99 protein-coding genes and 2 pseudogenes (2 of these 101 cut by a window edge) are annotated in these 115,343 nt (G+C 61.3%); 74 read left to right on the forward strand and 27 right to left on the reverse strand.

The window, feature by feature from the left end:
* Positions 1-325, reverse strand: the start of a protein-coding gene (locus tag B0G74_RS22505; protein WP_106280835.1) for a GlxA family transcriptional regulator. Its footprint begins 671 nt before the window's first position; 325 of the gene's 996 nt are visible here — the first part of the coding sequence; it begins with the start codon at positions 323-325; its stop codon lies beyond the left edge, outside the window.
* 443 nt (positions 326-768) lie between these two features.
* Between B0G74_RS22505 and B0G74_RS22510 the strand changes: the two genes are divergently transcribed.
* The 10 genes from B0G74_RS22510 to B0G74_RS22555 all read left to right on the forward strand — a co-directional run bounded on the left by B0G74_RS22510 (position 769) and on the right by B0G74_RS22555 (position 13,278).
* Positions 769-2,043, forward strand: coding sequence for a serine hydroxymethyltransferase (locus B0G74_RS22510; RefSeq protein ID WP_132377100.1), 1,275 nt, complete (start codon positions 769-771; stop codon positions 2,041-2,043).
* 18 nt (positions 2,044-2,061) lie between these two features.
* Positions 2,062-3,033 carry a dipeptidase gene (locus B0G74_RS22515; protein ID WP_106280831.1) on the forward strand — a complete coding sequence of 324 codons (972 nt, stop codon included), beginning with the start codon at positions 2,062-2,064 and terminating at the stop codon, positions 3,031-3,033.
* A gap of 53 nt (positions 3,034-3,086) precedes the next feature.
* Positions 3,087-3,623: a DUF5943 domain-containing protein gene (locus tag B0G74_RS22520; protein ID WP_132377101.1), complete on the forward strand. Its 537-nt coding sequence runs from the start codon at positions 3,087-3,089 to the stop codon at positions 3,621-3,623.
* Positions 3,624-3,671: 48 nt separating this feature from the next.
* Positions 3,672-5,735, forward strand: coding sequence for an NADH:flavin oxidoreductase (locus B0G74_RS22525; protein ID WP_132377102.1), 2,064 nt, complete (start codon positions 3,672-3,674; stop codon positions 5,733-5,735).
* Positions 5,736-5,737: 2 nt separating this feature from the next.
* Complete coding sequence (locus tag B0G74_RS22530; RefSeq protein WP_132377103.1) at positions 5,738-7,651, forward strand: (Fe-S)-binding protein; 1,914 nt, start codon at positions 5,738-5,740, stop codon at positions 7,649-7,651.
* Between the two features lie 4 nt (positions 7,652-7,655).
* Entirely contained in the window at positions 7,656-8,828 is a 1,173-nt protein-coding gene (locus tag B0G74_RS22535) for an electron transfer flavoprotein subunit alpha/FixB family protein (RefSeq protein WP_132377104.1), read from the forward strand.
* The gene (locus B0G74_RS22540; RefSeq protein WP_132377105.1) at positions 8,825-9,601 is read left to right on the forward strand and encodes an electron transfer flavoprotein subunit beta/FixA family protein; all 777 of its coding nucleotides are present in this window, start codon (positions 8,825-8,827) and stop codon (positions 9,599-9,601) included. The genes B0G74_RS22535 and B0G74_RS22540 overlap by 4 nt, the downstream gene beginning before the upstream one ends.
* Before the next feature lie 73 nt (positions 9,602-9,674).
* Positions 9,675-10,988, forward strand: a complete 1,314-nt coding sequence (locus B0G74_RS22545) for an aromatic ring-hydroxylating dioxygenase subunit alpha (RefSeq protein WP_132377106.1) — start codon at positions 9,675-9,677, stop codon at positions 10,986-10,988.
* Positions 10,989-11,021: 33 nt separating this feature from the next.
* Positions 11,022-12,281 (forward strand): hybrid-cluster NAD(P)-dependent oxidoreductase, encoded by a 1,260-nt coding sequence (locus tag B0G74_RS22550; RefSeq protein WP_132377107.1) that lies wholly within the window; start codon positions 11,022-11,024, stop codon positions 12,279-12,281.
* Between the two features lie 139 nt (positions 12,282-12,420).
* Complete coding sequence (locus B0G74_RS22555) at positions 12,421-13,278, forward strand: glycine betaine ABC transporter substrate-binding protein (protein WP_132377108.1); 858 nt, start codon at positions 12,421-12,423, stop codon at positions 13,276-13,278.
* 83 nt (positions 13,279-13,361) lie between these two features.
* On the opposite strand, the gene purU is transcribed toward B0G74_RS22555, so the two are convergent.
* On the reverse strand, positions 13,362-14,237 hold the full coding sequence (gene purU, locus B0G74_RS22560) for a formyltetrahydrofolate deformylase (protein ID WP_132377109.1): 876 nt from the start codon (positions 14,235-14,237) through the stop codon (positions 13,362-13,364).
* Positions 14,238-14,375: 138 nt separating this feature from the next.
* On the reverse strand, positions 14,376-15,290 hold the full coding sequence (locus B0G74_RS22565) for a LysR family transcriptional regulator (protein WP_132377110.1): 915 nt from the start codon (positions 15,288-15,290) through the stop codon (positions 14,376-14,378).
* Positions 15,291-15,452: 162 nt separating this feature from the next.
* Here B0G74_RS22565 and betC point away from each other — a divergent pair, with 162 nt between their 5' ends.
* From betC to B0G74_RS22580, 3 genes are all read left to right on the forward strand, one after another.
* Complete coding sequence (betC, locus tag B0G74_RS22570; protein WP_132377111.1) at positions 15,453-16,991, forward strand: choline-sulfatase; 1,539 nt, start codon at positions 15,453-15,455, stop codon at positions 16,989-16,991.
* Positions 16,992-17,043: 52 nt separating this feature from the next.
* A complete protein-coding gene (locus tag B0G74_RS22575; protein WP_132377112.1) occupies positions 17,044-17,994 on the forward strand; it encodes a choline ABC transporter substrate-binding protein in 951 nt (316 codons plus the stop codon).
* A 269-nt stretch (positions 17,995-18,263) separates the two neighbouring features.
* A complete protein-coding gene (locus B0G74_RS22580; RefSeq protein WP_132377113.1) occupies positions 18,264-19,412 on the forward strand; it encodes a porin in 1,149 nt (382 codons plus the stop codon).
* A gap of 60 nt (positions 19,413-19,472) precedes the next feature.
* On the opposite strand, the gene B0G74_RS22585 is transcribed toward B0G74_RS22580, so the two are convergent.
* On the reverse strand, positions 19,473-20,393 hold the full coding sequence (locus B0G74_RS22585; protein ID WP_132377114.1) for a LysR family transcriptional regulator: 921 nt from the start codon (positions 20,391-20,393) through the stop codon (positions 19,473-19,475).
* A 110-nt stretch (positions 20,394-20,503) separates the two neighbouring features.
* Between B0G74_RS22585 and B0G74_RS22590 the strand changes: the two genes are divergently transcribed.
* Positions 20,504-21,145, forward strand: a complete 642-nt coding sequence (locus tag B0G74_RS22590; protein WP_132377115.1) for a glutathione S-transferase — start codon at positions 20,504-20,506, stop codon at positions 21,143-21,145.
* 33 nt (positions 21,146-21,178) lie between these two features.
* On the forward strand, positions 21,179-23,227 hold the full coding sequence (locus tag B0G74_RS22595; RefSeq protein ID WP_132377116.1) for a pyridoxamine 5'-phosphate oxidase family protein: 2,049 nt from the start codon (positions 21,179-21,181) through the stop codon (positions 23,225-23,227).
* 59 nt (positions 23,228-23,286) lie between these two features.
* Here B0G74_RS22595 and B0G74_RS22600 read toward each other — a convergent pair whose 3' ends face one another.
* From B0G74_RS22600 to B0G74_RS22610, 3 genes are all read right to left on the reverse strand, one after another.
* Positions 23,287-24,642, reverse strand: coding sequence for an epoxide hydrolase (locus B0G74_RS22600; protein ID WP_132377117.1), 1,356 nt, complete (start codon positions 24,640-24,642; stop codon positions 23,287-23,289).
* Positions 24,643-24,996: 354 nt separating this feature from the next.
* On the reverse strand, positions 24,997-26,598 hold the full coding sequence (locus B0G74_RS22605; RefSeq protein ID WP_132377118.1) for a DUF6345 domain-containing protein: 1,602 nt from the start codon (positions 26,596-26,598) through the stop codon (positions 24,997-24,999).
* Between the two features lie 177 nt (positions 26,599-26,775).
* Positions 26,776-28,527, reverse strand: coding sequence for an FAD-binding protein (locus B0G74_RS22610; protein ID WP_132377119.1), 1,752 nt, complete (start codon positions 28,525-28,527; stop codon positions 26,776-26,778).
* A gap of 348 nt (positions 28,528-28,875) precedes the next feature.
* Here B0G74_RS22610 and B0G74_RS22615 point away from each other — a divergent pair, with 348 nt between their 5' ends.
* A complete protein-coding gene (locus B0G74_RS22615) occupies positions 28,876-29,868 on the forward strand; it encodes an ABC transporter substrate-binding protein (protein WP_132377120.1) in 993 nt (330 codons plus the stop codon).
* Between the two features lie 334 nt (positions 29,869-30,202).
* Complete coding sequence (locus B0G74_RS22620; protein WP_132377121.1) at positions 30,203-30,736, forward strand: MarR family transcriptional regulator; 534 nt, start codon at positions 30,203-30,205, stop codon at positions 30,734-30,736.
* A gap of 22 nt (positions 30,737-30,758) precedes the next feature.
* Here the strand turns inward: B0G74_RS22620 and B0G74_RS22625 are convergent, their stop codons facing one another.
* Positions 30,759-31,694 carry a LysR substrate-binding domain-containing protein gene (locus B0G74_RS22625; RefSeq protein WP_132377122.1) on the reverse strand — a complete coding sequence of 312 codons (936 nt, stop codon included), beginning with the start codon at positions 31,692-31,694 and terminating at the stop codon, positions 30,759-30,761.
* 183 nt (positions 31,695-31,877) lie between these two features.
* Here B0G74_RS22625 and gtdA point away from each other — a divergent pair, with 183 nt between their 5' ends.
* From gtdA to B0G74_RS22650, 5 genes are all read left to right on the forward strand, one after another.
* Positions 31,878-32,924 carry a gentisate 1,2-dioxygenase gene (gene gtdA / locus B0G74_RS22630; protein ID WP_132377123.1) on the forward strand — a complete coding sequence of 349 codons (1,047 nt, stop codon included), beginning with the start codon at positions 31,878-31,880 and terminating at the stop codon, positions 32,922-32,924.
* A 71-nt stretch (positions 32,925-32,995) separates the two neighbouring features.
* On the forward strand, positions 32,996-33,694 hold the full coding sequence (locus B0G74_RS22635; protein ID WP_132377124.1) for a fumarylacetoacetate hydrolase family protein: 699 nt from the start codon (positions 32,996-32,998) through the stop codon (positions 33,692-33,694).
* Positions 33,695-33,727: 33 nt separating this feature from the next.
* Positions 33,728-34,369 (forward strand): maleylacetoacetate isomerase, encoded by a 642-nt coding sequence (gene maiA / locus B0G74_RS22640; RefSeq protein WP_132379286.1) that lies wholly within the window; start codon positions 33,728-33,730, stop codon positions 34,367-34,369.
* Positions 34,370-34,396: 27 nt separating this feature from the next.
* A complete protein-coding gene (locus tag B0G74_RS22645) occupies positions 34,397-35,602 on the forward strand; it encodes a 3-hydroxybenzoate 6-monooxygenase (protein WP_132377125.1) in 1,206 nt (401 codons plus the stop codon).
* Positions 35,603-35,832: 230 nt separating this feature from the next.
* Positions 35,833-36,117, forward strand: a complete 285-nt coding sequence (locus B0G74_RS22650; protein ID WP_132377126.1) for a DUF4148 domain-containing protein — start codon at positions 35,833-35,835, stop codon at positions 36,115-36,117.
* A gap of 132 nt (positions 36,118-36,249) precedes the next feature.
* Here the strand turns inward: B0G74_RS22650 and B0G74_RS22655 are convergent, their stop codons facing one another.
* On the reverse strand, positions 36,250-38,910 hold the full coding sequence (locus B0G74_RS22655) for a LuxR C-terminal-related transcriptional regulator (RefSeq protein ID WP_243658284.1): 2,661 nt from the start codon (positions 38,908-38,910) through the stop codon (positions 36,250-36,252).
* 502 nt (positions 38,911-39,412) lie between these two features.
* Between B0G74_RS22655 and B0G74_RS22660 the strand changes: the two genes are divergently transcribed.
* The 3 genes from B0G74_RS22660 to B0G74_RS22670 all read left to right on the forward strand — a co-directional run bounded on the left by B0G74_RS22660 (position 39,413) and on the right by B0G74_RS22670 (position 42,224).
* A complete protein-coding gene (locus tag B0G74_RS22660; protein ID WP_243658285.1) occupies positions 39,413-40,795 on the forward strand; it encodes an ATP-binding protein in 1,383 nt (460 codons plus the stop codon).
* A 379-nt stretch (positions 40,796-41,174) separates the two neighbouring features.
* Positions 41,175-41,816 (forward strand): response regulator, encoded by a 642-nt coding sequence (locus tag B0G74_RS22665; protein WP_132377129.1) that lies wholly within the window; start codon positions 41,175-41,177, stop codon positions 41,814-41,816.
* A 42-nt stretch (positions 41,817-41,858) separates the two neighbouring features.
* Positions 41,859-42,224 (forward strand): response regulator, encoded by a 366-nt coding sequence (locus tag B0G74_RS22670; RefSeq protein ID WP_132377130.1) that lies wholly within the window; start codon positions 41,859-41,861, stop codon positions 42,222-42,224.
* Between the two features lie 30 nt (positions 42,225-42,254).
* On the opposite strand, the gene B0G74_RS22675 is transcribed toward B0G74_RS22670, so the two are convergent.
* Positions 42,255-43,625: a sensor domain-containing diguanylate cyclase gene (locus B0G74_RS22675; RefSeq protein WP_132379288.1), complete on the reverse strand. Its 1,371-nt coding sequence runs from the start codon at positions 43,623-43,625 to the stop codon at positions 42,255-42,257.
* Between the two features lie 319 nt (positions 43,626-43,944).
* On the opposite strand from B0G74_RS22675, the gene B0G74_RS22680 reads away from it, so the two are divergent.
* Positions 43,945-44,754, forward strand: a complete 810-nt coding sequence (locus B0G74_RS22680) for a hypothetical protein (protein ID WP_132377131.1) — start codon at positions 43,945-43,947, stop codon at positions 44,752-44,754.
* A gap of 142 nt (positions 44,755-44,896) precedes the next feature.
* Here B0G74_RS22680 and B0G74_RS22685 read toward each other — a convergent pair whose 3' ends face one another.
* Complete coding sequence (locus B0G74_RS22685; protein ID WP_132377132.1) at positions 44,897-45,142, reverse strand: hypothetical protein; 246 nt, start codon at positions 45,140-45,142, stop codon at positions 44,897-44,899.
* 28 nt (positions 45,143-45,170) lie between these two features.
* Positions 45,171-46,133: a LysR substrate-binding domain-containing protein gene (locus B0G74_RS22690; RefSeq protein WP_132377133.1), complete on the reverse strand. Its 963-nt coding sequence runs from the start codon at positions 46,131-46,133 to the stop codon at positions 45,171-45,173.
* Positions 46,134-46,302: 169 nt separating this feature from the next.
* Here B0G74_RS22690 and B0G74_RS22695 point away from each other — a divergent pair, with 169 nt between their 5' ends.
* From B0G74_RS22695 to B0G74_RS22710, 4 genes are all read left to right on the forward strand, one after another.
* Positions 46,303-47,109: a citryl-CoA lyase gene (locus tag B0G74_RS22695; protein ID WP_132377134.1), complete on the forward strand. Its 807-nt coding sequence runs from the start codon at positions 46,303-46,305 to the stop codon at positions 47,107-47,109.
* Between the two features lie 63 nt (positions 47,110-47,172).
* A complete protein-coding gene (locus B0G74_RS22700) occupies positions 47,173-48,354 on the forward strand; it encodes a CaiB/BaiF CoA-transferase family protein (protein ID WP_132377135.1) in 1,182 nt (393 codons plus the stop codon).
* A gap of 79 nt (positions 48,355-48,433) precedes the next feature.
* Positions 48,434-49,786 carry an MFS transporter gene (locus tag B0G74_RS22705; protein WP_132377136.1) on the forward strand — a complete coding sequence of 451 codons (1,353 nt, stop codon included), beginning with the start codon at positions 48,434-48,436 and terminating at the stop codon, positions 49,784-49,786.
* A 22-nt stretch (positions 49,787-49,808) separates the two neighbouring features.
* Positions 49,809-50,843, forward strand: coding sequence for an esterase (locus tag B0G74_RS22710; RefSeq protein ID WP_207915692.1), 1,035 nt, complete (start codon positions 49,809-49,811; stop codon positions 50,841-50,843).
* 176 nt (positions 50,844-51,019) lie between these two features.
* Here the strand turns inward: B0G74_RS22710 and B0G74_RS22715 are convergent, their stop codons facing one another.
* Entirely contained in the window at positions 51,020-51,619 is a 600-nt protein-coding gene (locus B0G74_RS22715; RefSeq protein WP_132377137.1) for a short chain dehydrogenase, read from the reverse strand.
* A gap of 187 nt (positions 51,620-51,806) precedes the next feature.
* Entirely contained in the window at positions 51,807-52,247 is a 441-nt protein-coding gene (locus tag B0G74_RS22720) for a YkgJ family cysteine cluster protein (RefSeq protein ID WP_132377138.1), read from the reverse strand.
* A gap of 843 nt (positions 52,248-53,090) precedes the next feature.
* Between B0G74_RS22720 and B0G74_RS22725 the strand changes: the two genes are divergently transcribed.
* The 3 genes from B0G74_RS22725 to B0G74_RS22735 all read left to right on the forward strand — a co-directional run bounded on the left by B0G74_RS22725 (position 53,091) and on the right by B0G74_RS22735 (position 55,924).
* Positions 53,091-54,146 carry a methyl-accepting chemotaxis protein gene (locus tag B0G74_RS22725; RefSeq protein ID WP_132379292.1) on the forward strand — a complete coding sequence of 352 codons (1,056 nt, stop codon included), beginning with the start codon at positions 53,091-53,093 and terminating at the stop codon, positions 54,144-54,146.
* Between the two features lie 507 nt (positions 54,147-54,653).
* Positions 54,654-55,454: an acetoacetate decarboxylase family protein gene (locus B0G74_RS22730; protein ID WP_132377139.1), complete on the forward strand. Its 801-nt coding sequence runs from the start codon at positions 54,654-54,656 to the stop codon at positions 55,452-55,454.
* A 95-nt stretch (positions 55,455-55,549) separates the two neighbouring features.
* Positions 55,550-55,924 carry a tautomerase family protein gene (locus B0G74_RS22735; protein ID WP_132377140.1) on the forward strand — a complete coding sequence of 125 codons (375 nt, stop codon included), beginning with the start codon at positions 55,550-55,552 and terminating at the stop codon, positions 55,922-55,924.
* A gap of 132 nt (positions 55,925-56,056) precedes the next feature.
* Here B0G74_RS22735 and B0G74_RS22740 read toward each other — a convergent pair whose 3' ends face one another.
* Complete coding sequence (locus B0G74_RS22740) at positions 56,057-56,266, reverse strand: DUF1059 domain-containing protein (protein WP_132377141.1); 210 nt, start codon at positions 56,264-56,266, stop codon at positions 56,057-56,059.
* 254 nt (positions 56,267-56,520) lie between these two features.
* Here B0G74_RS22740 and B0G74_RS22745 point away from each other — a divergent pair, with 254 nt between their 5' ends.
* From B0G74_RS22745 to B0G74_RS22765, 5 genes are all read left to right on the forward strand, one after another.
* Positions 56,521-56,979, forward strand: a complete 459-nt coding sequence (locus tag B0G74_RS22745; protein ID WP_132377142.1) for an MEKHLA domain-containing protein — start codon at positions 56,521-56,523, stop codon at positions 56,977-56,979.
* Between the two features lie 161 nt (positions 56,980-57,140).
* Positions 57,141-58,190: an aromatic ring-hydroxylating dioxygenase subunit alpha gene (locus B0G74_RS22750; protein WP_132377143.1), complete on the forward strand. Its 1,050-nt coding sequence runs from the start codon at positions 57,141-57,143 to the stop codon at positions 58,188-58,190.
* A gap of 69 nt (positions 58,191-58,259) precedes the next feature.
* Positions 58,260-59,624 carry an MFS transporter gene (locus B0G74_RS22755; protein ID WP_132377144.1) on the forward strand — a complete coding sequence of 455 codons (1,365 nt, stop codon included), beginning with the start codon at positions 58,260-58,262 and terminating at the stop codon, positions 59,622-59,624.
* A 22-nt stretch (positions 59,625-59,646) separates the two neighbouring features.
* Positions 59,647-60,594 carry a PDR/VanB family oxidoreductase gene (locus tag B0G74_RS22760; protein ID WP_132377145.1) on the forward strand — a complete coding sequence of 316 codons (948 nt, stop codon included), beginning with the start codon at positions 59,647-59,649 and terminating at the stop codon, positions 60,592-60,594.
* Positions 60,595-60,669: 75 nt separating this feature from the next.
* Positions 60,670-61,578 carry a LysR substrate-binding domain-containing protein gene (locus B0G74_RS22765; protein ID WP_132377146.1) on the forward strand — a complete coding sequence of 303 codons (909 nt, stop codon included), beginning with the start codon at positions 60,670-60,672 and terminating at the stop codon, positions 61,576-61,578.
* A gap of 23 nt (positions 61,579-61,601) precedes the next feature.
* Here B0G74_RS22765 and B0G74_RS22770 read toward each other — a convergent pair whose 3' ends face one another.
* A complete protein-coding gene (locus tag B0G74_RS22770; protein WP_132379294.1) occupies positions 61,602-62,837 on the reverse strand; it encodes a citrate synthase in 1,236 nt (411 codons plus the stop codon).
* Positions 62,838-63,103: 266 nt separating this feature from the next.
* Between B0G74_RS22770 and B0G74_RS22775 the strand changes: the two genes are divergently transcribed.
* From B0G74_RS22775 to B0G74_RS22810, 8 genes are all read left to right on the forward strand, one after another.
* Positions 63,104-64,231 carry an AraC family ligand binding domain-containing protein gene (locus B0G74_RS22775; protein WP_132377147.1) on the forward strand — a complete coding sequence of 376 codons (1,128 nt, stop codon included), beginning with the start codon at positions 63,104-63,106 and terminating at the stop codon, positions 64,229-64,231.
* Positions 64,232-64,259: 28 nt separating this feature from the next.
* Entirely contained in the window at positions 64,260-65,153 is an 894-nt protein-coding gene (gene dapA, locus B0G74_RS22780; protein WP_132377148.1) for a 4-hydroxy-tetrahydrodipicolinate synthase, read from the forward strand.
* A gap of 43 nt (positions 65,154-65,196) precedes the next feature.
* Positions 65,197-65,751, forward strand: coding sequence for a hypothetical protein (locus tag B0G74_RS22785; protein ID WP_132377149.1), 555 nt, complete (start codon positions 65,197-65,199; stop codon positions 65,749-65,751).
* On the forward strand, positions 65,748-66,737 hold the full coding sequence (locus B0G74_RS22790; RefSeq protein ID WP_132377150.1) for an ornithine cyclodeaminase family protein: 990 nt from the start codon (positions 65,748-65,750) through the stop codon (positions 66,735-66,737). The genes B0G74_RS22785 and B0G74_RS22790 overlap by 4 nt, the downstream gene beginning before the upstream one ends.
* 134 nt (positions 66,738-66,871) lie before the next feature.
* Entirely contained in the window at positions 66,872-67,933 is a 1,062-nt protein-coding gene (locus tag B0G74_RS22795) for a porin (RefSeq protein WP_132377151.1), read from the forward strand.
* A gap of 14 nt (positions 67,934-67,947) precedes the next feature.
* On the forward strand, positions 67,948-69,309 hold the full coding sequence (locus B0G74_RS22800; protein ID WP_132377152.1) for an MFS transporter: 1,362 nt from the start codon (positions 67,948-67,950) through the stop codon (positions 69,307-69,309).
* A 25-nt stretch (positions 69,310-69,334) separates the two neighbouring features.
* Positions 69,335-70,324 (forward strand): 4,5-dihydroxyphthalate decarboxylase, encoded by a 990-nt coding sequence (locus B0G74_RS22805; RefSeq protein ID WP_132377153.1) that lies wholly within the window; start codon positions 69,335-69,337, stop codon positions 70,322-70,324.
* Between the two features lie 49 nt (positions 70,325-70,373).
* Positions 70,374-71,294, forward strand: coding sequence for an alpha/beta fold hydrolase (locus tag B0G74_RS22810; RefSeq protein ID WP_132377154.1), 921 nt, complete (start codon positions 70,374-70,376; stop codon positions 71,292-71,294).
* Between the two features lie 31 nt (positions 71,295-71,325).
* Here B0G74_RS22810 and B0G74_RS22815 read toward each other — a convergent pair whose 3' ends face one another.
* On the reverse strand, positions 71,326-73,296 hold the full coding sequence (locus tag B0G74_RS22815) for an APC family permease (RefSeq protein WP_132377155.1): 1,971 nt from the start codon (positions 73,294-73,296) through the stop codon (positions 71,326-71,328).
* A gap of 639 nt (positions 73,297-73,935) precedes the next feature.
* Positions 73,936-75,834, reverse strand: a complete 1,899-nt coding sequence (locus B0G74_RS22820) for an alpha/beta hydrolase (protein WP_132377156.1) — start codon at positions 75,832-75,834, stop codon at positions 73,936-73,938.
* A 1,754-nt stretch (positions 75,835-77,588) separates the two neighbouring features.
* On the opposite strand from B0G74_RS22820, the gene B0G74_RS22825 reads away from it, so the two are divergent.
* From B0G74_RS22825 to B0G74_RS22895, 16 genes are all read left to right on the forward strand, one after another.
* On the forward strand, positions 77,589-78,773 hold the full coding sequence (locus B0G74_RS22825) for a hypothetical protein (protein WP_132377157.1): 1,185 nt from the start codon (positions 77,589-77,591) through the stop codon (positions 78,771-78,773).
* 450 nt (positions 78,774-79,223) lie between these two features.
* Positions 79,224-79,376: a hypothetical protein gene (locus B0G74_RS45840; protein WP_165923915.1), complete on the forward strand. Its 153-nt coding sequence runs from the start codon at positions 79,224-79,226 to the stop codon at positions 79,374-79,376.
* Between the two features lie 475 nt (positions 79,377-79,851).
* Positions 79,852-80,895, forward strand: a complete 1,044-nt coding sequence (locus B0G74_RS22830; RefSeq protein ID WP_132377158.1) for an NAD(P)-dependent alcohol dehydrogenase — start codon at positions 79,852-79,854, stop codon at positions 80,893-80,895.
* Between the two features lie 35 nt (positions 80,896-80,930).
* The gene (locus B0G74_RS22835) at positions 80,931-81,248 is read left to right on the forward strand and encodes a hypothetical protein (RefSeq protein ID WP_132377159.1); all 318 of its coding nucleotides are present in this window, start codon (positions 80,931-80,933) and stop codon (positions 81,246-81,248) included.
* On the forward strand, positions 81,245-82,267 hold the full coding sequence (locus B0G74_RS22840) for a GTP-binding protein (protein ID WP_132377160.1): 1,023 nt from the start codon (positions 81,245-81,247) through the stop codon (positions 82,265-82,267). The genes B0G74_RS22835 and B0G74_RS22840 overlap by 4 nt, the downstream gene beginning before the upstream one ends.
* Entirely contained in the window at positions 82,264-83,358 is a 1,095-nt protein-coding gene (locus tag B0G74_RS22845; protein ID WP_132377161.1) for a WD40 repeat domain-containing protein, read from the forward strand. Before B0G74_RS22840 ends, B0G74_RS22845 begins: the two co-directional genes overlap by 4 nt.
* 40 nt (positions 83,359-83,398) lie before the next feature.
* Positions 83,399-83,602: a hypothetical protein gene (locus B0G74_RS22850; RefSeq protein ID WP_132377162.1), complete on the forward strand. Its 204-nt coding sequence runs from the start codon at positions 83,399-83,401 to the stop codon at positions 83,600-83,602.
* A 470-nt stretch (positions 83,603-84,072) separates the two neighbouring features.
* Positions 84,073-85,743, forward strand: a complete 1,671-nt coding sequence (locus B0G74_RS22855; RefSeq protein ID WP_132377163.1) for an aromatic/alkene/methane monooxygenase hydroxylase/oxygenase subunit alpha — start codon at positions 84,073-84,075, stop codon at positions 85,741-85,743.
* 57 nt (positions 85,744-85,800) lie between these two features.
* On the forward strand, positions 85,801-86,883 hold the full coding sequence (locus tag B0G74_RS22860; RefSeq protein WP_132377164.1) for an FAD-binding oxidoreductase: 1,083 nt from the start codon (positions 85,801-85,803) through the stop codon (positions 86,881-86,883).
* Between the two features lie 60 nt (positions 86,884-86,943).
* Complete coding sequence (locus B0G74_RS22865; protein WP_132377165.1) at positions 86,944-88,026, forward strand: aromatic/alkene monooxygenase hydroxylase subunit beta; 1,083 nt, start codon at positions 86,944-86,946, stop codon at positions 88,024-88,026.
* A gap of 44 nt (positions 88,027-88,070) precedes the next feature.
* Entirely contained in the window at positions 88,071-88,424 is a 354-nt protein-coding gene (locus B0G74_RS22870) for an MmoB/DmpM family protein (protein ID WP_062137265.1), read from the forward strand.
* An 82-nt stretch (positions 88,425-88,506) separates the two neighbouring features.
* A complete protein-coding gene (locus B0G74_RS22875) occupies positions 88,507-89,532 on the forward strand; it encodes an amidohydrolase family protein (RefSeq protein WP_132377166.1) in 1,026 nt (341 codons plus the stop codon).
* Entirely contained in the window at positions 89,529-90,413 is an 885-nt protein-coding gene (locus B0G74_RS22880; RefSeq protein ID WP_132377167.1) for an iron-sulfur cluster assembly protein, read from the forward strand. Before B0G74_RS22875 ends, B0G74_RS22880 begins: the two co-directional genes overlap by 4 nt.
* A 42-nt stretch (positions 90,414-90,455) precedes the next feature.
* Positions 90,456-92,093 carry a molecular chaperone GroEL gene (locus tag B0G74_RS22885; protein WP_132377168.1) on the forward strand — a complete coding sequence of 546 codons (1,638 nt, stop codon included), beginning with the start codon at positions 90,456-90,458 and terminating at the stop codon, positions 92,091-92,093.
* A gap of 101 nt (positions 92,094-92,194) precedes the next feature.
* Positions 92,195-92,401, forward strand: a complete 207-nt coding sequence (locus tag B0G74_RS22890; RefSeq protein ID WP_132377169.1) for a hypothetical protein — start codon at positions 92,195-92,197, stop codon at positions 92,399-92,401.
* 86 nt (positions 92,402-92,487) lie between these two features.
* Positions 92,488-94,749, forward strand: coding sequence for a sigma-54-dependent Fis family transcriptional regulator (locus B0G74_RS22895; protein ID WP_342960596.1), 2,262 nt, complete (start codon positions 92,488-92,490; stop codon positions 94,747-94,749).
* Between the two features lie 213 nt (positions 94,750-94,962).
* On the opposite strand, the pseudogene B0G74_RS22900 reads toward B0G74_RS22895, so the two are convergent.
* From B0G74_RS22900 to B0G74_RS22910, 3 genes and pseudogenes are all read right to left on the reverse strand, one after another.
* Positions 94,963-95,348, reverse strand: a pseudogene (locus B0G74_RS22900) (FAD-dependent monooxygenase); the annotation flags it as partial.
* A gap of 3 nt (positions 95,349-95,351) precedes the next feature.
* Positions 95,352-95,759, reverse strand: a complete 408-nt coding sequence (locus B0G74_RS22905) for a DUF427 domain-containing protein (RefSeq protein WP_132377170.1) — start codon at positions 95,757-95,759, stop codon at positions 95,352-95,354.
* Positions 95,760-95,827: 68 nt separating this feature from the next.
* Positions 95,828-96,475 carry a glutathione S-transferase gene (locus B0G74_RS22910; protein WP_132377171.1) on the reverse strand — a complete coding sequence of 216 codons (648 nt, stop codon included), beginning with the start codon at positions 96,473-96,475 and terminating at the stop codon, positions 95,828-95,830.
* A 324-nt stretch (positions 96,476-96,799) separates the two neighbouring features.
* On the opposite strand from B0G74_RS22910, the gene B0G74_RS22915 reads away from it, so the two are divergent.
* The 3 genes from B0G74_RS22915 to B0G74_RS22925 all read left to right on the forward strand — a co-directional run bounded on the left by B0G74_RS22915 (position 96,800) and on the right by B0G74_RS22925 (position 99,440).
* A complete protein-coding gene (locus B0G74_RS22915) occupies positions 96,800-97,699 on the forward strand; it encodes a LysR family transcriptional regulator (RefSeq protein ID WP_132379298.1) in 900 nt (299 codons plus the stop codon).
* 251 nt (positions 97,700-97,950) lie between these two features.
* The gene (locus B0G74_RS22920; RefSeq protein WP_207915724.1) at positions 97,951-98,409 is read left to right on the forward strand and encodes a MaoC family dehydratase; all 459 of its coding nucleotides are present in this window, start codon (positions 97,951-97,953) and stop codon (positions 98,407-98,409) included.
* A 140-nt stretch (positions 98,410-98,549) separates the two neighbouring features.
* Positions 98,550-99,440 carry an NAD(P)-dependent oxidoreductase gene (locus tag B0G74_RS22925; RefSeq protein WP_207915725.1) on the forward strand — a complete coding sequence of 297 codons (891 nt, stop codon included), beginning with the start codon at positions 98,550-98,552 and terminating at the stop codon, positions 99,438-99,440.
* Positions 99,441-99,450: 10 nt separating this feature from the next.
* Here B0G74_RS22925 and B0G74_RS22930 read toward each other — a convergent pair whose 3' ends face one another.
* Entirely contained in the window at positions 99,451-100,044 is a 594-nt protein-coding gene (locus B0G74_RS22930) for a TetR/AcrR family transcriptional regulator (protein WP_132377174.1), read from the reverse strand.
* Between the two features lie 102 nt (positions 100,045-100,146).
* On the opposite strand from B0G74_RS22930, the gene B0G74_RS22935 reads away from it, so the two are divergent.
* From B0G74_RS22935 to B0G74_RS22945, 3 genes are all read left to right on the forward strand, one after another.
* A complete protein-coding gene (locus B0G74_RS22935; protein WP_132377175.1) occupies positions 100,147-101,115 on the forward strand; it encodes a zinc-binding alcohol dehydrogenase family protein in 969 nt (322 codons plus the stop codon).
* A 179-nt stretch (positions 101,116-101,294) separates the two neighbouring features.
* Entirely contained in the window at positions 101,295-102,026 is a 732-nt protein-coding gene (locus tag B0G74_RS22940; protein WP_132377176.1) for an SDR family oxidoreductase, read from the forward strand.
* A 196-nt stretch (positions 102,027-102,222) separates the two neighbouring features.
* On the forward strand, positions 102,223-103,191 hold the full coding sequence (locus tag B0G74_RS22945) for a zinc-dependent alcohol dehydrogenase family protein (protein ID WP_165923916.1): 969 nt from the start codon (positions 102,223-102,225) through the stop codon (positions 103,189-103,191).
* 390 nt (positions 103,192-103,581) lie between these two features.
* Here B0G74_RS22945 and B0G74_RS22950 read toward each other — a convergent pair whose 3' ends face one another.
* Positions 103,582-105,183 carry a 2Fe-2S iron-sulfur cluster-binding protein gene (locus tag B0G74_RS22950; RefSeq protein WP_132377178.1) on the reverse strand — a complete coding sequence of 534 codons (1,602 nt, stop codon included), beginning with the start codon at positions 105,181-105,183 and terminating at the stop codon, positions 103,582-103,584.
* A gap of 61 nt (positions 105,184-105,244) precedes the next feature.
* Positions 105,245-105,790, reverse strand: coding sequence for a peroxidase-related enzyme (locus tag B0G74_RS22955; protein ID WP_132377179.1), 546 nt, complete (start codon positions 105,788-105,790; stop codon positions 105,245-105,247).
* 136 nt (positions 105,791-105,926) lie between these two features.
* On the opposite strand from B0G74_RS22955, the gene B0G74_RS22960 reads away from it, so the two are divergent.
* Positions 105,927-106,853, forward strand: a complete 927-nt coding sequence (locus tag B0G74_RS22960) for a LysR family transcriptional regulator (RefSeq protein ID WP_132377180.1) — start codon at positions 105,927-105,929, stop codon at positions 106,851-106,853.
* A gap of 214 nt (positions 106,854-107,067) precedes the next feature.
* On the opposite strand, the gene B0G74_RS22965 is transcribed toward B0G74_RS22960, so the two are convergent.
* Both B0G74_RS22965 and B0G74_RS22970 read right to left on the reverse strand, forming a co-directional pair.
* Positions 107,068-107,949, reverse strand: a complete 882-nt coding sequence (locus tag B0G74_RS22965) for an alpha/beta hydrolase (RefSeq protein WP_132377181.1) — start codon at positions 107,947-107,949, stop codon at positions 107,068-107,070.
* 351 nt (positions 107,950-108,300) lie between these two features.
* Entirely contained in the window at positions 108,301-108,486 is a 186-nt protein-coding gene (locus tag B0G74_RS22970; RefSeq protein ID WP_132377182.1) for a hypothetical protein, read from the reverse strand.
* A 427-nt stretch (positions 108,487-108,913) separates the two neighbouring features.
* Between B0G74_RS22970 and B0G74_RS22975 the strand changes: the two are divergent.
* From B0G74_RS22975 to B0G74_RS22995, 5 genes and pseudogenes are all read left to right on the forward strand, one after another.
* Positions 108,914-109,375: pseudogene (locus tag B0G74_RS22975) on the forward strand (acyl-CoA dehydrogenase); the annotation flags it as partial.
* A gap of 142 nt (positions 109,376-109,517) precedes the next feature.
* Positions 109,518-110,756 carry a site-specific integrase gene (locus tag B0G74_RS22980; RefSeq protein ID WP_132377183.1) on the forward strand — a complete coding sequence of 413 codons (1,239 nt, stop codon included), beginning with the start codon at positions 109,518-109,520 and terminating at the stop codon, positions 110,754-110,756.
* Positions 110,757-110,758: 2 nt separating this feature from the next.
* Entirely contained in the window at positions 110,759-112,303 is a 1,545-nt protein-coding gene (locus B0G74_RS22985) for a tyrosine-type recombinase/integrase (RefSeq protein ID WP_132377184.1), read from the forward strand.
* A complete protein-coding gene (locus B0G74_RS22990; protein ID WP_132377185.1) occupies positions 112,300-114,624 on the forward strand; it encodes a hypothetical protein in 2,325 nt (774 codons plus the stop codon). Before B0G74_RS22985 ends, B0G74_RS22990 begins: the two co-directional genes overlap by 4 nt.
* Positions 114,617-115,123: a hypothetical protein gene (locus tag B0G74_RS22995; protein WP_243658286.1), complete on the forward strand. Its 507-nt coding sequence runs from the start codon at positions 114,617-114,619 to the stop codon at positions 115,121-115,123. The genes B0G74_RS22990 and B0G74_RS22995 overlap by 8 nt, the downstream gene beginning before the upstream one ends.
* A gap of 52 nt (positions 115,124-115,175) precedes the next feature.
* Here the strand turns inward: B0G74_RS22995 and B0G74_RS45845 are convergent, their stop codons facing one another.
* Positions 115,176-115,343, reverse strand: partial view of a hypothetical protein gene (locus B0G74_RS45845; RefSeq protein WP_165923917.1) — the 3' portion only. 6 nt of this gene lie beyond the right edge of the window; 168 of the gene's 174 nt are visible here — the last part of the coding sequence; the start codon falls outside the window, past its right edge; the stop codon is at positions 115,176-115,178.

Raw genomic sequence — 115,343 nt, forward strand, 5'->3', positions numbered from 1 at the left:
CGAGCACGCAGCCCAACCGGGCGAAGCGGCGCAGTGCGGAAAGGTGGGCGGGCGTGGTCGCGCGCTGCACGTCGATGCCGCCGACCACGAACACGATGTCCGGTTGGCCAACGCATTCAACCGGTCCTGTATCGACCGACAAACCATTGCTAGCCGTGACCGGACCGCCGTCGGGGCTCACGATCGACCAGCGGTAAAGCGTTTGGCCCGTCAGGTAATTCGCCATGCGCAGGACTTCGATCGCGTTGGTGAACGCAATCATGGTGAAGTTGGGAACCGGCATGAATGCGAAATGCGACAACGACGCCGTGCGATCGGTGGACATGGGAGGAATGATTCCTTCGAATCTGTAGTGTCACGTCGCCGTGGGGAGCAGCGACTCCTTCAATTTTGAGGACTAGGGCAACTACCGTGCCATCAGGCTAAACCCTCGGTTGGCCCGTATTCGACTCGGATAGCTAAACAAGTGGCACCAGAACGGAGCCGCGGAGGTCCGCTCTCGCACCTGAAGCGCGCACGGGCGTTCGCGTGCAGTGCAGCACGACCCCGCGTTCAGCACGCTCGTTCGACCAATAACGAAAGCGCGGCGGCGTCGACTTGTGAAAAAAGGACGCGTATGGCGGAAAAGGCAAAGAACGCGTCTGAATTCATAAATTGACGTGCGGGTCGAGCGTCAAGAATAGACGCAATGCACACCGGTAGTAGCAGGGGCGAAGCAAGGCCCAGGCGCGGCTTCCGGCCTTCCGTCAACGACTCCACGGACCTTCCATGTCGAACCCGAATCCTTTCTTCGAAGCATCGCTGGCCACGCGCGACACGGCGGTGCGCGGCGCCATTCTGAAAGAGCTCGAGCGCCAGCAGTCGCAAGTCGAACTGATCGCGTCGGAAAACATCGTGTCGCGCGCGGTGCTCGAAGCGCAGGGCTCGGTGCTGACCAACAAGTATGCGGAAGGCTATCCGGGCAAGCGTTACTACGGCGGTTGCGAATACGCCGACGTGATCGAAACGCTGGCGCTCGATCGCATCAAGCAGCTCTTCAACGCGAAGTTCGCCAACGTGCAGCCGCATTCCGGCGCGCAGGCGAACGGCGCGGTGATGCTCGCGCTGGTGAAGCCGGGCGACACGGTGCTCGGCATGTCGCTAGACGCCGGCGGCCACCTGACGCACGGCGCGAAGCCGGCCATGTCCGGCAAGTGGTTCAACGCGGTGCAGTACGGCGTGAATCGCGACACGATGCTGATCGATTACGAGCAGATCGAGGAACTCGCGCAGCAACACAAGCCCGCGCTGCTGATCGCCGGCTTTTCGGCTTATCCGCGCGCGCTGGACTTCGCGCGGCTGCGCGCGATCGCCGACGGCGTCGGCGCCAAGCTGATGGTGGATATGGCGCATATCGCCGGGGTGATCGCGGCGGGACGCCACCAGAATCCGGTGGAACACGCGCACGTGGTCACGTCGACCACCCACAAGACACTGCGTGGCCCGCGCGGCGGCTTTGTGCTGACGAATGACGAAGACATCGCGAAGAAGATCAACTCCGCCGTGTTCCCCGGCTTGCAGGGCGGCCCGCTGATGCATGTGATCGCCGGCAAGGCGGTCGCGTTCGGCGAGGCGCTGGACCCGGGCTTCAAGACCTACATCGACAGTGTGCTCGCCAATGCGCAGGCGCTCGGCGAGGTGCTCAAGGCGGGCGGCGTCGATCTGGTCACGGGCGGCACGGACAACCATCTGCTGCTGGTCGATCTGCGGCCCAAGGGCCTCAAGGGCAACCAGGTCGAGCAGGCGCTGGAACGCGCGGGCATCACCTGCAACAAGAACGGCATTCCTTTCGACACCGAGAAGCCGACGATCACCTCGGGCATCCGCCTCGGCACGCCCGCGGGCACCACGCGTGGCTTCGGCGTGAGCGAATTCCGCGAAATCGGCCGGCTGATCGTCGACGTGCTCGACTCGCTGCGTGAGCACCCCGAAGGGCATGCCGCCACCGAACAACGCGTGCGCCGCGAGATTTTCGCGCTGTGCGAGCGCTTTCCCATTTACTAAGCACGCCTGGAGCAAACGATGAGCACTTTGCACGACAACAGCATCATCATCGACGGTCTGAACATTTCGAAGTTCGAGCGCTCCGTGTTCGAGGACATGCGCAAGGGTGGCGTGACCGCGGTGAACTGCACGGTCTCGGTGTGGGAGAGCTTCCAGAAGACCGTCGACAACATCGCCGAGATGAAGCAGCAGATCCGCGAGTACGGCGAGATCCTCACGCTCGTGCGCACCACGGACGACATCTTCCGCGCGAAGAAAGAGAACAAGACGGGCATCATTTTCGGCTTTCAGAACGCGCATGCTTTCGAGGACAACCTCGGCTATATCGAAGCGTTCAAGGACCTCGGCGTGAACGTGGTGCAGCTTTGCTACAACACGCAGAACCTGGTGGGCACGGGTTGCTATGAACGCGACGGCGGTCTGTCGGGCTATGGCCGCGAAGTGATCCAGGAGATGAACCGCGTCGGCATCATGGTCGATCTCTCGCATGTGGGCGGCAAGACTTCCTCTGAAGCGATTGCGGCGTCGAACAAGCCGGTGTGCTACTCGCATTGCTGCCCGTCGGGTCTGAAAGAGCATCCGCGCAACAAGAGCGACGAGCAACTGAAAGAGATCGCGGACGCAGGCGGATTCGTCGGCGTGACGATGTTCGCGCCGTTCCTCAAGCGCGGTCCGGACGCGACCGTCGAGGACTATATCGAAGCGATCGAATACGTGGTGAATCTGATCGGCGAAGACCAGGTCGGCATCGGCACCGATTTCACGCAAGGCTATAGCACCGAGTTCTTCGACTGGATCACGCACGACAAAGGCCGCTATCGCCAGTTGACGAACTTCGGCAAGGTGGTGAATCCGGAAGGCATCCGCACGATTGGCGAGTTTCCGAACCTGACGGCCGCGATGGAACGCGCCGGCTGGAGCGAGACACGCATCAAGAAGATCATGGGTGAAAACTGGGTACGGGTGTTTGGGGAAGTGTGGAAGGTGTGACCTTGCGTCGCTAATGAAATCTCACTCGTACACATAAAAAACGGAGCCTCCACATGCAACCCGAACTGCCTATCGACGTCGATGCGAACACCGGCGTCTGGACCACCGACGCACTGCCGATGCTATATGTGCCGCGTCACTTCTTCACGAACAACCACACCGCCGTGGAAGAAGCACTCGGCCTCGATACGTATGCCGGGATTCTCTACAAAGCCGGCTACAAGTCCGCGTATTTCTGGTGCGACAAGGAAGCGAAGCAGCACGGCATTGCCGGCATGGCCGTGTTCGAGCATTACCTGAAGCGTCTGTCGCAACGCGGCTGGGGCATCTTCACGATCACCGAAGCCGATCCGTCGAGTTCGCATGCGCGCATCGAGTTGCATCATTCGTCGTTCGTGCTGGCGCAGCCGGGCAAGGTCGGCAAGCTCTGCTATATGTTCGCCGGCTGGTTCGCGGGCGCGATGGACTGGGTCAACGACACCGCGCCGGACGCCTCGCGCAAGGGGCCGCCGTCCCATTCGAGAGAAGCGCAATGCGCGGCCGAGCACCACGACCACTGCGTGTTCGAAGTGTCGCCGCGCGCTTCCTGACCGCGCACGACACAGCGCAAAAAGTACTCCATTCCGAGGTCGATCGCGATGCGTTACCCGAACCTTTTCAAGCCTCTCACGCTGAACAAGCTGACCTTGCGTAACCGCATCGTCAGCACCGCGCACGCGGAGGTCTATGCGGAACCAGGCGGCCTGCCCGGCGACCGCTATATCCGTTACTACGAGGAGAAGGCCAAGGGCGGCGTCGGCCTCGCGGTGTGCGGCGGATCGAGTCCGGTGTCGATCGACAGCCCGCAAGGCTGGTGGAAGTCGGTGAACCTGTCGACCGACAAGATCATCGATCCGCTCGCGCGGCTCGCCGAAGCGATGCACACGCATGGCGCGAAAATCATGATTCAGGCCACGCACATGGGACGCCGCTCGGCGTTTCATGGCGAGCATTGGCCGCATCTGATGTCGCCGTCGGGCGTACGTGAGCCGGTGCATCGCGGCAATGCGAAGATCATCGAAGTCGAGGAAATCCGCCGCATCATCAGCGATTTCGCAGCGGCTGCGAAGCGTGTGAAAGATGCGGGCATGGACGGCGTGGAAATCTCGGCGGCGCACCAGCATCTGATCGATCAGTTCTGGAGCCCGCGCACCAACTTCCGTACCGATGAATGGGGCGGTTCGCTCGAAAACCGTCTGCGTTTCGGCACCGAAGTGTTGAAGGCCGTGCGTGAAGCAGTGGGTGCGGATTTCTGCATCGGCTTGCGGATGTGCGGCGACGAGTTCCACGAAGACGGCCTCGACCACGAACAACTGAAGGAAATCGCCCAGGCGATGAGCGAAACCGGCCTGATCGATTACCTCGGCGTGATCGGCTCCGGCGCGGACACACATAACACGCTGGCCAACTGCATGCCGCCCATGGCGCTGCCGCCCGAGCCTTTCGTGCATCTCGCGGCGGGCATCAAGTCGGTGGTGAAGTTGCCCGTCATGCACGCGCAAAGCATTCGCGACGCGGGCCAGGCCGAGCGGCTGCTGGCCAGCGGCATGGTCGATCTGGTCGGCATGACGCGCGCGCAGATCGCCGATCCGCATATGGTCATCAAGATCCGCGACGGCCGCGAGGACGAAATCAAGCAGTGCGTCGGCGCGAATTATTGCATCGACCGCCAGTACAACGGGCTCGACGTGCTCTGTGTACAGAACGCCGCAACATCGCGCGAAGAAACAATGCCGCACGTGATCGCCAGGACGCGCGGGCCGAAGCGCAAGGTCGTCGTGGTCGGCGCGGGTCCGGCGGGACTCGAAGCGGCGCGTGTGGCGAAGTCGCGCGGTCATGACGTGGTGTTGTTCGAGAAGAACGACTACGTCGGCGGTCAGATCATGCTGGCCGCGAAAGCGCCGCAACGCGAACAGATGGCGGGCATCGTGCGCTGGTTCGACATGGAGACGAAGCGCCTCGGCGTGGACCGGCGCCTCGGTGTCGCCGCCGACGAGCAAACCATCATGGCCGAGAAGCCGGACATCGTCGTGCTCGCCACGGGCGGTTCGTCGTTCACGTCGCAAGTGGCGGCGTGGGGCGTCGACGAAGGCCTCGCCGTGAGTTCGTGGGATGTGCTCTCGGGCAAGGTCGAACCGGGCAAGAACGTGCTGGTGTACGACGGCGTCAGCACGCATGCCGGCGCGGGCGTGGCCGATTTCATGTCGAGCCGCGGCTCGAACGTCGAGATCGTGACGCCGGACGTGAAGGTCGCCGACGACGTAGGCGGGACCACGTTCCCGATTTTCTACCGGCGGCTCTACGCGCAAGGCGTGATCCACACGCCGAACTACTGGCTCGACAAGGTCTACGAGGAAGACGGCAAGAAGATCGCCGTGATCCGCAACGAGTACACCGAGGAGCAGGAAGAGCGCGCGGTCGATCAGGTGGTGATCGAAAACGGCAGCACGCCGAACGACGAGTTGTACTGGAAGCTCAAGCCGGAATCGGTGAATCGCGGTCAGGTGGACGTGCACAAGCTGTTCGCCTCCGAGCCGCAACCGTCTTTGAGCGAAGAGCTCGGCAATGGCCGCTTCCTGCTGTTCCGTGTCGGCGACTGCATTTCCATGCACAACATTCACGGCGCGATCTACGACGCGCTGCGCCTTTGCAAGGATTTCTGACGATGAGCCCCGTGTTTGTCATCACCGTCCTGCTGTGGTTGTCGGTAGCAGGTCTGGCGTTCGCGCTCGTCAAACGTGCCGCGTATTGGCGCGAAGGCCGCGCCACGGCGGCGGGCGCCTACGGCTGGGCCAATCTGCTTACGATCCCCAAGCGCTACTTCGTCGATCTGCATCATGTGGTGGCGCGCGATCCGTACATTGCCAAAACGCACGTGGCGACCGCGGGCGGCGCGATTCTCGCGATGGCGCTGGTGTTCGTCAACTACGGTCTGGCGATTTACTCGCCGTGGCTCGACAAGCTGATCTTTCTCGCCGCGCTCGTGATGCTGGTCGGCGCGGTGTTCGTCTGGCGCCGCCGTCACGGCGCGAAAGCGGTGCCGGCCCGGCTCTCGCGCGGACCTTGGGATCATTTGCCGCTGTTGCTTGGATCGTTCGCGCTCGGTCTCGTGCTCTTTATCGCGCTGCCTGCCGGCGCGATGTCCGGCGCGCTGGCGATCATCGTCGCGCTGCTGATCGCGGCGGGCGCGTTTGCGATGACGTTCGGCGCGGCGCGCGGCGGTCCGATGAAGCATGCGCTCGCCGGTTTGCTGCACCTCGCGTTTCATCCGCGCCAGGAGCGTTTCGCCGAGCGCAATGACACCGACGTGGTGCCGCCTACCGCATTGAAAGCGCCGCTGCTCGACGCGAAAGAATACGGTGTAGGCAAGCCGGTCGAGTTCCGCTGGAACCAGTTGCTCAGTTTCGATGCGTGCGTGCAGTGCGGCAAGTGCGAAGCGGCGTGTCCCGCGTTCGCCGCCGGTCAGCCGCTCAATCCGAAGAAGCTGATTCAGGATCTCGTCACCGGCATGGTGGGCGGCACGGATGCGGAATACGCGGGTAGTCCCACGCCAGGCATTCCAGTCGGCAAGCATGCTGGCGCGCCGGGCAAGCCGCTGATTTCCAGTCTGATCGAAGCGGACACGCTGTGGTCCTGCACGACCTGCCGCGCATGCGTGCAGGAGTGCCCGATGCTGATCGAGCACGTGGACGCGATCGTGGATATGCGCCGCAATCAGACGCTGGTGGAAGGCAGCGTGCCGGGCAAAGGCCCGATCACGCTCGCGAATCTGCGCGAGACGGGCAGCTCGAACGGCTACGACATCGGCGCGCGTTACGACTGGGCCGTCGATCTGCAGGTGCAGGTCGCGCAGCCGGGGCGTCCGGTGGATGTGCTGCTGATCGCAGGCGAAGGCGCGTTCGACATGCGCTATCAGCGCACGCTGCGCGCTTTGGTCAAAGTACTGAATCGCGCCGGTATCGACTATGCGGTGCTGGGCGGCGTGGAAACGGATACCGGCGACACGGCCCGCCGCCTCGGTGACGAAGCGACTTTCCAGCAACTCGCGCAGAAGCTGATCGGCACGCTTTCGCAGTACTCGTTCCGCAAGATCGTCACCGCCGATCCGCACGTGCTGCATAGCCTGCGCAACGAGTATCGCGCGCTCGGCGGCTTCTATGAAGTGCAGCATCACACGGCGCTGATCGAGCAACTGGTCGCGAGCGGCAAGCTGACGCCGCGCGCGGTGGCCGCCTTCGCGGATCGCAAGATCACGTATCACGACCCGTGCTATCTGGGCCGCTATAACGGTGAAACGGAAGCGCCGCGCCGTTTGCTGAAGACCATCGGCATCAAGGTCGTGGAGATGGAGCGCAACGGTATGCGCGGACGCTGCTGCGGCGGTGGCGGTGGTGCGCCTCTAACCGACATTCCGGGCAAGCGGCGTATTCCGGATATCCGTATCGACGACGCGAAAACCGTCGGCGCGGAGATCGTCGCGGTGGGCTGTCCGAATTGCACGGCGATGCTCGAAGGCGTGGTCGGGCCGCGTCCGGAAGTGCTGGACGTCGCCGAACTGGTTGCAGCGGCGCTGGAGTAACGCGATGAACACTCTCAAACGAATCGATCCGCGCCGTCCGTTCACGATCACGGCAGACGGACTCAAACGCATCACGCTCGGCGTGACGGGCGTAACTGGTTCACTGGAATTTCCCACGCACGGCGGCGCCTCGCATCGTGAACAGGCCAAACCGCGCCGGAGCACAGCTGTGCCGCAGCGCGTGATACTCGTGGCCGCGCATGCCGACCGTGGCGCATTGGACGATCACGCACGTCAAACTCTGGCTGGCGCTGCTTTGATCGCCGATTCGGCAACCGAAGTCGTGCTGCTGGTATTCGGCGAGTTCAGCGGCGACGCCGCCGCGCTCGGCGCCGACAAGCTGATCGAATTGCCGATGTTCGATCGCCGCAGCTTTGCGCCGCTAGACGAACTGAACGCGCTGGCTGCGTGCGTGGCGGCGTATGCGCCAGTCCATATTTTCCTGCCCGATAACGCGACCGGCGACGGCGATCTCGGCCGTCGTTACGCCGCAGCCGCGAATGCCAGCGTCGCGACGCATGTCGTCGAGATCGATGCCGCGCATGTGGCGGCCTATGTTCAGGCGAATACAGCGTTCGCCGCGCGCAAGCTGCCCGAGGTGGTGCTGCTTGCGCCCAACGCGGTCGATCCGAAATTGCCGTTCGTCGGTGCGGGTGAACGCGTCATGTGGCGCTTCGACGGAGAGCCCGCCTCGCAGCAAGGCGTGGTGCGCGATCTCGGCATCGAGGAAATCGACGCCGCGCAACTCGCGCTCGAAGAGGCGGATTTCATCGTGTCAGCCGGCAACGGCGTGAGCGACGTGCCCGCGTTCGAGCGTCTCGCGGCTACGCTGGGCGCGGCGATCGGCGCAAGCCGCGTCGCCGTGGACGACGGCAAGTTCACCCGCGACAAGCAGATCGGCGCGACCGGCAAGACCGTCGAAGCGAGTGTGTATATCGCGTTCGGCATTTCCGGCGCGGTGCAGCATCTGCAAGGCATCAAGGATTGCCGGCATGTGATCGCGGTGAATCTGGACGCCAGCGCGCCGATCGCCAAGCGCGCGAATCTCACGCTGATCGCGGACGCGCAGGAAACCATCGCGGCGCTCAACGAAGCGGCGGCCGCGGCGCGCACGGCGCGCGGAACCGGTGCGGCGCTGCTCAATTCAACGGCTGTCGTCGAAGGAGCGCTCGCATGAAGATCGCCATCCTCGTTTCCGTGGGCCGTCATCCGGTGAGCGGCACTGCGCGCTACAGCCGCAACGACGCCGCCGCGCTGACCCTGGCGCTCTCGCTCGCCAGAACGCACAACGCGACGCTCGACGTGCTGCACGCGGGCGATCCGTCCAATCCCGCATTGAAAGAATATCTGGCGCTCGGCGCACGTTCGGTCGAAGTGCTCGAGATCGCCGCAACGCCCGAATTGCAAGCCGACGCAACCGCGCCGCTGGCTGCGCGTCTGCGTGGCTACGACCTCGTTCTGACAGGCACGCGTGCCGAAGGCGCATTCGATAGCGGCATGCTGCCGTATCGCGTCGCCAATGCGCTGGAGATGCCGCTGGTCGGCGCCGCCGTCGACATCGCGCTGCGCGACGGTTGCGCGGAAGTCCGCCAGTTCATGCCGAAGGGTTTGCGCCGTCGCGTGGAAGTGCGGCTGCCCGCGCTGATTGCCGTACATCCGCTGGCCAACGCCGCACCGACCTACGCGTATGCGCGCTTGCGCGAAGGCTCGATTCGCCCGGTCGCCACGCTGGCCGCCGCCAACCCCGACGACCTCGCCTGGACCGTGCGCCCGGCGGGCGCGAAACCGGTGCGCCTCGCCGCTGCCGAAAAGCGCTCCGGCCACGCCCGCATGCTCTCGGCGACGACGACTGAAAGCCGCGGCGGCAGCGTCGTAATTGAAGGAAGTTCTGTCGAAAAAGCACAAGTGATTCTGGCGTATTTGCGCGAGCATCAACTCGTGGATTACTGATTTCCGGTTCGGGCCAGCATGCGACCAGGAGGGCCTGGCGCGGCGCCAGACGTGACATGCAACGGAGCACACAATGAAAGTTTCGGCAGACGTTCGCGCAATGATCGAACGCCGCAAGAAGAATTACACGCTGGAAGCGCCGTTCTATACGAGCGAGGATATTTTCGCGCTCGACATGGACGCGATCTTCCGTCAGCACTGGATTCAGGTCGCGGTGGAACCGGACGTGCCGGAGCCGGGCGATTACATCACGGTGGAAATCGGCAACGATTCGATTCTGATCGTGCGCGACGACGACATGCAGGTGAGGGTGTTTCACAACGTCTGCCGCCATCGCGGCGCGCGCCTGTGCAATACCGACAAAGGCTCGCTCGGCAATATCGTCTGTCCGTATCACAGCTGGACGTACAACCTGAACGGCGATCTGATGTTCGCCGAGCACATGGGCGATCAGTTCGACCGCTGCAAACATAGCCTGAAGGCCGTGCACGTCGAGAATCTGGCGGGCCTGATTTTCATTTGCCTCGCTGACAATCCGCCGACCGACTTCGGCGTGATGCGTGCCGCAATGGAACCGTACCTGCTGCCGCACGATCTGGCTGGCTGCAAGATCGCGGCCTCGATCGATATTATCGAAGACGGCAACTGGAAGCTCACGATGGAGAACAATCGCGAGTGCTATCACTGCGTCGCGAACCATCCCGAGCTGACCATTTCGCTCTACGAATACGGTTTCGGCTATCAGCGCTCGCCGGCCAACGAAGAAGGCATGGCCGCCTTCGAAGAGACGGTGGCTCGCCGTACCGCGCAATGGGAAGCGATGAAGCTGCCCTCGGCGGAAATCGAACGGCTGGCCGATCTGGTCACGGGTTTCCGCACGCAACGCCTGCCGCTCGATCGCGATGGTGAATCGCAGACGCTCGACGCGAAAGTGGCGTCGAAAAAACTGCTCGGCGGCTTCGAGCAAGCCGATCTCGGCGGCCTGTCGTTCTGGACGCAGCCGAATTCGTGGCATCACTTCATGAGCGATCACATCGTCAGCTTTTCGGTGATTCCGCTCTCGGCGGGCAAGACGCTGGTGCGCACCAAGTGGCTCGTGCACAAGGACGCGCGCGAAGGCATCGATTACGACGTGAATAACCTCACCGCCGTGTGGCGCGCGACCAACGATCAGGATCGCGCCCTCGTCGAATACTCGCAACGCGGCGCGACGAGCAGCGCGTACGAGCCGGGTCCGTATTCGCCGTTCACGGAAGGGCTCGTCGAAAAGTTCTGCGAGTGGTACATCGCGCGCATGGCGGATTACAGCAATGCACCCCAAACCCATGAGGCAGGCGATACCGCGCCGGCTTCACACGGCGAAAAAGTCGTGTCCTTCATGCGCTGAGCGCGACACCGCAACCAGGAGTCGGAGAAAACAATGATGCGCGATCAGGCGACGTTTCAGCTCAGCCCCGAGCCGGCTCCGGTCCACGCTGCGAGCCGCGTCACGCAGCCGCGGTTCTGGGAGACGTTGCCGCCACGCTGGAATAGCGATACCGACGATACACTGGTGTGCTGCCAGGTTCGTCAGGAAACGCACGACGTGAAGAGCTTTTTCTTTCGCGCGCCGTCCGGGCGGGCGTTCGTGTTCGAGCCGGGGCAGTTCATTACGCTAGAGTTGGAGATCGACGGCGAATCGATCAACCGTTGCTATACGATTTCTTCGCCGCCCACGCGCCCTCACACGATCTCGATCACGGTGAAGCGTGTACCGGGCGGCAAGGTCTCCAATTGGCTGCACGACAATCTGCACGCGGGCGCCGAAGTTCGCGTGCTCGGGCCGTCGGGCGAATTCACCTGCGCGCGGCATCCGGCGCGCAAGTTTCTGTTTCTATCGGCCGGCTCGGGTATCACGCCGCTGATGTCGATGAGTCGCGCGCATCATGAACTCGGTGAAGACAGCGACATCGTGTTCGTGCACAGCGCCCGTACGCCGGACGACATCATCTTCGCGCGCGAGCTCGATCTGATCGCGTCGAATCAGGCCCATTTCCGCACCGCGTTTGTGTGCGAACGGCTCGGTGCGCGCACGAATTGGCCAGGTGTCACCGGTTTTCTGACCTTGCCACTGCTCAAGCTCATCGCGCCGGATTATCTGGAGCGGGAGATTTTCACCTGCGGCCCCGCGCCGTACATGCAAGCCGTGCGCAATCTGCTGGACGAGGGCGGGTTCGATCGCAGCCACTACCACGAGGAAAGTTTTTCCTTCGAGACTGTCAGCGAAGTGGCCGCGCAATTGACCAGCGTGCATGTCGCGGACGCATTGCAAGGCGCGCTCGCGCCGGTAACTGCCGACAGCTTTATCGAGGCGCGCGAAGAGGCGTTGGGGTTCACGCCCGCGTCCGCACCGGCGCCCGTTTCCGTCGAAACGGAAACGCGCTTCAAGGTGAGTTTCGCCAGGAGCAACCGCGAGATCGAATGCGGCGGCGCCCAACACGTGCTCGACGCGGCGAAGAAAGCGGGCGTGCGGCTACCCGCGTCGTGTACGCAGGGGATGTGCGGCACGTGCAAGGTGAAACTGGTGTCGGGTGAAGTCGCGATGAAACACGCCGGCGGCATTCGTCAGCGTGAGATCGATCAGGGCATGGTGCTGCTGTGCTGCAGCAAGCCGTTGAGCGATCTCGTCGTGGATAAGTAAGACGAGAAGGATGGTGTGTCCAGTGGCCACGAAGTCGCGTGGGGACAACTGGATGTCGGAAAACAACGCTACCCGGCAATTCTGGCTGGCGATTCTAAATGCTCATTGGGTTGTTTTGACGGCAAACGGGAGAGCGGCGATGAGACTGATCAGAAAGATATTCGTGTTGAGCGCCTTGAGCGCGGCGCTGGCGGCAAGCAGCGTGAGCGTGTCGGCCGATAGCAAGCCGACCATCAAGATCGGTTACGTGGAAGGCTGGGACGATAGCGTCGCGACCTCGAACGTGGCTGCCCGTGTGATCGAAAAGCGCCTCGGCTATCAGGTCACACTCGTGCCGGTCGCGGCCGGTGTGATGTGGCAGGGCGTGGCGCGCGGCGACCTCGACGCGACGCTGTCGGCGTGGCTGCCGGTCACGCACGGCGCGTACTGGAACAACTTCAAGGACAAGGTGGTCGACCTCGGTCCGAACTTCAATGACGCGAAGATTGGGCTGATCGTGCCGGATAACGTCGACGTGAAGAGCCTGGGCGATCTGCAAGCGAAGAAGTCGGAGTTCGGTTCGCGCATCGTCGGTATCGACGCCGGCGCGGGCGTGATGCAAAAGACCAGCGAGGCGATCAAGGCCTACGGTCTCGACTACACGCTGATGCCGAGCTCGGGCAGCGCGATGACCGCCGAACTGGCGCGTTCGGAAGCGGCGAGCAAGCCGATCATCGTGACGGGCTGGAAGCCGCACTGGATGTTTGCGAAGTACAAGCTCAAATTCCTCGACGATCCGAAGAAGGTTTTCGGCGAAGCGGAGCACGTGGATAGCGTCGTGAATCCTGAACTCGAAAAGAAGGCGCCGCCGGTGGTCGCGTTCCTCAAGAAGTTTCAATGGAAACCCGGCGAAATCGACAGCGTGATGCTGGCGACGCAAAACGGCGAAAAGCCGACCGCCGCCGCCGATGCGTGGATCAGCGCGCATAGCGATCGGGTGGATAGCTGGGTGAAGTGATTGTGCTGTTCGTGTGAACGCGTTGCCGCTTTGATGAAGCGGCAACGTCCAGAGAAAACGCCGCTTTTTAGCGGCGTTTTCGTTTATTGCAGTACGACGGTCCGATCCCCGTTGATAAACACCCTTCGCTCGATAAATGCCTTGACCGCCCGCGCAAGCGTAATGCACTCGACGTCGCGCCCCGTCGCGAGCAAGCGCTCCGGGCTATACGAATGATCGACGCGCTCCACCACCTGTTCGATGATCGGACCTTCGTCGAGATCGTCGGTGACGAAGTGCGCGGTGGCGCCGATCAGTTTGACGCCGCGTGTGTGCGCCTGATGATACGGCTTGGCGCCCTTGAAGCCGGGCAGAAACGAATGGTGGATATTGATCGCGCGCGCCGCGAGCGCACGGCTCGTTTCGCCGGACAGAATCTGCATATAGCGCGCGAGAATCATCAGCTCGGCACCCGACGTCTCGAACAGATCGAGCAGGCGCGCTTCCTGTTGCGGCTTTGTGTCCGCGGTGATGGGCAGATGGTGGAAGGGCAGGCCGTGCTGCTGCGCCAGCGGTTCGAGATCGCGATGATTCGAGCCGATGCCAACGATGTCCATTTTCAGCTCGCCCATGCGCCAGCGGAACAGCAGGTCGGCGAGACAGTGCTCGAGCTTCGACACCATGATCAGCACCTTCGGCCGTGTGCCGACATCGTGCATTGCCCACGTCATGCGGAAACGCTCGGCGATCGGTTCGAATTCGCGCTTGAGCGCCGTAACGTGCAGCGTCTCGCTGCTGTCGACGCCATGAAACACGCAGCGCACGAAGAAGCGCTCGCTGAGGTCGTCGTCGAAAACGGTCAGTTCGTCGATATAGCAATGATGCCGATCGAGAAAGCCGACGACGGCGGCAACCTGGCCCGCCGCGCTCGGACAGGCGACGGTGAGAACCAGCTGATCAGGACGGGAATCGGCGGACATGCGCACTCCACTTGGACGATAGGACGATGCCGCGGGGCGCGGCATGCATCTTCGCAGTAGAGCAAATCAGGCGGGCGCGCGGATAGAAGCTAACCGCCGTCGCGCTGGAACGGGAGCGTCAGGCTGGCGCGCAGGCGTTCATTCGGCGTCGAGCCCGCATTCGCCGAGCAGCCAATGGCGAAAGGCGCCGACCACGGGTGTCGCCGCGCGCTGCGTGACGAGCAGGTAGCCGCGCTCGGTGACGACCGGCGGGTCGAACAGTTCGACCAGTTGGCCGGTGGCAAGCAGTTCGTCGATCAATGGCGCCCAGCCCAGCGCGACGCCCTGACCCATGATCGCCGCATGGGCCACGAGCGCAAAACTGTTGAACGTGATGCCGCGATGCGCGGCGGGCGCATCCAGTTCGTGCGCGGCGAACCAGTCGGCCCACGACAGCCAGCGCGCCGGCTCGGTCGGCTCGAGATGCAGCAGCGGCAGGTTCAGCAGATCGGACGGCGTGCGCAACGACGGATGCGCCGCGAGAAAGGCGGGGCTGCACACCGGCGTGACGCGCTCGGGAAACAGCTTGACCACGCCGCGCGCGGTCCAGTCCGCGTGTTCGTCGCCGAACGCAATGGCGATATCCGCCTTATCGTGCGAAGGATCGAACACGTTCTGCGAGGTGATGATCTTCACGTCGACGTCCGGCATCAGCGCCTTGAACTGCGATAGACGCGGCATCAGCCAATAGGTGGCAAAGCCGAAGTCGGTGGAGAGCGTGAGCGTTTGCGGCGTGCGCCGCGCGCGGATTTCGCTGGTGGCGAGGCGAATCGTGTCCAGCGCGTGGCGCACCGCTTCGAAGAGCCGCTCGCCGTCTTCCGTGAGCGTGACGCCGCGATGGCCGCGCTCGAAAAGCGGTGCGCCCAGCGCTTCCTCAAGTTGCACGACGCGTTGACTCACCGCGGGCTGCGTCGAACCCAGCTCGCGCGCGGCCGCCGTGAAGCTGGCCAGACGCGCGGCGGATTCGAACACCGTCAACGCCTGCATCGGCGGCAAGCGATCCTGTCTCGACATAACACCCTCTTATAGGCACATAACGAATTGCCGTCTTCACAGCGGCGAATTGGACGGCAATAGTGGTGCACATGGCGGGCTCGGCACGCTGGCAGCCGCTCGTGGTTGCATCCATCACGACATTTGCACCAACACTTGCGATTCTATTCGAGGCACGCACCAATGCTTGACACCAGGAAGAATATTCTCATTCTGATGGCCGACCAAATGACGCCGTTCGCGCTCGCCGCTTACGGACACCGTCTGACGAAAACGCCCAATCTCGATCGCCTCGCGAAACAGGGCGTGGTGTTCGAATCGGCCTATTGCGCGAGTCCACTGTGTGCGCCTTCGCGGTTCTCCTTTTTGTCGGGCAAGCTGCCTTCCGCAATCGGCGCCTATGACAATGCAGCGGAATTTCCGTCGCAGACGCTGACTTTCGCGCATTATCTTCGGGCCGAAGGATATCGCACGATTCTCTCCGGCAAGATGCATTTCTGCGGCGCCGATCAGTTGCACGGGTTCGAGGAACGGCTCACCACCGACATCTATCCCGCCGACTTCGGTTGGACCCCCAACTGGGACAACTTCGAAGCGCGTCCCACGTGGTATCACAACATGAGTTCCGTGATCGACGCGGGCCCGTGCGTGCGCACCAATCAACTCGACTTCGACGACGAGGTCACGTTCACCACCCGTCAGAAACTCTTCGACATCGCGCGCGAACGTCATGCGGGCAAAGACGCGCGGCCATTCTGCATGGTCGCCTCGCTGACGCACCCGCACGACCCGTACGCGATTCCGCAAAAGTACTGGGACATGCATCGCGACGAAGATATCGACATGCCCGCGTTTCGCGATTCGTTCGAAGACGCCGACCCGCACTCGAAGCGCTTGCGCCATGTCTGCGAAACCGATCGCACGCCGCCCACCGATCAACAAATCCGCAATGCGCGCCGCGCCTACTACGGCGCGATCTCCTACGTCGACGACCAGTTCGGCGCGATCCTCGAAGCGCTCGACCAAGCCGGGCTCGCGAAAGACACCGTGATCGTCGTGACGTCCGATCATGGCGAGATGCTCGGCGAGCGCGGCCTTTGGTACAAGATGACTTTCTTCGAAGGCGGTTGTCGCGTTCCGCTGATCGTGCACGCACCGCAGCAATTCGACCCGCATCGCGTGCAGGCATCCGTCTCGCATCTCGATCTGGTGCCGACGCTGGTCGAACTGGCGCGCGGCGACCAACCGGCTGCGTGGCCCGATTCGCTCGATGGACAAAGCCTCGTGCCGCATCTGCTGGGGACTCAAGGCGGCCATGACGAAGCCATCGGCGAATATCTGGCTGAGGGCGCGATTGCGCCGATTGTGATGTTGCGGCGTGGGCGCTTCAAGTTCATTCATACGCCGGCCGATCCCGATCAACTCTACGACGTGGCGGCTGATCCGCTCGAACGCGAGAACCTTGCCGCGCGCAGTGAATATGCATCACAGGTCGCGGCATTTCGTGAGGAAATCGCGCAACGCTGGGACCTCGCCGCGTTGCACGACGAAGTGCTGCAAAGCCAGCGGCGCCGCCATTTTCATTTTGCTTCCACGACGCAAGGCACGGTCGCGTCATGGGACTGGCAGCCGCTCGTCGATGCGAGCCAGCGCTATATGCGCAATCACATCGATCTGGATACGCTCGAAGCAATGGCGCGTTTTCCCGCCGTCGCCCGTTGATCCTCACGCTGCTAACGACCCCATCCACCCCCACGAACAGGAAGCCGACATAATGAAAAAGCTCTTCAAACAGGCGGTAACCGGCGTTGCGCTGCTGTGCGCGGCAGCCACTTTCGCGTCGGCCGCCGAGCCGCAGTCGTGCGCGCAGGTCAACATGGCGGGGCCGGGATGGACCGACATCGACGCGACCAATGCGATGACCGGCGTGCTGTTGAAGGCGCTCGGCTACAAACAGAACGTCGCGAACCTGTCGGTGCCGATCACGTATCAAGGCCTGAAGAAAGGGCAGATCGACGTATTCCTCGGCAACTGGATGCCGGCGCAAGCGCCGGTCGTCAAACCGTTCGAGGAAGAAAAGTCGATCGAGGTCGTGCATCCGAATCTGAGCAACGCCAAGTTCACGCTCGCCGTGCCCGACTATGTGGCCGCTGCCGGCATCCATTCGTTCGCGGATCTGGCGAAGAATGCCGATAAGTTCGACAGCAAGATTTATGGCATCGAGCCTGGGGCGCCGGCCAATCAGAACATCAAGAAGATGGTCGACGACAAGGCGTTCGGACTCGGCAGCTGGAAGCTCGTCGAATCGAGTGAAACCGGCATGCTTACGCAAGTGGAGCGCGCGGTGCGCGAGAAGAAGTGGATTGTCTTTCTCGCGTGGGAGCCGCATTTGATGAACACGAAGTTCAAGCTCACGTACCTCGATGGGGGAGACAAGTACTTCGGGCCCAATTACGGCGGCGCCACGGTCAATACGGTTGCGCGCAGTGGCTATGCGGCGCAGTGCCCGAATATCGGCCGCCTGTTCAGGCAACTCACCTTCAACGTCGATCTGGAAAACGGCGTGATCACCGAAGTACTGGAAAAGAAGACTGGCGCGGATGCAGCGGCGACAGAAGCGCTCAAGCGTCACCCCGAATTGTTGAAGTCGTGGCTCGACGGCGTGAACACAGCCAGCGGCGCCAATGGCCTGCAAGCCGTGCAAACCGCACTCGGCGTGAAATAACAACCGCATTCCTAACGATGAGGTCGCCGTGCGACAGATTTATGTCGCATCCGGTCGAATCCTCGTCAATCTGGACTCGTATTCTTGATCCGGCGATGCGGACATGATTGGTCACTGCATGCATCGTAGATAGCTCCAATCCGTTTCACTCGGTCTCAGCCGGTTTCGAACTGCCCGTCATGCGAGAAGTGCCGCGCGCTGGTCAACAGCACGCAGCAGGGATCGCTTTATCCAACGAAATAAGCAGGCAAAGAGCAGGGGAGAATTAGATGAAGAAGAGAAATGCCGTCAGCCTTTCGGGACTCGCGATCGCGGCAAGCGCTGTATGCGCGCCGACGGCTGCCCATGCGCAAAGCAGCGTCACCCTGTACGGCATTCTGGATGCCGGCATCACCTACGTGAACAATGCCGGCGGGGCTAACCAGTTCAAATTCGATGACGGTATTTCGTACGGCAACCGGATCGGCTTCAAGGGCGTCGAGGATCTCGGCGGCGGCTTGCAGGCCGTGTTCGTGCTCGAATCGGGTTTTCACTTGGGCAACGGGCAATTAGCATTCGGCGGCGCCGAGTTCGGACGCCAGGCTTATGTCGGCTTGAAGAACAACTGGGGAACGCTTTCGCTGGGTAATCAACTCGACATGACCGAAGAGTTTGTCTACCTCTATAACATCTCGGCATGGGCGAGCGGCTACGCGATCCATCAAGGCGACTTCGACCGGATGAACGGCGACCGGCTGCCGAATTCGGTCAAGTTTCTCTCCAACGACTATGCGGGCTTCTCGTTCGGCGGCATGTATTCGTTCGGCAATACGGCGGGCGACTTCCACAACAAGAGCGCGTGGAGCGTGGGTGCGCGTTACGAGCATAGCGCCTTCAACATGGGCGCGGCCTATACCCAGTTGAACAACCCGAACGGCATCTATGCATTCGACCCATACGCGATGATCGGCACGCGCACGTTCCTCGGCAAGCCGACCGTATCCGTCGATCCGGCGACCGGCGCAGTGACGGACCTGTATAGCTCGTCGCCGTTCCCGGTCGACAAGCAAGGGGCGTTCGCGGTCGGCGCCGCCTATACGATCGGCAACGTCATGCTGAGCGGCGACTTCACCTACACGACCATCAAGGGTCTCGGCGAAACCTCGCATATGCAGGTCTATGAGGCGGGCGCCTCGTACACCTTCACGCCTGCGTTGATGCTGTACGGCGGCTATCAGCACACGCGGTTCGAAGGCAATCACTGGAACCAGGGCTCGCTCGGGCTCCATTACCTGTTGTCCAAGCGTACGGACGTCTATATCTCCGGCGACTATCTGCGCGCGTCGGATGGCGTAAACGCGGTAATCGGTTATAGCTTTACGCCGTCCACATCGAACACACAGACCGACGTGCGGATCGGCATGCGGCATTCGTTCTGACGTGCGGCGAAGGTTTTCAGGTTTTGCGGTGTCCCGGGTCACGGGACACCATCCACGCCGTCACGATGCGCGCTCGAGCTGCTTCTTGAACGTGTCGATCAGCGCCCGCACTTTTGGCGGAGGATGGCTGGTGGGCGGAAAGATAGCCTGAATACTCGCGGGCTCGGTCGCCCATTCCGGCAGCAGGCGAATCAACCGCCCGGCGGCGATGTCGGCGCCGATCGAGAAGTCCGTCAACAGGCCGAAGCCGCCGCCGGCAAGTGTCGCCGCACGGCAGGCGTCGGCGGTGTTCACTAGCAACGCGTTTTCACAGCGCACGGTTTCAACGTCGCCATCACTTTTGCCACCGTTGCGTTGCAGGTCGAGCGTCAGCGGACGCGGCAAGACCGTCAACGCGCAGAAGGGCATCGCCGACAATTCGGCGGGCGTCTGCGGCTGTCCCCATATCTCGACGAAATCCGGACTCGCCACGACCCACTTGACGAAGCTGCCGAGTTTCACCGCGCGGTAATTGGAATCGGCCAGCCGGCCGAGGCGAATCGCGACGTCGATGCCGTCCGCGATGAGATCCACATATCGGTCGGTGCACAGCAACTCGACATTGAGTTGCGGATGCGTGCGGCGCAGTTCGACGAGCACCGGCGCGACGGCAAGCGAACCGTAATCGATCGGCGAGCTCACGCGCAACATGCCGCGCACGGACGCCGTTTCGCCGCCGATCGCCGACAGCGCGTCTTCCGTGGCGCGCAGGATCTTCACGCTCGCGTCGTAGAATGCGCGGCCCGCTTCGGTTAAACCGAGCCGCCGTGTCGTGCGCACCAGCAGGCTCGCGCCCACCTCGGCCTCGAGCCGCTGCATGTGCGTGCTGACCATCGTCTTGGCGAGACCCAGACGCGCTGCCGCGGCGGTCAGCGAACCCGCGTCGACGACCGCGACGAAGATCGCCAAGCGGTTGAGGTTTACGTCGCGTACGTCGGCCATGGTGGATTGTCCATCTTCGATTGATTGTGTTTCCCGGATTATCAGGCTTCTGCAAGGTGGCTCGTGCGCATTATGCTCGATCCACTCCTTCACGTTTTCCGGAACCCGTCATGCCCGTTGCCCGACCCGCCCAGCCGATCCGCCTCTATACGACCCTGCTTTCCGGCCACGGCCATCGGGTGAAGCTGTTTCTGACCCTGCTCGATCTGCCGTTCGAAGTGGTCGAACTGGACATGAAGGCCGGCGAGAACCGCAAGCCGGCGTATCTGGCGCTTAACCCGTTCGGGCAGGTGCCGACGATTCAGGACGGCGACATCACGCTGTTCGATTCGAACGCCATTCTCGTGTATCTGGCGAAGCGTTACGGCGACGCCTCGTGGTTGCCGGAAGACCCGCTCGGCGCGGCCGCGGTGCAACGCTGGCTGTCGCTCGCCGCCGGCCAGATCGCCTATGGGCCGTGCACGGCGCGGCTCGTCACCGTGTTTGGTGCGCCGCACGATCACGACACCGCGAAGAAGCTGGCCGTCAAACTGTTCGACGTGCTCGACGGCGAACTGGCGCACAAGCCGTTCGCGGCGGGCAATCAGGTGACGATTGCCGACATCGCCGCCCACACCTACATCGCGCACGCGCCGGAAGGCGGCGTGTCGCTCGACCCGTATCCGAACATTCGTGCGTGGCTGCGCCGCGTCGAGGCATTGCCGCGGTTCATCGCGATGCCGTCGACAAAAGCGGGGCTGCTCGCCGAGTGAGCGGCTGATCCTTCAAGATACCGGAGTCCGGTCATGTCCACCTTTATCCCACTGAATGGCTGGGGCGTCGACGCCTCGCCGTTTCACGCGGCCGAACTCGCCGCCCAGCAGCGCGCCGGGGTGAGAAGCATGGCGGAAGCGTCGGGACGCCGGGGGATTCGCCGCTACATGCCGGATCAGCATCGCAAGTTTTTCAGCGAGCAGCCGTTCATGGTGTTCGGCGGCGTCGATGCGCGCGGGCAGCCGTGGGCGACGGTGCGCGCCGGCATGCCGGGCTTCGTGTCGTCGCCGGATGCGCAGACGTTGCGCATCGAAGGCGGCGTGTTGCCCGGCGATCCGCTCGCGGATAGCTGGCGGGAGGGCTCGATGATCGGCGGCCTGGGGCTGCAGCCGCAGACCCGCAGGCGCAACCGGATCAACGGCGTCGTGAGGTCGGTGGACGGGGCCGCGTTGATACTCGACGTTCGCCAGAGCTTCGGCAACTGCAATAAGTACATCCAGAGCCGTACGCCGACCTGGGTGGAACAGAGTACGTCGGAACCTGCCACGCCGCCGGAAATAGCGACCCACCTCAGCGATGCCGACCGCGCGTTACTGGCGCGGGCGGATACGTTTTTCATCGCGAGCGCGAATCTTGCGGAAGATGCGGACCTTGCCCGCGGCGTCGACGTGTCGCATCGCGGTGGCGCGCCCGGTTTCGTGCGTGTTGACGATGAGCACACGCTGACGACGCCCGACTTTATCGGCAACAACTTCTTCAATACGATCGGCAACCTGATCCACGATCCGCGCGCCGGCCTGCTGTTCATCGACTTTGCGAGCGGCGATCTGCTGTATATCGCGGCGCGCGCTGAAATCGTATGGGACGGCGCGGAACTGGCTGCGTTCGAAGGCGCGCAACGGCTCGTGCGTTTTCACGTGCAGGAAGTGCGGCGCAGCCGGAGCGCGTTGCCGTTCCGTTGGTCCGAGGTCGAGTATGCGCCGCAGTTTGCGGCGGCGGTGCATAAGCCGGTGGTTGCATCGCCCTGGCACAAGTTGAAGGTCGCGGCCGTGGTCGACGAGACAGCGTCGGTTCGCTCCTTCTATTTCGAATCGGTCGACGGTGTGCCGTTGCCGCCGTACAAGCCGGGGCAGTTTCTGCCGATCCGCGTGCCGGTGTCGGACTCCGCCACGCCTTTGTCGCGCACCTACACGCTTTCCGATGCGCACGATCCGCAGCGGTATCGAATCAGCGTGAAGCGCGAAGGCGTGGCTTCGACATGGCTGCATGAGCACCTCGTTGCCGGTACGCAGATCGAAGCGATGAAGCCGCGCGGCGCGTTCGTTTTCGATGAAGACAGCCCGCGGCCCGCCGTCTTTATCTCGGCGGGCATCGGCATCACGCCGATGATGGCGATGCTTCGGCATGCGTTGGCAGCATCTCCCAGTGAGGGCGCGCGAGCGAAGCGGCTGTTCTTCTTTCACGGCGCGCGCAGCGATCGCGAACGTCCGTTCAGTGCGCAATTGAAAGAGCTTGCCGCGCGCAATGCGGCGCTCTCCTTGCATCTTTTCGATAGCGCCGCCGATGGGTTGGCCGAAGGCGTGTCGGCCGGGCGTGTGACTATCGACGCGTTAAAGCGCGTGCTTCCGTTCGATGACTACGACTTCTATCTGTGCGGCCCCGAGTCGTTCATGCGTGATCTGTATGAGGGCCTCCGCGGCTTGAATGTCGCGGATGAGCGAATTCGTTTCGAGGCCTTCGGTCCGGCGACCGTCAAGCGTGCGGTGGTCGTAAGCGCGGAGACGAAACCGGTTGAGACTTCGGCGCAAGACACCGGCGCTGTGCAAGTGACTTTCGCGCGCTCGGAGCGGACGATTCAATGGCTGCCGCGCGACGGCAGCTTGCTCGAATTTGCCGAAGCGCACGGTATCGACTCGCCGTCCAGTTGCCGAGCGGGTGTATGCGGGACGTGTTCGACGCGACTGTTGTCGGGCAAGGTCAAGTACGACGGCGAAGTCGAGGCGCAAATCGAACCCGGCGCGGCACTGGTTTGCATGGCACATCCGGTTGCTGGCGATGCGGGCGTGACGTTGGATCTTTGATCGACGGCCTCCAGCTTCGGTAAAGTCTAGGACTGGGTCCGAGTCCGGCAATTTCTCATTTACGTGCGCAGCGGCCTCAACCCTGCGCGGACCTCTTCGGCAAATAGTTGCGGTTGCTCCCATGCCGCGAAGTGGCCGCCTTTATCGAGCCGGTTGTAATAGATCAGGTTGTGATACGCCCGCTCTGTCCAACTGCGCGGAGCCTGATAATTCTCGCGCGGAAAGACGCTTACCGCAGCGGGGACGGATACATCGGCGGCGGCCAGGAAGTTGAAGTGCGACTCCCAATAGAAGCGCGCCGCGGAAACCCCCGTGTTCGTCAACCAGTACAGGGTGATGTCGTCGAGTACATCGTTGCGCGTCAGCTCGCCGGCCGATTCCCCGTTGACGGAGTGTCCGAACACGGCCGAGGTCAGTGCCGCCGCCGGCTGCTCATACCCGTCGCCGTGGTCGAGAAGCCAGCTCGCGAGGCCAATGGGAGAGTCCGACAATCCAGAGAGCGTTTGCGGGCGTGTGCCCATTTCCAATGCGTAGGCGCGTCGCTTCTTGGCCGCGGAACTCAGTTGTTCGTAAGCGTGCTTTTCGTCGGCGGAGAGGTTGGCTGGCGGCAGATCGCCGGCTTGAAGCGCCTTGGTGATTTCCGGTGGAACAGTCGCCGGGAAATTGACGTGGATGCCTAACAATTCCGGTGGCGCCTGCTTGCCCATTACGTTGCAGACAACACCACCGAGATCGCCGCCTTGCGCGGCAAATTTCTCGTATCCGAGGCGCTTCATGAGGACGACCCACGCACGCGCGGTACGCTCGGGGCCCCAACCGGTCGTGGTCGGCTTGCCCGAAAAGCCGTAGCCGGGCAACGACGGAATGATCAGATGAAACGCGTCGGATGCACTCGCGCCATACGCGGTTGGGTTGGTCAGCGGATCGATGATTTTGAACTGCTCGATCACCGAACCTGGCCACCCATGCGTGACGATGAGCGGCATCGCATTCTCATGTTTCGAGCGGACGTGAATGAAATGAATGTCCAGTCGGTCGATCTCGGTCACAAAATTCGGCAGCGAGTTGAGCTTCGCTTCGCACTTGCGCCAATCGCAGTCGGTTGCCCAATGGCGCGCGAGTTCCTGGATCATCGCGAGCGGCACGCCTTGCGAGTTATCCGTAACGGTCTCCCGATCAGGCCATCTTGTCGCCTTGATGCGTCGGCGCAGGTCGATGAGTTGCGATTCCGGCACATGCACGCGGAGCCGGCGAATGGCGGTCTTGTCGCCGCCCGTCGCCGGGGCAACTTCAGTAATCTCTTGATTCGTTTCCGCGAACGCGAGCTGACTCAATGAGCCGGCGGCAACGGCCGCCGCTGCCACGCTGACAAAACGGCGGCGAGAGGGCGAGTGAGGAGGGAGGTTGTCCGACATAAAGTCTCCGATCGGCGATGAAGCCAGGCTTACCCATCAATGGCAACATGATTTCACGATTTCACGAGCGATTGGCAGGCGGTATTCGATGTAGGGTGGACGTATTGGAGCGCGCGGAGGTATCCCGCGTGTGTCGGTAGGGGCGGTTTTTGTATGCGCGGGTATCGGTGAACCCGGCAGATACGTTGCGATACAAAGCGGAACCGTATCGGCGCACACGGCAGATCCGCTTTCATTTCAACGGCGCAGGTTCGCAGTTGGAGAGTGGTTCATCGACGAAGCCTCCAACTGCCACAGACGTGTGCCGCTTGACCCACATCTACAGCAGTTGGAGTACGAGGCTGAGTGTTGCGCTCAGCAGGTCGTCCACATCGCGGCGAGCCACGTTGGCGAGGTCGGATCGTTGGCGACCGAGCCATAGTCCCATGCGTGGTCGTTGACGGGATCGACTCCGTCTTTGCCCACCCACATCGCGCCGACCCAGACGTTCGGACCATCGGGCGCGGCGGCGCCGTTCGTCGCCGGCTGAATCTCCCGGGCTGTGCGGAACCACGAATCGATGATGGTGCTGCCGCCCTTCGCGTACTGGGCGAGTTTGCGTCCTTCGTCGGTGTTGTCGAAGGTGATCGCGCCGTAGCCCATCAGGATGTGCATGCCATCGAACGCGCCATCCCAGCGGGCCAGCACGTCACCGCCGCCGCTTGCGAGCAGGTCGTCCTGCAATGGGCCGCAGGCGGCAATCGTCGCCCATTCGAGATCGCTTTGGCCCCACAGGTCGCCCGGTGCTTGTGGTCCTGCGCCGACTTCGGCGAAGTCGAGGAATCCGTCGTCGGGTTTGGACAGCACCCAGCCGTTCATATTGGCGTGCCCCGTGTAGAACACGAAGTCGGCGTTGTCCACCCAGGTGTCGTCGTTGCGACGCCAATCCGATTCCCATGCGTTGGCATCGCCCCAGTTGAAATCGATGTGCCAACCTGCTGCCGCCCATTCGTCGACGAATCCTTGCGCGTTGGCCTGGCTCCCCGCCAAACCCCCGCTCTGTCCGATCCACGATGTCCCGGCTTCCCACGGCCGCGTCACGGTTGCGGCGGCAAACGACCGGCGCAGTTTGCCGGCTGCTTCGGTCTTGACTTTTTCCTTCGACACCGTGGCGGGCTTGGCCGACTTCGGCCGTTTCGCTTGCGGCTCGCCGAAGGTGAGCGGTGGGCCGAAGTCGGTGGCGGCCAGCATGACCTGCCGAAGCGGCACGCGTTGTTTGCCGAACACGGCCGTGGCGCGGCACACGTACACCGGATAGAGGAATTCCTGCGCGGTAAACGAGGGCGCCGCGTAATAGGCGAGCGACATGTCGAAGGATTCGATTTTCATCTGGCTCATGAGGCCGTGAAACTGTTCCTTCACTTTGTCCGGCGCGATCATTTTCGCGTCGAATTCAGCCACCACTGTGCGCCAGCCGCCGTTAAAGCCGATCACGCTGCCTTTGTGTCCCAACGTCACAGTCAGATCGCTGCCACCGCCGACTACGGGAATCTTGTCGACCATAACCGGGTACACCACCTGTACGTCGAGACGCCGGTTTTGCCGCTTGCCGTCCTTGCGTAACGCGAAATGAGTGCCGCCGATCACCGGCTTGCCATAGGAAAACGGCGCTTCCAAACCAGGCAGCAAACCTTCGCGATGCAGAAAGTCTTTGGCTATCGACAGTGCGTCGTCATCGTCCGGCAGTTCCGCGTTGACCGATGGTCGCCACATCTGCGACTCGTCAGCGGCCCACACGGCGCCGCTGGCATTGGCAATTTCCACGATGTGGTGGGCGTTGCGCAGTACTTTGCCGTCGCGCGTTTCGCTGAGCCGGAACTCATCGTGCAGGCCGAAGATTTGCCGCCCGAGCATCGCCAGGCGCTTGACGCTGGTGTCTTGGGGTTCGAGCCGGTAAATGGGCAAACTGTCTTTCATGATGAACTCCTTGTGCGCATACATACGGGGCGAAGACAGGCGGTATAAGGAAACCGCCAATCAAAGGACGACGAGCGCGCAAGCGAATTGAAAGACAGTGAAGGTTTGGATGCCGAAACGAGGGCGCGGAGTACGCGCCTTCATCGAATGGACGATTCAGCGGTTTGCGGTATTTGATCAGGAAAGGCCGACGTCTTGCGTACGCGATGAAGTGGACTCCAACTTGCTGATCACCTCGGCCTGATCATTCGCGGCAAGCGCCATGGCGGCGAGATATCCAAACGTCAATGCGGGCCCGAGCGTAATTCCGGCACCGATGTAATGACCGCCTACCGGCGAGTTCATATCGTTGCCGCAGGCATATAGTCCGGGAATCGGGCGACTATCGTCGTCGAGAACTTCTCCGTGAGATCCGGTCACGAGCCCGCGGCTCGTTCCAAAGTCGCCTGGCATCAGCTTGACGGCGTAGAAGGGCCCCTTTTCAATGGGGCCGAGACAGGGACTGGGCGAGTGTGTCGGATCACCCTTATAAATGTTGTACGCAGATGATCCCTTCCCGAAGTCCTCGTCGATACCGGTTTTCGCAAAGCGATTGTTGCGCTCGACACTGCGTTCCAGTCCGCCCGGGTCGACGCCGATCTTGCCGGCAAGTTCACGCAATGTGCGACCGCTGAACAGGTAGCCCGCTTTCTCATAGCGTCGCAACGACAAGCTGCCGGGCAGGATGACGCCAATCCCGTACTTCTTGATCGCCGTGGCATCTGCGATCAGGTGGGCCGGGATTGCGCCCGCGTTGAACATGCCAAGCGTGAAGGCATGATACGACGCCGCCTCATTCGTGAAGCGGTGTCCGTCCTTGCCTACGGCAATGAAGCCGGGCTTGGGACGGTCGAGCATGAAGTGCCCCCAGAGTTCCTTGCCACCCGCGTCGTTCGAATAGACCGACATGGGGACGTAAAAGCCGGTGTCCTGACCGTTGTGGTCGAGTCGACCACCGGCCGATTCGCCAAGATGAATGCCTTCGCCGACGTTGCTGGGCAGACCAAGTCCGAGTTCGACCGTTGGTTGTCGGGAGTGCTCGCGACGCATGACCGGGTTGCCGGGGTAGCCCCCCGTCGCAATGACGACGCCCCGGCGAGCGCGTACGCGGATTGTCCGGCCGTCTCGCACCACTTCCGCGCCCGTGACTTTGCCGCCATCCATGATTAGCCGGGTCGCGGACGCGCGCAGCCAGACGTCGATGTTCTGATCCAGCATTGTTTTGTACAAGCGGCCTATCAATGCATTCCCACCGACGAGCCGGGTGCCGCGATGATAGTTCAGCCGGTCCACGCCATAGCGAAAAAAGCGCTTCAGTACATGGAAGAACGACCGCGCCGAACGCGTGAAGGAAAGAAAGTGGAGCAGGTCGACGAGGTCGAGCATCATCCCGCCGAATGGCGCGAAGGCCGGAAGCGGGGCACGTAGATCCTTGAAGTGCGCGCCGAGCTTGCGCCCATCGAATTCGAGCGGGGCATGAGCGCGACCGAACATCCCGCCCTCAAGTTCGGGACTGTAGTCCGGATACTCGAGCGCCATGACTTCCAGTTCGGAGTGACGCAACAGGTAATCGAGCGCGACACGGCCCTGCGAGATATAGGCTTCCTGCAATGAGCGGTCGACACTGGTCCCGACCGTGGCGGCAAAGTATTTTCGCGCCTTGTCGAACGAGTCCTTGAAGCCGGCCGCCTGCATTGGCGTGCTGTCGACGAACCACATCATGCCCACCGACCAGGCGGAGGTGCCTCCGACCTGGTCGGTCTTCTCGAGAACGAGCGGCACAAGCCCTTCGTTCTTTGACACGATTGCCGCCGTCATGCCAGCCGCGCCGGCTCCCATGATGATGACGTCGGCCTCGCGGTCCCAGTTCTCCGTCGTAGCGGTGTCCATGGCGGTTTTCCTGCTTTAAGGGTTTCTGTTGGATCTTGCTGGAAATCGATTTATATCGAATCATGTGTCTCGGAATGAATGATGTCAAGAAACTCCAGGGAATCCCCTGGCAAAGTCATATCCGTCTCATGTGGCGCGCGTGTCGTCTCGCCCTGAGAACTTGCTGACGCGCATAATTCCTAGTAAGATCATGCGATATAAAACGAAATTGGCTCGATTGTCGATCGCGATGAAGGTTGGGCTGCGTTGGCACCCTCGCAACTGGAAAGAGCGAGACAGGAGTCGCGAGCCACCAGACGATGCATCAACCCGCAGAGGTTGCATTTTCAGTAATGTTCAGGAGACGCAATGAGCAAGCTTCAGCTTTCCGTCGCCGTAGGCAACTACGACCGGATTCGGCCGCTGGTCGATGGCGAGGTGCAGATCGAGGGTGTCGATCCGGTTTTCATGTTGCAGGATCCCGAAGAGATATTCTTCCGTGCCTTCCGACATGCGGACTACGATATCTGCGAACTCTCGCTTAGCAGTTACTCGGTGAAGACCGCAGCGGGCACTTCACCCTACATCGCTGTCCCGGTGTTTCCGTCGAGAGCGTTTCGGCACACCTCGATTTATGTGCGTGCGGACCGCGGCATCAGCCGCCCTGAGGATCTGAAGGGTAAGCGCATCGGCGTGCCCGAGTATCAACTCACCGCCAACGTCTGGGTCCGTCTCTTTCTCGAAGAAGAATACGGAGTGAAGGCTTCCGACGTGACGTGGGTGCGCGGCGGCTACGAGGATGCGACACGCGTCGAGAAAATCTCGTTGAATCTGCCTGACGATGTGAAACTGGAGAACGCTCCTGAAGGGCAGACGATCTCGAACCTGCTGGCAGAAGGGGAGATCGACGCGGTCATCGGGCCGCGCGCTCCTTCCTGCTTCGACCGTGGACATCCGCAGGTCAGGTATCTTTTCGACGATCCGCACAAAACCGCCGCCGAGTGGTATTCGCGCACGAAGCTTTTCCCTATCATGCACACGCTCGGAATCAGGAAGACGCTCGCGGAACGTCACCCGTGGCTGCCCGGCGCAGTAATGAAGGCGTTTGAGAAGTCCAAGGCTCTTGCCTTGACTCGGCTGAGCGATACGTCGGCCACGAAGATTACGTTGCCGTTCGTTGAGGATCAGTTGCGTGCCGCTCGCAAGCTGATGGGCACCGACTTCTGGTCATACGGTTTTGCTGACAATGAACATGTCGTTGACCGCTTTCTCGCCCGTCACTATGCGGAGGGACTGTCGAGCCGCCGGCTGGAAGCTCGGGAGCTATTCCATCCGGCAAGTCTCGAGAGCTTTGCGATCTGATCCAGGCCGGCAAGGCTAGAGGTTGCACGGAGCAGCAGTTGCCAACTCCGGCGTGGAATTGGCGTGCTGCTTTCCTGACAGCCTGATGCCGTTACCCTGTGCGCGGGGCCACTAACGGCAGCGGCCTCGCCAGACGGTGAGCGTCAACAAAGCAGCGTGCCGGTCCCGCACTATAAGTGGATTCGCGGATACAGATGAACAGACGGTATCTGTTGTATGATCTCTGTCCAAACGAATCATCTTTAAAAAGATGATTCCGTCGGAGATAGAGTTATATCGAATGATGTGTTTTGGGGTGAATAAAGTCAAAGACTCCATGTCAAGGAATGAGCGAATGCCCAAGTCAAATTCCACTGCCGCCAAAGCAACGATGGGCGTTGCCGTACGACCGGCAGCAACAGAACCCTCTGACGTGTTTGATGATCGGGGCCGAACTGTGCCGTGGATGGCGCGAACGATACACAGGCTCTACGACGCGCAAGCACAAAAGATTCTCGACAGGGAGAATCTCGCGATCGCGTACTGGTACTACCTTCGAGTCCTGGCCGAACGCGGTGAACTAAACCAGTTGGAACTCAGCAAGCGCGTTGGCATTGCCTCAACCACCGCGGTACCGGCGCTGGATAACCTTGAAAAACGCGGCCTCGTGCAACGAACCCGCGATCCAAACGACAGAAGAAAGTACTTCGTCAATCTGCAGGACGAGGGCAAGCGGCTCGTCGATGAAATGCTGCCCGAGCTCACTGAGATGATTTCGTCATCATTCGACGGGATCACCCAAAAAGATATGCGCATTTTCTGGAAGGTCATGCGTCAGATCGAGACGAACCTCACCCAGAAGTCTCAAGGCGATACGGTCGTGGATTGAACGTGGGCCGGCGTCCAAGGCCTTAAGCGGTGTGCCATTCTTCCATATGCGGGTCGGCGAAAGCGCGCAGGCTTTCCAGTGTCATGGCCACCGCGGCGCGATTGACGTTCTCGGCGTGCCAGTAGACCGAGACCGACCCGAACCCTTCGAGTTCGATAGGCAGAATACGAAGGGCGTTTAACTGCTCGAATCGGAGCGCGGCCCGATGCGATGCGACGCCTACCAGCTCTGTGTTGTTCAGCAATGTCAGGTTGAGAATCGAGGAATTCGATTCCACGCAATGATCTGGCAGCGTGCGTCCTTCGGCCGTCAGCGCTGCTTCCAGTGCCGTTCGCACCGGCGTGCCCTGTGGCCAGACGATCCATGAAAAACCAAGCACGTCTTCCCACGTGAGCGTCGACTTGCGGGTGAGCGGGTGCTGCGGTCCCGCGACGAAGTTGATCGGCTCCGTGTAAAGGGTCTGCGTCTGCAACTGCGGATCGTCGTACTGCTGGCCAGACCGGCCGACGACGATATCCAGCTCGCCGCGCGCCAGCTGCGGCATCAGCTGGTTCATCGTGCTCTCGACGAGTCGCACCTGCGCGCGAGGCATGCGCTCCAGAAGCCGGGAGACGGCGAGGGGCACTGTATCGGCCGCGGATACGCCCGACGTTCCGATGCTCACGAGGCCGCTGCCGCCTTCACGCATTGCCTGCATGTCGTCGCGCGCAACGTCGAGGCGCGCTTCGATGCGGCGCGCGTGTTCGATCAGTGCCTCGCCATACGACGTAGGCCGCAAGCCGCGCGCGTGCCGCTCGAATAGCGGCAGGCCGACATCCTCCTCCAGTTCCTTGAGCCATTTCGACAAGGCCGGCTGCGTCGTGTTGAGCGCCGCCGCCGACTGGCTCAGATTGCCTGTGCTCGCAAGGCTCAGCAGCACCTGCAGATGCCTCAGACGAAGACGGTAAGTCCAGTCCATCGCCTAATCCTCTCGTCAGATTCCCGTTGTGGTAGCGCAGATATACCCAAAACCATATGGGCTAGATGTTTTTGCCATTTTACCGAGTATAGCTTTGTCGCATATAAATAATGCGGAGGGTCGACAAGAGCGACGCGTGACCCGCGACGCGCCTGACCCACGAGACACCGAAAGGAGACGCGAATGACCAACAACGCTCCGGGCGCATCGCGCGCGGCCTATTACGAGCAAATCGCGCGGCAGCGCATGTCGCCGCTGTGGGAATCGCTGCACAACCTCGTGCCGAAGACGCCGCAACCGAAAGCCCAGCCCGCGATCTGGAAGTACGCGCAAGTGCGCGACCTCGTGATGCAGGCCGGTTCCGTGATCAGCGCCGAAGAGGCCGTGCGTCGCGTGCTGGTGCTCGAAAACCCCGGCCTGCCCGGCAAGTCGAGCATGACGCCGAACCTGTACGCCGGATTGCAGTTGATCCTGCCGGGCGAAATCGCGCCGAGCCATCGGCATACGCAATCGGCGCTGCGCTTTATCGTCGAAGGCAAGGGCGCGTGGACAGCCGTCAACGGCGAACGCACGACCATGCATCTGGGCGACTTCATCATCACGCCGTCGTGGACGTGGCACGACCACGGCAATCCGTCTGTGGAAGACGGCGGCGAACCCGTCGTTTGGCTCGACGGCCTGGACATTCCGCTCGTCGCGCAGATGGACGCGGGTTTCGCCGAGAACTATCCCGAGGCGACGCAGCCCGTGTCGCGCCCGGAAGGTGACAGCTTTGCGCGCTTCGGCCACAACATGGCGCCCGTGCGGCATCGCGTGACCGATCCCACCTCGCCGATTTTCAGCTACCCGTATGAGCGCAGCCGCGAAGCGCTCGACGCGCTGTTGCGCAACGGCGAACTCGACGAATGGGATGGCGTGAAGCTGCGCTACGTGAATCCGGCGACGGGCGGCTGGCCGATGCCGACCATCGCGACCTTCATGCAATACCTGCCTGCGGGCTTCAAAGGTCGTACATATCGCAGCACCGATGCAACCGTGTACTGCGTCGTCGAAGGCAAGGGCGCCGTGAAGATCGGCAATGACGAATTCACCTTCGAGCCTCACGACGTGTTCGTCGCGCCGTCGTGGGCGCCCGTGCAATTGTCGGCGGCCGCGGAAAGCGTGCTGTTCAGCTATTCGGATCGTCCGGTGCTCGCCGCGCTGAATCTGCTACGCGAAGAGCGCAGCTAACCGTTGGCATTTTCTTACGCGCGCCGCCGGCGCGGCGCGTGCTCAATCCTCTTCTCCGAGTCGAATTCATCATGGCTTTTGTATTTCCTCCCGAAGCTCCGATCGCCGTTCCCGTCGCTGGCAGCGATGCTCAATTCGCGGTACGTCGCGTCTATTGCGTGGGCCGCAATTACGCGGCGCACGCACGTGAAATGGGCTTCGATCCCGATCGTGAGCCGCCGTTTTTCTTCTGCAAGCCCGCCGATGCCGTCGTGCCCGTTGCTGATGGCGAGACGCTAGAACTCGCGTATCCGTCGCAGACGCAGAACTACCACTACGAGGCCGAACTCGTCGCGGTGATCGGCAAGGGTGGCTCGGATATCGCCGTCGAACAGGCGCTCGATCACGTATGGGGCTACGCGGTTGGCCTCGACATGACGCGCCGCGACCTGCAGATGAAGATGCGCGAGATGGGCCGTCCGTGGGAAATCGGCAAGGCCTTCGACCGTTCGGCGCCGATCGGCCCGATTCATCCCGCCAGTGCGGTCGGCCACTTTGAAAGTGGCGGCCTGTGGCTGACGGTCAACGGCGAGACAAAGCAGAAGAGCGATGTGTCGCATCTGATCTGGTCGGTGGCCGAAACCGTTGCGGACCTGTCTAAGTACTTCCGCCTTGAACCGGGCGATGTGATTTTCACGGGCACGCCGGAAGGCGTCGGCTCGGTGAAGACGGGCGACACGATGAAAGTAGGCGTCGAGCGTCTGGGCGAAGTGACGGTACGCGTGGGCTGATACACGTAATCTGCATTGGACGTAGATCTACTCGTGCAACTCCATAGTTTCTTCAACAGCTCGACCTCGTACCGTGTGCGCATTGCACTCGCGCTCAAAGGTCTCGCGTACGACACGTTGCCCGTGAATATCCGCATCGGCGAACATCGCGCGGCGGACTACGTGGCGAACGTGAATCCGTCGGCGTCGGTGCCGGCGCTCGTCGACGGCGATTTCAAACTCGGCCAGTCACTCGCGATCATCGACTATCTCGACCGGACGCATCCCGAGCCGCGCCTGATTCCGCTCGAACCGGTGGCGCGTGCGCGCGTGCTCGAATTCGCGTCACTGATTTCGTGCGACATTCATCCGGTCAACAACCTGCGCGTGCTGCGCTATCTGGAAACGGAACTCAAGGTGACGCCACAGCAGAAGACCGCGTGGTATCGACACTGGATTGCTGAAGGGATGGCCGGTGCCGAGCGCATGCTTGAACGCAGCAATGAAGGCCCTTGGTGCTTCGGCGCGCAGCCGACGCTCGCTGACGTGTCCCTCGTGCCGCAGATCGCCAACGCGCTGCGCATGGACTGCGATCTGAGCGCCTATCCGCGCTGCCTCGCTGTGTATGAACACGCGTCGAAACACCCGGCATTCGCTGCTGCGCAGCCGCAGCGCCAGCCGGATTACATTGCTTGATGGCGGGGCAATCATGGGGAGACAGTCATGAGTGAGACAGACAAAGGGCGCCGCGTGCTCGTGATCGGCGGCGGAATTGGCGGCCTGGCCGCTGCGCTGGTGCTGGCGCGTCAGGGCATTCGCGTGCAACTGCTCGAGCAGGCTCCGGAAATCCAGGAGATAGGCGCGGGCATCCAGCTGGCCGCGAACGCGTTCAATGCGCTCGATGCGCTGGGTGTCGGCGAGGCGGCGCGTGGCCGGGCCGTGTTCACCGACTATCTGAGCCTGATGGACGCGCTCGACGCGAAGGAAATCGTGCGCGTCGACGTCGGCGCGCCGTATCGCGAGCGCTTCGGCAATCCGTATGCGGTGATTCATCGCGCGGACATCCATCTGTCGATTCTCGAAGCCGTGAAGGATCATCCGCTGATCCAGTTCCGCACGAACACGCAAGTCTGCACGCTCGATCAGGATGCAGACGGTGTGACCGTCACCGATCAGCATGGCGAGCGCTACAGCGCGGACGCGGTGATTGGTTGTGACGGCGTGAAGTCAGCGATACGCAAGGCATTGATCGGCGACGAGCATCGCGTGACGGGACATGTCGTGTATCGCGCAGTCGTCGATGCCGGGAACATGCCCACGGATCTGCAAATCAATGCGCCTGTCGTGTGGGCGGGTCCGCATTGTCACCTTGTGCACTATCCGCTACGCGGCGGCCGGCAGTACAACCTCGTCGTCACGTTCCATAGCCGCGAAAAGGAGGAATGGGGCGTGCGCGAAGGCAGCAAGCAGGAAGTGCTGTCGTACTTCGAGGGCATCCATCCGCTGCCGCACCAGATGCTGGACCGGCCGACTTCCTGGAAGCGCTGGGCCACGGCGGACCGCGATCCCGTGGAACGCTGGAGCGACGGGCGCGCCACCGTGCTCGGCGACGCCGCGCACCCGATGACCCAGTACCTCGCCCAAGGCGCCTGCCAGGCGCTTGAAGACGCGGTCACGCTCGGAGCGGCCGTTGCCGCGACTGACGGCGATTTCGAAGCCGCGTTCAAGCTGTACGAGACCGCACGTATTCCGCGCACGGCACGCGTGCTGTACTCGGCGCGCGAAATGGGCCGCATCTATCACGCGAAGGGTGTCGAGCGTCTGGTGCGTAACTCGCTTTGGGTCGGCCGCACGCAGGAGCAGTTCTATGACGCGTTGGCGTGGTTGCATGGCTGGCGCGCGGAAGATTGCCTGAAGGGCGTCCTCTGAGGATAAGGATAGCTGTGCGCCAAGATCGAGGTCTGCGGAAAAGACACGATCGGTTCTGTGTTCGAATACCAAAAGTGATGAGACCGCTATTTTGATTGTGTGCGCCGATGCAACGGTGAATTGGCAAAATTGGTACTTACCCTAAGTTCTTCTCCCTCTTAGACTGTTTTTCAGCCGTGGCAGAAAACCCGTGTGGTCCTGCCACCAACCAATCTAAGAGGTACGAAGTCATGAAGTCGTTCACCAAGGCTGTTCTCGTTGCGGCGCTTGCCGTTGTCCCTCTTGCATCGTTCGCACAGTCAAGTCCGTCGCTGACCCGTGCGCAAGTGCGTGCCCAGTTGGAACAGCTCGAGAAAGCGGGTTACAACCCGCGCGATTGGGTTCATTACCCGGAAAATATCCAGGCTGCTGAAGCGAAAGTCGCGGCGCAAAACACCGCAGTGCAAGGTGCGGTATCCGGGTATGGTGGTGATGTGGATGGGACGTCTCGCTCGGGGCGAGCAGACGGACTCTGATAGGAAGCTGTATCGGGACTGAGGCGGCGCAACCTCAGTTCCGGAATTCCGCGGTTCGTGGCGGCGCGGTCCCTGGCTGAGCCCGGCAAGTGCGTTAGTCCACATACCGTGAGCGGCCCCTCGGCACGCGGCCTAGTACGGACCCACGAGTCCGAGGTCCCGTGCGCGTGCAACGGCTTGAGCTCGCTTATCGACGCCGAGTTTCATGAAGATACTCTTCATATGAGATTTGACGGTTTCAGCGCCAATTCCAAGCGTATTTGCGATTTCCTTGTTCGACTGTCCTCTCGCAATCAAGTCGACGATTTCGCGCTCCCTTGAACTCAGTGATCCGCGCTCCGTGTCGCGCTGACGGTTGCCACCGGGCTGATAGAGTGTCCGCCAGCCATGGAGCAGATGATTGGCGTAGGCGATCGTCTCGTTCGTTTGCGCCGTATTCTGCGCGTCGTCGCAAACGGCGTGCAGCAAGTCGCCGATGTCCGGGCCCACATCGAGAATGGATTGGTACACCCCTGCGGGCGCGGCGATCTTCAGGACTTCGCTAAAGACCTCGATCGCACGGGCGCGTTCGTTCGCTGCCAGCCAGACGAGCGCAAGCATGGTTCGCAAACGTATCGCGAGGAAATCTCCATGTCGTCGTTCCGCGCTCTGCAGCGCGGTGTTCAACAGCGCAGTGGCCTCTTCGGTCCGGTGCTGAGCCGCGGCGACAGAGGCCGCCCCAAGTGCACGATAATCCTCGATCTCGAGCGAGATGGAGCGTGAAGAATGGGAATGGGAGCGCGCCACCTGATCGAGTTGGGCGACGCACACAGCCGCCTCGACCGTCCTGCCTTCCACAAGATAGAGCCGTATGCGTTCGACCAGGGCGGCGGCGGTCATGCGTTCCCATCCACGTGCGCAAGCCAACGCCTGCGCGCGATCCAGCAACGCATACGCCTGCCTCATGTCCGAACGCGCGACTGCGATTCGGATGAGGACGCGATAGGCGATCAACACGCTATCTAGCAAGACCGCCACGTCGATAACGGGCATCAGTCCTGCAACCAGCGTTTCAGCCTCGTCCAGTCGGCCGTGTTCGTACCAGATCTGTCCGATCATCGGTGCGCATAGTGCTACCGAGATCGAATCGGGACCGGCTTCGCGTTCGGCCAGCTTCATCGATTCCGTGAAATACCGTTCTGCAAGCTCGAAGTGCAACTGTTGCATCTCCGCGTGTCCCAGCAGGCACAGCCGGTAGACGGAAGAATAGAGGTTGCGTTGATTTTCTTCGATTGAATAGGACATCCACGGCGTGGCGTAAAGCGCTTCGAGGTTGCCGGCCTTCCAGTGTGCGAAGCGCACGACGTTGGATGCCACATTGGTCGTCCAGATATTGGCGGACGGTCGTTCGAGGCATGGCTCAGCGATAGCGAGCGCCGCTTCAGGATCGTCCTTCAGTGCCGCGACGACCGAACGGATCGCCTGGCATTCCCACCGGATGCCTTCGGGCTCGGCGCCGGTCTGGGACGGGATATCACGTTCGACCGTATCCAGCATCGCGAGCGCCTCGTCGAAACGCAACGCGAGCGCCATTCCCCAGGCGATCGCCAGCGTAACCCTCACCTGTGCACCGGCCAGACCCACGGGGAAGCGGCGCTGCAAACCGAGCAGCGTGAGCAGATCGCCTTTCTTGACGAGTGCCATCGCGCACTGTTCCATGAGACGGATCGCGTTATCCGTGGTGCCCGCGGCGATCGCATGTTTGACTGCCTCCGTCCACAGCTCCTCGCCGCCATACCACCCGGACGCGCGGCAATGCAATTCCGCCACCTCGTCGGCGTGCTGTGCGTCGAGCTTCGCCCGCAGGTACTCGCCCATCAGATGGTGATAGCGGAACCATTTTCCGTCGCAGTCGAGCGCTTGCAACAGCATCTGCCCCTCGGCGATGTCGTCCAGCATGCGCTGGCTCGTGCGCAGGCCCGTTACCGCCTCGCAGAGCGGCGCGCTCAATCGATCGAGTATCGACGTGCGCAGCATGAACCCAACTATTTCGGCCGGCAGCCGCTCGAACATGTGTTCGATATAGGCGGCGAACGGCCGCGATGCGCCAGACGGCGCACCAGGCTCCTTAACGCCTTGGCATTCCTTGCGCGAGAGCATGGACATCGAGATGCGCAGCGCCGCAGCCCAGCCCTCTGTGCTCGCAAAAAGCGTCTCGATGCGGGAAGCGTTCAGCACGCCGGGCAATGCGTGTTCGACGAAGCGCTTCGTTTCGTCGAAGTCGAAACGTAACGCCGACGCATCGATTTCCAGCAGATCGTCGCCTGCTCTCATCCTCGCGAGCGGCAGCGATGGTTCTGTGCGACAGCAGAGAACCACATGCACATTCTGCGGCGCCTTTTCAATAAAGAACGACATCGCATCGTGCACTGCTGGACGGGTGACCAGGTGATAGTCGTCCAGAAACAGGACGACCTCGTCGTCGACTTCGACAAGCTCGTTGATCAGCGTGGAAACGACGGCGTGCAGAGGGACGAATGCGGCGTCGGCAGTCAGGCTGATCGCCGCCGCGCCGACATTGCCGCAGGCATGCCACAACGCATGCGCCAGGTAATTGACGAAGTGTGCGGGTTCGTCGTCCTCGGCGTCGAGCGACAACCAGGCCACCCGCGCACCGTTCGCGCGCAGCCGGTCGAGCCAGATGAGCGCCAGCGAAGTCTTGCCGAATCCGGCGGGCGCTTTGATCACGGTGAGACGTTTGCTCGCGGCGCGCTCAGCCAGACCGACGAGTTGCGGACGAACGATCAGATCCACGGGCAAACGCGGCGGAACGACCTTCGTTGCAAGGAAAAGATGCGGCCCGATCGTGGACGTTTCTCCAACCACACGCATTTTTCAGTCACATTGTTTTGGGGTGGCCGTGCTTGCCGCCATCCCCCATCTATTGAAGCGTATCCCCCGGGTTGGGGGATGGCGGGCATCTCCCCTGTATGGGGGATGGTGGGCCGCGCCGCGCCAGGAGATCATGCGTCCACCGGGTTGGGATCGAAGCGTGCCCCCTGGAGAAGGCAGCGCGCTTGTGGATCACTGCCGGGCGGCTCACTGGCGCTTCGCCGGGAACGACTCGTTTTTTGCCACATGATACGCCGCCTCGAATCGCATTGCAGAGTACCAGGCGGGAACCGGTCGGCGCGCAGCCGTCAACATCGCTGCGCCAGCGCTCCTTGTCAGTCGAAATCGCGCGCCTGCTACTGATAGATATATAGCCGTGTTAGCCAAAGTTCCAAAGATCAGCAATCACTTGCGGGAAAAAACCGTGTCCATCGCAGCCGATCTGACGCTTGTGGTCGAACGCACGCTTGCGATACTGACCCAGTTCGATGGATACAAATTGCTCGCGCCGGCAGCGAAACGGGACGTTCACGAATCCGTCGCGCTGTCAGCCAAAGTATGGTTCGAGACGCTGTTGTCGGGCGAACCTCCATCGGCACAGGACATGGACGCTTTCCGGGAAATCAGCCAAAGACGTGAGCATCAGCGCGTGCCGCTGCAGAGCCTCCTTCAGGCGCTGCGCCTCGGGTTGCGAGAAACCTGGAGCACGTACATCGCGCTGGGCGAGTTGGACGAGCGCATTGCCAAAGAACTTCTGGCCGACGTCTCGCTGTATCTGCTCGATCATTTCGATTTCATTGCGCAGATCATTGTCCGGGCCTATCTGGCTGAACATTATCGGCAACCGCGGTGGGCGGAATTGGCCATCGCAATCGAGGAGGGCGCGCGCCGATCCGAAAGTGTACGGCACCATCTCGTCGCGCTCCTCGAGCAGTTATCGGATGAGCCGGACCTGCTATCGAGGCTCGAAGTCGGCCACGCTCGAGAGCAACGCGGTACTGAAGCGGCCGGCGCGCAGGTGATGAAGTTCTTCGGCCTCGACGTCGATATCGATGACGGCGCGGAACTGTCGAAGGCCTTGCACGATGCGCAGGAGCAACTCGCGCAGGCGTCGAGGCTCGCGGCCGTCGCCGAGCTGTCCGCCTCCATCGCTCACGAACTCAATCAGCCGCTCCAGGCCATCGTGGCACATGGGCGCGCATGCGTGCGATGGCTCGCCGCGACGCCGCCCAGGATCGACGAAGCCAAATATTCGGCCGAGCAGTTGCTCCGCGACGCGAATTCCGCAGCGGACGTGGTCAGCCGCATTCGGGCGCTCTTCAGGCACACGGCTCCACAGAAGGTCGAACTCGATATCAACAAGCTGATTCTTCAGGTATGCACGCTGATGGCCGACGACATCCAGCGCAGCGCGGTTTCGCTCGAGACAATATTGGGCGAAGACGTGTCGAAGATCAGCGCGGACGCGGTGCAGATCCAGCAGGTGATCGTGAACCTCGTGCGCAACGCGATCGAAGCGCTAGCGGCAACGGAGGAACGGCCGAGGCTGCTAGTGATCCGCTCGCGTCGCGATGCGGACAACGTGGTGGTCGACGTGGAGGATCATGGTTCGGGACAGGTGGACTTCAAGAAGATCTTCGAGCCGTTCTTCACCACGAAGGAAACAGGAATGGGCATGGGGCTGGCAATCTGCCGGTCCATCATCGAGGCACACGCGGGCCGGATCTGGGCCGTGCGCAATGTGTCCCGCGGCGTAACCTTCAGTTTCAGTCTTCCGATAGAGCGTTCGAACGCGACAGCACGTTGACGAGGGCTGGCGGTATCGCCGGTCGGCTCGTCAGGTAAGCCTTTCCACCTGGGCATTCATTGACCAGCGCCCGCATTTGCGCAGCCAGACCGTGCGGGGATGGTTCAGGCACACGTCAACGCAAGGACGTGTGCAGACCATTCGTGACAGACCTTGTGGGCCATTTCGCAACGGGTGCCGAGCCTACAACTTCATTTTGGGCGCTGCCATTACATATTCATGTGATGCACAACACAGCCGTCCGTGGTCTCATGTGACGTTTCCGATGGCAATGGTTTTTTTGTCGGCACGACCGCGCGATACGGACATTCAGCGGGATTATCGTGGCCCGGCTGTGCCGAAGTTAGGAGGGACTTTCACCTAACCACCGAGGGGTTCCATGGAATCCGCAAGCGAATTGGTCTACGTGGTCGACGACGAAAAACGGGTGCGGGAAGCACTCTCCGCACTGCTGCGCGCAAACGGAAGAAACGTTCAGGCATTCAGCTCCGGTGGAGAGTTTCTGGACACGCCGCGTCAAAAAAATGTCGTTGCATGTCTGATCCTGGACATGCGCATGCCAGACATGAATGGCCTGGAAGTCCAGAAGCTGGTACGCACGGACTCGCGAATTCCTGTCATTTTCATTACGGGAAGAGGCGATGTGCCGTCCGCGGTCCTGGCCATGAAGGGCGGGGCAGTTGATTTCCTCACCAAGCCCGTCAATGAAGACGCATTGATGGGCGCGGTCGATGCGGCTCTCGCGAGAGCATACGTGCTTCGCAAGGAGGCGGAGGACGCGACGACACTCTGGGCTCTCTATCAATCGCTGACGCCTCGCGAGCAGGAGATTTTGCCGTTACTCGCAAGCGGTCTGCTCAACAAGCAGGCGGCAGCAATTCTTGGCATCACCGAATACACCGTGCAGGTACATCGCGGCCACATCATGAGAAAAATGCAGGCGGATTCATTTGCTACTCTCGTCAGGCAGGCCAGCAAACTGCAACTCGAAGCATCGCTGACAACCACGTCCGATGTCTGAGGTCGATTAATTCTTCGTGAGAAGCGATGAGCGGAGAAAAAAATGCCCACGCCTCCGGTTCGGACCGTCGCCATAATTGATGACGACCGGCGCGTTTTGACGTCTCTTGCGAACCTGCTTGCGTCTGGCGGGTATGGAGTACGAGTCTACGAATCGCCACTGGATTTCTTTTCCGATGGTTACTCCGGTCTGGTATGCGTTATCACGGACTTGGGAATGCGGCCCATTGACGGTATTCAAGTACTCGAAAGAACGGTTCATTCGAACGCGCTTACACCCGTCATCATCATCACCGGGAACTCGAGCGGGCATACGGAAGACTGCTATCTGCAAAGAGGCGCCTTGGGTTTCTTCAGAAAGCCTGTTGACGGCGACGCGTTGCTGGACCTGCTGGATAGTATCGTTTGAGCGGTTGGCCCTGAAACAGACAGTCACGCTTCACGGCAGCGACGTGACGGACTGAACCCGATTACGTCCTGCACGTTTTGCGTCGTAAAGCGCGGCATCCGCTGCGTGAACGAGTGCGCTGGGCGTGCCCAGTGTGTTTGGGTCGATCGTCGTCGCGCACCCGGCGCTGATGGTGATCTGACCGGCGGGTATCGGCGCTGTCAATCGTAAGTCCATGACTGCGAGCCTGGCCTGCTCGGCAATCGCCGATGCCTCGCTCAATCCCGTGTCGGGTAGCACGAGCGCGAACTCTTCACCGCCGTAACGGGCGACGAAATCGCCTGGCCGGCGCGCGGTTCCTGCCAGCGCGCCCGCAATCACCCTAAGGCAGGCATCGCCACGAAGATGACCAAAAGCGTCGTTGTAGTCTTTGAAATTGTCGACATCGACCATGACGAGCGAGAGCGGCTGACGGTTGCGCGTCGCATGCTCGAATTCCCTGCGAAACTGGTCGTCAAAATAGCTGCGGTTATAAACGCGGGTCAGTGCGTCGCGTATGGAGGTATGCAACAGAGTCGTGTGCGCCTCGGACAGTTTGCGATAGAGAACAGTGACTTCCCAGACCAGGACGCAGACCAGGACGCCGGGAGCCAGCATGCTGAAGGCCCGTGCGACGTACCAGCCGAGCGTGAACTGAACGATGCTCAGCAGATTCAGGGTAGCGTCCACGAACGACGCCAGCAGGGCGATGGTGATCCACAGATCGAGCACCGTGCGCAGTCGCCCTTTTATCAAAACGACGACAATGGCCAGAACGTCAAGCGAGCAGATAACGACCGCGGTTCGGCCGCCTGAGAGCACGCCCGTTTCGGGCGCCATATGAAAAGGCGCCGACAGATCCGCATAAACAGCGAGGACGCCTAGCGCGGCGGCAAGCGCGGTTGGAACACCGATCAGCGCCCAGGTCCAGAAGTCGATATGAGGCAGTTCGATCGACTTGCCCGGAAAGCGGTCGCGAATGAGCGCTGCCACGATGACGAGCAGCGGGAATCCCGCATGCCAGAAAACCCACATCCACGCCGCACTGTAAGCGCCGGCACCGAACAGGCCAGTGCGCGTGAAAATGCCAGGGAACATCAGCAGTTGCAAAGCGACGGTGATCGCCGTGAATGCGTATGCGCCGCCGAGCGCGCCGATCATCGGTTGTTGCGTTACGGCAAAGCGGGCGCCGAGAAGGAACGCGGCGATTCCCGACATGGTGAACACCGTGAGCGCGCACATCGGCATGAAGGAAGTGATTGCCGGCAACGTCTGGTGCGCGCGCGGACCCGCGATCACGAAGGTGAGCAGAACAAGCGACGCAAATGTACCCGCGAAAACGGCCTGTTTGCGTGTCGCCGGCCCGATAAGCAAGCTGTCCATTCTGACCCGTTTGGTTGATGTTCTATCTTCTGGGTGTATCGGCGTCGCTAACCATCCAATCTGTATGTGTGCTGGACGGTAGAGTGCGGAGTGCGCTGCTGACGGAACATATTGTCCTACATATCCGCTCCGACGAAAGGCTTTCAGCTTATTCAGTGCGGGCTCGCACTCATCACAACCCGAGCAGAACGCGCCCGGTTCATCCGCTTTGCATCGATGCCCGATAGCCAAACGTCGCGGGCTTCGCCGCGCAATGGGCACAACACTGGCTCGAGGGCGGCAGCATGTCAGGAAACAACAGTGGCTCGAGGGCGGCAGCATGTCAGGAAACAACGCGGCTTGTCCGCCGCAGGACGCGGCGCTGATCGGATTGCTCGCGCGTTACATGAGCGGCGCGGCGAGCAACGGACCGCTGACCATGTGGGTGCCGCAAATCACCTGGCAGGCGGGCACCAATCCGTCCGTGTTCGCTATCAGCGGCTATCGTGCGTTTCCATTCGGCGACGGTGCGAAGTGGAACGCCGCGAGCGTGACAGCGTTCACCAGCTTGCTGGCGGCGGGCGCGCATTTCGTCGCCGTCAGTGCGAAGGACGATCTGCCGGCGGGCGTTGCCATGAGCGCTTTCGATCAGTTCTTCACTTCGGCTGGCCTGCCGACGCGGCACGACATGGGCAACTCGCACTATGCGAGCGTCACCAATATCACCGGCACGTACTATCTGGATGTCAGCGGCAGCTTTGCGCCGGAAAACTGTGGGTTGATCCTGGCGTTTCTCGCCGGACGCACGGTCAACGATCCGTACGCCAGCGCAGGCAGCTACAACACGTTTATCCAGCTCGAAGGATGGCAGGCGGGTTCGCAACGCCATAACATCGACTACGACACGTACAAGCAGACCCTGTGGAATATTTCGACATTCGGTGCGTGTCCGTACAGCGAGAAGCGTGCGACGACGATTTTTCTGGCGCCTTCAGGCTGGACGCCACAGCTCTATCAGACGACTTGCATGATGCCTTACGTCGGCGCGTATGCGGTTTCGCAGGGCACCCCGCAGGCGTGGCTGAACACCGCAGTCGTGCGGATTCCTGCTGATGCGCCAGTACTTCCCTCGCGGTACATAACCGGTTAGCAGAGGTTGTGAGGCTCTCTGAAATGGGTCGATTGTCTGGACCAACTCGCCGCAACCCGACCTCTCGCGTGACGAGGTCGCAGTGACGGCTGCGTCAAGGTGAGCGTATCCGGCTGACTGTGGCGACGAGCCCTAAGGTGCCTCAGTCTTCAATGGGCACGTTGTAGAGCGTCTCGCAAGCGGGGCAGAGCATCGGCTGGATCGCGGGTTGCGCGGCGAGCAGGGTTAGCGCATGGTCTTCTCCGCGCAGGTAGCAGACCGGGCACGGGAAACCCTCATGAGATTTCAACTGGTGCCAGCGATCGATGAAGCGCGCGATTTCCGCCGGCGATGCGTCGATCGATTCGAGATGGTCGAGCAGTACATGGAATAGGGGCGCGTTCTGCATTGATGTTCTCGTGGCGTCTGCGGTGAGACTAACTCGAAACGGGGTTTGAATCCTGGCGCTGATTCGGTTTTTTTCGAGCAGCGGCGCGTGAACTTGCGCGTCGCCTGTCGTGGCTCGCCTCGGCGCAAACCGACCGGATAATTGACGCGAAGGCTCGCGCGGCCGGGGAACGACTTTCCTCGGTCCGCCACATCAGGCCCGGCGCGCGCGTCGGCGTGGGGCTCTCGACCGGAATCATTCGCACGTCTTCACGCCTCGTTGCATGTTCAGAAACGATTGCCGCAATGTCCGTCGAGCTTACCAGTTCCATCATCGGTGCAATGGCGTTCATTTCGGCAACGACAACGGGCGTAGCGTTCGCCATGCGGAAGCATTCGTCAAGAAGTGCACGTGTTGCGAACGAGCGGGGCAAAAGCACGATCTTCTGCAGATGCAGTTCGGACATTCGAACAAAGCGTCGTTTAGAGAACGGATGAGTCAGGCCGACGGCCAGCATCATCTCTTCTGTGTACAACGCCTCGAATCGCAGGCCGGAGGCATTCTGCGGTTTGTAAGTCACGCCGATGTCGAGACCGCCGCGCGCGAGCGATTCTGCGATGTCGTCACCCGACATTTCCATCACTTCGACGCGCACGGAGGGGTGACGCGCTACGAAGACCGATATGCATCGCGGAATGATGCGCATATTGAAGGTGTGCGTCGTGCCAATTCGCACCACGCCGCTCATCTCTTCAGCGGCCATTCGAACGGACCACAGGCCTTCGTCGACTTCGCGAAGGGCGTTGCGCGCTCTTTCAAGGAACGCCTCGCCTGTCTGGGTCATCGTCACCTTTCGACTTTCCCGCTCGAAGAGGCGGCTGCCCAGTTCGTCTTCGAGCTGTTTTATCTGATGGGAGAGGGTGGATTGCGTGACATGCACCTTCTCGGCCGCTAGCGTGAAATTCAGCTGTTCGGCGAGCGCGACGAAGTAGCGGAGATGGCGGAGTTCCATATGGGCCGGCGAAAGAGGTTGTCCTGCACGCTCATCTATCGATGGCATCGATTATGAGCTAGTGAAAAATACCATTTCTGTCGATGCTTGGCCAGTCGTAAACTGCTCCACATTGAAGCGATGAAAGGAGACTTCGTCGCGAGCGGACACCGACAAAACGGACATCAAGATGAAAATCGGCAAGGAAACGATTCCCCGGACTGCGATCTCGACATCCAACTCTCAAACGATTGTCGTGCGCGGGCGCGACCTTTCGGAAGAACTCATTGGAAAGATTTCGTTCACCGACTACTTCTTCCTGCTGGTCACCGGCCGGCTCCCGTCATCGCCGGCGTCCGCTGTGTTAAATGCGACGCTCGTAGCCATCGCGGAGCATGGCCTCGTGCCCAGCGTGCAGGCAAGCCGTATGACGCTCGCCGCAGCGCCCGATGCGCTGCAGGGCGCCGTTGCCGCAGGCGTTCTGGGTTGCGGCTCCGTCATCCTCGGTGCTTCGGAGGCTTGTGGCCGGCTGCTGGATGAGGTGCGTCGGCGCGCCGAAGAGAGTGGCGGCATTCCGCGCGCGGCGTCCGCGGTGGTGAGTGAGTATCGGGCTGCAGGGCGAACCATACCGGGATACGGTCATCCCCTGCATAAGGCACGTGACCCGCGTGTCGCGGCCCTCTTCAAGGTTGCGCAACAGGCAGGCGCCAATCTCGAGTATGTCCGCATCGCCGAGGCCATTGAGGCAGTGATCCCCGAGGTGGTCGGCAAGTCGCTCATGTTGAACGTCTCCGCGGCTATCCCCGCTGTCCTGCTCGGTGTCGGTTTTCCGCTGGAAGCGCTCAAAGGCGTGCCCATTCTCGCCAGGACCGCCGGGCTCATCGGGCACCTCACTGAGGAACTGTCGCGGTCAATAGGCTTTGCGCTCTCTTACCAGGCGACCAACGGACTCGTTTACGACGGCGACGCGCCGGACGGTTTCGTCCCGGGTATTTAAAGGCGGTCTACGTCCAGGTCAGTCATCGCGTACGCAACGCACATAGCAAACTCGGAGCAGTGAATGGCAAAAGTTCTCGGAGGTCTTCGTGTCCTCGAGCAAGGAACGTTCATTACAGGGCCTGCGGCAGGCATGCTGCTTGGCGACCTGGGCGCGGACGTCGTCAAGATCGAGCACCCTGAAAACGGAGACCCGTTTCGTGCGTTCAAGGGTGGCTTGTATAGCCCTCACTACCAGACATATAACCGGAACAAGCGCAGCGTAACGCTGAACACAAAAAATGACAGCGACCTCGCTCTGTTCGACGAACTGATTCGCGAGTCGGATGTATATATCCAGAACTTCCGGCCGGGCGCGGCGGAGCGTCTCAATGCCGGGTATGAACGCCTGCGTGAGATTAACCCGCGGCTCATCTACTGCGCGATCAGCGGGTTTGGACAGACCGGACCGGCAGCGGGAAGACCGGCCTATGATTCGGTCGCCCAGGCCGCCAGCGGTTTTCTCGGTCTGCTCATCAATCCGGCAAATCCGCGAGTAGTGGGACCCGCAATTGCGGATTCGCTCACCGGCTTCTACGCGACTTATGGCATTCTCGGCGCGCTCCATGAGCGCAGCCACACCGGCGTTGGCCGCAAGGTCGAAGTCTCCATGCTCGAGGCGATGTCGCACTTCAACCTCGACGCATTTACGCATTTTTATGCGGCGGGCGAGGTGATGGGCCCATACAGCCGACCGAGCGTCTCCCAGTCATATGTGATGGAGTGCGCCGATGGAAAATGGCTGGCACTTCACATGTCGTCACCCGAGAAGTTCTGGGCAGGGCTTACCAATGCAATAGAGAGGCCAGGATTACTCGAAGATCCGCGTTTTTCAAACCGGGCTGGCCGGATCGCGCATCAGGAAGAACTGATCAAAGTGCTCGGCTCGATTTTCATCTCACGCACCCGTGAAGAATGGTGCCGGCGCCTCGAGGTTAATGATGTCCCCCACGCGCCGATGTACGACGCAAGCGAGGCATTGGAAGACCCGCAGGCGAAACACCTCGAGTTGCTTGTAGAAACCGAGCATCCGGTGATGGGGCGGTTCCGGACAGTGCGCTCGCCAGTGACTTTTGATGATGAGCGGCCGTTGGACGTCGTTGCGCCTCCAACCCTTGGCGAGCACAACGACGAGATTCTGTCTCCGGTGCGTGAGAGGCTTGAGAAGCGGGCCCGCTCCGCGAAGAAGATGCAGCAAAGTCTGTAGCTGCGGATGTTCCTCCATTGAGGACAATGGATACGTTGTTTGAATACGCGCACAAATACTATTAATTGGAGACACGTCAATGAAAATGCCCCAGGGAACGCTTGCGGAGGAGCGGGTGGCCGGCATGCCGTCATCCGTCGACGCCGCTGCGACGGCGCCTGCGGATGTCGAGCGCACATTCGGCCGCATAGCGAAGCGAATCATCCCGTTTCTCTTTCTTTGCTATGTCCTCAACTATATCGATCGGGTCAACATCAGTTTTGCCCATCTCCAGTTCAAGACCGACATCGGGCTGACTGAAGCTGCATATGGCCTTGGTGTCGGGGTCTTCTATATCGGCTATGTGCTGTTCGAAGTGCCGAGCAACCTGCTTCTGCGCCGCATTGGACCTCGGCGAACCATCGCCCGAATCATGGTGTTGTGGGGCCTGGTATCCATTTCCATGATGCTCGTGCGTAATCCCACGCAGTTCTATGTGGCCCGCATTGCCCTGGGTGTTGCCGAGGCAGGCTTTTTCCCGGGAATCATCTATTACCTGACAACCTGGTTTCCGAACCGGTATCGTGCACGGGTGCTTTCCGCCTTTGTCCTTGGGATCGCGGTCGCGGGTATCACTGGCGGCCCGGTCTCGGGCTGGATTCTGAGCAACGCGGAAGGGTGGCAGGCGCTGCATGCGTGGCAGTGGCTGTTCCTTCTGGAGGGCATCCCGCCGGTGCTGGTTGGGGTGTGCGCCTTGTGGTATCTGCCAGATAGCCCGGAGTCGACGAAATGGCTATCGGCGCATGAAAAGGCCATCGTTGTCCGCGAACTGGAAGCCGTGCCGGGTTCGACATCCCATCAGATTTCGCACTTCGGGGCGGCCCTCAGGAACTGGCGAGTGTACGTTTGTGCCTTCGGATACTTCACCATCACCTGGGCCGGAAGTGTCCTCAACTTCTGGGCGCCGTCCGTGATCCGCCAGGCGGGCGTAGCCAATCCCTTCCATATTGGCCTGTTGTCCGCCGTTCCGTATTTCATCGGTGCAATCGGCATGCTGGCAGTGAGCCGGCATTCGGATGCCCGCGACGAGCGTCGCCTGCACTTTGCCTGTTGTGCTCTGGTGTCGGCCTTGGGCGCGGTGCTTCTTGGCGCGGCGCATTCGTCGTTCGGCCCTGCCATCGCCGGACTGGCGCTTGTGGCCATCGGGTATCTGACGTGTACCGCCATCTTCTGGACGATTCCGGCTACGTTCCTGTCGGGCACGGCGTCAGCCGGTTCAATCGCGCTGATATCGAGCATTGGTCAACTGGGCAGCCTCACCGCTCCGACCGCGATTGGCTCGCTGACGGCGGTCACCCATTCGATAAGCGCCGGTTCGTATCTCGCGGCGTTCGTCCTGACGTGCGGCGCAACAGTGATCGCGGTGGCGATGCGCAATGGCGTAGCGAAATAAAAGAAGGTTCAAGGAGACCCGTATGTCGCTCATCGCGAAGTTAAAACGAGCGTTGACACTGGCCACGTTGTGCACGGCCACCTGCCCGGCGTTCGCGCAGAGTATCGACATTGATAAGCCTCTTACCATCGCGAAGCAAGGAAGCTTCTTCGTAGGCGGGCGGGATATCACGTCAGATACCTTGTCGACGTTGCCGCAGGCGGACCCGAAAGGAACAGTCACTGTTGAGCAGATGTACGTCCAGTACCAGGTGCCTGTCCACCCGCGTTCGACATCCGTGGTCTTCATTCACGGCTGTTGCCTGACCGGTGCGGAATGGGAGACGACGCCAGATGGCCGCATGGGGTGGGCCGAGTACTTCGTTCGAAAAGGCTTCCCGACATACGTGGTGGACCAGGCTGCAAGAGGGCGGTCTGCTGCGAACGCAGCGTCCGTGGGCGCGGTCAAAACTGGCAAGCTTCCGCCCGATGCACTCCCTTCTGGTTTTTCGGTCGGCCGGGAATTCGCCTGGGCGCTCTTCAGGTTTGGTCCACGGTATCCGGAAGCGTACCCCGGTCTTCAATTCCCGCTGGAAGCACAGGATGAGTTGTGGAAGCAGATGGTTCCGGACTGGGCTTACTCCATGTCGACGCCGAATCCCACGGTGCCTTCACTCGGATTGCTATCCGGGCGGCTAGGAAAGACCGTACTCATCAGCCATTCCCAGTCTGGAATCTATCCGTTCCAGGCCGTCGCAGGAGGAGCGGACGGAATCGCCGCGATCGTGGCCGTCGAGCCGACCGCTTGCCCGGCTGCAAATCTGGAAGCTAAGCGCTACGCCACGATTCCGATTCTGCTTCTCTATGGCGACTTCATTGTTGAGTCACCCCCTTGGGCCGCGCACTACGCAGCTTGCAAGGCATTCGCTGCATCGGTGAATGCTGCCGGCGGCCATGTTGATGTGGTGGAGACGACGCAACTGGGAATGCACGGAAACTCACACATGCTAATGCAGGACCGAAACAATCTGAAAATCGCAGACGTTGTGACAGACTGGATTAAGCACAAGGTGCATTGAGTGGCTCTGATAGGCGGTCATCCCATGGACGAACACGTTGCTCAAACATCAGGTTGAGGCGGGGAGCGCCGACGCGTGAACTGTCGCGTGATAGTCTTGGTTTTCGATCCGCGCGCCAGCCCAGGAAATAAAGCTCGCCAGTGTCATGCGAGCGGTGTTGAACTCGCCGCCCTCTCTTACCACTTCGCGACCTGAATGACCCGCCCCGTGATGTCCTCGACGAGGCTCCGTTTGTACGCGTGGGCGACGGCCTCGGCGGGAACGCCGGCAGAGCGGGCCTGGCCCATCGCGGCAAGGGTTTCGGACACCCAGCCCGGACTCACGACATTGACCCGTGTCTTGCCCTGCAGTTCGAGCGCCGCCGACCTGCCGAACGCCTCGATCCCGGCATTCACGATACTCACGGCGGGGCTGCCTTGCATCGGATATTGGGCCAGGATGCCGCTGGTTAGCGTCAGGGATCCACCTTGCGTAACATGGCCGACGGAGCATCGGACGAGATTGACCTGACCCATCAGCTTGTTGGCCAGACTGAACGAAAAATCTTCATCCGTCAGCGCTTCGAGCGGCGCGAATTTCGCCGAACCTGCGGCGCAAATCACGGCATCCACGGTTCCGAGTTGCCGATACATGGACACGATGGAGGCTTTGTCTGCGAGATCGACGGACAGGTCTGAGCCCGTACGGCTGGCGCCGATGATCTGGTGTTCGGGCGAAAGCAGGCGAACGATCTCTTTGCCGAGCAGTCCGGTTGCGCCGACTATCAGTACACGCATAGGTTCTCCTATGTCTGGAAAGGTCCCGCGGCGCGGAACGACACATCACGCAAGGCGTGAGGAGACAGGACTTGAATATCGTACTACCTCTCGCGGCAACGTGAACGCTACGCGTCGTGCTGCGCCGCGGACCGGGCGAAAATGGCCCGTTCGCTCTCGTAGAGGAGCAGCACGCCATGTCCGCCATTTAGCACTGCGCGACGCCTTGCACAGCGGACCGGGGCTTCAGCGGCACTAGTCCAATATTTTTTCGCAGTCGCTGACAATCGGGATTAGGTGTTCCATCTTCGAGCCATACGCGGTATTCGCGACATGGCGACGGCCGCAGAGGGTAGATTTCGCACCGGATGCCAGGCTTGCCGACTACCCCGCGCAGAGCGACGCAGCGTCCATAGCCGGCCTCCGTTCCCTTCATGCAGACAATGACTGGATTGACGGCGGATACGAGCTCATCCGGCACCGTGCCGCCTGGCGAACTCGCCATTTCACCCATATACATCGACACCCGGAAGTGCTGGCAACATGCTCCGCACGACAAGCACGGGTTGCTTTCGTCGTCAGCCATATCTACGAAGACACGGTTGTCGTCCTGGACATGAAGTAGTTGAACGATTTTGCTGTTGGTCATATTCGTACTGAGCCGTTTATCGTACGGCTGGTTGCCGCGGCTAGCAGCCCCCGGCTGTGCTGCCTCGCATACGGGCTTTTCATGAGTGCCGAAAAAGCGCCGAAAACTATGAGAAGAGCGCTTTAAGGCGCTGCCAGAACGCAGCAAATTTGCGTGGTTCGCGAGCATGCATTGCGAGCATGGCGTCGTAGTGGGTGCGCGATTCCTGGACGTGGGGCAGTTGTGAAAGGAGAAGGCCTAGGTTCATCATATTTCTCCGAGCATTGAGCTTCTAGTAATCCAAATGGTGCGAATGAGCACAGCCGCGACTTGACGGACGCGACATGGCGCCACGCGAACGCGCGCGAAAGCTGCATTCGCATGGGCGCTATCAAGCGTGTATGGGGAATTAGCTGCGACGTGCACTGTCTGCCGGCTGGCAAGACAGCGGCTGAAAGAAGAGCGCGCGACGTCCTGCAGGTCAGACAGCGAAACTGCCAGAAAATCGACGACATCGATTGCGCAAGCCGCCACTCCTTCATTTGATCTTCTTGAGATTCTAGGCGTGCTCCAAATGCAGCGGCAAGTAAAAAGGCTGTAAAGAAGATCTTGCTAATTTCAAATAAGAAAACGCAATAGCAAGCATTGCACGTTGGCGAACTCCAACGCGGTCGCTCGCGACCGGCGCAATGGGCAACAAAAAATGCACAGCGTCGGTGCATACGAAAATGGCGCATCAAAGCGCCAATATCGGTCGTGTCTTCCTTAAGTATTCGTATCGGGATGCCGTTAATCCCGATTAATTCTCCGAGTCGGCGAGGAGCCACGGGCTCCCCACTTCGCACGCAACTGGGATATATGAAAATGTCCATAGAGCAGGCAAAACCTCGTCAATCGTCCGAAGGGGCGGTCATCGCCGAGTTGACCCGCGAAGTGCGCAAGATATCCACGGATAAGATCGCCGATATCGACCTGATCAATCGCGAGGCGACCTATCTCGCCATCAACGCGTTGATCGAAGCCGCTCGTGCAGGAGAGGCCGGTCGCGGCTTTGCGGTCGTCGCCAACCAGGTCAAGAACGTGTCCGGCCGGATCGGGCAACTCACTGGCGAACTCGGTAAGGAATTGGCCAGCATCAGCGAACGCATGGTGACGGAGCTCGAGCGGCAACAAGGCCGGCGTCTGACCGACCTTGCGTTGAACATGATCGACGTGATCGACCGCAACCTCTACGAACGTTCATGCGACGTGCGTTGGTGGGCAACCGATGCAGCGCTTGTCGATTGCATGACGACTGGATCGGCGTCGGCTGCCGCGCATGCGGCAAAGCGGCTGTCGGTCATCCTGGATAGCTATACGGTATACCTCGACATCTGGGTGCTGGATATCGAGGGTCGTGTCGTTGCGAATGGAAGACCTTCGCTGTTTCCAGTCGTCGGCACAGTGAACGCAGCCCAGCATGACTGGTTCGCCGCGGCGCTCGCTACGCGGTCCGGCGATGAGTACGCAACCGCCAACGTTGACGTAGCCGCGGGATTGAACGGCGCGCAGGTTGCCACCTATGCGACGGCGATCCGCCAGGACGGTGCAAGTGACGGAAAGGTCGTCGGCGTTCTGGCGGTGTTCTTCGATTGGGCCAAGCAGGCGTCGACCGTCGTAAATAGCGTCCGGTTGACCAGTGGAGAACGGGAGCGCACGCGCTGCATGATCGTCGACGCATGTGGTCGAGTGATCGCCTCCTCTGCAACAGCGGGCCGCGAGAGTATGCGCTTCGACCTGCCACCGAACAGGGCTGATATCGGAACCTACCGTACGGCTGGGGGATCGCTTGTCGGGTATGCGCTGACTCCGGGTTATGAAACTTATCGCGGTATGGGCTGGTTCGGCGTCATCGAGCAACAGCCGGATCGAACACCGTAACCGTGTCATTGGCGTGAACACACGCGGGTTGGGTCATCTGCAATGGTGGCATTCGCGCACGCGCCGCGGCCTGGTTCGCGAGGGACGCAGGGCGCAGGTGACTACAGGTTTATGTAATAGCCGTGCTCCAGCGCGCTGACTATGCTCACGGGAGGGTGGAGCAAAGCGGGCCGTCACATAGATCGCAGATCCCGATCTTCGCTCGTTGGGCGAAGGTCCTTGCTGCGCCCGGGGTCAGGTAAGCGCAGGCGTTACTGGCTTGCGGTTCAAGGCGTACATACCGTGCTAATACGCTAGTCGATCGTGCGATTTGGACAGCGTTAGCAGACGAGGCACGGCACTATTGCCTCACTCGCGGCACGCTGGCTGCAGCGCTGCCGCTAATCGCATCGTGGCCATGAGTTGTGCGCTCGACTCGTCCGCGTCAGGTGATACGCGGCGTTTCCAGGCAACGCCACGATTCCACGTACGGCGACTTAGTGTCGCGCCAATTCAGGACGAAACGAGATGCCAAAAGCTTTTTCCGTTCCCATCACTCCGCAAGGAAAGTCCGCACTGGCGACACTGCCTCCGTGGCACTATTCCAGCGACTGCCTCGCCATCGAATACTGGGCCGACCAGAAAGCAATCGCTGCGCTTCTGCCGCCAGGCGTCACGGTGGACGAGAAATCAGGAGGGCGCGCCTTCTTCTGGTTTCTGGACTGGCAGTTCACCGGTTCCAATGACGAAGTGACGGATCCTGCCCGGTATCAATACCGTGAGGCCTTCGTTCTGGTCGAGGCAGTCTTCGACGGGCTGCCGATCAATTACTGCCCGTACATCTTCGTCGACAACGATGCCGCCATCGCCCGCGGATGGGCGCAGGGTTTTCCCAAGAAACTCGCCAGTGTCTATCAGACCCGCAGTTTCTCCGCTCCCAGCGCGGCGGCTGCGCCGCTTGCCGAGGGAAGTCGCTTCGGCGCCAGCGTGTCCGCGCACGGAGAGCGGCTGGCAACCGCCCGTATCCAGCTCGAGGAACCTGTCGCTGACCCGACGACCGTTTTCAATCGGCCGACGACGATGCGCCGCTACTTTCCCCAACTCGCGGCCGGCAGTCAGGACAAGCCACCCGTCGACGAACTGACCATGTCGCTCACGGACAATCTCGCGATCGTGGATGTCTGGACCGGATCGGCGGAACTGAAGCTTCCCGAAGTCGATGGCGAGGACATGCATCTGATTGCGCCGTTGCGCGTCGGCCGGGGTTATCGGCTGGGTATGGCGTATTCCGTGACCGACCTGCGCATTCTGAAGAACTACGTCGGTTGATCGTCTGGACGGCCCCGTGAGTTGGCAAGGAGGCAGCTTATGTGGGCCACCGTCGATGAAAATGTCCGCGAAACGTCGATAGAGGATTCGCTTCCATGCCGCTCTATACCTTGACTACTCAGGACGGCGCACTCAGCAGTGATGCCAAGGCCAAGCTCGCAATAGAGCTGACGACCCTGCATTCCGAATACGCGGGTGTGCCGAAAAATTGGGTGCATGTCGTGTTTCAGGACTATGCGCCGGGCAGCGGGTTCACCGCCGGAGAACCCGCGGCAACTGCCGCGCTGACGCTTTTGATGCGCGCCGGGCGGTCGCCTGCATACAAGCGGGAATTGCTACAGCGTCTTTGGAAACTGTTTCAGACCGCGACGGGAGCGCCCGATGACCAGCTTGTCATCGGCATTCAGGAAGTGCCGGCCAGTCAGGCGATGGAGATGGGACAGGTCATGCCGGACATCGCGAACGAATAGAGGTGAGGGCGGCGGCGCCAACGAGCGTCCGCGCTTCCTGATGAACGCAATTCCAAAGCCCGCATTGCAACGTGTTGCAGGGCGTCGCATCGGCATTCTGCGCAGATGCGGCGTGCGAGACGGGGCGACCGATCAGCATTCAGGCGCTGCGTCCCATTTTGGTTTCATTTCTTTACCCCACTTCTGCGGATCTTGTTTGTGCATTGTTTCCATTTCCTTGGCGACATCCGGGTGTTTGTCCATGACGTGTTTCGTCATGACCTGTACCATTTCGTCCCATGATTCAGCCGATAACTTCTGCTCACATTTACCGCCGAGCTCTTTGCACGTCATGGTTTTCATTTGAAATCTCCTTGTCACTTCTTACAGGAATATGGGTGCACGGTGACACACCGTGGACACGCGGGCAGACGCGTCGCGAAAGCGGGCGACGTGGCTGGACGCGAGGTTCACATTTCCCTCGCAATTGCTGGTCCTGAGGTCATGGATCACCACCCCTTGCCACCGCCTGACTCAAGAAACTTTGCCTGAAGATGCTGTATCGTGAACGCCTCCGCGTTTACACAGAGCCCACGATCACCGTAGAGACGCCTTAGATGACCCCACTCCACAGCAATCCAGCTTTCTACCAACTCCTTACCGACAGTTACGCCCGGGTGCTTGGCCACCCTCTGGTGCCGCACGCCATGCCCGTAGTCGAAGCTGCCGAATGGCTCTACGAGAGCGCACCGTTCGCGGTGCTTGCGCACAACACCGATCCCGACCCGCTCTTTATTTACGGCAATAAGGCGGCGCAGCGTCGCTTTGAATATAGCTGGGATGAAATTACCCGTTTGCCGTCCCGGCTCTCGGCTGAAGCCCCGAATCGCGAGGAGCGACAACAGTTCCTCGCACGCGTGCAGCGGCTTGGCTATGAGGCGGGCTACAAGGGCGTGCGCATCACCAAGTCAGGCCAGCGCTTCATGATCGAGGAAGCAACACTGTGGCAACTTCTCGATGGGGAAGGCAAATTGCACGGCCAGGCGGTTGTCATCCCGCGCACGCGCGACATTTGATCGTGCATACCGAGGGGTACCGGGTGTGTCCGCTTCGCTCCCTGCTCCAGCCATCGAAAATTTGCGATTCAGCCAGCAAATAATTGCGTTTGTTCTGTCCGTCTTCCCCCGATAACCTGCGTATATCCCCAATACCAGCGTTATCCGAGGAAAGACGAGTCATGAAGCTTCTGAAAAACACGTGGTACGCGGCCGCCTGGAGCCGTGACGTCGGGTCCGGGTTCGTCACTCGCGATCTGCTGGGCGAGCCGGTGCTGCTGTATCGCAAGCACGACGGCTCGCCCGTCGCGATGATCGACCGCTGCCCGCATCGTTTTGCTCCGCTGTCGATGGGCAAGCGCGTCGGCGACGGCGTCGAGTGCGGTTATCACGGCCTGCAATTCGATTGCAGCGGCGCGTGCTCGCTGAATCCCCACGGCGACGGCCGCATTCCACCGGCCGCGCGCGTGCGCGCGTTTCCCGCCGCGGACCGGCACGGGCTGATCTGGATCTGGGCGGGCGAGCTGTCGCGCGCCGACCGGAGCCTGATTCCCGATTTCTCGCATCTGCTGTCGCCGCAACTGAAAACCGTCGGCGACCAGATGACGCAAAAAGCGCACTACGAATTGGTCGTCGACAACCTGATGGACCTCTCGCACGTCAACTACCTGCACGCGCCGTATCAGCAGGTCGACGATTTCCTCAAGGCGAAACACGACGTGGTGCAGGACGGCAGTGCGCTGGAAAGCCGCCGCACGATACCGGCCACGCGCGCGCCGCAATCGTTCCGGCCGTTTCTCGACGACCCCGACGCGCCCGTCGAATACTGGCTGAACATTCGCTGGCACGCGCCGGGATGCTGCATGCTGGAGACCGGCGTCGTGCCCGTCGGCAGGCCGCGCGAAATGGGCCTCGTGCGTATCGGCACGCATATCGTCACGCCGATCGGCGCGGCCTCGACGCAATATCTCTACGCGAGTTCGCGCAACTATCGCCTCGACGACGCCGAGGCCGACAACGAGACGACGCGCTGGCAGCAGATGGGCTTTCACGAGCAGGACAAGCCGATGATCGAAGGCGTGCAGACGCGCATGGGCGATCGCGAACTGCTGTCGATGCGGCCGATCCTGCTGGCGACCGACGCCGCCGCGATCCGCGCGCGGCGCCTGCTCGCGGCGATGATCGAAGCCGAAGCGCGCGTCGACGAACCCGCCCCGGCCGCCGTCGCCTGAAGTGCGCGCGGACCACGCTTAAAAAACAAAACAGGCGGGACGCAAAGCGCCCGCTTTACGGAGACAGACATGCAATCAACCGCTTCGCCGGGCGCCGCCGCCTCGCTGATCGACAGCCGGCCGCTCTCGGCCTGCCAGCGCCTGATTCTCGTATTGTGCGGATCAGTGATCTTTCTCGACGGGCTCGACACCCAGTCGATCAGCGTGGCCACCAAGGCCATGGCGCATGCGCTGAACGTGCCGCTGGCGAGCTTCGGCGTGGTGTTCTCGGTGCTGCAGCTCGGCGGCCTGATCGGCACCTTCGTGTTCGGCTACCTCGCCGACCGGGTCGGGCGCCGCCCGCTCGTGATCGTCGCGGCGCTGCTGATCGGCGCGCTCACGCTCGGCACGGCGTCCGTGAACAACTACACGCAACTGCTGATCGTGCGTTTTCTCGGCGGAGTGGGCCTCGGCGGCATCTTTCCATGCGTGCTCGCACTGGGCGCGGAATATGTGCACAGCCGCTCGAAAGGCCTCGCGGTCGCTCTGCTGTTCGCCAACTATTCGCTCGGCGCGGCGGTGGGCGCGATGATCAACGGCTACGTGCTGGCGCATTACGGCTGGCGCGCGGTCTATGTGGTCGGTGGCGTGCTGTCGATTGCCGCGGCGCTCGCGATCATCGCGTGGCTGCCGGAATCGCCACATTTCCTTGCCTCGCGCGGCAAGATGGACAAGCTGCGCGCGGTGTTCCAGCGCCTCTATCCCAACGAGGCGATCGACGTCGAGCCGCTGCGCGTGAGCGCTGGGTCCGAGGCGGCACAAAAGCCCGCGCGCGGCGGCGTGCCGGTGCGGGAGATTTTCAGCGAAGGGCGCACGGGGATCACTTTGCTGCTGCTCGGCATCCTGATGCTCAGCTACGCGACCATCAAGGTGATGACGGTGTGGCTCACACCGCTTCTGCAGACTGCGGGCATTTCGGTGGTGCACACGTCGTACGTGCTCGCGAGCCTCGACATCGGCTCGATGCTCGGACTCGGTGTAGCGGGTTACGTCGTGAGCCGTTTCGGGCCGACGCGCTCGCTGTTGCCGTCGCTGCTGCTGCTCGCGGTCGCCACCGTGGTGGTCGCCTGCGAAGTCACGCGTTTCGGCGTGCTGCTGCCAAGCGGCTTTGTGATTGGCTTCACGGGGGGAATCGGCCAGTCCGCGCCGCTCGCGCTGTTCGCGCTGATCTTTCCGACCCGTGTGCGTTCCACCGCGCTCGGCCTCGGCGGCGCCGCCGGCCAGATCGGCAAGATCGGCTCGCCGATGCTGGTGGGCGCGGTGCTTGCGAACGGCTGGAAACCCGAGACCATTCTCTTCGCCGTCGCTCTGCTGCCGGCAATCGGCGTGCTGCTGATGCTATGCGTAACGCTGTCGCGCCGCCACGCGGTGACGAGCGTGAGCCAGAGCGCCTGACGACTTCACACTCAAAACTCATATGAAAGTAGGCATCGCACGAATCGAAGAAACCGCAGCCGGCATCCGCGTATTCGAACTCGCGCCGCTCGACGGCAAGCCGCTGCCGCCCTATACGGCGGGCGCGCACATCAGCGTGCATCTGCCGGCTGGCCTCGTGCGCCAATATTCGCTATGCGGGCGTCCGGAACAGGACGACGCTTATGTGATCGCAGTGCAGCACGCTGACGGATCGCGCGGCGGTTCGCGCGCGATGCATGCGCTGCGGGTGGGCGACAGCTTGCACGTCGAAGGGCCGCGTAACGACTTTCCGCTCGCGCGCGATGCGCGGCATTCGGTGCTGCTCGCGGGCGGCATCGGCATCACGCCGCTGTTGTGCATGGCCGAGCGGCTCGCGCGGGCCGGCGGTTCGTTCGAGCTGCATTACTGCGTGCGCGAACGCGAGCGCGCGGCCTTTCTCGACCGGCTCGCCGAGCCGCTGCTGAAAGGTCGCTGCACGCTCTATGTCGACGACGCGCCGGCCGACGCGCGGCTCGACTTCGAGCGCGTCATGCGCCGTTACCGCCCCGGCTGGCATCTGTACGTGTGCGGTCCCGCGGGGTTCATGGAGCATGCGCTCTCGACCGCGAAGCAGGCGGGTTGGCCGGATCGCGAACTGCATCGCGAGTACTTCGGCGCGCCCGTCGCCGATACCGCTAGCGACCGTGCGTTCAGCGTGCGGCTCGCGCGCAGCGGGCGGGTGGTGCAGGTGGGCGCCGCGCAAACGGTGGTGCAGGCGCTCGCCGCGCAAGGCGTGCAGATAGCGACGTCGTGTGAACAGGGCGTGTGCGGGACCTGTCTCACGCGCGTGCTGGGCGGGCAACCCGAGCATCGCGATCTGTATCTGACCGACGCCGAGCGTGCCTGCAACGACCAGTTCCTGCCTTGCTGCTCGCGCTCGCGATCGGACGAACTCCTGCTCGACCTGTGAGGCGCGGCATACCCGGATTGCGGCGTGCGGCGCGCGTGAGTACGATGCGTGATGCTTGTCGACGGAGCCTTTCCCTTGAGTACGCAAACGCTGCCTTCGATCAATCATCTGCGCAGCTTCCAGGTGATCGGCCACCATCTGAATCTCGTGCATGCGGCGCGCGAACTGCACCTGAGTCCATCGGCGCTGAGCTATCAACTCGGCGTGCTCGAAGACCGGCTCGGCACGCGGCTCTTCACGCGCACCGGCCGTGGCCTTGCTTTCACGGAGGCGGGGCGGCTGCTGCACGGCGAAGTCGATCAATGCCTGCAGCGGCTGTGGTCGGCATGGCAGCGCGTCGCGGCCAACGAACGCGCGGCGCCGCTGGTCGTGAATTCGCTGCCTACCTTCGCGATGCACTGGCTGCTGCCGAGACTCACGGCCGTGCAGGAACAATTCGCCAACGTGGAGATTCGCGTGTCGATCGCGCCGGTGGATCTCGAACGCGATGCGCTCGATTGCGCGATCGCATACGGCGATGGCCGCTGGCCCGGCGCACAATGCGATTTTCTGCGCGCGGAGTCGCTGGTCGTGGTGTGCTCGCCCGCGGCGATCGCGGCCAACGGTCCGCTGTGCAGCGTCGCCGATCTCGCGCGCTTCACGCTGCTCACCGCAAAGACGCGGCCAGACGACTGGACCTTGTGGGCGGATGCCGCGCGCGATCCGCTGCCCGTCGGCGGCCGGCAATTGCTGCTCGCGTCGCGCATCATGGTGATTCAGGCCGCCTGCGAAAGCCTCGGCGTGGCCGTCGTCGATCCGGCGATGGTGCGGGCCGAGCTGTCGTCCGGGCGGCTCGTGCAAGCGCTGCCGCATACCGCGCGCGGCCAGGGCTCGTACTACCTCGTGTATCCGCTGGACGAGGAATCGCTCGCGCGCGTCGCCGCGTTTCGCACATGGCTGCTCGCCGAGATGGCGCGCGACAACGCCGCGGATATATCCGGCTGAATACTTCGCCGCCGATCGCGCGGCTACATGCGCAACCCCGCGATGTACTTCGCGCGCGGCCGCAGCAGGAAGGCTTGCGCGCGCTGCTCCAGCACATGCGCGACCCAGCCGGCCGTGCGGCTGATGATCCAGAGCGCGGTAGCGGTGCCGTCCGGTAGCCCGATCGCACGCGCCAGCACGACGAGTGCGATCGCCACGCCCGGATGCATCGACAGCCGTTCTTCGGCGAGCGCGAGGAATTCGAGCGTCGGCGCGGTGTCCGGCGTCGCGTTCTCCAGCGCGCGCACCTGTTCGAGAACCAGATTGGCGCGCACGTCGCCCTCCGGATACAGCGGATGGTTGAAGCCGAACAGGCTCGCGCCGACTTCGCGCACGAGTTGCAGGCGGGCGGCCGGGTCGGAGTGGGACACGTCGCGCAACAACAGCGTTTCCACTTTCTCGGTTGCGGTGCCGGTCGAGAAGCCGACGTGCGAGCCGATCGCCGCCGCGATGCAGTTGTAGAGATCGGCGTTGGTCGACGCCGCGACGCGCGCGGCGAAGGTTGCCGGCGCCAGTTCGTTGTCGGCGAGCACGGTGAGCGCGCCGTTGATCGCGAAGACCGCACCGGGCGTACAGGTGCCGCCCGCCGCGCGCAACAGATAGGCCGCGAGGCTCTCGCCGCGCTCGCGCATCACGAATGCACGCTGGTTGCTCAGAAAGCCGAGGCACCCCGCCATTGTCTGCATGATGAGGCGCGCGGCCTGCACGGCGCTGCCGTCGGAGATTTCGGCCGCGCCGCGCCCTTGCATGCCGAGCGCGAGCGGCACCATGCCGAGCAGATTGGCGATGTCGCTGCCTTCCAGCTTGCCCGCGTAGGCGCCGAACAGCGGCAGCACGGCTTGCGGCGTGTCGAGCGCGCCCCATGCGGTGACGCCGTCCTGCCAGACGCCGGTCATCAGCAACTGCGAGACGGACTCGAACGACGAGCCCGCCTTCGCCATTTCGACGGCCGAGCGGTTGCGATACAGCGGCCCTTGCGCCGTGATGTGCGTGATTGCCGACGCGAGCACCGGCTCGCCCCAGCGCATTGTCGATTCCGCCGCCGCGGCCTTCGGCATGCGTCCGCGCTTGCGGCTGCCCACGCGTTCGACGTCGGCGCGCACGTACAGGCTGCGCCGGCCGTCGTCGTGCGGCGCGGTGCCGATCATTCCACGACTTACGTACGAGTAAAGCGTGGCCGGCTTGATGTTGAGCCGCGCCAGCACTTCCTCGCGTGTCATCAGATCTTTGGTGGTCATGGAATCAATACAATCAATATAAATTCATCGCCAAAGAGTACGCGACGTCCGATTGAAAGTCCACATAGGCGGGGATAAATCAGCGATTGCGCTGCGCCTCGATGCAGCCGAAGATCCTAAACAATTTTATGTTGATTTGAAATATCAATCTTGATTGATAAATCGCCGGCGAGTAATTTTCAATCCTCGATTCCATTCCCGCGACTGTCCGTCTCCGCTTCGGACAGTCGCCTTGAGGAGACCTTCCGATGCATGACCTGAGACGTGAATTTGATCCGGCGCAAGCAAGCTTCGTCGATCAGACGGGCCAGCGCCCCCGCGACAATCACTACTGGGCGCCCGTTATCGTGAGCCGCGAGCAGATCGACGCGGAGGTGGCGCGGCTGGCCGCGTTGCCGAAGCCGCACGACGGCCGCCGTCATTCCCTGATCGTTCATCCGTCCGCGCGCGACGGCTCGCCGGGACTCGCGCCCGGCATTCAGGTGTCGTTGCAGGTGCTGCTGCCCGGCGAAACCACCGAGTCGATGCGCCACAACGCGACCGAAGTGAATTTCTGCATTCGCGGCGGCGGTTCGACGCGCGTGGCGGGCCGCACCATCGCGTTCCGTCAATACGACGTCTGGAATCATCCCGCCTTCGTGGCGTATTCGCATACGAACGACACCAGCGACATCCAGGTGCGGCTCGTCTATTCGAACATCCCATTGCTGCAGCACATGGAGGTGTACGTGCCCGAGTTCGGCGTCGAACTCGAAGTGCCGACTGAAACGGTCACCGCGCATGCGAGCGACGACCCGAAGCGCCGCAATCCGTTCGGCACGTTCGCGATCGGCGACGACGGCGGTCTGCTGATGCCGTACGAAACGCTGATCAATCCGCAAGTGGTCGACTCGCGTCCGCTGCACTTTCCGTGGCAACAGGTGAAGAGCGAACTCGACAAGCTCGAGGCGCTCGGCAGCGAGTACGTCGGCCGGCGGCTGTACATGATGTACAACCCGGTCACGGGCCGCACCAACGGCATCACGCCGAACTTCTTCGCGACCATGACGATCCGCCCGCCGAAGATCGTCGACCGTCCGCATCGCCATGTGTCGTCGGCGATCAATTACTACTTCTCCGGGTCCGGCTACAGCATGGTGGCGGGCAACCGCTACGAGTGGAAAGCCGGCGACCTGATGCTGTCGGCACCGGGCTGGGCCGTGCACAACCACGCGTCGTACGACGATTACGTGTACGAGCTGACCATTCAGGACCAGCCGCTGAACATCTACATGCAATCGCTGCTGTGGCAGGAGAGCCTGAAGGAGCCGCCCGCGCTGCTCGGTACGCAGACGGGTTTTTCGACCAATCGCGCGAACTCCGCCAAGGCCGCATAAGCGGCGCCATCGACAAGGAATCCGAATCATGCGCGATATCTCATGGCTGAAGGGCTCGATCACGCCGATCGTCACGCCGTTCCGCAACCAGGCGGTCGATTACGAAACCTATGCGCGGCTCGTGGACTGGCAGATCGTCAACGGCGGGGACGGCGTGCTCGTCAACGGTACGACGGCCGAACCGAGCCTGCTCACGGTCGCCGAGCGCAACCGTCTGGTCGATGTGGCCGTCGAAGCCGCCGCGGGCCGGGTGCCGGTGCTGGCCGCGACCGGTTCGCAGTCGCATGCCGAAACCGTCGAACTGACACAGCACGCCGACAAGGCCGGTGTCGATGCGATGCTGGTGGTCACGCCGTACTACATCCGTCCGCCGCAACGCGGCCTCGTCGAGTATTACGCGGACATCGGCACGCGCACCGAGCGGCCGTTGCTGATCTATCACATCCCGGGGCGCGCCGCGGTCAGCATGGATCTGGCGACCGTCAAGGCGATTCGGGAACGCGTGCCGAACATGGCCGGTATGAAGCACGCGGTCAACGACATGGGTTTCGTCACGCACATGCTCGACGCGTTCGGGCCCGACTGGCGCGTGTTCGTCGGCCTCGAAGAGTTGAGCTATCCGATGCTCGCGGTCGGCGCGTGCGGTCTGATGAACGCGGTCGGCAATCTCGCGCCGCGCAAGGTCGCCGATCTGGTCGAAGCCGTCGAGCGTGACGACTACGCGGCCGCGCGCAATTTGCACTTCGCGCTGTTCGAGCTGAACCAGTCGGTGTTCTACGACACGAACCCGATCCCCATCAAGTACATGATGAAGCGGATGGGGCTCATTCCCGCCAACGAGCACCGCCTGCCGATGATGCCCGCCACGCGCGAACTCGAAACGCGGCTCGATGGCGTGCTCGATCGCGCCGGGCTGCTCTGAACGTATTGCGACGACCCGAACCACAACGATCCCGGAGACAACGATGAGCGACAGGATCCCACGGTTGGAGATGGCCGCGATGCGGCCCGATCTGGCCGCCTATCTGACGCCGCGCGTCGAGCGGTTGCGCTATCTCGGCGAGCTGTTCAAGTGCGTGGGGCATGCGCCCGACGTGACCCTGCAATTCATGCATTTCACCGATGCGCTCAAACATGCATTGCCCGACCGTCTGACCGAACTCGGCGCACTGACCGTGGCGAGCTACATGGAGAATCGCTATGAGCGCCACCAGCACGAACGGTTGAGTGAAAAGCTCGGTTTTCCGCGCACGTGGATCGCCCAGGTCAACCGGCTCGATCCCGCCGCGGCGACGGAACTGAGCGACGTCGAGGAAGTCGCGCAAACCTACGCGCTCAAGGCGCTTCGTACGCGCGGGCTCGAAGCGCAAGCAGAGTTCGACACGCTCGCGCGCTTGCTGAGCCCCGCTGAAGCGATGGCCTTCGTGATGCTGATCGGCCGCTACGTGACGCATGCGCTGGCCGTCAATACGCTGGGGCTGAAGCCGCCGGTGCCTTCCATTTTCGAGGGCGAGCAATGAACGCGACGAGCACGCCAACGTGGATTTCCGAGCAACAGATCGTTTCGCTGATGGACCTCTCCGGCGCCATCGAAGCGCTCGAAGACGGGCTCGCGCAGCAGGCAAGCGGGGCGGCGCGCAACATGGGCAAGACGCACGTCGCGTGGGGGCACAACAATCTGCACGCGATCGGCGCGGCGTTCGAGCAGGCGGGGATCGTCGGCACCAAGACGTGGGCGCATACGGAGGGCGGCGCGTGTCCGCTGCTGATTCTGTTCGATAGCGGCAATGGCCAACTGCGGGCGATTCTGGAGGCGTTCGCGCTCGGCCAGATGCGTACCGGAGGCATTTCCGGCGTCGCGACGAAGTGGCTCGCGCGGCCCGATGCGCAGGTGTTCGCGCTGATCGGGACCGGCAAGCAGGCGCTCGCGCAACTCGCGGCGGTGGCCGCGGTGCGACCGCTGAAGCTGGTGCGCGTGTACAGTCCGACGCCCGCCAAGCGCCGCGCGTTTGTCGAGCAGGCGCGCGGCAGGTTCGACATCGAAATCGTCGAAGCGACTTCAGTGGAAGCGGCGGTCCGCGATGCGCCGATCGTCACGACCGTGACCCGCGCCACCAAAGCGTTTCTGCCGGCTACGGCGCTGGCATACGGCACGCACGTGAATGCGGTGGGCGCGATCACGGAAGAACGAATCGAACTCGCCGACGATGTGTTCGCCCGCTGCACGCGCGCCGTGGTCGACGACCTCGGCGCGGCAAAGCGGCTGTCGACGGAGTTCGCCCGCGCATACGGCGCGCGGGATGGCTGGAGCCAGGTGACGCCGCTTTGCGACGTGGTCGCGCGACGTCTCGCGCGGACGGCGTCGGACGATATCACGGTGTTCAAGGCGATGGGCATGGGCGTGTCGGACCTTGCGCTCGGTCTGCGTCTGTACGCGCTCGCGAGTCAGGCTGGACTCGGCGCGCCGCTGCCGCAGCCGCGCCGCGAGCCGCCGCGGCTGGACTGACGACGCTTCGATCCCGGCAGGATCGCGCGTGTCGTGTAGTGCGGTCTTGTCGGCAGTCGGATTGCTACGTCCCGGCAAGCAGATTCGGAATCCGAACCAATAAACATCAATACAATAACCCTGGAGACACAAACGTGAAGAAACGCCACGCCCTCGCGGCGTTCGCCGTGTCATGCACCGCCGTCCCGGCCGCGCATGCGCAAAGTTCGGTGACGCTCTACGGCATCGCCGACGTCGGTCTCGAAGTCGTCAATCATGTGCCCGGACCCAACGGCACCTCCGGCACCGCCGTGCGCATGGAGTCCGGCAGCCTCGCCGGTTCGCGTTGGGGCTTGCGCGGCCAGGAAGACCTGGGCGGCGGACTCAAGGCCGTGTTCGACCTGGAGAATGGTTTCTCGATCAACAACGGCGCGCTCGGGCAGGGTGGCCGGATGTTCGGCCGCAAGGCGTACGTCGGCTTGAGCACACCGTACGGCGAGGTGACGCTCGGCCGTCAGTACAATCTTCTCTACGAACTGATGTACGTGTACGATCCGCTCAACTTCAATCCGAGCTATTCGGCGCAGGGTTACGATCCGACGCTGGTAGGCCGCGCGGACAATGCTGTGCGCTATCTGGCGAGGTTTTCGGGTGTGACGTTCGCCGCGTTGTACAGCACGGGCTTCGATTCGACGATTCCTAACGGCGCGCAAGTGCCCGGCCACTCGAAGGTCGGTCGCGAATATAGCTTTGCGCTGCAATACGCGGGCGGCCCCGCCAATGTCGGGGTCGCGTACGACCAGATGCAGGGCACCTCGATCGCTACGCAAGACGCCACGCAGATGCGCGTGGTGGGCGGCGGCTCGTACGCGTTCGGGCCGGTGAAGGCGTATGTCGGCACGCGCTGGCTGAACATCCGCAACAGCACGGCGCTGCAAAGCTCGCTGCTGTACTGGCTGGGCGCCACGTGGCAGGCGAGCGCGCCGCTTACGCTGTCGCTCGGCGGCTATCAGGAGCGCATTCGCGGCAGCGGGCAGAAGACATCGAGCGGCGTGCTGCTCGCCGACTATTTTCTGTCCAAGAGCACCGACCTCTACGCGGAGGTCTCATATGTCAGCAATTCCAATGGCCTGAACATCGGCGTGCGCGCGATCGGCGACGTGACAACGGGCAGCAACCAGACCGGCGCGATGGTCGGCATCAAACACAGTTTCTGAGAGCGGAGAAGATCATGGCTCAACTTAAAGTGTCGATGCCGGCCAGCCGCATCGATGTTCGGCAGGAACTGGAGGAGGCGCGCCTCGGCCGCTTCCACATTCGTCTGGGTATCCTGATCTCGCTGATCCTGTTGTTCGACGGCTACGATCTGTACAACTCGGCGTATATCGTTCACTACGTCACCGGACCGTGGGGCCTGTCGCCGGTGCGTATCGGCGTGATGCTGTCGAGCGGGCTTGCCGGGTTCGCCGCCGGGTCGGCCGTCAGCGGGCTGCTCGGCGACCGCTTCGGGCGCCGCAAGATCCTGCTGCTCGGCTGCTGGGGCTCCGGTGTGATGAGTCTCGCGATCGCGCTGTTCGCGCACAATCTCGCGTCGTACATCGCACTGCGTGTGACGATGGGGCTGGCACTCGGCCTGCTGATGCCGCTCGCCGTCACCTATATCAACGAGATCGCGCCGACACGCTCGTCCAACGTCTTCACGATCGTGTTCTTCTCGCTCGGGTGGGTGAGCGGATCGTCGTCTGCGGGGCTGATCGCGGCCTGGCTCACGCCGCATTACGGATGGCAGAGCCTTTACTACGTCGGCGGCATTGCGCTGGTGTTCGCGATGGCGATCCAGCTATGGCTGCCGGAGTCGCCGCGCTTTCTCGCCAATCGCGGCCGGTGGGACGAGTTGAAGCCGCTGCTCTACAGGTTGCGCCCGGAACGCGCCGCGGCGTACGACATGGGCGAGTTCGCCGCGGGCGGCACGCTTTCGCACAAGAGTCCGCTCGGTCGGCTGCTGGCCCAGGATTACCGGCTGCGTACCTTGAGTTTCTGGGCCGCCGGCGCGTTGAGCCTGTTCGCCGCTTACGGTCTGTCGGGCTGGCTGCCGACCATCATGCTCAAGCGCGGCGAGAATCTGTCTTCGAGCTTCGCCTACGGCTCGCTGTTCGCCGGCATGGCGGTGGCGGGCGGACTGATTGCCGGGTTCGCCGCCGACCGCGTCGGCGACCGCCGCAAGGTCCTCGCGCTATCGTATCTGCTTGGCGCCGCGATGGTCGCGCTGCTGGCCTGGGCGACCGACCGCACGACCACGCTGCTTGCCGTGGCCGGCGCGGGCGCCTTCGTGGTCGGCTCGCAGATGGTGTTGAACAACCTCGTCGCGTCGGCGTATCCGACCGAAATGCGCGGCACGGGCGTCGGCGTATTCCTCGGACTATCACGCGTCGGCGCGATGTTCGGACCGGCCGTGGCCGGCCTCCTGCAGCAGTGGTCGGGCGGTCCCGGCATCATGTTCGTCGCGATCGGCGCGGCCGTGCTGATGACGGCGACCCTGGTGCTGACCGTCGGTCCGTCGCAACCGCATGCGGTCGTGACCAACGCCCATTGAAATTTTCGCTTCTACGAGAACCGTTATGTCAAGACTGTCCTTAAGCCTCGCCGTCAGTGATTACGACCATGTGCACGATCTGGTCTCCGGGCGCGTGCAGCCCGAAGGCATCGAACTGCTGCCCTCGGTCCTGAACGTCGAGGAGATTTTTTATCGCACCACGCATTTCCAGGAGTGGGACATCTCGGAGATGTCGTTCGGCAAATACTCGTCGTTGCGTTCGCAAGGCGACGATCGCCTCGTCGGCTTGCCGGTGTTTCCGTCGCGTTCGTTCCGGCAGTCGTCGCTCTACGTGCGCCGTGGCGGCGCAGTGCGACGTCCGGAGGATTTGCGCGGCAAACGCGTCGGCATTCCCGAGTGGGCGCAAACCGCGGCGATCTATTCGCGCGGCTGGATCGAACATTCGCTGGGTATTCCGCTGTCCGGGATCGAATGGGTGCAGGGCGGCGTGAACCAGGCGGGACGTAAGGAAAAGGTCGACGTGCGAGTGCCGGAAGGCGTGTCGTATCGATCGGAGCCCGGGCATTCGTTGACGTCGCTACTGCTCGACGGCAAGATCGATGCGGTCATGAGCGCGCGTCCGCCCGAGCCGGATAGCGGCCGCGCGGACGAGATCGTGCGGCTTTACCCCGAATTCGTCGATGCGGAGCGCGCGTACTACGAGGCGACGCGGATCTTCCCGATCATGCATCTGATCGTGCTGCGCCGCGAGACTTTCGAAAAACACCGCTGGATTGCCGGCAATCTGCTGAAGGCCTTCGAGGAAGCGAAGCGCAACAGCCTGTACCGGCTGAGCGATATCACCTGCTCGCATTTTCCGCTGCCGTGGATGCCGTCGCGTGTCGCCGAAGCGCAAGCGTTGTTTGGCTCGGACATCTGGCCATATGGGCTCGAGCCTAACCGCACGACGCTCGAAGCGTTCCTCAAGTTCGGCTACGAGCAGGGCGTGTGCCATCGGCTGCTGAAGCCGGAGGAATTGTTTCCCGCTGAAACGCTCAGTGCGGTGCGCGTATGAACACGAAGCGCGGCAGGCAGGCGTGCCGCGACAAGAACCGGTGCGGCCGATGATCACCCTGCGCAAGACGGGTAGCTTCTTCGTCGGCGGGCGGAGTGTGAGCGTGAGCGGCCGCAAGCCGTATCGGGTCACGCTCTCTTCGACATCGACGCGCGACTATGATCCGAACGGCACTTACTGGATCGAGGCGGCCTACGTGCAGTACTTCCTGCAGGCCACGCCGCGCTATCCGGTGCCGCTCGTGCTGATGCATGGCGGCGGTCTGACGGGCGCGATGTGGGAAGACACGCCCGACGGCAGGCCCGGCTGGCTCCAGCGGCTGCTGGAAGAGGGCGTGTCGGTGTACGTGGTGGATAACGTCGAACGCGGACGCGCGGGCTTCTGCGCACTCGACAATGTCTGGCCCGACCAGCCGTTGTCGCGCAGCGATGAGGAGTCCGCGAAGATCTACCGCTTCGGCTACGCTGGCCACCGTTTCCCGCTCGGCGCGCTGCGCGGTCTGTCAGCGCAAACGGTGCCGCGTTGGCCTGGCACGATGGCGCTGCAACGGCAGGCGCTGATCGATGTAGTGGCACGCGTTGGCCCGTGCGTGCTGCTCGGCTTTAGCCAGGGTGGCGGATTCGTGTTCGACGCGGCCGATGCGGCGCGCGACCTGGTGCGCGCATGCATCGCGCTGGAACCGCACGGCGTGCCCGCGTCGTTCGATGCCGGTTTGCCGGGCACGCCGGCGCTCGTCGTGTTCGGCGACTTCATCGAAGAAGACGAAGCGTGGCGTGCCCATTCTGCTCGCGCGAACGCCTCGATGGCTGCGTGGAATGCAGCGGGCGGACGAGGCGAACGCATTGATCTGCCGATGCTCGGCATGCGCGGCAACACGCACATGATGATGATGGACACCAACAGCGACGACGTGTTTCGGATCGTGCTCGACTGGCTCGACGGTTGTGCGGGGATGCGTGTGCCTGGCTGATCGCGACAGGTCGTTATACCAGGGCCGCCCGTCAACCGATCTTCATCGGCAGGAGCACCATCCGTTTGCCTTGCGACTGTAGGCGCTTCCGGATCTCGGCCGGAGTTCGATTGTGCAGCCATGCCGACAGGTTGACCCGACTGAAGGCGAGCTTGCTGGCGAAGCACACACTGTTCGGAAACTCGTCCATGGTGGCTTCGGTAAGTCGCACAAGTCCGTCCATCGGACGCGTGACGAACTCGATCCGGCAATCGGCGGCATACCCCTGATAGCGGCTCTGGGCCATATAGTACGCAAGCGATGACGACATCTCTTGCCGCAAATGCTCGATATGCTTCGCGTCTTCCCAGCTTTGGGCGTCCACTTCGCCGACTGTCAGGACGATCATGTTATCGAACCGCCCCGGAAACATGCGCGCAACGCAAAGCAACGCGTGCATGCTTGTACCGCGATGCCGGTCGACAAGCACGATCGCGGTTGACCGGGATGGGTCCGGCCTGAGCGCCGTGTCGCCATCGCCATCGACCTTGGGCGCCGCGCCGGCAAACAGGGCGTCTTCCTTCGCCAACTGCATGGAGATTTCCCTGTAGTGACGCCTGACGAGAAAACACAGCGCGATCACTACGCCTGTCACCAGCACGGTCAGCCAGCCGCCCGCCGTGAACTTTTCGACGAGCGTCACGGCGAGCACCGTGACCGTCGTCGATAAACCGAGGACCGCCAGCGCAAAGGGCCGCAACCAGCCTCCGCGGTCGCGGCGGCTCCACCGGTAGATGCACAGGCCGAGGAACGACAGGCTGAAGGTCAGGAATACGTTGATGCTGTACAGCACCACGAGCGTGGTCACATCACCGTGCGTCCATAGCAGGATCGCGAGATTCGCAACGCCGATGACGACGACGCCGTTCCGTCGTACCAGCCGCGTCGACAGTTGGCGGAAATAACGCGGCATCCATGAGTCCGCTGCCATGTTCGACAAGACCGTTGGTCCGTCGAGGAATCCCGCTTGCGCACCGACGAGCAGCAACCCTGCCTCTAACGCAAGCACCACAGCCAGCAGGGCGTGGCGTGCGAGCGACGAGCCCATCCCGAGATGATCGATCACGCTGCCAAACACGACAGCGTTGAGCGTTTTGCCCTCGACCGGCCTGGCGTGCCAAAGCATGTAAAGCATGATGATGCCTCCCGCCGTGAAAGCGAGCGACGCCGCCATGGAAAACATGGTCCACTTGCCATTGCGCACGCGCGGCTCGACGATCATGTTGACGTTGTTCGACACGGCTTCAAGGCCGGTATAGGTGCCGGCTCCCAGCGAGAACGCTCGCATCAGCAACGCCGCGACCACGAGCGGGCCGAATGCATGCGACATGCCGCGCGCCTCGCCCACGGCGGCCGGCACGATAGCCGTCAGTTGACCGCTGTGGACTGCCACGCCATATACGATCAGCGCCGCATGTATCACGACGAAGCCAAGGAAAACCGGCAGCAGCACGAGGATCGACTGCTTCATGCCGCGCAAGTTAAGGCAGCTCATCAACACGATCAGGCCTAGCTCCGTGACGAGCCTGAACGCCTGTGCGGTCGCCGGCAACAGACTGAATAGGGCTTCGACACCGCTCGCAATGGACGTCGCGACGGTCAGCACATAGTCGACCAGCAGCGCCGCACCGGACACGACGCCACAGCGCGGGCCGAGCAGTTCGGTCGCGACGCGATAACCGCCGCCACCGGCGGGAAACAATTCGATGATCTGGCTGTAACCGAACGAGACGATGAAGACGGTGGCCGCCGTCGCCGCTGCGAGAAAGAGAGCGAGCGGCATGTGCTGTCCGAGCGCGAGAAACGCCTCTTCGGGACCATAGCAGGCTGAGGACAGTCCATCGGCGCCGAGACCGATCAATGCGAACAGCGGCGTAATCGCGATAGCCTGGCGTGTGCGCGGGTCGAGCGGATCCAGCGCCTCGCCGGCAATCAGCTTCTTTATTTTCCGGAAGGCGGTCACGGCGGACGGGTTACCGTATGAGCGTCCGGGGATAAATCACGTCTTCAAAACGGACGATTTGAACGGCGTTGTTTTTAGTCATTTCTGGATATGCGGCCGCGTAAAGCAGGTTCCACCCGACAGGTACAAGGGAATCTGTCATGCTCGGTGGGAGTGCAGAGGATACTTCTGGCGAGATATATTCGTTATAAAATTTCCGCGAATAGAATTAAAACCCCGTATCTGCCCATCTGAATCCACAGCGACATCTGCCGAGCAATCTCAACGTTCTGCTGGATGAACTTTAAGCCTGCGCCGCGGGCGAATTCTGAGGTTCGAGACTTTCCCCGCCGATCCGGCACTTTCAATCAACACTAAAGCCATATAAATCAAAGGCATACGTCTGTTCGCCAACCGTCGATCATTTGGCATGGGCCTTGCGTTAGTGGATGCATAGGCGTTCAACGCCATCAAGGCGTCCGTTCAGGGCGCGATTACGGAGACGACACCCATGATTCGATTGATCGCCCTTTGCGCAAACGCGCGGCGCTAGCGCACCGCAAATCACATTTTCCGGTGCCGTGCGCGACATAGTGAGTCATATCGGCCAGCACGATGACTCACCAACACCGCTTCCAAAGGCACCCGCACAAATCGTTCTCACCACCTTCTCCGTAGTGGAGCGCGGGTCAAGACAGACGGAGCCTGTCTTGAGCCATCGTCGGATGTACGAGCTCCGGCTTCTTGCCCGCGCTGCTGCGACATGGCCAACACCGGATCGACGACCTTGGGCGCCACCGCCTTCTCGTGCAGATCCTTGATGAAGGCCTCGCTTATCGCAATGACCTTCGCCGATGCTCGCGGATCGAAAAGCGCGTGATCGAGCTCGTCATAAACAACCGCCTTGACATTCGAAAAGCGCGCCAGCTTCTTTCCGCGTTTGCCGAAATGCGCGTTGAACTGCTCCATCCCTTCGTCGCCTGAACCGTAGATGAAGAGAGTCTGCACGCCTTTGCGTTCGAGCGCATGAACGACGCTATGCGGGTCCGTAGCGGCTTCGGCCGCGCCGGCGCCGTTGCCGGTCACGCCCAGCGTATGCGAACGCAGGCGCGCGATCAGGTTCGAAGCGACGGCCTGCGCGATGGGCCGGAACTTGCGCTTTCCGCTCAGGACGAGCCACCACTTGGACGGCTTGAATATCGCAGGCCCGACACGCTTCATCGAGTTGCGCTGCTCCTCCTCCAGCTCCGCCATCGACATGCCTGGGGGTATGTAAAAGCGCGCGATATTGACCGCGATGACGGCCGTGAGCGTCGGCTCCACGAGCGATGCGTGCAAGGCGCTGTAGGCGCCCGAGCAGATCCCGAACGAGATGACCGTGTGATAGCCCTTGCGCTTGAGCCAGGCGGCTGCCGTCGCGACATCCTCGATGGTTGTGGATGCATGGATCGATGGAACCAGATCGAGCGGCCCTTGTGCGGTGCGCGGCGGACTGTCGCCGATGCCGCGCGCATCGATACGCATGGATGCGATGCCGCGCCGAGCCATTTCACGCGCGATGCGAACCGACAGCCGGCTATCGCCGTGATGTACGCTGCCGGCGGTATTGGTGATCAGCATGACGGGCCCGAACGCGAGCCTGCCGCGCGGTTCGCACAGGATGCCGAACAGGCCGTTGGCGCCGAAGATGACCGGGCGCTCGCGGGCTTCGGGCGTTTCGATGATCGCTTCGTCGTCGAGTGATACGCTCGGCCGTGCGCCTTTGTTCCCCGACCTTTGGACGCGCGTGCCCGGGGTGCCGTCCACGATCCACTGCACGGCCCGGTCAAACGAGCGAGCCGGCACGACCGACGACTTCGTCTCATCCACATATTCGAAGTAGCCTTCCAGCATGCTCGTTTCGACCTCGACGCCGCGTCCGCGCAGCGTCGAACACAGTGCGGCGCTAGCGCGGAAACGTGCATCGAGCACGAGAACGCGTGCGGGCAACGAAGCGTGTTCGTCCATTGACTTCGAGAGATCGAGCGCTTCCAGTTCACCGCAAAGCCGGTCGCTGTAAACCTGTCCGAGCACGTTAAACGGCCTGTCGCGCTGCGCGGCGCGCAAGGGCGGGACGAGATTGTCGAGCCAGACCTTGCGCACGGCCGCCAGTTCGCGCAGATAGGCGCGCCCGCGCGTGACAGGCGCGAGCAACACGAGCGAGTCGGCCGCGCATCGCCGCGACGCCAATGCGGCCACGGCCGCACCGAAACGCAAACCGCAGAGCGTCACGCTCGTCACACCGGTTTGTTCCTTGAGCCGCTCGACGGCCGCTACGGTATCGGACACGAAGGCATCGAGGTGATGGGCATTGCCGTCGACGCCTACGGAGTCTCCCGTTGCCAGATAGTCGAAGCGCAGCACGGGAATGCCGTACGCGGACAGCTCTTCGGCCAGGTAACGGATGCCCTTGTGGCACCACGGCTCTTCATGGCCAAAAGGACTGCAGAGCACCACGCCATGTGTGCCATGCCCAGGATGAAGCCATCCAAAGCGTCCACCGAATGCGATCGGCCTCATGGGTTACCTCGACCGGCTTGGTTATCGTCGCATGTTATGGCCGGGTGGCAAAGAGCGGATGTTGCAGCCTCTTTTGCAACTTCGCCGCGCAATGTTCTTGTCTCGTAGCGCATGAGTGTCGAGCCTCTTTTTTGTTTTGAGCATTTCGATCGATTGGATCGCTCTTTAGAAATGAGTTCGGTGCGCTAAACAACACTGCAGAAGCAGGGAACGAAGTTGACCTGGACAGAGGGCATTGATGAGATCGCGCTGCAAGCAGTTGCCACCGTGTCGCGCCAAAGCTCCACGGTGGATGGAAAGGTTGTATTTTCAACGAGTGCTCGGGGACGCGGCCGGGGACTACGCATATCTCTTTCAAAGAGTCGATTGAGGTTTTACCCGTAACCGGCGCGCTTTGTCGTGATGCCAGGCGGACTGTGGGAGTGCGCACATAGCATTGTTGACTGGCGCAGTAATCTGTATGCGAGGGAGCGGGGCTCATCGTCAAGTACGGGGCATTGTTGGAATGCGACTGTTCGCCGGTGCCAGCCGGACGACAGCTAAATACGCTATGACGCGTTGTTCCAATACGGGTGCGCGGACGAATCGCGAGAACTTCTTCAGGGGAGGCGTGCGCATGTACGCGCGCGAACCTTTGTTTCACAACATATCGGAGCGAGTCGCTCAGACACGCATGTCGCGCTTTGGCGCGGCGCTCGAGGTCTTCACACCGGCGAGCGTTTTGCGCGCTTCTTCCCAACCTCGAGTTGAATTACGCGCAAAGCCTTCTGGGTCGTGAGACCGCGCCGGAGGAGTCATCGGCGTTGACCGCTATAGCGGCTCGTCGCCGATGAGCGCGCGACCGTGTTCAGCATGAGTTCGGAATATCCGAGCATGAGCGAGGACGCGGGAGTCGAACGCGGCGAACAGTTCGCACTCGATGCGCTGTGCTCACACATCAAGCGGCCGCAGTTCCAATCGATTTCTGGCTGCATTCGTGCCGGACGTGATCGCGGATCTTCCCCCGGCTGGGCCTGATGGTGAAGAACGTCGACGGCGCACATACCAGTCTCGTCGTCGAGCCTCGCGACGGTTGCGAATATGCTCGCGCGCAGACTGACCGGCGCTTGCCGAGAATTTCGAGAGCAGTGTGAGTCGCCGCGCTTCCCATGCGCCTGGAACCCAGGAGTTTCAGGCGCAATCTCTCTTCAATTATTTTCTTTCAACCGAATTACTCATACGGTTAAAATCAGATTTAACTGACACAATGTGCGCACCTGATTATTCTTCATACGTTTAAAATCAACATCCAAAATCATCGGTATTGACATCCATACAAATGGGGATGTTCAGGAAATTTGTTCCGTGTTTGGTAAAAAGTATGATGATATGACGTACATGTTGTAACAAGTGTGACGTAGAACTGACTTTGGTAATCTGATACGATTGTTAAAAGACGGTAATATTTTACCGTCTAGCTATTCTTCTGCTCTCATCGGCGCTTTGCGTCATCGAAATGCAGGTCTGGCGATACCTTCCGGAAGACCCTGCTTTACCAATCCTGAAGTTCTTTGCTTTAAGCGGAGATCTCTTCGGGAATTCGCTCGCACCTTCGCGTATTCGCATCGCCGAATACGCGGGGCAGTGCGTATGTAAGCGTTCGGGCTTTTTGCGCCCGTTATCTCGCTTAATTTCCCTTTAAACGCCTGTGCGGTCGAGGTCGTCTGCTTGGGTTTTGGCTTTTCGATCGCGCCGGCATAGTTGGAACGACTTGAATGATTAAGAATACACCAGCTGCAACACTCTCAGTTTCTGACACTCAACTCGCGGTCCGTCGTAAATTTCTGACATCGTTATTGGCCGGCAGCGGTGCACTTGTGCTCGCCGCATGCGGCGGCGGCAGCGATCCCGCCAATGTCGACGCGGTAGCGAACAGAGGCCGGCACGGCGGCGGTGCCTCGAATCCGCGCGGCGCCAGTTCCCCGAGCGGCGCCAGTTCCCCGGCCGGCGCGAGCACGCCGGCTGCGCCGAGCACGCCAGCTAGCACGCCGTCAAACACCGATGGCGTTCTTCTCGACACGTCTTTCGGCGTAAAGGGCGATGGAACGACCAACGATCGCGCCGCGCTTCAGCGCGCAATCGACGGCTCCGTCGGGCAGATTCTGCTGATTACCGGAAAGAGCCGGATCGATTCGGCCGGTCTCGATCTGCGCACCAATAGCCATGTGCGATTTGCAAGCGGCGCTTCGATCAAGTTGCTCCCGCATAATACCGACACTTATGAAATTCTTCGATTGGCGGACGTAAGCAACGTCACGCTCGAAAGCCCGTATCTCGACGGCAGCAAGGAATTGAATTCGGCGAAGTCGGGTGAATGGGGAATGGGGATTTCGATTAATGGCGCGACGAATTGCACCATTACGTCCCCGACCACGATTAATTGCTGGGGCGACGGAATTTATATCAATAATAGCGATAGGCAGAGTAGTTCCTACAGCAAAAACATTACGGTCAATTCTCACCATGCGACCGGATGCCGTCGCCAGGGTGTATCGATTATTAGTGGTAGCGGGATTACGTTCAATACTCCGCTTTGGGAAAATATCGGAGGAACGCAACCCGGATGCGGTCTTGATATCGAACCGAACGATAATACCGCCGTGTTTGAAAACATTCGCATCGTCAGCCCGACGACGAATAATTGCGCCGGTGGCGGGATTCTCATTTATTTCGGTTTCTTGCCGGGGCCGGTTAACAAGACGGTCAGCATCAGCATTACCGGTCATACGGATACGGGCAGTCCCGGCGGCTCGTTCAACGTCCAAGGCCTTCATCTGAACGGCTACGTCGTGAACGGATCGATTACCAGCGCCAATCCGGTCTGGAAACGCGCGATGAGCCTGGAAGACTGGGACAAGGGCGGCCCGACGGTGACGGTCACCAACGCGCGCATCGGGTGATGTGAGTGTTAGTCGGTGGCGCGATGCCGCAATGGATCGCGCCCCGGCTGTTTAATCGTCTGGGGGAACATTCTCCAGAGGAAAATGGCGATAGAAGTTAAAAATCTGCGACGCTCCAGTTTGCCGGAATCATAGAAAAGCCTTCTTGTCGGAAGAAATTCTTTGAGCAATTTCTCATCCGACGATCGATTCATATGTTTGGCGCGCAAGAGCTAAGTTGAATGCCCTATACCTCAGTTGAATCCGCCAATCTGTTCGGCTAAATCCGCCAATCAAATAAAAAAACGCAGCATTCTGGCGTTAATGGGCGAAGTCTGTGAAAAATCTCACAATACTATTTCCGCTTTATAGCTTCGCCGTATGGGTCCTCCGCGTTATTCAGTGCAACTTGGCGGCTTAGCTTTCCGTTCAAGGAACTGACACCGCGGCGCTTCGTGAGTGGACTTGGTAATGGGCGAGCGCCTTAAGGCGAAGGGCGTCACACTGACCAGCCACTTCGCCGAAGACCGCGTCGCAGTCTGCGGCACCTTATCGGTCACGATGCCGGCTTCGATGCATCGCCACATCGAACTCGGAAATTCGCCTGGCATTGCCTTGACTTAGCGTAGCGTAGCCGAGACGAGCAGAGAACTGGGCATTCCCACATCCTGAAACCAGGCGGATCAGACATCGTGGTACTTCGCGTTTCGAGAACGCACAAACAGGCGAGTTGGACGACGCCGGGTATGTCGGGCAAGAGCGCAGGCACGCAGCTAGCCGGGCGATGATGTCCCGCTACTGGCAATTCGAAATTCCGCGCGGCGTCAGCAAGCCTTCATGCCCGATGCGTCCCATTTTCGGACAAGCCGCCGATCCCCACCCACACCAAGCGTCCGATTTTGCGACAGTGCTCCAGCACGCGAGCCATCTGGTCGCTGCGGATAACACCGCTTCCCATGCTCACGCGCCTTCTTAGGGTGGCGTGATCGCTTCCTTCTCCTTTGGCATGGACATTGCCTAGTCTGTGTCGGCCCCGCGCAAAAGCGCCGCTCGTATGGTTGGTGCATTTGCCGGCCATACATAAACGGAGGAGACAAAAGTGAAAGCTGCCGTGCTGCATCAGTACGACGAGTCGCTGACTCGCGAAGAATTCGTGCGCTACGAAGATGTCGACGATCCGAAGATCGAGCGACCCACTGATGTCATCGTCCGGATTGGCGGCGCCGGTGTGTGCCGCACCGATCTGCACGTCGTGGAAGGCATCTGGCGCAGCAAGGTCGATGTCGCGTTGCCCTACATCATGGGCCACGAAAACGCCGGCTGGGTCGAAGAGGTGGGTCGCGGTGTGGAGAGTGTCAAGGTGGGCGACCCGGTCATCTGCCATCCCCTCGTGACGAGCGGACATTGCCTCGCCTGCCGGCGTGGCGACGATATGCACGCCACGGAGAGCCGGTTTCCCGGCATCAATGCCAACGGCGGCTACGCGCAATATCTGCTGACGGGCGAACGCTCGCTGATTCAGTTGCCGAAATCGCTCGCACCGAAGGACGTCGCACCGTATACCGACGCCGGCTTGACCGCGTACCGCGCTGCGAAAAAAGCGTCGCGCCATTTGCTCCCTGGTCAATTTGCCGTCGTGATCGGCGCCGGTGGCCTGGGGCACATCGGCATTCAGGTTTTGAACGCGCTTTGCGCGGCTGAAATCATCGTAGTCGACCGCTCCGAGGTCGCGCTGCAGCTTGCGAAGGATTGCGGCGCGCATCACACGGTCAAGGGCGACGGTGATGAAGTGGAGCGCGTACTCGAACTGACGGGCGGCAACGGCGCCGAAGCGGTAATCGATTTTGTCGGCGAAGGCGACGCCATCGCGAAGGGCCTCGCCATGACGCGCAACGCGGGCTTCTATTACATCGTTGGCTATGGCGGAAAGATCGAGTTGCCGACCATCGACATGATCACCAGCGAGAAGACGATCGTCGGCAACCTGGTCGGCACGTATCCCGAACTCGTCGAACTGATGGCGCTCGCCGACCGTGGCCTCGTCCATCTGTCAACCCGTGAATACCGTCTGAGCGAGGCGAACCAGGCGCTCAAGGATCTGCACCACGGCAAGGTCAAAGGCCGGGCGGTGTTGATTCCGTAGTCGCCTCGACGGGGCACCTCAACGTGGAGATTGCCGTGACTGTGGAGCGTGACGCAGCCTCGCTTTTCGAGCGCATGCGTCTGGTTATTGCACTGACCGAAGTCAATTCCCACCACTTGCGCGGAGAAAGCAGACGCGCGGGCGCGGAGATCGAACTGGCGTGCGCACTCGCTTGCGAGCAGCGCGACGGTGTGTCGCCAGAAGGAACGTCGCATATCGAGCAATTGCGCGAGCGCCTCGGCGAGGCCGAAAGCGCGTTGCGGGCGATCGAATCCGAGCGGGAGCGGCTTGCGAACGAGCTGGCTCAACTGGACAGTCGAGCGTCGTCTGAGACACAAGGGGGCTGGCAATGAATCGGATTCCGGTTACGGTGCTCACCGGCTTTCTCGGCGCTGGCAAAACCACGCTGCTCAATCGCATTCTGCGCGAGCAGCACGGCCGGCGCTATGCGGTGATCGTCAACGAGTTCGGCGCGATCGGCATTGACGGTGGTCTCGTCGTCGGCGCAGAAGACGAGGTCATCGAATTGAACAACGGCTGTGTCTGTTGCAAGGTGCGCGGTGATCTGATTCGCGTGGTGGCGGCGCTGGTCAAGCGCAAGGACGGCTTTGACGGGATCCTGATCGAAACCTCCGGTCTGGCTGACCCCGCGCCGGTGGTGCAAACCTTCTTTATCGATGATGAGATCCGGCAGCGCACGCGGCTCGACAGCGTAATCTGCGTGGCCGATGCCGCGCATTTGCAGGCGCGCCTCGCAGACAGCCGCGAGGCCGCGGAGCAACTCGCGCAGGCCGACATCGTACTGATCAACAAGATCGACCTCGTCGATCCGGCCGGTCTCGCTTCGGTTCAGGACGCCGTGCGGCGCATCAACCCGACCGTGGAATGGCGGACCAGTGTGCGCTGCGAAATACCGCTTGCCGCGCTGCTCGATCGCGGCGCGTTCGATCTCAAGCGCATGGCGCTCGCCACATCGGCGGGTGAGGGCGTTGAATCATCACGCGGCGAGCGGACTTACCACTACGTGCCGCTTCGTGCAGGCGCCCCCGTCAAACAGGGTCGCCATAGTCACGGCATCGACAGCGTATCGCTGCGTGTCGAGCGCCCGCTCGAACGCACGCGCTTCCTCTCCTGGCTGCAGCAGTTGGTGGTCGAGCAAGGCCAGAACCTGTTGCGTGCAAAAGGGATTGTCGACCTCGCCGGATCGGAGCGTCGCTTCGTGTTTCAGGGCGTGCACATGACGATGGATACGGATTTCGACCGGCCCTGGCGAGCCGGCGAACACCGTGACAGCCGCCTCGTGTTTATCGGCCGCAATCTCGACCGGCGCGAGTTGCGGGAGAGCATCCGGTACTGCGAGATCGACTCATGAACGCGCCTCCCGTTCTGATCGAACTGCTTGGGGCGTGTTGGGTTACCGACGCGTCCGTCGTCGAAGTCGTGTGGGACGCGGCGGGGCAATCCGCTGAATTCGCCCTCGGTGACGGCACGCTTGCGCTCGCCACGGGTGTCTGGGACGGCGGCCCTCGACTCAAACCACGCGAGAGCGGCGGCGTCGAGGTCGTGCAGGCGCAGGCACCACCAGCGCCGCTCGCGCGCTTCAGCGTGCATGAGGGCACGTGCCTGGCCCTTGCCGCCGACCCTGCGGGCGGCTTCTTGAGCGGTGGTGATGATGGCCGCCTCGTTCATTTGCGGCTCGATGGCACGAGCGAACTCGTCGCGCATGAAGCCGGCGCATGGATCGACCGCGTGGCCGCCAGCCAGGCGGGTGGTCGAGTCTATGCAAGCGGCCGCCGGGTTCATTGGCTTGGGGCCAAACCTGCCTGCCTGATGCTGCCCGGATCGGCGACATCGCTGGCTTTCGACCCAACTGGTACACAACTGGCGATCTCGCATCATGGTGGCGTCACGCTGTGGGCAGCCGACACGCTCCGGGAGCGTCAGCTTGCGTGGCCGGGCTATCACCGCAACGTGGCGTGGAGCCCTGATGGCCGCTATCTCGTAAGCGGTATGGAAGAGAATGCGCTGCATGGCTGGCGGCTGCCCGACGGCGCGGACATCGAGATGGGCGGCTATCCCGGCCAGCCGCGCTCGCTATCGTTTTCCGCTGACGGCCGCTTTCTCGCCACCAGCGGCGGCATGCGCGCAGTGTGCTGGCGCTTCGATCCGCCCGGCGCGAACGACGAACCACACGAATGCGGCGCTCTCGGCAAGGCGCCGGTAAGCCAGGTGGCCTGCCATCCGGCTCATCCGCTGATTGCAGTGGGTTATCACAGCGGTGCGGTGTTGCTGTGTCAGCCAGGCAGTAGCGACATTCTGTTTATCAAGGATTCCGGCAACAGTGCGGTCAGCGCGATGGCCTGGTCGCCGGACGGTGGGCGGCTCGCTCTGGGAACCGAGGCGGGCGAGTTGGCGCTGGTGTTTCTGCCCGACGAACTGTTCCGCTTTGGACGCCGCGGATAAACGGGCGGTGCTTCCATCACATGTCAAAACGGAGACAAACATGCATAACGGACACACACCCAAAGAGCAGTTCTTCGAGCGCCTTGGCGCCGTGGCGGACGAGATGATCGAAGCGTACGGCAAGGACTTCGCGCTGGGCGCGCTAATTCTTACGGCACGCTTTGTCGCCGAAGGAAAAGAGCCCGACGGCGCTGCCCGAAGCGTGATTCTTACGGGTGAAAGCCACGGCAGCGTTGCGACGTAGCAGCGTGCCACGGTTCACCCCGTTAGCCGTCATTGAAAATATGGTATCCGAAATAATATAGACGATCGATTCAGCACCCGCCGCCCGATCCAAACGTCCCAATATCGGACAGCGTCGCGAGGCGGAGTTGTCGCAGAACACAACATGGCGCACTGCAAGAATTTCCGGCAAAAGCCCGTGCTCGTTACCAGGCTTGATGCGGAATAAAGAATTCCCTTCTGGCACGCTTATCGCTCTATCAGTGCAGGTCAAACCGGAAGCGTCGACGTCACAAAACGCGAGCCGAAAACAGCAGGAGACACGATCAATGAAGACCGGCCCAACAGGCTTGTCCTTCCGTTCCTTCTCCCGAACTTTTCGCTTGCCAACGAGACGGCCCGCCCGTGTTGTTGACTCTGGTCCTGGCGGTAGCCGGCCCTGCCCGAAGCGTCGCATTGCGACAGTTATCGAAATGGAACTAGGAGAGCTCAATGTCTGATGGATTAACGCTCAACAAGATCACGTCCCAGCGCGGGATCAGCATTGGCGAAGCGGCACGCCGCGTTGCCGATCTCGGTTGGACTCCGAGTTACGTCCAGGAGGCCATGACCTTCCCGACGGACTACAAGATCAGCAAGGCGCCACGCGACCCGATGAAACAGGTGCTGCGCTCTTATTTTCCGATGCAGGAGGAAAAGGACAACCGCGTCTACGGCGCACTCGACGCGGCACTGCGCGGCGACATGTTCCGCAACGTCCAGCCCCGCTGGGTCGAATGGATGAAGCTGTTCCTCGCCATCATTCCGTTCCCCGAGATTTCCGCGGCGCGTTCGATGGCGATGCTCGGCCGGCTCGCACCGGGTGAAGAGCTACGCACCGGCTTTACGATGCAGATGGTCGACGAGTTCCGGCACTCCACGATCCAGATGAATCTGAAAAAGTGGTACATGGAAAACTATATCGATCCGGCCGGGTTCGATATTACTGAAGCCGCATTTGGCAAGTGCTATGCCACCACGATCGGCCGTCAGTTCGCCGAGGGCTTCCTCACCGGCGATGCGGTTACGGCCGCTAACGTGTTCCTGCAGGTGGTGGCCGAAACGGCCTTCACGAACACGCTGTTTGTCGCGATGCCATCGGAAGCCGCCCGCAACGGCGACTACGCGTTGCCGACCGTGTTCCTTTCGGTGCAGTCGGACGAAAGCCGCCACATCGGCAATGGTCACTCGCTGGTGATGTCGATCATCAACGATCCGGACAACCATCTGCTGCTCGAGCGCGACCTGCGCTATGCGTTCTGGCAGAACCACGCGATCGTCGACGCCGCTATTGGCACCTTCATCGAGTACGGCACCACGGACCGCGACAAGAACAAGGAATCGTACGCCGAGTTGTGGCACCGGTGGATCTACGAGGATTACTACCGCACCTACATGCTGCCGCTGGAAAAGTACGGCATCAAGATTCACCACGACGACGTCGCCGCCGCCTGGGACCGCATTGTCAAGCAGAACTATGTCCACAAAGTCGCACAGTTCTTCTCCGTGGGCTGGCCCGTCAACTTCTGGCGCATTGAAGCGCAGACCGAAAAAGACTTCGAATGGTTCGAACACAAGTACCCTGGCTGGTACGCCGAATTCGGCGACTTCTGGAAGTGGTACGCGAAGAAGAGCGTGCCGGGCGAAACCAACATGCTGTTCGATCAGGAAAACGGTTACGTGTATCCGCACCGTTGCTGGAGCTGTCTGGTGCCCTGTCTGATCCGTGAAGACTTCGTAGTGGATGAGGTCGACGGCCAACTGTATACGTATTGCTCGGAGCTGTGCCGCTGGACGCATAAGGTGGCGTTCGCGCCGGAATACGAGGGCAGACCGACCCCGGCTATGGGCCGCTTCAGCGGACGCCGCCAATGGGAAGAGTGCTACCACGGCTGGGATCTGGCTGATTGCATCAAGGATCTCGGCTTTGTGCGCAGCGACGGCAAGACGCTCGTGCCGCAACCCCATCTGCGCTTTGACGACAAGCAGATGTGGACGCTCGACCACGTGCGCGGCAACACGATCCAGAGCCCGATCGTGCTGCTGCGCGCCATGACACCGGAGCAGCGCGAGAAACACATTGCCGAGTATCGCGCCGGCTTCAAGATCAATCCGGTGAATTGACGAAGCTATCCGATCCGGCGGCGCCTATATCGCCGCCGGACGGATCAGGAGCACAAGATGAGCGACACGCAAGAGACGAGGCACGAGATGACGGACACAGGCGACGACAAAGTATTCCATACCGTTTCCTTCGAGCCGGTCGGTGTGCAGATGTCGGTGGCGGAAGGCGAGACAGTGCTCGATGCAGCGTTTCGCCAGGGCATTGCGGTGATGCATGGATGCAAGGAGGGGCAGTGCAGCAGCTGCAAGTCGCTGTTGATCGAAGGCGATGTCGAACTCAAGAAGTACTCGACGTTCGCGCTGCCCGACTACGAACGCGAATCCGGCCACATCCTGCTTTGCCGCACGCTCGCCTATAGCGATCTGACCGTCGAGCTACTGAATTATGACGAAGACCTGATGCGCCGCTCGATCGCGGTGAGCGAATATGATGCGACGCTCACGAAGATCACCGCGCTCACGCACGACATCAAGCTGCTGGAAGTGAGGTTGTCGAGGCCGTTGCGCTTTTGGGCCGGACAGTATGTCGACCTGACGATTCCGGGCGCGGACATCACGCGATCTTTCTCGATGGCGAATACGCCTGACGGCGAATCGACGCTGAAATTTATCATCAAGAAGTATCCCAATGGCGCGTTTTCGTCGCAACTTGACGGTGGTCTGAGCCCGGGCGACAGGCTGATCGCGAAGGGGCCGTACGGCACCTGTTTTCGTCGTGAGGACCAACCCGGACCGATGATTCTGGTGGGCGGAGGGTCGGGCATGTCGCCGCTGTGGTCGATCCTCAGCGACCACGTGCAAAGCGGCGAAGAGCGACCGATCCGTTTTTTCTACGGCGCGCGCAGCCGTCGCGATCTGTTCTATCTCGACGAGTTCGAGGAGCTGGAACAAAAGCTGCCGGATTTCCGCTTTATTCCGGCGCTCTCGAATGCCGAACCAGATGACGGCTGGACGGGTGAGACCGGCTTCATCCACGAGGTGCTCAGCCGCACCTTGCGCGAAGAGGCGCTCGCTGGCGAGATCGACGCCTACACATGCGGTCCTACCCCGATGATCGAGGCGGTGATGCCGGTTCTTCAGATGGCGGGTGTCGCGCCAGAGCGGCTCTATTTCGACAAGTTTACGCAGGCGGTTCGCTGACCGAATCTGGCAAAACGCCTATTCGAAGTGCCTATAACCGAAACACGATGGAGGACTAACATGAGTACGTTGGCAGAGCAGTCGCCAGTGAAGTCGGGCGCGGCCGGCGCGGCCCAGTTTTCCGGCTGGGACAGCCGCAAGTACAACTACTTCGAGCCGAAGGGACGCAAGGCGAGCCACTACGAAGACATGACAGTGGATGTACAGCCGGACCCGAATCGGTATCTGCTGCAAGACTGGATTCTTGCATTCGCTGACGGCACGCCAACGTATTCGAAAACCTGGACGGCGGCCAAAAGCTCGGACTGGCATCGGTTCCGCGCGGTGGACGAAGAGTGGGAGCGCACCCATTACCAGCGTCAGTCGACCATTGTCGGCATGATCACCGGCGCGATCCAGAACGCGCGGCGCTCAGGGGCGGTAAAGCGCTTCGATAAAACCTGGATCAAGGTGCTGGAGCAGCATCTGGGCGCATACAAGCATGCGGAGTTCGGCTTGGGCACGGCCACGATGCATGCGCAGCGCTACGGCTACACCCAGATGATCAATAGCGCCATCCTCACGAACGCGTCGTACAAGCTGCGCTTTGCTCAGGACCTGACGCTTTATTTAGGCGAGATCGCGTTGGACCTGCCCAACCTCGACCTCGATGCCGGCAAGCAGCATTGGCTCACCGACCCAATCTGGCAGGACACGCGCCGGGCGATAGAGACCATCGGCGGCGCCACCGATTTTCTCGAGAAGTACTTCGCCGTGAACATCGTATTCGAGCCGCTCGTGGCGGATCTGTTTCGCAGCGGATTCATCATGCAGGTCGCCGCCTCGCAAAACGATTTTCTGACTCCGACCGTCGTGTCCGCGGCGGAAGGCGACTATGAGCGCAATCTGGCCAATGCCGTCGAGCTGTTCCATATGCTCGCCAACGACCCGCAGCACGGCGAAGCCAATCGCAAGCTGTTCGGCGAGTGGCTGGAAAAACACGGTGCGCTGGCCTCGGCGGCAGCAAAACAGTTGCAGCCGATCTGGTCGATTCCGCACGTGAAGACGGCCCAGTTCAACGACTGTCTGAACAGTTCCATAGAGCGGGCGGAGATGATCGCGAGAGAAATCGGCGTTCACTTTCCGTCGTCGATCCGCGCCTGAGCGCTTCTCGAACCCATCGAACCAACCGCGAAGAGGAGTACGCAATGTCAGTGCATACCGACAATATTTTCAAGTCGATGAAGGACGTCCGCTTCGAACAGACCATTTCGCATCAATGCGGCGTGACGATGAACGACAGCGTCGAAGCCCGGGCGATTGCCGAACTGATGTCCACCAAGCCGGGCATCACGGTGACCTATCTGCCCGCGATGATCCGTATCGACGGGCAGGGCAAGATCGAGTTCAAGATGGGCGAGATCAGCGAAGTGCTCGGTCGCGAGATGACGCCGCATCTGTTCGAAATCTCCACCTCGACCCACTACGGGCGGATGGTGATGATCGACGACGAGACGGTGGTGCTGTTCGGCAATATGGACGATGCGATGGCTTACGAGTGAGCGAACACCCCGCCAGCTAATCAGGCGGCCGCGTGTCCTCAAAGGGCGACGGGCCGCCCATGCAACCAAGGAGACGAATGCCATGTATCGAACCACGGACGGTGAGGAAATCTTCGTCATCGACGGACACGTTCATCTATGGGACGGCAGCAAGGCCAACCTTAAAAACGTGCACGGTCAGCAATTCATTGACTGCTTCTACGCGTATCACTCGAACCTGAGCCCCAAGGAGTATTTGTGGCCGAAGGAGAAGTTCGACAAGTACGGCGAAGAAGCCATGTACAACGACCTGTTCGTCACGGGTTACGACGACATGGCGATCTGTCAGCCAACCTACCTGACGGACTTCTACAAGAACGGCTTCAACACGACCGAAGCCAACTACGTGCTCAAGCAGAAGTATCCGCACCGCTTTATCGTCAACGGCGCATTCGATCCGCGCGACGGGGAAGCCGGACTCGATCGTCTCGAGGAGCTTGCATCCCTCTACAAGATTCAGGGCGTCAAGCTTTACACGGCGGAGTGGCGCGGCGACAGCAAGGGCTACAAGCTGTCGGACCCCGGCGTGCAGCGTTATTTCGAACGCTGCGAGAAGCTGGGCATCAAGAACATCCACGTGCACAAGGGACCGACGATTCTGCCGCTGAATCGCGACGCGTTCGACGTGGCCGATGTTGACGATGCCGCCACCAGCTTTCAGAACCTGAATTTCATCGTCGAGCACTGCGGCTTGCCACGGCTTGACGATTTCTGCTGGATCGCGACCCAGGAGACGAATGTCTACGGTGGTCTCGCCGTGGTGCTGCCGTTCATCCACACCCGGCCTGAGTACTTCGCGCACGTGATCTCGGAACTGCTGTTCTGGATCGGCGAGGACAAGATCCTCTACGGCAGCGACTATGGCATCTGGTCGCCGAAATGGCTGATCGAGAAGTTCATGGCCTTCGAACTGCCCGAGTCGGTGAGTAAGGAAACCGGCGTCCAGTTGTCGCTGACGGCCAAGAAAAAGATCCTCGGGCTCAATGCGGCGCGGTTGTACGGCATCGACATCGAGGCGCAAAAGGCGCTGCTGGAGGACGTCCGGCAACCGGCCGCGGTCGGCGCATGAGCACCGCGCGCGCTGTGCAAGCACCGGCTGTCGTCGTGTCGAGGAGCGCTGTCGACCGGGTCGCCGAGGTCTGGTCCCGACTGGCGGCGGTCGACGACCCGGAACTCGATGAGTCGGTGACGGAGCTGGGTTTCGTCACCGCGGTGGAGGTCGACGGCGGCTCTGTATCGATCGGTTTCCGCCTGCCGACCTACTGGTGTGCGGCCAACTTCGCCTACCTGATGGCGGACGACATGCGACAGGCGATAGCGGCCTTGCCATGGGTGACAGACATCACGATCACACTCGACGAGCATATGTATGCCGCCGAGATCAATCGAGGTGTAGCCGCCGGACGGTCGTTCCAGCAAACCTTCGGCAACGAAGCGAATGGCGAAGTGGAGGACGTGCGGCGCATTTTTCTCGTCAAGGCTTTTCAGCGGCGGCAGGAAGCGCTTTTAAGCTGGCTGCTGGCGCAAGGCAACGAGCCTGCGATGCTGGTGCGCTTGAACATGGCGCACCTGTCCGCGCTCGCAAGCACAAGCACGGGCGACGACGGGAAAACCCAGCGCCTGGTCGCGCGCTATCGCGAGCGGCGTTTTGTAGTGGGGCGCTGTATCGACGAAGCAGAGCAGACGGATGAACCGGCTTTTATCGACACGGAAGGTGCGCCGCTGAATCCTGACGGGCTGGGTGCATACCTGCGCGCGTTGCGAAGGGTCGGCGTCAATGCCGAATTCAACGGCGCGTTATGCCGCGGTCTTCTGGCTGCCCGCTATGGCGAAAGCTGCACTCCGGCGTCAGCGGTCGAGATCAAACCGGTGCATTTCGTCCGCACTGGCGGTTCGAAGCCCGGAGGCACGTTCGCGCCACCACGAGAGACACGCGGCGCAGCAGAGTAAAAAACAGCAATCCGAACTAACCGGATCAGGAGGAGCAGGATCATGCCGAATATCATGCTGCATGACGACGACGCGCGTATGGCGCTAGGTCGAGGCGTTGCGAAACTGGCCAAGGCAGTGCGAGGCACGCTCGGCCCGCGTGGAATGAACGCGATCATCGACCGGCCGATCGGCACGCCGATCATTTCGCGCGACGGTGTCAGTATTGCCAACGAGATCGAACTCGAAGATCCATTCGAGAATATCGGTGCGCAAGTCGTCCGCGAAGTGTCCAAGCAGACCAATGAAGTGGCCGGGGACGGCACGACCACCGCGACCGTTCTGGCCGACGCACTGGTCCAGGACGGGCTCGCTTGCCTCGCGCAAGGCGCCAATCCGGTCGAACTGGTGCAAGGTCTGGAACTGGCCGTCAACGAAGCAATCGACGCGCTCAAACGCGCTGCGACGCCTCTGCGCAGCGGTGACGAAGTGCGCGCCGTGGCGGTGGTGGCAGCCAACGACGAATTCACCGGCAAGCTGGTGGCCGAAGCATTGGAGCGGGTGGGCGCCGATGGGATTGTCGATGTGGAATACGGCACCACAGTCGAAACCCGTCTGGAAGTGGTAGACGGGATGGCTTTCGATCGCGGCTACCTGTCACACCATATGGTGACGGACATCGAGAGAATGCAGGTGGTGCTGGATAACCCGCTCATTCTGATGACCGACCAGCGGCTGCAATCGCAGGAAGAAGTCGCAGCGCTTCAGGCATTGGCGAGCCGGAGTAAACGTCCGCTGCTGATCATTGCCGAGGAGGTGGCGCCGGCCTGCGTCATGACGCTGCTCGCATGGCGCGACAACGGCGGCATGCCTGTCGCCGCGATTCATCCACCGGAGTACGGACACTGGCGCAAGGCGATGCTCGAGGACATCGCAATCGTCACAGGCGGCAAGGTCGTTGCCCGCGACCTGGGCGGGAAGCTGGAAGCCACCGAATTGCGCGACCTCGGCAGCGCGCGGCAGGTGCGCATTTCGTCGAACCAGACCATCATCACGGCCGGCGGGGGCGATCCGTCGGCGGTTGCGGCGCGTCGTCAGCAGGTGGCGCGCCAGTATGAGATGGCGCCGGAGAACGTTGAGCGCGACAAGTTTCAGGTGCGCCTTGCAAAACTGTCGGGCGGCACCGCGCTGATTCTCGCGGGTGGAGCGACCCCGGTCGAACAGAAACGTCGACTGCATCTGATCGACGATGCCATCCACGCGGCGCGCGCGGCGATTGCCGAAGGCGTCGTGCCGGGCGGCGGCATGGCCCTGTTGCGGGTCTCGTCGGAACTGGAGGGCGTCATCGCGCGTAGCCACGGCAGCGTGCAGCAAGGCGCGCGGCTCTTGCAGCGTGCGTTGGCGAAGCCGCTCTTTCACATCGCGACGAATTGCGGCCTCGACGGCGCGGCCATCGTAAGTGAAGCGGTGCGGGCAGAACCCGGGATGGGTCTCGACGCGCGTAGCGGCGCATTCGTCAATCTCGTCGAGGCCGGCATCATCGATCCGGTAAAGGTCAGCTACAGCGCGGTGCGCAATGCGGCATCGGTAGCAGGGTTGATTCTCACCACCCAGACGCTGATCGCCAAGAAGCCGGAGACGATCGATCCGACCGCCGGACCGGCGCTAGGCGCAGGCGCCGAACTGCTCGGCCGCCAATAGACGCGTGAGATCGACATAGCCGGTCTCCGTATCCGGGGACCGGCACCAGCGAGGCCGCTGTCGGCACGAATCGGGCGGCTACCGGTAGAAGGAGACGAACGATGGCAACAGGAACGGCCCGCCACTTCAGCGCAATTGCGACAACTGCCCGGTATCTTTGCGCGATGCCTTCGACGCGCCTGCTCAAGCTCACACTGGGCTGGAGCATTACACTGTGTGGGACAGGTATTCTGGTAAATGATGTAAGCGCAACGATCGCTCCGTTTTTACGCGGCGTCGCCGGAGCGATCATTAAAGCAATGGCGTAGTCGACGTGCTTGCCTGCCTGGGCGGTCGCTCTTGCGGATTGCGGCGAGAAGGAGAACACACGCCTGGATGATCGCGTTCAGCGAACGTGCGTGACGAATTCAGGGGCACGACAACGGAAGCTAAGAAAGGGGCGCGATCCGGTGCGCTGACCGTGTTTCCCCCAAAAGACATGTTGAAGATCCAGGGCTATACTGCACGCGCGTTAGCTGCTGGGTTTGAAAAAAATAGAAGTCCACCAGATACGCCCAGCCATAACATCCTAGCTAGTCAAGACGAAGCCAGCCGTAGAGCCCGGTTCCGCGTTAACCCATCGCCCAGGAGGAAAGTTGTGGCGAGGAGACATCAGATTGGCAGCATGTTGGGTCTAGGTAATCAGGCCGCGATGCGCAGCATCGTGGCCAACGCGCAGCGCGCCAATCTCCGTCATTCCGACCGGGGTACGATGCTCGCGTGGGAACGTTTTCTGGCGGGCGAGCCGTCCACGTCTGCTCCCCCGGCGCTCATCGACTCATGGCAACGCAGCTTGCAGTCCGGCGTCAGTCCGACCGCGGTCTCGGCGCCGATCGCGGTACACGGCGACGCGGTTGCGGCGCTGTGCTGGCGCCATCGCGACCTGCTGGCAGCGGCCGACCGACTGTTCTCGGTCACGGCCGACCTTTTCGCCGATTCACATTCAATCCTGCTGCTCACGAACCAGGACGGCGTGATCCTCAAAGCGGCCGGCGATTTGCGCACGCAGGCGGCGGGCGAAAAAATCCATCTGACGATCGGTGGCGACTGGGGCGAGGGCAGAGCCGGCACGAATGGGATCGGCACCGCGCTGGCGACCTGCGAGCCGACCTATATCCATGCCTCCGAGCACTTCTGTGAAGGCATCAAGTCATGGAGTTGCGCAGCCGCGCCGATTTGCGAACCTGGCACTGGTGCGGTGATCGGTGTGCTCGATATTTCTGGACCGCCTTCCACCTATCAGATCAACAACCTCACGTTGGCCGTGACCGCGGCGCGCCAGATCGAAATGGTGCTCGCCGAGCAGGCCGCGCGCGAGCATATGCGTTTGTTGGCCTTTTGTCTGCAACGGTTGTCGTCGTCGGATGCGACCGGCATGGTGGCGATAGACCGCAGCGGGCGGCTCGTGCATACCACGGGCAGAGTCGCATTGCCGGTCGGCATCGGCGAGCGTTTCCCGGGGATGAGCGAGACTTCCGCCGTGGAGGACTGGACGCAGCATTTGCCCGCAGGGTTGCACGCCGAATGGTTCAATCCCGTGGTCGTCGACGGCAACACGATTGGCGCGATGCTGGTCGTGCCCGCGCGAACCCGCCCCATCCATGCGCGAGTCGCGGAGCGCAGCGGAGAGGCTGATCCGCTGCGCAACTGTTTCGCGCAGATTCAGGGGCGAAGTGCGGCGATGCTGGCGGCCGTCAATCGTGGACGCCAACTTGCCAGCAGGCGTGTACCGGTACTGATCGAGGGCGAAACAGGGGTTGGCAAGGAACTGTTCGCGCGCGCCATTCATGGCGAAGAAGGAGGAGGCGGCCCGTTCGTCGCGTATAACTGCGGGGCGGCGTCGAAAGAACTGATTGCGAGCGAGTTGTTCGGTCACGTGCGCGGCGCTTTCACTGGCGCGACGACGGAAGGGCGGGCCGGCCGTTTCGAGCTGGCTCATGGTGGGACGCTCTGTCTCGACGAGATCGGTGAGATGCCGCTCGATCTGCAACCTGTCCTGTTGCGCGTGCTGGAAGAAGGCATCATCTACCGGCTTGGCGACACGCAGCCGCGGCGCGTCGATGTGCGCCTGCTGGCAATGACCAACCGCAATCTGCGCGAAGAGGTCGAGTCCGGTCACTTTCGCCGCGATCTGTATTACCGGATCAGTGTTACGCGCATACGTATTCCGCCGCTGCGTGAACGGGACATTGATATCGATCTGCTCGTCGAGCACTTTAACCGCAAGCTTGCCTTGCGCCACGGGGTCCCCGAACGACAACTGAGCGCGGAGATCATGGCGGTGTTGCGCGCCTATTCGTGGCCAGGCAACGTAAGGGAAATGCGCAACGTGATCGAGAATATGCTTTTGACGTCCGGCGAACCCGCTGTGTCGTTCGATGATCTGCCTGCCGAGTTGCTCGATGAAATCGCGACGTCCGGGGACGTACCGTTACTGCGGGACGAGGGGGCGAGTCTCGAAGAAACGGAGCGTTTAGCCATTGCACGCGCGGTGCACAATGCGCACGGCAATCTTGCGCAGGCCGCCCGCGCCTTGGGCGTTTCGCGTAGCACCCTTTATCGCAAGATCGAGCTGTATCAGTTGGAAGGGATCGTCAAGCCAGCGGGAAAGGAATGAGGTTGTGCGGAGATCTGTGCATTGGTTGCTCGCGGGGGGCGGCAGATGACCACGTCGTGCGCAGAGGGACTGCGCACCTGATCCGAGCAACCCAGACGATTTCGCCTGGTTCTGCTCCAAGCGCGATAAACCTTATCGGTTTTTTTCGGCACAGTAGCTTGTGCAACGACTCGTGGCACAAGCGTCGTGGCCACACGTTGTCACACGACTTACTCAAAGCCAGGTGCCACCCTGCCGTTCACTCGGCTCTTCCGTAAGCGCATCGAAATCGTGAATCCAGTCCAGGTGATTCAGCACGCTGTCGCGTGCGCCCAGGCGCGCGTTGCGGGCCTGCGCGGCCGGCCCGTCGGGCAAGTGCAGCACGTCCGCGGTGGTTATCGACGCGTACTGCACCTTGCGCGTGCGGCCCCGGCGCAGGCGCTCGTAGGCCTCCTGCGCCTCGCGCCAATTGCCTGGACCCGCCGAGGCCAATTGAGCGGCCAACACCACGGCATCTTCAATCGACTGATTGGCGCCCTGGCCGTGATGCGGCACTAGCGCATGCGCGGCATCTCGCCGATCAGCGTCACGCGGCCTTTGCTCCAGCGGCCGAGCGGGGGCGCTCAGCTCGACGCAGCCGGCCGCTCGTCGATCGAGTCCACGCGGTCCGGATAGAACGCGAGGTGATCGCGAATTCGTGCGACGGTTTCGTAAGGATGCTCGTAGCTCCAAACGGCGTTGACCGCGCGCACGCCGCCAGCCGGAATCGAAAAGTACGCGCAATCACCCTTATATGGGCAGTAGGTTGCGTGGTCCGTGCGCTCGAGCAACGTCATGTCGATATCCTTTCGTGGGACATAGACAACTGCCGGGTAGTTGGCCTCGCGCAGCGTCAACGCGTCCTGCGTATCGGCAATGACCTTGCCGGCCACCGTGACTACCACCCGCGATGGGTTGCGTTCGATGGTGATCGGATGGTCCTTGCCCGGAATCTTCACTGGCCGGGGGGCGGGAGTGGTGTTAGTGATCATGGGTTTCTCCTTGAGTTGGCGCCTCACGGGCGTTGGTTCCGGCAACGAGTCGGCGCCGGCGCAATGCGTTATGCAGTGGCGCTCGGCCGGGCAGATACCTCGTCGTACCATCGCTTAAACGCGATGTGTTGGACTGGAATCGGCATCCTCAGCGCGTTGGCCGCGAAGTCGGTCGTCACGAGCGTCGTGATGTCCGCAGCGGAGAAATCATCGCCGGCGACGAACCGGACTGTATCGAGCCGCTCGTTGAAGTCGGCGAAGAAGTGGGCTACGCGCTGTTTGCTTCGTGCGATCAGTTCTGGAATCTGGTCATAGTCATGCGGACCTGACAGCGCACGACCTTTCAGTCCCGCGACCGCGTTACGTACGCCTTCCATGACTGGCGCGAAGCCGTCCAGTTCTGCGCGGCGTTCCCACATCGTGACGAGGGCTTTCAACTTTGCCGAGGTGCCCAGCAATGGGGTCTGCGGATACGCTTCTTCCAGATAACGCCAGATGGCGGGCACTTCGGCGATGACGGGGCCGTCGGGGAGGGCCAACGCTGGCACCTGGCTGCGCGGGTTGATTGCTCGGTAGGCATCGGAAAACTGCTCTTTGGAGCCCAGGTCGACAGGCTTCGTCGGGATGTCGATTCGCTTCTCGGCGATGAAGATGCGTACGCGGCGTGAGTTCGGAGAACTCTTTGATTCGTACAGTATGGGTGTTTCGGTTGTCATTTGAATCGTCCTCTGTGATGCTTCGATAAATACGGATACCTGATTAATTAGGCGTCTCGACGACACTGGAAAAGGCGTGAATCAGGTTGATCTGGAGTCTCGATCCGCCGTCGACACACAGCGTTTCACCGTTAATCCAGCGCGTTGCATCCGGGGCGAGAAAGGTATGGCTTGAGGTGCACGTGCTGACTGAGCGGCGACACCAGCCCGAGCGCTGGGAGCATGCTCCATGACACGTCCATGGGAAAGAATCTAGAGACTTGTGGCAACATTGAAAAAGACTTTATAGGCTGGTCGGCATACTTCACAGGCATGGGATCCGCAATGGAACTGCGACATCTTCGGTATTTCATCGCTGTCGCTGAGACGGGCAGCCTGACGGAGGCAGCCGAACGGCGCCTGCACACTTCGCAGCCGTCACTGAGTCGGCAGATTCGGGATTTGGAGGATCAGGTTGGGGTCGAATTGCTGAGCCGCAGCGCACGCGGCGTGGAGCTGACGCCAGCAGGCAAGGCGTTCATCGATCACGCCCGACTGGCGCTGACCCAGGTGGAAGCCGCAGTCGAAGCTGCCCGAAGGGCAGCGCAACCTGCCAAGCAGCGCTTCTCTCTCGGCTTCCTCACTGGGCAGGAAATGACCTGGCTACCTGAGGCCATGCGCATTCTGCGCGGCGAGTTGCCGAACATCGACGTCATCGTGTCCAGCGACTATTCGCCGGATCTTGCCGAAGGACTCGCGCGCGGCAAGCTGGATTTGGCGTTCCTGCGTGCCGAACCGGACTTCAACCTCGCCTATCAGGTCGTGGGTCGGGAACCGCTCGTGGTGCTCATGCCTGGTGACCACGCGCTGACGTCCCGCGTTGCAATCCTTCCACAAGAGCTCGTTGGTGAGCCTTTCATCGCCATGGGTGACAAGGCCAAGGTGTTACGCGCGGTGATCGACGATTACCTGGATCGATCTGGAGTCCATATCACGTCGGCGCAGAGTGTGGACAACCCCGCGGTGGTGATGTCACTTGTTGCGTCGACGCGAGGCGTGACGCTGATCCCGGCCTATGTCGAAAACCTGATGCCTGGGTCGGTCGTTAGCCGTCCGCTCGAAGGCGGGGCGCCGACGATCGACTTGGTTATCGGTTACAGAAAGGCAAATACCTCTCCGATTCTGAAGCTGTTCCTCTCGAGAGTGGATGAGCTAGTCGCAGGCGTCGCGAAGAGATCTTCGTGATTCTGCTTGAGCTGACGGACTCCTGCCTTCATATCCGTAAGCTCCTTCCGCTCCGATTTCTCCCTTGACAAAGTAACAGACCTGTTCCTAGTATTAAAGTTACGTACAGGTTGGTAACTTTATTGGAAATCATTCGATGTGCCGTGATGGCTACGAGCGGGGCACTGTCACCTTGTGCACCGGCCGCCGGGGAAGACATCGCGCTTCCGCTTGAAACCATCACCCGAACCTGGAGTTGATTCATGAATCAGTTGACCGAGCGCTATTTAGAGGATTTTGCGGTGGGGCAGGCGTTCGGGTCAGGACGGCTGCGTATCGACCGGGAACGGGCCATCGAGTTCGCTGCCGAGTTCGATCCGCAGCCTTTTCACCTCGATGAGGCGGCGGCCCGCCGCTCGATTTTCGGTGGACTGGCCGCCAGCGGTTGGCACACCGCTGCTCTGACGATGCGCTTGCTAGTAGAGACCGAACTCAAGCCGGCCGGCGGCTTCATCGGCGCTGGACTCGATGAGTGCCGCTGGCCCCGGCCAGTGCGCCCCGGTGACGAGTTGCGCGTCGAGTGCGAGGTGATCGAGGTGCGACCGTCGAAGTCGCGTCCGGAGCAGGGCCTGATCAAGCTGCGGACGACCACCCTGAACCAGGACGACGAGGCCGTGCTGATGTATGTCGTGAATATGGTCGTGCCGCGCCGGAAACAACCTTCGTGTTGATGCCGCCAAGCGGGATCACCGGAGAAGAATGCTCATAATGGAAATTTCGGATCCCGAACCGAATGCGCCGAATCCGAACGGGCCCTGGCGTTCGCGGCAACGTATCCGACGGTGTCGCCACAAGCGCCAACCGTCTTGGGATGGAGGTGAATATGGACATCGGTTTCATCGGCTTGGGCGTCATGGGACAGCCCATGGCGCTCAATCTGGCCCGCGCGGGCACACAACTCGTTGTCTGGAATCGCTCCGCTGACAGGAACGAGACTTTGCGAGCGGCGGGCGCAACGGTCGCGACGAATCCGGCCGAGATATTTAAACAGACGCGCACGGTATTCCTGATGCTGGTCGATGGCGACGCAGTCGACACCGTGCTCGGCCGCGGCACATCGCAGTTCAGTGCGAACGTTGCGCATCACACGATCGTTCACATGGGGACGACTTCGCCCGACTACTCGCGCGGACTCGAAAGCGACATTCGCAACGCCGGTGGCAGCTACGTGGAAGCGCCCGTCTCGGGCTCGCGTAAGCCCGCCGAGGCGGGCCAGCTTGTAGCGATGCTGGCGGGCGAAGACGCGGCCGTCGAAAGCGTCCGCCCTCTGCTCGAGCCAATGTGCCATCAGACGGTTGTGTGCGGCCCGGTTCCGAATGGGCTTCTCATGAAGCTTGCGGTGAACCTGTTTCTGATGACCACGGTCGCCGGCCTTGCGGAAGCGGCTCATTTTGCCGAACGGCATGGTCTGGACATGCAGCAGTTTCGCGCCATCTTGGACGCCGGTCAGATGGCGAGCGACATCTCACGCGTGAAGATTCTCAAACTGGTGATGCGTGACTTCGATGTTCAGGGGTCGATCACCAATGTGCTGACGGTCAATCGATTGATTGCGGAGGCGGCCAGGGAAGCCGGGGTCGCGTCGCCGCTATTGGATGTCTGCCATGCACTATTCGGCGAGGCGCTGGCGTTGGGGCACGGACAGTCCGACATCGCGGCCGTTGTCCACGCACTCGAGGCAAGAACCGACTCCAGCAAATGATCGCCTTCGACTAGACCAATAACTTCGTGGCGGCATCAATGAGGTCGCCCCGCAGATCACCCGACTCCGCTATCAAGCCGGTGACATATGCGCCGTTAATGAGGAGCGCTATCTGAGACGCGGTACGGTTGGGATCATCAACGCCCAGCCTGATCGCGATCGTTGCGAGCCGCGCCCGCATTTCGTCCTTATTGTCTCTAGCGATAACCCGGCCAGGATGGCTGTCGTCGGGAAACTCCGCCACCAGGTTAAGAAAGGGGCAGCCACGAAAGGCGGGGTGCGCAATCCGCTTCGCGATTCCAGATAGCAGCGCGTCCAGCAAAGCGCGCGGGTCCTCAGCATGCTTCTTTTCAACGTCGTCCCACCACGCCCAGAACAACCGATCCTTCTCCGCTGCGAAAGCAGAGATCAAAGCGTCCTTGGAGTCGAACACGCGATAGAGGCTCGTCTTCGACACTCCGGATTGCTCGACGACCGTGTCGACGCCGATGGCACGGATGCCCTCGCGGTAGAACAGATCGCTTGCCGTCGCGAGGATACGCTCCCGTGCGCTTACTTCGCCCTTTGGCGGGGCTCCCCTGCGGGGTCGGGCTCCTGCCTTCATATTCGCCATCTCCTTTCATTCGGATTTTCTGGTTGACAAAGTAACAGATCGGTACCTACTATGAAAGTTACGTACAGGTCGGTTACTTTATAGGATACGCCAATGCGTGTGATCGAAGCGGAAACCTTTTCGGGCTATCACGGGTTGCGGCAGATCGAATCACCCAGGCCGCAACCGGCGAAGGGCAGGGTGCTGGTTCGCGTGAGGGCCGCTGGCGTCACGCCGCTCGAATACACGCTCCTGTCGGGTGGACACCCACGCGCCAAGGCGCCGCTGGTGCTCGGCAACGAGGGCGTCGGCGTTATCGAGGACGCAGGCGACTCGGGGTTCGAGGTAGGAAGCCGCGTAATGTTCACGGGACCCTATGGCGTTGCTGAGAATGGCACGTGGCAGGAATGGCTGCTGGTGAGGCCGGAACATCTGGCGTTGGCTGACGCGATCGGGGATGTCGTCGCGACCAGCATTCCGGTGGCCTATCTGACGGCACAGATCAGCCTCACCGACGCCGGGTTCAAGCCGGGCATGACTGTGCTGGCTCCTGGAATCGGCGGGTCGGTCGGCAACGCGACCTATCAGCTCGCGCGGGTACAGGGCGCCGGCAAGGTGATCTCTACGGCTGGCAGCGCGGCGAAAGCCGCGAGGGCACGCGAACTTGGCTTCGAGAATGTGATTGACCTCACCGAGGAAGGTCTCGCCGACGGTGTTCGTCGGATAACGGCCGGCAAGGGCGTCGATATCGTCATCGAGAGCATCGGTGGCACTGTGACGAGTGAGGCGCTGAGCAGCCTGAGTCGCGACGGTGTCCTGATCACGATGGGCTACTCCGCTGGCCGCAGAACCACCATCGATGTCACGGACCTCATCTGGAAGGGCGCGCGGATGGCCGGCTTCTCCCTGTTCGCCCAGTCACCGGCGACGATCGCCACCGCGTGGCAGCACATCATCCCGTTGATCGTAAGCGGATCAGTCAAACCGATCGTCGAGCGGGTCTACCCCCTCGCTGATGCGGGCGAAGCCCCGCGTCACCTGATAGAGGATCGGCCATTTGGAAAAGTCATTTTAACGATGTGACCGGCATCGCCAGCGATATTCACAGCTCCCACGCGCACCTATTCCATTCGTGCGACGGGGAGGCGTTCCAGTTCGAGGTCTAGCCGCCGGACAGCCAAGGAGATGATCGACTGGCTGGCAGTTGACCGCTAGCCCAGAGGTGTTGTCAAACGGAATCAGCAATCAATGGAGTAGTCGTTATGGATAAGTTGCAGGGAAAGGTGGCCGTCATCACTGGCGGCTCGTCGGGGATAGGCCTCGCCGCCGCGAAGCTCTTCGTCGCCGAGGGCGCCTACGTGTTCATTACCGGCCGTCGCCAGAAGGAGCTCGACGAAGCCGTGAGGGCCATCGGAGGCAATGTGACTGGCATCCATGGAGACGTCACCAATCTGGATGATCTTGACCGTCTCTACGAGAGCGTCGACGCAACAGGGCGAAGAATCGACATCGTCTTTGCCAACGCCGGCATCGCTGAGTTTGCCGCGTTGGGCAATATCACCGAAGCGCATTTCGACAAACTGTTCAATACCAATGTGAAGGGAGTGCTTTTCACCGTCCAAAAGGCTCTGCCTCTCCTGAATGACGGCGGATCGATCATTCTCACGGGCTCCGTCGCGAGCGCCAAAGGGACGCCCGCCTTCTGGGTCTACGGCGCGACCAAGGCCGCCATCCGCAATTTCGTACGCGGCTGGACTGTGGAGTTGAAGGATCGTCGCATCCGTTCCAACGTCCTTAGTCCGGGGCCAATTGATACCCCGGTCATTGGTCAGCAGCCTCCGGACGCCATTGCGAGAATTCTATCTACCATCCCGATGGGACGCATGGGGGAGGCCGACGAAGTTGCTAAAGCTGCTCTGTTTCTCGCTTCGGATGACTCGAGTTTCGTCACGGGCATCGAACTCTTCGTGGACGGGGGCAGGGCTCAGATCTGACATCGATCGATTTGCTTCGCCGCCTTGTTCGCACGTCGAAAACCGAAGAATCGACGTGTTACGCGAAGCTCCGAATATCGTAACTACAACGCGCGCCTTCCCCAAATGGATTGGCTGACATTCCGCAACCCGGTGCCCTATGAGGCATGCCCGGACGCCGCGTCAATTAGGCGTCCATCGAAGATGGAGTTTCATCATGAAAGGTATTGTGCTCACCGCATATGGCGACCCTGCAACGGGACTTGAATTCCGTGAGTTGCCCGAACCCGCCAGTCCGGGCGCGGGCCAGGTGATGGTCGCGGTCGACTACGCTCCTATCAACTTCAGCGACATTCTCGTCGCGCGGGGCTTGTATCCGCTACATCCGGAATTGCCATCCGTGATCGGCAACGAAGGTGCGGGGCGTGTGCTGGAAGTTGGCGCCGGGGTCAGCAACGTCAGGGTCGGCGATCGCGTCACTCTGCCGATGGGCAGCTTCACCTGGCGCGAGCGGATTGTCGTCAACGTGGACGGCATAGTCGCGCTTCCCGCCGCCGCCGACGCCAGCCAGTTGGCGATGCTTACTATCAACCCGCCCACCGCGCACCTGCTGCTCGAAACATATGTGCACCTTGGGTCGGATGACTGGATTGCAATCAACGCCGCCAACTCGGCCATAGCGCGCTGGATAGTCGGCTTCGCCAGGCAAAAAGGTGTCAGGACTCTCGGACTCGTGCGCCGCGCTGGGGCTATGAGTGCCGCGCAAGAAGCGGGATGCGACCTGGTCTTGCTGGACGATGATGACGCGCCGACGAAGATGACTGAGACGCTGGCCGGAAAACGCGTGCGGCTTGCGTTGGATGCTGTCAGCGGGGAAGCTGCTGGCCGTCTGGCGAAGCTGCTGGGCCCTCGCGGCACGCTGGTGTCGTATGCTGCACCAAGCTTTGCAGCTATAGCGGTTAGCCCTTTCGACGTCATCTTCAATGACCTGACTATTCGTGGCTTTTCTTTGGGCAATCCGGACTTCGCCGGACAGATTCCCGGCGCCATCATGCAGGCGTCAAAGATGGTGGCGGCAGGCGAAGTTGCAATTCCAGTGGCCGCGACATATCGGCTGGAGGAAATCGGCGCCGCAATCTCCCATCAGATGCGAGGCGGAAAAGTTCTTCTGAAAGTCGGCGACTAGGTGCAGCACATCAGGCAATGGCCAACTGCGAGTGCGTGATATTTTGCCTTGGTCAACGCGTTGCATCGCGGGCAACGCTGATGCAGCAGAAGCCGCAATTTTTAGCCACGGTCGCTGGGACGGTAGTCGGTCGCTGTCCGGCCACGAACGGTTCTTAGCGTCTGATGTCGTCTTCAAATTGTCTCTGCCGCAGCCTTTTTAGACTCCAAGGGGCAAAGATCCGCTTAAATAAACGAAAGCCCGGCACGCATGCCGGGCTTTCGTCAATCGGACTTGCGCATCCGCATTGTCTGGCGGCTCATGCGCAAGCGGCCCCTCAAGAGCCACGCAGGGTGGTCTTGAGCGGCCGGCAAATCAGGACTATTGCAAGTACTTCGGCATCGCATCCATCTATAGATCCAGCGTCAGATTCGCGCCGGTCGCACGCGAAACGCAGATACACATCAGTTCTTCATCATTACGCTGTTCGCTCGACAGCACGTCGTCGCGATGATCCGGGCTACCACTAGTCACCTTAACCGCGCACGTGCCGCACTGACCCGTGCGGCATGACGCAGGTGCGTCGATGCCCGCGGCGTGAACGGCATCCAGAACAGTTTGATCCGCCGCTACTTCAATGACTTTCCCGCTCCTCGCGAGCGTCACTGTGAGTGGGTGATTCTCTGTCGCGCTAACAGTACTCGTAAAACGCTCGAAACGGATGCGCTTTTCATCAACGCCGGCAATGCGGCCGCCGTTGCGAACAGCATCGATCAGGCGCGCCGGTCCGCAGACACAAAAGAGCGTGTCGCGCGGCGCCGCGCCAATCAATGCGGTGGGATCAATACGCGTACCTTCATCAGCCGGATAGACGACGAGGCGCCCTCCGAATTGTGCTTCGAGTTCTTCGAGGAATGGAGCCTCGCTGCGCGACCTGACCGCGTAGTGCAACTCGAAAGGCTGGCCTCGCGCAGACAACGCATGCATCATCGCCTTGATCGGCGTAATCCCGATACCGCCTGCGATCAATATCGTGCGAGGCGCATGGTCGTCGAGACGGAAGTGGTTTTCCGGCAATCCGCAATGAAGCGTCAGACCCAGCCGGAACGCGTCATGCACGCTTGTCGAACCGCCGCTGCCGGCGTCCTCGCGCAGCACCGCGATTTCATAGACGTTGCGGTGTCCCGGATCCGAAGCTATCGAATAACGGCGCGTGCCTGCAGTGCCATCGGCAAGCCTCACCGGCACCTCCAGGTGCGCACCCGCGCTGATTTCGGGCAAGGCCGCGCCGACGATATCGCGCAGTTCATACGCGCGCACGCGTGCCGTCAATTGACGCATGCCGGTGATCTTGAGCGTGAGCGGGCCATCGCCGAACTGGTCAGGTTGACGCTGCGCCGACGCCTCGGCCGACACTTGCGCCAGTTGTTCTTTCATGTGGCGCAACCGCGCGTGAACTGGCGCGACCATGCGGGTTATCTCCGCTTCAGTAAAGCGCGGCGTGATGTGTTGCGGACAGTTCCAGTCGAATCCTTCGATGCTAATCACAATGACCCGTTCGACGCGGCCGTCGTAGCCCGGCGTGCGCACGTGCTCGACAAGCTCGGGATCGTCCGCGATCTCGACGGTATGCGCGCGGCCCAGAAGCTTCAGGCGCCGCTGGTTCGCGTAGTCCATCACGATCATCGCGATACGGTCGTCTTTCTTCAGATTGCCGACGCTGATGTACTGGACGTTGCCGACGAAGTCGGTAAAGCCCAGCGTCCTGTCGTCGATGACTTTCAGAAAACCGGTCGGCCCGCCGCGATGCTGCAAATAGGGCCAGCCGGTTTCGCTGACGGTGGCCTGATAGAAGTGGTCGGCGGCCTTGATGAAGTCGATCTCGCGGCGGCCCAGGCGATCTCCGCGGTCCGACGTCCGGTCCAGATGCGCATACTGTTCCCGGCTCCCCATCAGGGTCTGGATTTCGCGCACCTGGGCGGTAAATGCGATATCGGAAAAAGCACGTCCCATGGTCAATTTCTCGTTGTCGAGTCAGGCAATCACGTGATCAAGTCTTCGGCACGCCGGCGCCTCAGGCGGCCAGCTTCAGGCTGACCTTCGGGAAATCGATATCGACCTGGCTCGCCTTGCCCAGCACGTTGGTCAGGAAGTTCATGCCGACATGAGTGATGATTTCGACGATATCGGAGTCGCTGTAGCCGGCACTGCGCACCTCGGCGAGTTCGAGCGTGCTGATTTCGCCTTTGTTTTCCATCAGGCTGCGCGCGAATTTCACGGCAACCGCGGCTTGTTCATCTTCACTGGTGCCATTGCGGGCCGCCGCGACTTCTTCCGCGGACAGGCCGGTTTTACGGCCAATGGCGGTATGCGCGGAGACGCAGTATTCGCAGCCGTTCTGTTGCGCGAGGGTCAGCGCGATCCGTTCGCGCGTCAATGCGTCCAGGGTGCCGGCGTTCGCGACGCCGTGCAGCCCCAGAAAAGCGCGCAGCGCGACCGGAGAGTTGGCGAAGATCTTGAGGAAGTTGGGAACCATGCCCAGTTGGGCGTGGATGGCGTCCAGCAGGGCTTGCTGTTCTTCGTTGGCGTTGGTGTTGTCAACGGTGGTAATGCGGCTCATGGTGATTCCCAGATTGAATTGAAGGGGTACCGCTGCGGCAACTGCCGTTTTGAGCGGACGACCTCAGTCTGGTTGATTCCCGCCATAATAGGAATCGTTGCCACCAGGAATGGATTGTTACCAGACGGGGAATAACGTGGATCGACTCGAAGCAATGACCATCTTCGTTGCGGTGGTCGAGGAGGGCGGGTTCGCCGCCGCGGCGCGCAAGATGAAGATTTCGCCGCCGGTGGTCACGCGCGCGGTGAATAACCTGGAGGCCATGATGGGCGTGCGGTTGCTTGCAAGGACCACGCGCATCGTCCGGTTGACCGAGGTCGGGGCGCGTTACGCGAACGATTGCCGGCGCGTGCTCGCCGATCTGGCGGAGTCGGAGGAGGCTGCGGCCGGCACGCATCGCTCGGTGCGCGGGCGGCTGGTTATTACTGCGCCGTCGCTGTTCGGGCGGATGTTCGTCACGCCGATCGTGACCGCTTATCTGCGCCGCTATCCCGACACGGAAGTCGAGTGCCGTTTTCTGGACCGGGTGGTCAACATGATGGACGAGGGGGTCGACGTCGCGATCCGAATCGGCCCGCTGCAGGACTCGAGCTATCAGGCGCCACCCGTGGGGCAGGTACGGCGGGTGGTCTGCGCGTCGCCTTTGTATCTGCGGCAGCACGGCACGCCGCTCACGCCGGCGGATCTGACGCAGCACGTGTTGATCTCGACGGCAGGCCTGACGCCGTCGCCGGACTGGCGGTTTGCCCATGCCGAGGAGCCGGCCGTCGTTCATGTGCGTCCGCGGCTGACGGTGTCGTCCAATGACGACGCGATCGTCGCGGCGCTCGATGGATTCGGCATCACGCGGCTGTTGTCGTACATGGTGGCGAAACATCTGGCGGCGGGGACGCTGGCGGAAGTGTTGCGCGAGCATGAAACCACCGTTGTGCCCATTCATGTCATGCAGCACGAAGGACGTCACGCACCAGCGAAGGTTCGGGCGTTTCTGGACATGGCTACGGAAGCACTACGCGGCGACCCGGCTTTGACTTTGAAGAAGCACGGCAGGACAGGGCGCTAGCTGGCGGGTTGCCACGGTAGCCGCGGGCGCTTGCCGCTTAGAGGTTTCATGACAGCAGGAGCTGTGGCTCAGCGATGCGGTGGATCGGCGTGGAATCTGCGCAATCGGACGGTGGCCGCACGCGAAACCGCATCACACCTTGAGCGGGCAGAAGGCACGGCAAATCATTGCCAGTCGAGGGGCTGCGGCGCCGTACTACGTCACGCTCGCTAACTCACGAGCGCCGCCGCAGGAAGTCGACGACAAGTTTTGTCGTCGCGACCGGCTGTTCTTCCGTGATCCAGTGGCCGCAATCCGGAATGATCACATCTTCCACGTTATCGGCGACAGACCGTATCACCGTGCCGATCATAGGACCGAATGTAGCTTCGCCACCCAAGGCCAGGACCGGCATCTGAAGCTTGCCCTGAGCGAGGAACGTCCTGTTGTCGATCGCATCCTGGCTGAACGCCAGGAACTGGGCAAAGCCCGCTCGCATTGCGCCGGGTTGCGCATAGAGCGCCGCATAATGCTGGCGCTTCGCTTCATCAAACCGCCTCGGGTCCCGGGAAAGTTCGTTCCAGAAACGGTCGAGATAGATGCGCTCGCGGCCGGCGACCAGGCGCTCCATGTCTTGACCCCCGAAGCCGAAGTGCCACATCGCCGGATCCTGTTTGATCTGATCCCAGGGTCCGACGCCGGGCAGCGGCGCATCGATCGCCACCCATCGGCTCACACGCTCGGGGTGGGTGGCGGCAACTGCGAAGCCGACCATGATGCCGATGTCGTGCGTCACCAGTTCGGCCGTACGCACACCCAGGGCGTCCAGGACGCCCACCACGTCCGCCGCCTGATTATTCTTGTCATAGCCGCCGTCAGGCTTCGACGAAAGGCCCAGCCCACGCAGATCGGGCACGACAATCATGTGGTCTTCGATGAGTGCGCTCGCCAGATGACCCCACATGTCGCCCGTTGTGCCGAAGCCGTGCAGCATGACCACTGCCGGGCCATGACCGCCGGCCCGCACATGGATGGATGCACCGTTGGTTTCGATCGTCCGCGTCTGCATCTCAGCCGGGAAGGGATAAACCCCGTCTACGTGGGCATGCTCGCTCATCTGTGTACTCCAGGATTGCTTCTCGTTGACGGGATTGGCGGCTCGTTGTGCGGTGGCGATTCGCCCGGTTAGTCATGCTAACAACGTAGAAGTGCGCTTTGACGTTGGCGATCAAGTCACGGCTAGTTTTGTCGCTTTAGTGGTATTGCTGTTTGCGGCACCCTGCCGGCGATGGTGATTAAGGTACCGCTGCGCGTTTGACACTTGCACGTACGCTCGACAGCGGTGCGAGTTGGGTTCATGCGGTCATCCTATCCGGGCGGCTTGACGGCGACAAGTGAACAGGTTGCTCATTCTTTTTCCACCTGCGCAACAATGTTGATACAACTCTGGCTGGCCCTCTTGTTGACGTCAGCGAGAAAAATACAGGTCGTGGAACTGCGTCAAGTTCACTTCGGCGGCGGGCTTCGATAATGTCACTTCGCCGCCTTGCATCAGATACACATGATCGGCGACATCGAGCGCTATATGCGTGTTCTGCTCGACCCGCAAGATCGTGCGGCCTTCTGACTTCAGCCGTTTCAGAATATCGAACACCTCTCGCACCATAACGGGCGAAAGTCCGAGCGAGGGCTCGTTCGATCAGCAGCACCTTGGGCTCCGAAATGAGGCCGCGCCCCATCGCCAGCATCTGCGCCTGACCGCCCGAGAGGGTGCCTGCCTGATGAGGGCTGCGTTCGCGCAGCAGCGGAAACAGCTCATAAACGCGTTCGAGGTGGGTTCGAACCGCATGGCGGCATGGCTTCGCGAATGCCCCATCATGAGATTCTCTTCGATGGTCATGTCGCGGAAAATCATGCGGCCTTCCGGAATCAGCGCCGCGCCCTTTGCGGCCATGTTCCAGGTTGGCTCGCTCGACGTAACCCTACCAGCTAGCGTGATATGACCACGCGACACCGGAATCGGACCCAGGATCGTGCGCAGCAGCGTGGTTTCCCGCGCCGTTGGGCTTGACGATCGTTGTCATCCCGTCGACTACGAAGGCCGAGGCCTGCCCAAGCTGATCGCCACGCCGTGCGTCGCACCGAAGTGCAAAAACAAACTTATGTGCCGAAGCTGATTTTTCCGGCGAGTGGACCGGCACGATGAACCTGACCGAGCCGCAGGCCGGTTCCGATCTAGCGCTGGTGCGCACGCGTGCCGAGCCGCAAAGCGACGGTTCGTTCAAGCTGTTCGGCACGAAGATTTTCATCATGTGGGGCGAGCACGCCGGATGCGCCGGGAGGTGTGAAGGGCATTTCGCTCTTCACCGTGCGGACGTTTCTCGTCAATGAAGACGGTTCGCTCGGCGAGCGCAACGACGTGCATTGCGTGTCGATCGAACACAAGCGCTCGGCATCCAGGTGAGCCCGGTCGCGGTGCTGCAATTCGGCGACCATACATGTTCATCATGATGAATGCGGCGCGTTTTGCTATCGGCAGGCAAGACGTCGTTTCTTTTGTTTGACATAATATAAATTATCACCATCAGTGGTACCTAAAGAGGTGTTGCATAGTTTGCCTTCATAGCCTAGATCGAACGCAACGGTCATGTATCATTTGGCACCTTTTTACCGTTGCATCGATCAATGGCTTTCCTTCAGTTATCGAATTCGTTGGTTCCAAGGCAACTGAGAAGCGTCACGCTTGTCGGTCAACCTCCGATTCCGCGATATTGGGCCAACGTCTGGCTGATCATGTCGATGGGCCACCTGGCCGAATCTACCCAAACCGGCAAGCTACGGTATATCGAAGATCTGTACCAGCATGCGGACCGGATTCTGGGACCAAACGGTCTCGACGATGCTCTTGCTGGCGTCGATGACGGCGCACTGGCCGACGTTCTTGAATCGTGGTTTGTTTCGATCCGAAACCGGGCGCGAGCCACCCGAGCCGAGGAGTTGCGCTGGCACGTCGGCCTCGGGTTTGTGACCGATGTGCTGACCTGGCTTTCCAAGAGCCGGATTCCGGACGACCGCCTGCGAGGCATAGAGGCGCGGCTGCACAGGCTTTCGACCTTGTACAACCAATTGCACGTGCGGAAAAGCGGTCAGGTTGAAACTATCCGCTCGTTGCCAGCCTCCGTCGTGGAGGCGCTTTACGATCTTCTGGACCCGGAGTCCGGTCGGAATCCGTTCAAGCATGCGAGGACCCGCTGGCGTGTTTACATTGCCTTCGTGCTGATGCTGCATCAAGGCCTGCGGCGCGGCGAGTTACTGCTGCTTACAGCAGACTGTGTGAAATCCGGCTTCGACAGGAAACGACAAACGCTGCGTTATTGGCTTAACGTCCAGCAAAATGAATACGAGGACGCAGAAGCCGACGAGCCAATCGACACACGGTATTCGAAGCCAAGCATTAAAACAGTCCATTCTCTCCGACAGATTCCTGTCAGCCCGCTAACGGCGCAACTGGTTCAGACCTACGTTGAAAACTACCGCGGCCGCCCTAGCCACCCCTTCCTGCTCAATTCATATGTCGGCAACCCGCTCGCGACTGAGTCACTGACGAAAGCGTTTCGCGAAATCTCGAATGCATTACCAGACCCGGTACGCCAGGAATTGAGCGATCGCAGTGACAAGGACTCCGTTATGCCACATGACCTACGCCACACCTGTGCGGTCGTTCGCTTACATCAATTGCTGGATAATGGCGACCCGATGGACGAGGCGCTGCAGAAGGTGAGAACGTTCTTCGGGTGGTCAAAGAAATCAGTGATGCCCTCGCGCTACGCACGGGCCGTATTCGAGGATCGACTAGCGGACGTGTGGAATGACAGCTTTGATGACCGGGTAGCGTTGCTGCGCGCCATTCCGAAAGGACTCTAATCATGCAACAGTCCCGTAGCATCGGCGTTGTGGATGTCGCTCGCGACGCCGGAGAGTTGATTGCCGACGTGGTCTCACGACTTCCTGCCCTTCCTCCCGTCATCCGTTACTACGACGAATTTGATGATGCTACCCGTTCGATCACCGCGCCCACGGAAGCGACGGTATTCGAACTTTTGATCTACGGGCGACCGCATAGGCTGGACTTCGATCGCTATCCAGGTGCATACGGCATGCTGGTGAAGCATATCTTCCTGTTTCTGCTGGGCAAAGGACTTCATGTCGTTTCCGCCTTCAAGGCAGCCAGCGGAGCGATGCACTTCTCGGCTTCCGAAGTCGAAAAGCTGGTCGACGCCGGCCCGCACAAAATCGGTCGCGAATGGACCGTCATGCGTGCCCGAGACTTGCCTCAAGACGGTTACCGGTTCGGCAAAACACTGCTGCGGTTACTGTGCGTCCGTCGGCTTTGCGGCTGGTCCCCGACGTATGAAGAGTTTATACGCTCTTCCCTGCCCGGTCCTGCGACGGATTCGCACGCCGGAGTTCGTTCCGGGGATGTCTTTCTGTCGGTCGATGAGGAAGCTGCGATCGCGAGGCATCTGGATGAAACCGTTTCAGCTCTCACGTCGTCCGTGAATGCACCTCCTGAGTACGAGGACCTCTGCGACGCGGGCATGTTGCTGTGCGCTTATCAGTTTGCCATGCGCCCAATCCAAATCGCGATGCTGACCATGAGAAATGTACGTATCTGGGAGGACGTACCGGGTGAAGCACCGACGGTTCATCTAACTTTCCATATGGCCAAGCAGAAAAGCAACTCGAAAAGAAAACCGCTTACACGCCGGTTTAAGCGTGAGTGGGCTCCGATCTTCGTTGCACTCAAGACATGGCGGCAGGCTAAGGGTGTTGCGGGTGCTGCGCATTTCTTCTCTGTCGAATCGAACTCCGAAGCCGGAGCCCGCATTGCCGCGCTTGTCAGAAAGCTGATCGACTCTGAAGACCTCGGTACGGCGACAGATCTGCGCCACACAGCAGCGCAAAGACTCGTTGACGCCGGTGCAAGCCACGAAGAGCTTGCTGAGTTTATGGGTCATTCGAATGTGCAAACAGGACTCGTGTATTACGAGACATCGGCCACCCACGCGGAGCGTGTCAACCGGGCACTCGGCGCATCGGACATATACCGGCGTGTGGCGAAAATCGCGCATGACAGGTTCATCTCCCCGGAAGAGCTCACCCAGCTCAAAGGTGAGCAGCAGATCGCCGGCATGCCTCACGGCATTCCCATTGCCGGTATCGGTGGCTGCAAGTCCGGGCAACCCGCCTGCCCTTTCAACCCGATCACGTCGTGCTATGGGTGCCGGAAGTTCATGCCCTTGCACGACAAGGCGATGCATGAGCGGGTGCTGGCCGCCATGCGGGAAGTGGTTGTCTTCTTCGACCAGAGTTCCCGTGGCGATGCAAGGTCGCCGGCCTACCTGCAACTGCAGCGTACGATTGCCGAGATACAGACAGTCATCGAAGAACTGGAAGAGGACAACGGATGAACCCACACTACTCGGCGTTCATCGAACTTGGCAAAACGTTGGTCCGGGAAAAGGGGTTGCAGTGGGACATGCCTCTCGACGATACAGGTTACGCGCAGGATGGCATCGGCTGGAACCTGACCGCCATTGCCAATGACGTGCCACCTCCGACCCATTACCTGCGCGACCTGGGGCCTGATGTGAAGGCGTTGGCCATTGTCAATGCGGAGCGCGCTGAGCGGAGCCTGACGCCACTGCCTCGCCGCCCCCTATCGCCGGCCTGGCAGGATCTGATCAAGGCAGCCGTTGCCGAACAGTTGCTGTTCAAACGGAACAGCGCGGGACATGTCATGCAACACATCGCGAGGCCGCTCCGGGTAGTTGCAACATGCGTGGAAAAGGCCCCCTGGCAACTGACCGTTGATGATCTCCATATCACGATTCGCGTTGGAACAGCGATACAGGCCAGCGGCAAACTTGGCGACCTGGTTGTCGGACTCGTCAAGGTCATTCTTGATGCCCAGCACCTCTGCGACGCCGGACAACTGTATTCGACGCTCGCCGTTCCGCGGATGAAGGGCAAAAGTGCGATCAAGGCAAAGCATACCTGGTCGCAGGACGAGCTACGGGCTGATCTGGAAGCGCGCAAGCGGGCTGAGCGGCTGCCGGAACGACGCGCGTTCTGGGAGCTGACCCGCATCGTGATGACGGAAAAGCCACGCACCTTCATCGACGATCTGCGGTTCGCCGCCATACGCACGATGATCGTCACGGGCTTCCGAGCCGGCGAAGCCGCGCTGCTTCCCGTCGACTGGAAGCGGGAGCGGACCTATCTGGATTCCAAGGGACGTCCGGCCGGCGAAGCCGGCGGCATCTCAACATCACTGATGGTTCGCCACTTCGCGGAAAAACAGCAGGAGGACGAGTCCGATAGTGTTGTTTTACGTGAAAGAATGCAGCCCGTGCCCGACCTGTTTCGCGAGTTGCTAACTGAAACCTTGGGTCACGTGGCTCAGTTAACGGCACCTTTACGAGCAACTTTGAAACTTCAGTGCGAGACTGGTCGACTATTGCCATGGTATCGGGCCGATGATGTCGTGCCCTTCACTGAACTGTACACGCGACTGACGGGTAATCCGTTCTGGCTGGATATTGAACGAGAACCGTTCATTGAGCGCTATCGCGAAACTTTCGATCCGGTCGTGCTGGGTGATCTGCATCGCTATCAGTTGGACAGATATCAGACTGGCCCAGTCCGACTTGATATGGCGGTATATGTATTCGGGAAACGCTTGCTAGACAGGATGCGTGGCGGGCAGATCGCGTTACGCTTCCGTCGTGCGAATGGCAAGGTCATCGGAGTGCAGGAACGTGCGGGCTGGCATAACTCCTATTTACACGTCGGCGAGCTAGAAGATCACATACGCGCCGAAACCCCTACGAAGATATCGGAGACTGCCCCTCTGCCGCTAGCCGTTGGTGCCATTCAACCATGGGAGCTACTGTTCACCCTTCCAAAACGCTCACTCGCGGAGGAACGCAACGACGGCCTCTGCGATGTCAGTAGATATATGGCTGTGCGTCGCCCGGGTGCTGACCTGATCAGTTTGGCATTCGGTGAACATCGGACCTGTGTAACGGTATTTGAAAAATACGGGCAGACAGACGAGGACCGCGCACTTCGAATGGAATCGCACATGTTGCGTCACCTTCAAAACACTGAGTTGTTCCGGCTGGGTGTTGCTGACACGATCATCTCGAAGCGCTTCAACCGGCGCAGCGTGGCACAAAGCTACGAGTATGATCATCGCAGCCTTGCCGAAGATCTCGATCAGATCGAAATCCCGCAGGATGTTGAGATCATGCTCGGAGAAAAAGCCGGCACGGTTGCCCGACTCATCAAGGGCGGCAAGGCTAACGGCCCCATCGTCGATGCGTTCCGGCGCATCCAAGCCGCCGACGGCGATGCAGCCGCGTACGAATACCTGCGTGCCGAAGCGGACGGATTCCATGCCACCCCGTACGGACACTGCCTGAATTCATTTACGGTTGACCCGTGTCCAAAACATCTCGAATGTTTTGCGGACTGTCGCCATCTCTCCGCAACTGATCTGCCGGAGAACCGGCAGAACCTGATCCGTCTTGAGGGCAAGTTCAAGCTCGCCCTCGAGACGATCAAGGCTAGGCCATCAACTAGCCTCGGATGGAAAAACCAGCTCGATCACGCTGAAAAACGACTGGCCGGCGTACAGAAGCTACTCGCGACACCAACGGGTGAACGCCCCTTCCCTGACGGCGTCGACCTTTCTCTGCCTCGGCAACGCGGAGTACTCGATGAGTAAAACCAACGTAGTACCTGCCGCCGACGAGGCAATGCGCGAAATCCTGGAAACACTGTTAGCCAACGACGAAGACATCACAGCCCGCGCTGTCGTCAGGCAGCATCCCTCTATCAGGGCGGCGTCGTCAATTACCCGCAGCGAATCACGCCGCAGGCTTCTTGCCGAATATCAGAAGCGTCAGACCGAATATAGGCACTGGCGTGGACGTGTTGCCAAGCGTTCCGGTGCCGATACTGCCACGTCACTTGCCGACAAAGACGTCCGGATCGCGGAGCTCGAAGCCACCGTGCAACTGTTGACGGTTTCCCACATCGCCATGTTGCGTGCCGTCGGCGAACTCGGTGGATTCAGTAAGTGGGCCAAATTCTATGAGCAATATCGTGAGGCTAGGGACAAGCTTGCCGAAATTGGCGCTGTGCCACCGGAAGCTGAGCCCGCTATTGGTCTAGGACGCGGCATCACTAGCGCGGGCCGGCCGACACGGAAGAAGCCGTTTTGAAATTTCCGGACGTGCACTGCCTCGTCGCGCATGCCATCCAAAACTTGAGCCGTTACTGATCGTTTTCCAGGTTGTCGATTTCGTTCAATAGCTCGGAGATCGCCTCATTTAATCTTGTGCGCGAAACGCGATGGTCCACCTTCCGGGCCAACTCTGCGAGATGCGCGAGTTTTTGCTCGATTTCCTCTTCCGACATTGGATCAACGCTATCCTGAAAGTT

Origin of the sequence: Paraburkholderia sp. BL9I2N2, from assembly GCF_004339745.1 — a bacterium.
Lineage (GTDB): Bacteria > Pseudomonadota > Gammaproteobacteria > Burkholderiales > Burkholderiaceae > Paraburkholderia.

Coding starts and splice junctions, on each gene's coding strand:
- B0G74_RS22680 (WP_132377131.1), top strand. CDS start 43,945: ATGTCAGGAAACAACGCGGCTTGTCCGCCGCAGGACGCGGCGCTGATC.
- B0G74_RS22790 (WP_132377150.1), top strand. CDS start 65,748: ATGAACGCGACGAGCACGCCAACGTGGATTTCCGAGCAACAGATCGTT.
- B0G74_RS22685 (WP_132377132.1), bottom strand. CDS start 45,142: ATGCAGAACGCGCCCCTATTCCATGTACTGCTCGACCATCTCGAATCG.
- B0G74_RS22870 (WP_062137265.1), top strand. CDS start 88,071: ATGTCAGTGCATACCGACAATATTTTCAAGTCGATGAAGGACGTCCGC.
- B0G74_RS22710 (WP_207915692.1), top strand. CDS start 49,809: ATGTCGCTCATCGCGAAGTTAAAACGAGCGTTGACACTGGCCACGTTG.
- B0G74_RS22910 (WP_132377171.1), bottom strand. CDS start 96,475: ATGACAACCGAAACACCCATACTGTACGAATCAAAGAGTTCTCCGAAC.
- B0G74_RS22625 (WP_132377122.1), bottom strand. CDS start 31,694: ATGGACTGGACTTACCGTCTTCGTCTGAGGCATCTGCAGGTGCTGCTG.
- B0G74_RS22635 (WP_132377124.1), top strand. CDS start 32,996: ATGGCTTTTGTATTTCCTCCCGAAGCTCCGATCGCCGTTCCCGTCGCT.
- B0G74_RS22980 (WP_132377183.1), top strand. CDS start 109,518: ATGGCTTTCCTTCAGTTATCGAATTCGTTGGTTCCAAGGCAACTGAGA.
- B0G74_RS22855 (WP_132377163.1), top strand. CDS start 84,073: ATGTCTGATGGATTAACGCTCAACAAGATCACGTCCCAGCGCGGGATC.
- B0G74_RS22745 (WP_132377142.1), top strand. CDS start 56,521: ATGACCCCACTCCACAGCAATCCAGCTTTCTACCAACTCCTTACCGAC.
- B0G74_RS22825 (WP_132377157.1), top strand. CDS start 77,589: ATGATTAAGAATACACCAGCTGCAACACTCTCAGTTTCTGACACTCAA.
- B0G74_RS22675 (WP_132379288.1), bottom strand. CDS start 43,625: ATGGACAGCTTGCTTATCGGGCCGGCGACACGCAAACAGGCCGTTTTC.
- B0G74_RS22535 (WP_132377104.1), top strand. CDS start 7,656: ATGAACACTCTCAAACGAATCGATCCGCGCCGTCCGTTCACGATCACG.
- B0G74_RS22845 (WP_132377161.1), top strand. CDS start 82,264: ATGAACGCGCCTCCCGTTCTGATCGAACTGCTTGGGGCGTGTTGGGTT.
- B0G74_RS22610 (WP_132377119.1), bottom strand. CDS start 28,527: ATGGACACCGCTACGACGGAGAACTGGGACCGCGAGGCCGACGTCATC.
- B0G74_RS22940 (WP_132377176.1), top strand. CDS start 101,295: ATGGATAAGTTGCAGGGAAAGGTGGCCGTCATCACTGGCGGCTCGTCG.
- B0G74_RS22850 (WP_132377162.1), top strand. CDS start 83,399: ATGCATAACGGACACACACCCAAAGAGCAGTTCTTCGAGCGCCTTGGC.
- B0G74_RS22990 (WP_132377185.1), top strand. CDS start 112,300: ATGAACCCACACTACTCGGCGTTCATCGAACTTGGCAAAACGTTGGTC.
- B0G74_RS22690 (WP_132377133.1), bottom strand. CDS start 46,133: ATGGAACTCCGCCATCTCCGCTACTTCGTCGCGCTCGCCGAACAGCTG.
- B0G74_RS22590 (WP_132377115.1), top strand. CDS start 20,504: ATGCCCGTTGCCCGACCCGCCCAGCCGATCCGCCTCTATACGACCCTG.
- B0G74_RS22730 (WP_132377139.1), top strand. CDS start 54,654: ATGCCAAAAGCTTTTTCCGTTCCCATCACTCCGCAAGGAAAGTCCGCA.
- betC (WP_132377111.1), top strand. CDS start 15,453: ATGCTTGACACCAGGAAGAATATTCTCATTCTGATGGCCGACCAAATG.
- gtdA (WP_132377123.1), top strand. CDS start 31,878: ATGACCAACAACGCTCCGGGCGCATCGCGCGCGGCCTATTACGAGCAA.
- B0G74_RS22595 (WP_132377116.1), top strand. CDS start 21,179: ATGTCCACCTTTATCCCACTGAATGGCTGGGGCGTCGACGCCTCGCCG.
- B0G74_RS22770 (WP_132379294.1), bottom strand. CDS start 62,837: ATGACACGCGAGGAAGTGCTGGCGCGGCTCAACATCAAGCCGGCCACG.
- B0G74_RS22915 (WP_132379298.1), top strand. CDS start 96,800: ATGGAACTGCGACATCTTCGGTATTTCATCGCTGTCGCTGAGACGGGC.
- B0G74_RS22800 (WP_132377152.1), top strand. CDS start 67,948: ATGGCTCAACTTAAAGTGTCGATGCCGGCCAGCCGCATCGATGTTCGG.
- B0G74_RS22935 (WP_132377175.1), top strand. CDS start 100,147: ATGCGTGTGATCGAAGCGGAAACCTTTTCGGGCTATCACGGGTTGCGG.
- B0G74_RS22705 (WP_132377136.1), top strand. CDS start 48,434: ATGAAAATGCCCCAGGGAACGCTTGCGGAGGAGCGGGTGGCCGGCATG.
- B0G74_RS22805 (WP_132377153.1), top strand. CDS start 69,335: ATGTCAAGACTGTCCTTAAGCCTCGCCGTCAGTGATTACGACCATGTG.
- B0G74_RS22820 (WP_132377156.1), bottom strand. CDS start 75,834: ATGAGGCCGATCGCATTCGGTGGACGCTTTGGATGGCTTCATCCTGGG.
- B0G74_RS22880 (WP_132377167.1), top strand. CDS start 89,529: ATGAGCACCGCGCGCGCTGTGCAAGCACCGGCTGTCGTCGTGTCGAGG.
- B0G74_RS22945 (WP_165923916.1), top strand. CDS start 102,223: ATGAAAGGTATTGTGCTCACCGCATATGGCGACCCTGCAACGGGACTT.
- B0G74_RS22750 (WP_132377143.1), top strand. CDS start 57,141: ATGAAGCTTCTGAAAAACACGTGGTACGCGGCCGCCTGGAGCCGTGAC.
- B0G74_RS22605 (WP_132377118.1), bottom strand. CDS start 26,598: ATGAAAGACAGTTTGCCCATTTACCGGCTCGAACCCCAAGACACCAGC.
- B0G74_RS22890 (WP_132377169.1), top strand. CDS start 92,195: ATGGCAACAGGAACGGCCCGCCACTTCAGCGCAATTGCGACAACTGCC.
- B0G74_RS22700 (WP_132377135.1), top strand. CDS start 47,173: ATGGCAAAAGTTCTCGGAGGTCTTCGTGTCCTCGAGCAAGGAACGTTC.
- B0G74_RS22725 (WP_132379292.1), top strand. CDS start 53,091: ATGTCCATAGAGCAGGCAAAACCTCGTCAATCGTCCGAAGGGGCGGTC.
- B0G74_RS22875 (WP_132377166.1), top strand. CDS start 88,507: ATGTATCGAACCACGGACGGTGAGGAAATCTTCGTCATCGACGGACAC.
- B0G74_RS22540 (WP_132377105.1), top strand. CDS start 8,825: ATGAAGATCGCCATCCTCGTTTCCGTGGGCCGTCATCCGGTGAGCGGC.
- B0G74_RS22615 (WP_132377120.1), top strand. CDS start 28,876: ATGAGCAAGCTTCAGCTTTCCGTCGCCGTAGGCAACTACGACCGGATT.
- B0G74_RS22755 (WP_132377144.1), top strand. CDS start 58,260: ATGCAATCAACCGCTTCGCCGGGCGCCGCCGCCTCGCTGATCGACAGC.
- B0G74_RS22620 (WP_132377121.1), top strand. CDS start 30,203: ATGCCCAAGTCAAATTCCACTGCCGCCAAAGCAACGATGGGCGTTGCC.
- B0G74_RS22520 (WP_132377101.1), top strand. CDS start 3,087: ATGCAACCCGAACTGCCTATCGACGTCGATGCGAACACCGGCGTCTGG.
- B0G74_RS22840 (WP_132377160.1), top strand. CDS start 81,245: ATGAATCGGATTCCGGTTACGGTGCTCACCGGCTTTCTCGGCGCTGGC.
- B0G74_RS22645 (WP_132377125.1), top strand. CDS start 34,397: ATGAGTGAGACAGACAAAGGGCGCCGCGTGCTCGTGATCGGCGGCGGA.
- B0G74_RS22740 (WP_132377141.1), bottom strand. CDS start 56,266: ATGAAAACCATGACGTGCAAAGAGCTCGGCGGTAAATGTGAGCAGAAG.
- B0G74_RS22735 (WP_132377140.1), top strand. CDS start 55,550: ATGCCGCTCTATACCTTGACTACTCAGGACGGCGCACTCAGCAGTGAT.
- B0G74_RS22555 (WP_132377108.1), top strand. CDS start 12,421: ATGAGACTGATCAGAAAGATATTCGTGTTGAGCGCCTTGAGCGCGGCG.
- B0G74_RS22600 (WP_132377117.1), bottom strand. CDS start 24,642: ATGTCGGACAACCTCCCTCCTCACTCGCCCTCTCGCCGCCGTTTTGTC.
- B0G74_RS22925 (WP_207915725.1), top strand. CDS start 98,550: ATGGAGGTGAATATGGACATCGGTTTCATCGGCTTGGGCGTCATGGGA.
- dapA (WP_132377148.1), top strand. CDS start 64,260: ATGCGCGATATCTCATGGCTGAAGGGCTCGATCACGCCGATCGTCACG.
- B0G74_RS22575 (WP_132377112.1), top strand. CDS start 17,044: ATGAAAAAGCTCTTCAAACAGGCGGTAACCGGCGTTGCGCTGCTGTGC.
- B0G74_RS22525 (WP_132377102.1), top strand. CDS start 3,672: ATGCGTTACCCGAACCTTTTCAAGCCTCTCACGCTGAACAAGCTGACC.
- B0G74_RS22760 (WP_132377145.1), top strand. CDS start 59,647: ATGAAAGTAGGCATCGCACGAATCGAAGAAACCGCAGCCGGCATCCGC.
- B0G74_RS22810 (WP_132377154.1), top strand. CDS start 70,374: ATGATCACCCTGCGCAAGACGGGTAGCTTCTTCGTCGGCGGGCGGAGT.
- purU (WP_132377109.1), bottom strand. CDS start 14,237: ATGTCCGCCGATTCCCGTCCTGATCAGCTGGTTCTCACCGTCGCCTGT.
- B0G74_RS22510 (WP_132377100.1), top strand. CDS start 769: ATGTCGAACCCGAATCCTTTCTTCGAAGCATCGCTGGCCACGCGCGAC.
- B0G74_RS22885 (WP_132377168.1), top strand. CDS start 90,456: ATGCCGAATATCATGCTGCATGACGACGACGCGCGTATGGCGCTAGGT.
- B0G74_RS22670 (WP_132377130.1), top strand. CDS start 41,859: ATGCCCACGCCTCCGGTTCGGACCGTCGCCATAATTGATGACGACCGG.
- B0G74_RS22775 (WP_132377147.1), top strand. CDS start 63,104: ATGCATGACCTGAGACGTGAATTTGATCCGGCGCAAGCAAGCTTCGTC.
- B0G74_RS22515 (WP_106280831.1), top strand. CDS start 2,062: ATGAGCACTTTGCACGACAACAGCATCATCATCGACGGTCTGAACATT.
- B0G74_RS22985 (WP_132377184.1), top strand. CDS start 110,759: ATGCAACAGTCCCGTAGCATCGGCGTTGTGGATGTCGCTCGCGACGCC.
- B0G74_RS22565 (WP_132377110.1), bottom strand. CDS start 15,290: ATGTCGAGACAGGATCGCTTGCCGCCGATGCAGGCGTTGACGGTGTTC.
- B0G74_RS22995 (WP_243658286.1), top strand. CDS start 114,617: ATGAGTAAAACCAACGTAGTACCTGCCGCCGACGAGGCAATGCGCGAA.
- B0G74_RS22650 (WP_132377126.1), top strand. CDS start 35,833: ATGAAGTCGTTCACCAAGGCTGTTCTCGTTGCGGCGCTTGCCGTTGTC.
- B0G74_RS22905 (WP_132377170.1), bottom strand. CDS start 95,759: ATGATCACTAACACCACTCCCGCCCCCCGGCCAGTGAAGATTCCGGGC.
- B0G74_RS22720 (WP_132377138.1), bottom strand. CDS start 52,247: ATGACCAACAGCAAAATCGTTCAACTACTTCATGTCCAGGACGACAAC.
- B0G74_RS22530 (WP_132377103.1), top strand. CDS start 5,738: ATGAGCCCCGTGTTTGTCATCACCGTCCTGCTGTGGTTGTCGGTAGCA.
- B0G74_RS22955 (WP_132377179.1), bottom strand. CDS start 105,790: ATGAGCCGCATTACCACCGTTGACAACACCAACGCCAACGAAGAACAG.
- B0G74_RS22715 (WP_132377137.1), bottom strand. CDS start 51,619: ATGCGTGTACTGATAGTCGGCGCAACCGGACTGCTCGGCAAAGAGATC.
- B0G74_RS22585 (WP_132377114.1), bottom strand. CDS start 20,393: ATGGCCGACGTACGCGACGTAAACCTCAACCGCTTGGCGATCTTCGTC.
- B0G74_RS22545 (WP_132377106.1), top strand. CDS start 9,675: ATGAAAGTTTCGGCAGACGTTCGCGCAATGATCGAACGCCGCAAGAAG.
- B0G74_RS22550 (WP_132377107.1), top strand. CDS start 11,022: ATGATGCGCGATCAGGCGACGTTTCAGCTCAGCCCCGAGCCGGCTCCG.
- B0G74_RS22965 (WP_132377181.1), bottom strand. CDS start 107,949: ATGAGCGAGCATGCCCACGTAGACGGGGTTTATCCCTTCCCGGCTGAG.
- B0G74_RS22865 (WP_132377165.1), top strand. CDS start 86,944: ATGAGTACGTTGGCAGAGCAGTCGCCAGTGAAGTCGGGCGCGGCCGGC.
- B0G74_RS22930 (WP_132377174.1), bottom strand. CDS start 100,044: ATGAAGGCAGGAGCCCGACCCCGCAGGGGAGCCCCGCCAAAGGGCGAA.
- B0G74_RS22950 (WP_132377178.1), bottom strand. CDS start 105,183: ATGGGACGTGCTTTTTCCGATATCGCATTTACCGCCCAGGTGCGCGAA.
- B0G74_RS22695 (WP_132377134.1), top strand. CDS start 46,303: ATGAAAATCGGCAAGGAAACGATTCCCCGGACTGCGATCTCGACATCC.
- B0G74_RS22580 (WP_132377113.1), top strand. CDS start 18,264: ATGAAGAAGAGAAATGCCGTCAGCCTTTCGGGACTCGCGATCGCGGCA.
- B0G74_RS22665 (WP_132377129.1), top strand. CDS start 41,175: ATGGAATCCGCAAGCGAATTGGTCTACGTGGTCGACGACGAAAAACGG.
- B0G74_RS45840 (WP_165923915.1), top strand. CDS start 79,224: ATGGGCGAGCGCCTTAAGGCGAAGGGCGTCACACTGACCAGCCACTTC.
- B0G74_RS22860 (WP_132377164.1), top strand. CDS start 85,801: ATGAGCGACACGCAAGAGACGAGGCACGAGATGACGGACACAGGCGAC.
- B0G74_RS22785 (WP_132377149.1), top strand. CDS start 65,197: ATGAGCGACAGGATCCCACGGTTGGAGATGGCCGCGATGCGGCCCGAT.